Annotated in this window: 76 protein-coding genes and 2 pseudogenes (1 of these 78 cut by a window edge); 60 read left to right on the top strand and 18 right to left on the bottom strand. The window is 61.9% G+C overall.

Annotated features, from left to right (window positions below):
- On the bottom strand, positions 1-807 hold an 807-nt coding region (locus tag ACYPXD_RS29590; protein ID WP_459720922.1), incomplete at its 3' end, for a GspE/PulE family protein.
- Positions 808-872: 65 nt separating this feature from the next.
- Positions 873-3,329, bottom strand: a complete 2,457-nt coding sequence (gene gspD, locus ACYPXD_RS29585; protein WP_459720153.1) for a type II secretion system secretin GspD — start codon at positions 3,327-3,329, stop codon at positions 873-875.
- Between the two features lie 226 nt (positions 3,330-3,555).
- Here gspD and ACYPXD_RS29580 point away from each other — a divergent pair, with 226 nt between their 5' ends.
- The 3 genes from ACYPXD_RS29580 (at position 3,556) to ACYPXD_RS29570 (ending at position 6,000) form a co-directional block, all read left to right on the top strand.
- The gene (locus tag ACYPXD_RS29580; protein WP_459720150.1) at positions 3,556-3,972 is read left to right on the top strand and encodes a hypothetical protein; all 417 of its coding nucleotides are present in this window, start codon (positions 3,556-3,558) and stop codon (positions 3,970-3,972) included.
- Positions 3,969-4,415, top strand: coding sequence for a lytic transglycosylase domain-containing protein (locus ACYPXD_RS29575; RefSeq protein ID WP_459720147.1), 447 nt, complete (start codon positions 3,969-3,971; stop codon positions 4,413-4,415). Before ACYPXD_RS29580 ends, ACYPXD_RS29575 begins: the two co-directional genes overlap by 4 nt.
- 274 nt (positions 4,416-4,689) lie before the next feature.
- Positions 4,690-6,000, top strand: coding sequence for a GTP-binding protein (locus ACYPXD_RS29570; protein ID WP_459720144.1), 1,311 nt, complete (start codon positions 4,690-4,692; stop codon positions 5,998-6,000).
- A 98-nt stretch (positions 6,001-6,098) separates the two neighbouring features.
- On the opposite strand, the gene ACYPXD_RS29565 is transcribed toward ACYPXD_RS29570, so the two are convergent.
- Positions 6,099-6,377 (bottom strand): HU family DNA-binding protein, encoded by a 279-nt coding sequence (locus ACYPXD_RS29565; protein WP_018441348.1) that lies wholly within the window; start codon positions 6,375-6,377, stop codon positions 6,099-6,101.
- Between the two features lie 478 nt (positions 6,378-6,855).
- Here ACYPXD_RS29565 and mnmC point away from each other — a divergent pair, with 478 nt between their 5' ends.
- The 8 genes from mnmC (at position 6,856) to ACYPXD_RS29525 (ending at position 17,144) form a co-directional block, all read left to right on the top strand.
- A complete protein-coding gene (mnmC, locus tag ACYPXD_RS29560; protein WP_459720920.1) occupies positions 6,856-8,883 on the top strand; it encodes a bifunctional tRNA (5-methylaminomethyl-2-thiouridine)(34)-methyltransferase MnmD/FAD-dependent 5-carboxymethylaminomethyl-2-thiouridine(34) oxidoreductase MnmC in 2,028 nt (675 codons plus the stop codon).
- A 929-nt stretch (positions 8,884-9,812) separates the two neighbouring features.
- Positions 9,813-11,030: a cation:proton antiporter gene (locus ACYPXD_RS29555; RefSeq protein ID WP_459720140.1), complete on the top strand. Its 1,218-nt coding sequence runs from the start codon at positions 9,813-9,815 to the stop codon at positions 11,028-11,030.
- An 8-nt stretch (positions 11,031-11,038) separates the two neighbouring features.
- Positions 11,039-12,154 (top strand): YbdK family carboxylate-amine ligase, encoded by a 1,116-nt coding sequence (locus ACYPXD_RS29550; protein WP_459720137.1) that lies wholly within the window; start codon positions 11,039-11,041, stop codon positions 12,152-12,154.
- Between the two features lie 688 nt (positions 12,155-12,842).
- Positions 12,843-13,487, top strand: a complete 645-nt coding sequence (locus ACYPXD_RS29545; RefSeq protein ID WP_459720134.1) for a MarR family winged helix-turn-helix transcriptional regulator — start codon at positions 12,843-12,845, stop codon at positions 13,485-13,487.
- Positions 13,488-13,682: 195 nt separating this feature from the next.
- Complete coding sequence (locus tag ACYPXD_RS29540) at positions 13,683-14,399, top strand: glutamine amidotransferase (RefSeq protein WP_459720131.1); 717 nt, start codon at positions 13,683-13,685, stop codon at positions 14,397-14,399.
- A gap of 42 nt (positions 14,400-14,441) precedes the next feature.
- On the top strand, positions 14,442-15,185 hold the full coding sequence (locus tag ACYPXD_RS29535) for an MOSC domain-containing protein (RefSeq protein WP_459720129.1): 744 nt from the start codon (positions 14,442-14,444) through the stop codon (positions 15,183-15,185).
- 148 nt (positions 15,186-15,333) lie between these two features.
- The gene (locus tag ACYPXD_RS29530) at positions 15,334-16,446 is read left to right on the top strand and encodes an NADH:flavin oxidoreductase/NADH oxidase (protein WP_459720126.1); all 1,113 of its coding nucleotides are present in this window, start codon (positions 15,334-15,336) and stop codon (positions 16,444-16,446) included.
- A gap of 209 nt (positions 16,447-16,655) precedes the next feature.
- The gene (locus tag ACYPXD_RS29525; protein ID WP_459720123.1) at positions 16,656-17,144 is read left to right on the top strand and encodes an SET domain-containing protein; all 489 of its coding nucleotides are present in this window, start codon (positions 16,656-16,658) and stop codon (positions 17,142-17,144) included.
- A 57-nt stretch (positions 17,145-17,201) separates the two neighbouring features.
- Here the strand turns inward: ACYPXD_RS29525 and ACYPXD_RS29520 are convergent, their stop codons facing one another.
- Positions 17,202-18,788 (bottom strand): sensor histidine kinase N-terminal domain-containing protein, encoded by a 1,587-nt coding sequence (locus tag ACYPXD_RS29520; protein WP_459720120.1) that lies wholly within the window; start codon positions 18,786-18,788, stop codon positions 17,202-17,204.
- A 251-nt stretch (positions 18,789-19,039) separates the two neighbouring features.
- Complete coding sequence (locus ACYPXD_RS29515; protein WP_074262960.1) at positions 19,040-19,726, bottom strand: response regulator transcription factor; 687 nt, start codon at positions 19,724-19,726, stop codon at positions 19,040-19,042.
- 108 nt (positions 19,727-19,834) lie between these two features.
- Here ACYPXD_RS29515 and ACYPXD_RS29510 point away from each other — a divergent pair, with 108 nt between their 5' ends.
- Positions 19,835-20,059, top strand: a complete 225-nt coding sequence (locus ACYPXD_RS29510) for a DUF3717 domain-containing protein (protein ID WP_459720114.1) — start codon at positions 19,835-19,837, stop codon at positions 20,057-20,059.
- 91 nt (positions 20,060-20,150) lie between these two features.
- Here ACYPXD_RS29510 and ACYPXD_RS29505 read toward each other — a convergent pair whose 3' ends face one another.
- Positions 20,151-20,447 (bottom strand): 4a-hydroxytetrahydrobiopterin dehydratase, encoded by a 297-nt coding sequence (locus ACYPXD_RS29505; RefSeq protein ID WP_459720111.1) that lies wholly within the window; start codon positions 20,445-20,447, stop codon positions 20,151-20,153.
- 190 nt (positions 20,448-20,637) lie between these two features.
- Between ACYPXD_RS29505 and ACYPXD_RS29500 the strand changes: the two genes are divergently transcribed.
- On the top strand, positions 20,638-21,135 hold the full coding sequence (locus ACYPXD_RS29500) for an Lrp/AsnC family transcriptional regulator (RefSeq protein ID WP_459720104.1): 498 nt from the start codon (positions 20,638-20,640) through the stop codon (positions 21,133-21,135).
- Between the two features lie 33 nt (positions 21,136-21,168).
- Here the strand turns inward: ACYPXD_RS29500 and ACYPXD_RS29495 are convergent, their stop codons facing one another.
- Entirely contained in the window at positions 21,169-21,705 is a 537-nt protein-coding gene (locus ACYPXD_RS29495; RefSeq protein ID WP_459720101.1) for a class IV adenylate cyclase, read from the bottom strand.
- A 280-nt stretch (positions 21,706-21,985) separates the two neighbouring features.
- Complete coding sequence (locus tag ACYPXD_RS29490; RefSeq protein WP_459720098.1) at positions 21,986-22,885, bottom strand: LysR family transcriptional regulator; 900 nt, start codon at positions 22,883-22,885, stop codon at positions 21,986-21,988.
- A gap of 97 nt (positions 22,886-22,982) precedes the next feature.
- On the opposite strand from ACYPXD_RS29490, the gene ACYPXD_RS29485 reads away from it, so the two are divergent.
- The 27 genes from ACYPXD_RS29485 (at position 22,983) to ACYPXD_RS29355 (ending at position 54,395) form a co-directional block, all read left to right on the top strand.
- Positions 22,983-24,506: a CoA-acylating methylmalonate-semialdehyde dehydrogenase gene (locus ACYPXD_RS29485; RefSeq protein ID WP_459720094.1), complete on the top strand. Its 1,524-nt coding sequence runs from the start codon at positions 22,983-22,985 to the stop codon at positions 24,504-24,506.
- An 88-nt stretch (positions 24,507-24,594) separates the two neighbouring features.
- Positions 24,595-26,319 (top strand): GMC family oxidoreductase, encoded by a 1,725-nt coding sequence (locus ACYPXD_RS29480; RefSeq protein WP_459720916.1) that lies wholly within the window; start codon positions 24,595-24,597, stop codon positions 26,317-26,319.
- A 289-nt stretch (positions 26,320-26,608) separates the two neighbouring features.
- Entirely contained in the window at positions 26,609-27,388 is a 780-nt protein-coding gene (locus ACYPXD_RS29475; RefSeq protein WP_459720091.1) for an ABC transporter ATP-binding protein, read from the top strand.
- Positions 27,385-28,143 (top strand): ABC transporter ATP-binding protein, encoded by a 759-nt coding sequence (locus ACYPXD_RS29470; RefSeq protein WP_459720088.1) that lies wholly within the window; start codon positions 27,385-27,387, stop codon positions 28,141-28,143. The genes ACYPXD_RS29475 and ACYPXD_RS29470 overlap by 4 nt, the downstream gene beginning before the upstream one ends.
- Before the next feature lie 90 nt (positions 28,144-28,233).
- Entirely contained in the window at positions 28,234-29,448 is a 1,215-nt protein-coding gene (locus ACYPXD_RS29465) for an ABC transporter substrate-binding protein (RefSeq protein ID WP_459720084.1), read from the top strand.
- A gap of 140 nt (positions 29,449-29,588) precedes the next feature.
- Positions 29,589-30,473 carry a branched-chain amino acid ABC transporter permease gene (locus ACYPXD_RS29460; RefSeq protein WP_459720081.1) on the top strand — a complete coding sequence of 295 codons (885 nt, stop codon included), beginning with the start codon at positions 29,589-29,591 and terminating at the stop codon, positions 30,471-30,473.
- The gene (locus tag ACYPXD_RS29455; protein ID WP_459720078.1) at positions 30,473-31,444 is read left to right on the top strand and encodes a branched-chain amino acid ABC transporter permease; all 972 of its coding nucleotides are present in this window, start codon (positions 30,473-30,475) and stop codon (positions 31,442-31,444) included. Before ACYPXD_RS29460 ends, ACYPXD_RS29455 begins: the two co-directional genes overlap by 1 nt.
- A gap of 523 nt (positions 31,445-31,967) precedes the next feature.
- Positions 31,968-33,122 carry an ABC transporter substrate-binding protein gene (locus tag ACYPXD_RS29450; RefSeq protein WP_459720073.1) on the top strand — a complete coding sequence of 385 codons (1,155 nt, stop codon included), beginning with the start codon at positions 31,968-31,970 and terminating at the stop codon, positions 33,120-33,122.
- A gap of 129 nt (positions 33,123-33,251) precedes the next feature.
- Positions 33,252-34,424: an ABC transporter substrate-binding protein gene (locus ACYPXD_RS29445; protein WP_459720069.1), complete on the top strand. Its 1,173-nt coding sequence runs from the start codon at positions 33,252-33,254 to the stop codon at positions 34,422-34,424.
- A 330-nt stretch (positions 34,425-34,754) separates the two neighbouring features.
- Positions 34,755-35,810 carry a branched-chain amino acid ABC transporter permease gene (locus tag ACYPXD_RS29440; RefSeq protein ID WP_459720065.1) on the top strand — a complete coding sequence of 352 codons (1,056 nt, stop codon included), beginning with the start codon at positions 34,755-34,757 and terminating at the stop codon, positions 35,808-35,810.
- Positions 35,811-35,814: 4 nt separating this feature from the next.
- On the top strand, positions 35,815-37,599 hold the full coding sequence (locus ACYPXD_RS29435; RefSeq protein WP_459720062.1) for a branched-chain amino acid ABC transporter ATP-binding protein/permease: 1,785 nt from the start codon (positions 35,815-35,817) through the stop codon (positions 37,597-37,599).
- A gap of 5 nt (positions 37,600-37,604) precedes the next feature.
- Complete coding sequence (locus ACYPXD_RS29430; RefSeq protein ID WP_459720060.1) at positions 37,605-38,372, top strand: ABC transporter ATP-binding protein; 768 nt, start codon at positions 37,605-37,607, stop codon at positions 38,370-38,372.
- A gap of 236 nt (positions 38,373-38,608) precedes the next feature.
- Positions 38,609-40,591 (top strand): tRNA uridine-5-carboxymethylaminomethyl(34) synthesis enzyme MnmG, encoded by a 1,983-nt coding sequence (gene mnmG, locus ACYPXD_RS29425; protein WP_459720057.1) that lies wholly within the window; start codon positions 38,609-38,611, stop codon positions 40,589-40,591.
- Positions 40,588-41,304, top strand: coding sequence for a 16S rRNA (guanine(527)-N(7))-methyltransferase RsmG (rsmG, locus tag ACYPXD_RS29420; RefSeq protein ID WP_459720054.1), 717 nt, complete (start codon positions 40,588-40,590; stop codon positions 41,302-41,304). The genes mnmG and rsmG overlap by 4 nt, the downstream gene beginning before the upstream one ends.
- A 114-nt stretch (positions 41,305-41,418) precedes the next feature.
- Positions 41,419-42,189, top strand: a complete 771-nt coding sequence (locus ACYPXD_RS29415; protein WP_459720050.1) for a ParA family protein — start codon at positions 41,419-41,421, stop codon at positions 42,187-42,189.
- Between the two features lie 41 nt (positions 42,190-42,230).
- Positions 42,231-43,121: a ParB/RepB/Spo0J family partition protein gene (locus tag ACYPXD_RS29410; RefSeq protein ID WP_459720047.1), complete on the top strand. Its 891-nt coding sequence runs from the start codon at positions 42,231-42,233 to the stop codon at positions 43,119-43,121.
- Positions 43,122-43,173: 52 nt separating this feature from the next.
- On the top strand, positions 43,174-44,283 hold the full coding sequence (locus ACYPXD_RS29405) for an SLC13 family permease (protein WP_459720912.1): 1,110 nt from the start codon (positions 43,174-43,176) through the stop codon (positions 44,281-44,283).
- Positions 44,284-44,562: 279 nt separating this feature from the next.
- Positions 44,563-45,132, top strand: a complete 570-nt coding sequence (locus ACYPXD_RS29400; RefSeq protein WP_459720045.1) for an ATP synthase subunit I — start codon at positions 44,563-44,565, stop codon at positions 45,130-45,132.
- A 155-nt stretch (positions 45,133-45,287) separates the two neighbouring features.
- Positions 45,288-46,139, top strand: coding sequence for a F0F1 ATP synthase subunit A (gene atpB, locus ACYPXD_RS29395; protein WP_459720041.1), 852 nt, complete (start codon positions 45,288-45,290; stop codon positions 46,137-46,139).
- Between the two features lie 80 nt (positions 46,140-46,219).
- Positions 46,220-46,489: a F0F1 ATP synthase subunit C gene (gene atpE, locus ACYPXD_RS29390; protein ID WP_007180033.1), complete on the top strand. Its 270-nt coding sequence runs from the start codon at positions 46,220-46,222 to the stop codon at positions 46,487-46,489.
- A 143-nt stretch (positions 46,490-46,632) separates the two neighbouring features.
- A complete protein-coding gene (locus ACYPXD_RS29385) occupies positions 46,633-47,103 on the top strand; it encodes a F0F1 ATP synthase subunit B (RefSeq protein WP_459720036.1) in 471 nt (156 codons plus the stop codon).
- A 2-nt stretch (positions 47,104-47,105) separates the two neighbouring features.
- Complete coding sequence (locus tag ACYPXD_RS29380) at positions 47,106-47,645, top strand: F0F1 ATP synthase subunit delta (RefSeq protein WP_459720033.1); 540 nt, start codon at positions 47,106-47,108, stop codon at positions 47,643-47,645.
- A gap of 70 nt (positions 47,646-47,715) precedes the next feature.
- Positions 47,716-49,257: a F0F1 ATP synthase subunit alpha gene (gene atpA, locus ACYPXD_RS29375; RefSeq protein ID WP_459720030.1), complete on the top strand. Its 1,542-nt coding sequence runs from the start codon at positions 47,716-47,718 to the stop codon at positions 49,255-49,257.
- A 102-nt stretch (positions 49,258-49,359) separates the two neighbouring features.
- A complete protein-coding gene (gene atpG, locus ACYPXD_RS29370; protein WP_459720027.1) occupies positions 49,360-50,247 on the top strand; it encodes a F0F1 ATP synthase subunit gamma in 888 nt (295 codons plus the stop codon).
- A gap of 113 nt (positions 50,248-50,360) precedes the next feature.
- The gene (gene atpD, locus ACYPXD_RS29365; RefSeq protein WP_459720023.1) at positions 50,361-51,755 is read left to right on the top strand and encodes a F0F1 ATP synthase subunit beta; all 1,395 of its coding nucleotides are present in this window, start codon (positions 50,361-50,363) and stop codon (positions 51,753-51,755) included.
- Positions 51,756-51,978: 223 nt separating this feature from the next.
- The gene (locus tag ACYPXD_RS29360; RefSeq protein WP_075155344.1) at positions 51,979-52,404 is read left to right on the top strand and encodes a F0F1 ATP synthase subunit epsilon; all 426 of its coding nucleotides are present in this window, start codon (positions 51,979-51,981) and stop codon (positions 52,402-52,404) included.
- A gap of 266 nt (positions 52,405-52,670) precedes the next feature.
- A complete protein-coding gene (locus ACYPXD_RS29355) occupies positions 52,671-54,395 on the top strand; it encodes an AMP-binding protein (protein WP_459720018.1) in 1,725 nt (574 codons plus the stop codon).
- A gap of 848 nt (positions 54,396-55,243) precedes the next feature.
- Here ACYPXD_RS29355 and ACYPXD_RS29350 read toward each other — a convergent pair.
- Complete coding sequence (locus ACYPXD_RS29350) at positions 55,244-55,990, bottom strand: transporter substrate-binding domain-containing protein (RefSeq protein ID WP_459720910.1); 747 nt, start codon at positions 55,988-55,990, stop codon at positions 55,244-55,246.
- A gap of 344 nt (positions 55,991-56,334) precedes the next feature.
- On the opposite strand from ACYPXD_RS29350, the gene hemE reads away from it, so the two are divergent.
- The 13 genes from hemE to ACYPXD_RS29285 all read left to right on the top strand — a co-directional run bounded on the left by hemE (position 56,335) and on the right by ACYPXD_RS29285 (position 74,727).
- Entirely contained in the window at positions 56,335-57,429 is a 1,095-nt protein-coding gene (gene hemE, locus ACYPXD_RS29345; protein WP_459720015.1) for a uroporphyrinogen decarboxylase, read from the top strand.
- A 469-nt stretch (positions 57,430-57,898) separates the two neighbouring features.
- Positions 57,899-60,172: a primosomal protein N' gene (locus ACYPXD_RS29340; RefSeq protein ID WP_459720012.1), complete on the top strand. Its 2,274-nt coding sequence runs from the start codon at positions 57,899-57,901 to the stop codon at positions 60,170-60,172.
- A gap of 209 nt (positions 60,173-60,381) precedes the next feature.
- On the top strand, positions 60,382-61,857 hold the full coding sequence (locus ACYPXD_RS29335; RefSeq protein ID WP_459720009.1) for a YeiH family protein: 1,476 nt from the start codon (positions 60,382-60,384) through the stop codon (positions 61,855-61,857).
- Complete coding sequence (locus tag ACYPXD_RS29330) at positions 61,854-62,138, top strand: hypothetical protein (protein WP_459720006.1); 285 nt, start codon at positions 61,854-61,856, stop codon at positions 62,136-62,138. Before ACYPXD_RS29335 ends, ACYPXD_RS29330 begins: the two co-directional genes overlap by 4 nt.
- A 561-nt stretch (positions 62,139-62,699) precedes the next feature.
- A complete protein-coding gene (gene putA / locus ACYPXD_RS29325; protein WP_459720003.1) occupies positions 62,700-66,701 on the top strand; it encodes a trifunctional transcriptional regulator/proline dehydrogenase/L-glutamate gamma-semialdehyde dehydrogenase in 4,002 nt (1,333 codons plus the stop codon).
- An 89-nt stretch (positions 66,702-66,790) separates the two neighbouring features.
- Positions 66,791-67,939 (top strand): branched-chain amino acid ABC transporter substrate-binding protein, encoded by a 1,149-nt coding sequence (locus tag ACYPXD_RS29320; protein ID WP_459720000.1) that lies wholly within the window; start codon positions 66,791-66,793, stop codon positions 67,937-67,939.
- A gap of 183 nt (positions 67,940-68,122) precedes the next feature.
- On the top strand, positions 68,123-68,377 hold the full coding sequence (locus tag ACYPXD_RS29315) for a hypothetical protein (RefSeq protein ID WP_459719997.1): 255 nt from the start codon (positions 68,123-68,125) through the stop codon (positions 68,375-68,377).
- A gap of 61 nt (positions 68,378-68,438) precedes the next feature.
- Positions 68,439-69,038 carry an FUSC family protein gene (locus ACYPXD_RS29310; RefSeq protein ID WP_459719994.1) on the top strand — a complete coding sequence of 200 codons (600 nt, stop codon included), beginning with the start codon at positions 68,439-68,441 and terminating at the stop codon, positions 69,036-69,038.
- A gap of 257 nt (positions 69,039-69,295) precedes the next feature.
- Entirely contained in the window at positions 69,296-70,219 is a 924-nt protein-coding gene (locus tag ACYPXD_RS29305) for a hypothetical protein (RefSeq protein ID WP_459719991.1), read from the top strand.
- Positions 70,220-70,652: 433 nt separating this feature from the next.
- Positions 70,653-71,555 (top strand): LysR family transcriptional regulator, encoded by a 903-nt coding sequence (locus ACYPXD_RS29300; RefSeq protein WP_459719988.1) that lies wholly within the window; start codon positions 70,653-70,655, stop codon positions 71,553-71,555.
- Between the two features lie 145 nt (positions 71,556-71,700).
- Positions 71,701-72,486, top strand: a complete 786-nt coding sequence (locus ACYPXD_RS29295) for an SDR family oxidoreductase (RefSeq protein ID WP_459719985.1) — start codon at positions 71,701-71,703, stop codon at positions 72,484-72,486.
- A 33-nt stretch (positions 72,487-72,519) separates the two neighbouring features.
- The gene (locus tag ACYPXD_RS29290) at positions 72,520-73,254 is read left to right on the top strand and encodes a ribonuclease activity regulator RraA (RefSeq protein WP_459719982.1); all 735 of its coding nucleotides are present in this window, start codon (positions 72,520-72,522) and stop codon (positions 73,252-73,254) included.
- Between the two features lie 198 nt (positions 73,255-73,452).
- A complete protein-coding gene (locus ACYPXD_RS29285) occupies positions 73,453-74,727 on the top strand; it encodes an MFS transporter (RefSeq protein ID WP_459720907.1) in 1,275 nt (424 codons plus the stop codon).
- 52 nt (positions 74,728-74,779) lie between these two features.
- Here ACYPXD_RS29285 and ACYPXD_RS29280 read toward each other — a convergent pair whose 3' ends face one another.
- Positions 74,780-75,739, bottom strand: a complete 960-nt coding sequence (locus ACYPXD_RS29280) for a SphA family protein (protein ID WP_459719979.1) — start codon at positions 75,737-75,739, stop codon at positions 74,780-74,782.
- A 476-nt stretch (positions 75,740-76,215) separates the two neighbouring features.
- On the opposite strand from ACYPXD_RS29280, the gene ACYPXD_RS29275 reads away from it, so the two are divergent.
- The 3 genes from ACYPXD_RS29275 to ACYPXD_RS29265 all read left to right on the top strand — a co-directional run bounded on the left by ACYPXD_RS29275 (position 76,216) and on the right by ACYPXD_RS29265 (position 78,761).
- Positions 76,216-77,526: a DUF1254 domain-containing protein gene (locus ACYPXD_RS29275; RefSeq protein ID WP_459719976.1), complete on the top strand. Its 1,311-nt coding sequence runs from the start codon at positions 76,216-76,218 to the stop codon at positions 77,524-77,526.
- Positions 77,527-77,918: 392 nt separating this feature from the next.
- Positions 77,919-78,608 carry a hypothetical protein gene (locus tag ACYPXD_RS29270; RefSeq protein WP_459719973.1) on the top strand — a complete coding sequence of 230 codons (690 nt, stop codon included), beginning with the start codon at positions 77,919-77,921 and terminating at the stop codon, positions 78,606-78,608.
- A gap of 18 nt (positions 78,609-78,626) precedes the next feature.
- Positions 78,627-78,761 carry a hypothetical protein gene (locus tag ACYPXD_RS29265; RefSeq protein WP_459719970.1) on the top strand — a complete coding sequence of 45 codons (135 nt, stop codon included), beginning with the start codon at positions 78,627-78,629 and terminating at the stop codon, positions 78,759-78,761.
- Between the two features lie 72 nt (positions 78,762-78,833).
- Here the strand turns inward: ACYPXD_RS29265 and ACYPXD_RS29260 are convergent, their stop codons facing one another.
- Together ACYPXD_RS29260 and ACYPXD_RS29255 are read right to left on the bottom strand one after the other, a co-directional pair.
- On the bottom strand, positions 78,834-79,859 hold the full coding sequence (locus ACYPXD_RS29260) for an FkbM family methyltransferase (RefSeq protein WP_459719966.1): 1,026 nt from the start codon (positions 79,857-79,859) through the stop codon (positions 78,834-78,836).
- 26 nt (positions 79,860-79,885) lie between these two features.
- Positions 79,886-80,680: a phytanoyl-CoA dioxygenase family protein gene (locus ACYPXD_RS29255; protein WP_459719963.1), complete on the bottom strand. Its 795-nt coding sequence runs from the start codon at positions 80,678-80,680 to the stop codon at positions 79,886-79,888.
- 338 nt (positions 80,681-81,018) lie between these two features.
- On the opposite strand from ACYPXD_RS29255, the gene ACYPXD_RS29250 reads away from it, so the two are divergent.
- Positions 81,019-82,560, top strand: coding sequence for a GMC family oxidoreductase (locus tag ACYPXD_RS29250; RefSeq protein WP_459719960.1), 1,542 nt, complete (start codon positions 81,019-81,021; stop codon positions 82,558-82,560).
- Between the two features lie 141 nt (positions 82,561-82,701).
- On the opposite strand, the gene ACYPXD_RS29245 is transcribed toward ACYPXD_RS29250, so the two are convergent.
- Positions 82,702-83,085, bottom strand: coding sequence for a lysozyme inhibitor LprI family protein (locus ACYPXD_RS29245; RefSeq protein ID WP_459719957.1), 384 nt, complete (start codon positions 83,083-83,085; stop codon positions 82,702-82,704).
- Positions 83,086-83,768: 683 nt separating this feature from the next.
- Between ACYPXD_RS29245 and ACYPXD_RS29240 the strand changes: the two genes are divergently transcribed.
- From ACYPXD_RS29240 to ACYPXD_RS29230, 3 genes and pseudogenes are all read left to right on the top strand, one after another.
- Positions 83,769-84,011: a SymE family type I addiction module toxin gene (locus ACYPXD_RS29240; RefSeq protein WP_459719952.1), complete on the top strand. Its 243-nt coding sequence runs from the start codon at positions 83,769-83,771 to the stop codon at positions 84,009-84,011.
- A gap of 413 nt (positions 84,012-84,424) precedes the next feature.
- A complete protein-coding gene (locus tag ACYPXD_RS29235; RefSeq protein ID WP_459719949.1) occupies positions 84,425-85,564 on the top strand; it encodes a tyrosine-type recombinase/integrase in 1,140 nt (379 codons plus the stop codon).
- A 181-nt stretch (positions 85,565-85,745) separates the two neighbouring features.
- Positions 85,746-85,814, top strand: a pseudogene (locus tag ACYPXD_RS29230) (PAAR domain-containing protein); the annotation flags it as partial.
- A gap of 141 nt (positions 85,815-85,955) precedes the next feature.
- On the opposite strand, the gene ACYPXD_RS29225 reads toward ACYPXD_RS29230, so the two are convergent.
- The 5 genes and pseudogenes from ACYPXD_RS29225 to ACYPXD_RS29205 form a co-directional block, all read right to left on the bottom strand.
- Positions 85,956-88,532 (bottom strand): hypothetical protein, encoded by a 2,577-nt coding sequence (locus ACYPXD_RS29225; protein ID WP_459719946.1) that lies wholly within the window; start codon positions 88,530-88,532, stop codon positions 85,956-85,958.
- Positions 88,533-88,541: 9 nt separating this feature from the next.
- Positions 88,542-89,783 carry a hypothetical protein gene (locus tag ACYPXD_RS29220; RefSeq protein ID WP_459720970.1) on the bottom strand — a complete coding sequence of 414 codons (1,242 nt, stop codon included), beginning with the start codon at positions 89,781-89,783 and terminating at the stop codon, positions 88,542-88,544.
- 189 nt (positions 89,784-89,972) lie between these two features.
- Positions 89,973-90,080: pseudogene (locus ACYPXD_RS29215) on the bottom strand (competence protein CoiA family protein); the annotation flags it as partial.
- Positions 90,081-90,112: 32 nt separating this feature from the next.
- Positions 90,113-91,312, bottom strand: a complete 1,200-nt coding sequence (locus ACYPXD_RS29210; protein ID WP_459719943.1) for a Druantia anti-phage system protein DruA — start codon at positions 91,310-91,312, stop codon at positions 90,113-90,115.
- Positions 91,309-93,972, bottom strand: partial view of a DEAD/DEAH box helicase gene (locus ACYPXD_RS29205; RefSeq protein WP_459719939.1) — the 3' portion only. It continues 2,595 nt past the right edge of the window; 2,664 of the gene's 5,259 nt are visible here — the last part of the coding sequence; the start codon falls outside the window, past its right edge — the gene reads right to left on this strand; the stop codon is at positions 91,309-91,311. Before ACYPXD_RS29205 ends, ACYPXD_RS29210 begins: the two co-directional genes overlap by 4 nt.

The raw sequence follows: 93,972 nt of genomic DNA, 5'->3' as shown, positions 1-93,972 counted from the left end.
CGAGCCGGTCGGGCCCGTGACGAGCACGATGCCGTGCGGGCGCCCGATCAGCTTGTCGAACTGGCCGAGCGTGTCCTGCGCCATGCCGAGCGCTTCAAGATTCAGGCGCGCCGCGTCCTTTTCGAGCAGACGCAGCACCGCGCGCTCGCCGTGACCGGTCGGCAACGTCGATACGCGTACATCCACCGGGCGGCCGCCCACGCGCAACGTAATACGCCCGTCCTGCGGCAAGCGTTTCTCCGCGATATCGAGCTGCGCCATGATCTTGATCCGCGAGATCAGCGCGCCGTGCAGTGCCTTCTTCGGCCGCACGACATCGCGCAGCGTGCCGTCCACCCGAAAACGCACCACCGATGCATTCTCAAACGGCTCGATGTGAATATCGGACGCCTGCTCGCGCGCGGCCTGCGTAAGCAGCGCGTTGATCATGCGGATGATCGGCGCATCGTCTTCGGACTCGAGCAGATCCTCGACTTCCGGAATGTCCTGCATCAGGCGCGACAGATCGACTTCGCCTTCCACTTCGCCGACCACCTGCGCCGCGCTGCCGTCCTGGCGCGCATACGCGGTGCTGATCGCCTGCGCGAGCTCGTCGGCGGGTATCCGCACAACGGACAGTACGCCGAAGTTTCGTGCGACTTCAGCCAGCGCCGCGTCGCTCGTGCGGTCGCTGATCCACACTTCGAGCGAGTCCGGATGCTGATGCGCCACCAGAATCTGGCCGCTTCTCGCGAACCCATACGGCACAAGCCGCGCAGCGAGCGCCGACGGGCCCTCGCGGCTCGCGGCCGTCGCATCGGCCGGCAACTCCCGCGCATCGCGCGCGCCGTCCGCGCCGATCGGCGCGTGCGACGCGGCTATCGGATGCGTGCTCACGGCTGCGCTCCCGGAGGCTGGATGCTCTGTACCGTGCCGGTCGCGGGCGGCGGTGCCGCCGGAATCATCGCCGGAGCCGGGGCGGGCGTCGCGGTCGCAGGCGCGGGAACCCAGGCGGGAACCGGCGTCGGCACCGGCGCGGTGGTCGCCGGGGCAGGGGCTTGAGCAGGGGCCGGAATTTGTGCAGGCGCGGGGACCGCAGCCGGCGGTGTCGCCATCTGCTGACGCCGCATCTTGTCGAGATCGAACAGGTTCAGCGCCGAACCGCCCTGGCTCGGGCCGACCGGCATCGGCGGAACCACCGGGTCGTCCTTATCTCTCATGATGTTGTTGTCCGACTTGTACGCGCCCTGCAAGCCCTGAATGTAGCCGTAGCGATTCGCCGACACGGCCTGCGTCGTCGCGGCGTCGCTCAGGATCACAGGGCGCAGGAATACCATCAGGTTCGTCTTTTCGCGAGTCTTCTGTTCCGAGCGGAACAGCTGGCCGATCCACGGAATATCGCCGAGCAGCGGCACCTTGCTGTTGTTGACCTGGTAATTGTCCTGCATCAGGCCGCCCAGCACGATGATCTCGCCGTTATCGCAAAGCACGGTCGACTGCACCGAACGCTTGGTGAACTCCGGGCCCGCCGGGTTGGTCGCCGCGTTGTTCGTGCCGGTCACGATTGCCGAGTCTTCCGTGTAGAGCTGCAGCTTCAGAATGCCGCCGTCGGTAATCTGCGGCTTCACGTGCAACGTTAAACCGACGTCGACGCGGTCGAACGTATTGAACGCGTTGGCCGTGTTGCCGCTGGTCAGATTCGAGAACGAACCCGTCGTAATCGGCACGTTCGTGCCGACGACGATCTTCGCTTCCTCGTTGTCCAGTGTAATCAGGTTAGGTGTCGACAGCACGTTCGCGTCGGACGTCTGCGACAGCGCCTGCAGCAACGCGCCGAGCCCCTGCACGCCGAAAATATTGTGGATCCAGCCGACGTTCAGGCCCTGTTGAAGCTGCTGATTGGCCAGCGCCGCGGCGAGACCGCCAGTGCTCCCGGCGGCGGCGGCGGCGGCCGTCAGATTGATGATGCTGTTGCTGCTGCCGGTCTGCAGGTTCGTGCCGGCAAAAACCGAATTGTTCGCGACCTGCCACTGAATGCCGAGATTGCCGCTCGTGTTCGAGTTCAGCTCGACGATCAGCGCTTCAATATAGACCTGCGCACGGCGCGCATCGAGTTGCGAGATCACCGCGCGCAGATTGCGGTAGACAGGGTCCGACGCGGTGATGATCAGTGAATTCGTCGCGGAATCGGCCTGGATCATGCCGCCCGGCTGATTGTCGTCCTCATCCTTGTCGCTGCTGAGAAACGGCGAGCTGCTGCCGGCGCCGCTGCCATACGAACCGCCGCTGCCGCCGAACGAGCTGCCGCCGCCCATCGACGACGAACCGCCAAACGAACTCGACGAACCGCCGGGCAACGGCGGCGTGCCCGACGTGCCGGTCGAACTGCCGAGTCCGCCGCCGCCCTGGTTCTGGCTGAACGAGTTCGCGCCGCCGCCACCGCCGCCCGCACCACCGCCGGACGAGCTGTCGCCACCTTTGCCGAGCATGCCGCGCAAGGTCTTCGCGAGTTTCACCGCATCCGCATTGCGCAATTGCACGACGTGCATATTGCCGGGCTCGGCCGTCGGTGCGTCGAGTTCTTTCGCGAGTGTCTTCGCCGCGTTGAGCCGCGCGACATTCGAGGCGCGCAGCAAAATCGAATTGGTGCGGGGATCCGCGGACACCGACACTTTGAGCGTGGCGTCGGTGCTGCCGATCGAGCCCGGGTCCAGCGCCTTCGTGAGCTGCTGCGCGACGTCGAGCGCATTCGCGTTTTTCAGCGGCACGACGACCACTTGCTGACCGGCCGCCGTATCGACGCCCGCGATGATTTGCGCGAGGCGGCGCACGTTATCCGCGTAGTCGGTCACGACCAGCGTGTTATTGGCCGGATACGCGGCAATCGTATTGTTCGGCGAGATCAGCGGCCGCAGGATCGGCAGCAGATTATTGGCCGACTCGTTTCTCAACTGGAAAACCTGCGTGACGACCTGGTCGCCGCGCGCGGTCGGCGCGTTGCCGATGTAGGTCGGCACGCCTTGCAACTTCGCGTCGGCCTCCGGTACGACCTTCAGTACCCCATGATCCTGCACGAGCGAAAAGCCCTGCATCCGCAATGCGGCCTGCAACGTTTTGAGTGCCTGGTCTTCCGGAACCGGATTTTCCGATACCAGATTGAGCTGACCTTTGACACGCGGGTCAACGATGATGGTCTTGCCCGTCGCGGCGCCAATGGCCTTCGCCACCTGATCGATATCGGCATTAACGAAGTTGAGCGTGACCTGCGCATACGCGACTTGCGAGGCGAGCAGGCCAGCCAGTACCAGCGCCGTTGCCGAGCGACGCAATACAAAACGGTTTCTTCTCATGGATCTGAAATGGATGCCGGCGTTTTACGCCGACTGTTCGCAGCGAATACCGCGGTAAGACATTGCCCCCGTCATCGGCTGGCACACTCGATGGGTCTCGATCGCCACGCGGGCGCCAGCGGTCCGGTATTCGGAAAAGCAGCAACAGTAACAGCTTTTCGTGTCGGAAATGTCACAAAACCAAGTGACTGCGTAAGTTCTCACTGACGGTCTGAAGCTCCGTAAGGTGTTGAAAGCATTCGCTTCTGTTGCGTGCGCGATGACACACGAACGCCATGGTTCGCGCGGTATATGTCGGCCTGGCAACATTGACGCGCGTTCGTCTGCCGGTATGATACGGGCGGTTCGAGGCGACGAAGACGCCTGGCTAGAGCGGGTTTTCCCCGATGGCGTGCTCAATTGCACACGGTCGGTCCTGCGCCAGGCATTTTTTTGTGAGCGCGCGCACCGTCTTTATTTTTTATTTTTGATTTGCTTAGTCATCTTGATGGTCGCTGCCGGCCATCATGCGCATCGCCTGGTTTCGTTGCTGTTCCTGCTCGGTGCATTGCTCGCTGCATTGCTCGTTGTGCTGCTGTTCCGTTGCCGGTCCTTTTGTCCAATTGCACCTGATTTCCTGCCATTCACTGTTATAGCCCGATGAAGCTGACCTTTTTGACCGTTACCGCCGCACTTGCCGCGCTTCTCGCGGCCGGCACCGCACGGGCGGACTGCTTCGACGAGGCGGCACAGTACCAGAAAGTGAATCCGCTGATTCTGCGGGCAATCGCATGGCAGGAATCGCATAACCGGCCGGACGCGCTGCATAAAAACGCGAACGGCTCGACCGATTACGGCGTGATGCAGATCAATTCGGTGCATCTGCCCGCGCTCGCGCAATACGGCATTTCCAGCGGCACGCTGATGGAGCCGTGCAAGAACGTTTATATCGCCGCGTGGCACCTGCGCCAGAAAATGAACAAGTACGGCAATACGTGGCAAGCCGTCGGCGCCTACCATTCGGAAACGCCGGCGCTGCGCGACAAGTACGCGCAGCAGATCGTCGCGATCCTGCAGAAGTGGAAGCTGATGCCGGCGTCGAAGTGACCCGGGCGGGGCGGCTCGATCGACGTTTCGATGCGCCCCTCAGGTTCATTTCGCCCGTTCCGTCGCCCGTCCCGTTCCGACCGCGCGTCCGGCGGTTTCCCGCCATTTGATGCACAATGCGGCTTCACGCCGCGCGCCGGCCGCTCGCCTCTCGTGCCCACGCTATCTACGTTAGGGCCGCCGCCCGCGACGCTTCGCAAACACCGGTAAAACGCTTCGGCCCATCCCGGCCTGTCGCATACTGCGTTTTTCCGCTCACGTTTTCCGTACCGCAATGAACCAGCCGCCACTGCCCGTCACCGTGCTCTCCGGTTTTCTGGGTGCCGGCAAGACCACGCTCCTCAATCACATCCTCGCGAATCGCGCGGGGCTGCGTGTTGCCGTGATCGTCAACGACCTCGCCGCGGTCAATATCGACGCCGCGCTCGTGCGCGATGCCGCCGAACTCTCGCATGTCGAAGAGCAACTGGTCGAAATGTCGAACGGGTGCATCTGCTGCACGCTGCGCGACGATCTGCTCGCCGAGATCCGGCGCCTCGCCGCGGAAAAGCGATTCGACGCAATCCTGATCGAATCGACCGGCGTGGCCGAGCCGATGCCGATCGCCGAAACCTTCACCTTCGTCGACGACGACGGCGCGTCGCTTGCCGACGTCGCGCGGCTCGACACGATGGTTACCGTCGTCGACGCGTTCAATTTTCTGCGCGACTATGCGTGCGCCGACGGTCTTGCCGAGCGCGGCATCGCCGCCTCGGAAGACGACGATCGCACGCTCGTCGAACTGCTGATCGACCAGATCGAATTCTGCGACGTGCTCGTCGTGAACAAGGCCGATCTTGTCAGCGCCGACGAACTGGCGAAGCTGCAAAGCATCCTCACGCGGATCAACCCGCGCGCGGCGCAAATCGTGAGCCGCTTCGGCGACGTGCCGTTATCCGAAGTACTCGACACGAAGCGTTTCGATTTCGACAGCGCGTCGAATGCGCCGGGCTGGCTCGCGTCGCTGCATCACGACCACGATCACTCGCATACCGGCGAAGCCGACCAGTACGGCATCGGCCATTTCGTTTACCGCGCCCGGCGGCCGTTTCATCCCGAGCGGTTGTGGGCACTGATGCACGAAGAGTGGCAAGGAATCCTGCGTACCAAGGGTTTCTTCTGGCTCGCGACGCGCAACGACATGGGCGGCATGCTGTCGCAAGCGGGCGGCGCGTGCCGGCACGGACCGGCCGGCATCTGGTGGGCGGCCCAGGATCGCAGCGAATGGCCGGAGGGCGACGCCGAGCTGATGGCCGAAATCGCCGCCGACTGGCACGGCGACCCGGACGATACGACGATCGGCGACCGGCGCCAGGAACTCGTGATGATCGGCGTCGACATCGATCGGGCGCACTGGCAGGCGAAGTTCGACGCGTGCCTGCTCACCGATGACGAATATGCGCTCGGCCCCGACGGCTGGCTGCAGTTCGCCGATCCGTTTCCCTCGTGGGATGCGAATTTCGAAGACGACGAAGCGCACGACCATGATCACGACCACGACGGCGGCCACGATCATGGCGAAGGCCAGATCGTGCATCGTCATTGAGCGATGTAACAAAAACGCCTGCGATAAAAGCGCAGGCGAAAAAAAACCCGCCTGGTGGCGGGTGCCAACAAATGCAGCGAAACTAAAACGAGATTCGCTTAACGCTTGTTGACTGCGTCCTTGAATGCCTTACCGGCCGTGAACTTGACCGTCTTGGCGGCCGGAATCTTGATGGTTTCGCCGGTCTTCGGGTTACGGCCCGTACGTGCTGCCCGCTTGCCCGAACCGAAGCTGCCAAAGCCGATCAACTGAACTGAGTCACCCTTCGACACTGCCTTCTTGATTACTTCGAGAAGCGTGTCCAGCGTTTCGCCGGTTTGAGCCTTGCTGGCGCCCGTCTGCCCTGCGACGGCGTCGATCAGTTCCTGTTTGTTCATTAAGGTTCCTTTCTGGTTTAGGTTGACACGAACAGCGCGAACGCGCCGATTATACGTGCGCGCGCCGCGCCGTCGAGCAGCGACGGCTTGGGAATTCCCCGACCTAAGCAGCGCGCTGTCGCACTGCATCGAACGCCGTGCTGCCGCTTCCCTCGCGGCGCTTGCTATGATAGCTCAGCGCAAACCCAATCTGGACAAGGGTTTCGAAGATTTACATCGCGCTGCGCCTGATCCAGCATGGAAATCGGCAATTTGCGCTCCTTTGGCGTCGTATTCGCGTCCCGGACGGGGTTTCGAGGCGCTTTAGCGTTGGTTTTTGCCAACGTTTTACGCGAGCGTCGGAGCGGCTTTGCGCGTGCAACGGCGTTTTCGAGTGGTCGAAGCGATCTTCGAGCCCGCGCAAAACGCCTGTTACAGGCGGTTCCAGCCGGGTCGGCGCGGCATCGAATCCGAACTGCCGGACCGTTTTTCACTTCGCATGACCGCCACGCTCACACCCGCCACGCTCGTTTTTCGCGCGGACGGCACGCCGTACTCGCCGCGCCACGACGACATCTATCACAGCGCCGCTGGCGCCTTCGCCCAGGCTCGGCATGTGTTCCTGAAAGGCAACGCGCTGCCCGAGCGGTGGCGCGGCCGTCGGATATTCAGCATTCTTGAGATCGGATTCGGGCTCGGCGTCAATTTCCTGACGACGTGGGCGCAGTGGCGCGCCGACCCGGCGCGCTGCGAGCGACTTCACTTCGTATCGATCGAGAAGCACCCGTTTTCGCGAACCGATTTGCGCACTGCACACGAAGCGATCGTTGCGGATGCATCGATCGCGCCTTTGTGCGGTTTGCTTGCAAAGACGTGGCCGATGCTCGTGCCCGGCATGCACCGGCTCGAATTCGAAGAAGGGCGTGTGACGCTCACGCTCGTATTCGGCGATGCAATCGAAACGCTGCCGTCGTTATCGATGCGCGCCGACGCCATTTACCTCGACGGCTTCGCGCCATCGAAGAATCCCGAACTCTGGAGCCCGCAGGTTTTCAGATCCCTCACGCGCGTCGCGGCCGACGATGCCACCGTCGCCACCTATTCAAGCGCCGGCGACGTCAAACGCGGGCTCGCGCAAGCGGGCTTCGAATGCACGAAGGTCGACGGTTTCGCGAGCAAGCGCGCGATGCTGGTCGGCCGCTTCGCGCCACGCTGGCGCGTGCGGCGTTATGAACCACCGCAGCCGCTTGCGGTAAGCGAACGGCACGCGGTCGTCATCGGCGCCGGACTAGCCGGTTGCGCGATAACCGAACGGCTCGCCGCGCGCGGCTGGCGCATTACGTCACTCGAGCGGCATCGCGCGGCCGCACGCGAAGCATCGGGTAATCCGGCGGGCGTATTCCATCCGATGCTCGCGCGCGACGACAGCGTCGCGTCGCGCATCACGCGCGCGGGTTTTCTGTACGCATTGCGGCGCTGGTCGATGCTTGCCGATCTTGTTGCGCCATTTCCGCATGGCGCGGAAGGCTTGCTGCAGATCGCCGAATCCGAAGACGAAGCGCAGTCTTTCGCGCAGGTGCTGGCATCGCTTGCGTATCCGGCCGAATTCGTGACCGCTGTCTCGCGGGACGAAGCCGCGCGAATCGCGGGCATACCCGTTACACGAGGCGGCTGTTTTTTTCCGCACGGCGGGTGGATCGATCCCGCGCAACTCTGCGCGGCGCAATGTGCGAGCGCCGGTGATCTTCTCGAGCGGCGTTACGGTGTCGAAGCCGCTCGCATCGAACGCTCCGGCGACCAGTGGACCGTGGTCGACGCGGCCGGACAAACGCTTGTCCGTGCACCGGTCGTGATCGTCGCAAATGCACATGAAGCGGCGCGCGTCGCCGGCCTGAACCACGCGCCGACGCGCAGCGTGCGCGGGCAGTTGACCTTGTTGCCGGATAGCCCGATCGACGCAATCGGCTCGCTCGACGGCCTGCGGCTTCCGGTAATCGGGGAAGGCTACGCGGTGCCGCTCGCCGACGGCACGAAACTCGTCGGCGCCACCTACGACGTCGACGATACCGACACCGCACTGCGTACCGAAGCGCACATCGAAAACATCGAGCGCGTGGCGCGAATGCTGCCTTCGCTTGCCGGCCAATCTGAAAGCCCCGCCGATCCGGCCGGCGCATCGAATGAAACCGGCAGACACGATGCGTCGTCCGCACTGACCGGCCGCGTCGCGTTTCGCTGCGTCACGAGCGACCGGCTGCCGATGATCGGCACGCTCGCGAACGAAGCCGCAGCCATCGCCGATGCCGCGAAGCTGCGCGGCGCATGGCCGCGCGACCTGCCGCGCGCGAACGGACTCTACGGAGCGTTCGCCTATGGCTCGCGCGGGCTCGTCTGGGCCGCGCTCGGCGCGGAACTGATCGTCTCGCAACTCGAAGGCGAACCGTGGCCGATCGAGCGTGAGCTGGCCGAAGCAATCGATCCCGCGCGTTTCCTGTTGCGCGCATTGCGGCACGACGCGTTCGACTGAGGGCCACGCACCAGACCGCGAAGAACCGGTTATTCACGCGAGTCTGTGGATAACCGGTCGAATTCGACGCGAAACTCGTGTGGAATCGATGTGGACGTAAACGGGGTAACTCGAACGCCACTGTTTGACGCCCGAAAGTTACCAGCAGAAGCCACCTCTGCACGCACACGCTATGCGTCCGGTTATGCGCGCGTCAAAACCATGATTTCTTTCGGTAAACCGGCGTTGTCCACAAAAAGGACATGCCCTTGTTAACTGCTACTACGTATACATACAGGTAAACCTTTGAGTAGAAGACCCGTATCGGTGCCGTCCACTGCCCCCGGCGCATGTCACCCCAAACGTTGGGTCCAAAGGCAAGCCAAACGCGAAACCGCAATCCGCGCCCACTGGTTCCAGAGCACATGCCAGCGGTAAGCCCCAGGCAGGTTTCAAAGCGCTTGCAGACGCAACCTTTTGACGGAAGAACCGCCCCCGGTGCGCGCCGACCAAGGTCGCTTTTTCCTTTTGCCATCCAGATGGCGTACGTTTTACCTCTTTGACGGTAAGTTCGGCGCTTTTGCCAGCTGGTAGAAGAAACCTATGGCACAATCGCCGTTCTTCACGCGTCGAGTGCCGCCCAAGGTGGCACAGCGCACCTAAGGAACGGTTGTCGGTTCATCAGAATCTGATTCGAAAGTCGACGGCGTTCTATCACCCGTGACGATGCCGCTTGCAGCGACCGCGGCGTCGGCATGTTCGTCCTGTTTTTCACCCGATCGTTGACAAGCGCAACACAGGTCGGCGCAAGCGCTCGTTGCGACGAGCCGCTTCTCCGAGTCCGGGATTTGCTCAGGGGTTTGCTCGTCAGCCGCTCCTCTTCAGGCAGATTCCGGCCATTCCGGCTTTCCCGGCCTGTTGCGGTTGTCGCACAAGGAGAACCCACCACGATGAAGTCGGCGTTTTCATTTTTTCCCGCCTGGCCTCTGACGCCCGATGCCATTTTTTGGGCAGGTCTCGCGCTGCTGGCCGCGGGCCTGTGCGGCGAGTTGTGCTACCGCGCCTGGCATTTGCCGCGCATCTCCGGTTACGCGGTAATCGGATTGATCGCGGGCGCCGCGGGGTCGGGCGTGATCGATGCCGAATCGGCAAGCGCGGCACGGCCGTTGCTCGATGTGGCGCTCGGCCTCCTGCTGTTCGAGCTCGGCAGCCGGCTCGATTTGCGCTGGGTCCGCCGCAATCCCTGGCTGATCCTGTCGAGCATTGCCGAAGCGACGCTGACCTTCGTGCTCGTGCTGACCGTTCTGCTTTTCGTGCATGTGCCGGTGATGACCGCCATGGTGCTCGCATCGATTGCGATGGCGACCTCGCCCGCAATGGTGATCCAGCTCAAAACCGAGTTACGCGCCGAAGGCCAGGTCACGCAGCGTCTGATGACGCTGACCGCGTTGAATAGCATGTACGCGGTCGTGATCGAAAAGCTCGCATCCGGCTGGCTGCATCAGGAAATTTACGGCAACGTATTCGCGACGATTCTCCAGCCGCTTTATCTGCTGGTCGGCTCGCTGATCCTCGCTTATCTGCTCGCGCGCACGTGCATGTTCTTTTATCGCCGCGTCAACATGCAGGACGAGCATTCGTTCGTCGCGCTGTTCGGGCTCGTGCTGCTGGCGATCGCCATTGCGCATGTCTTCAAGCTGTCGACCATCCTGGCGCTGCTCGCGGCCGGCATCATCGTCAAGAATCTCGAAGTGCGGCCGCAACTGTGGCCGGAGCATTTCGGCACCGCCGGCTGGCTGCTCACCGTCATCATGTTCGTGCTGACGTTGACCACATTCGAATGGCGTGACATCGCGCTCGGCGGCGTCGCAGCGTGCGGGCTGATCGTCGCGCGCCTCGTCGCCAAGATGGTCGGCGTGCTCGTTTTCGCCAAGCCGAGCGGACTGAACTGGAAGCAGGGCGCGGCGCTCGGACTGTCGCTCTCGCCGATGTCGGCGCTTGCCTATCTGCTCGTCGACGACACCTACACGCTGTACCCGAATTTCGATCCGATGCTGCGCGCGGTCATCATGTGCTCGATCGTCGTGCTGCAGCTCGTGGGTCCGTGGTTCGTTTACCGCAGCCTTGCGCTGGTCGGCGAACGACGCGATAACGCTCGAACCTCGTAAAGGACGCCATGTCACTCGAACCCTTCGTCGATTCGAAACCGTTCACCTTCGGTATCGAACTCGAAATGCAGATTGTGAACACGCATGACTATGATCTGACCAAAGCCGCGTCCGATCTGCTACGCCTGATCAAGGACGAAAAGATTCCAGGCAATATCACGCCGGAAATCACCGAAAGCATGATCGAGCTGTCGACCGGTATCTGCACGTCTCACGAACAGGCGGTCGCGGATCTGCGCACGATCCGCGATACGCTCGTCGCCGCGGCGGACCGGCTCAACGTCGGGCTGTGCGGCGGCGGCACGCATGCGTTCCAGCAATGGAGCGAGCGGCAGATCGTCGATACCCCGCGCTTTCAGTATCTGTCGGAGCTCTACGGTTACCTTGCCAAACAGTTCACAGTGTTTGGCCAGCATGTCCACATCGGTTGTCCCGATTCGGACAGCGCGCTGTTTCTGCTTCATTCGATGTCCCGATTCATTCCGCATTTCATTGCGCTGTCGGCTTCGTCGCCGTTCGTGCAGGGCGTCGATACCGGTTTTCATTCGGCACGTCTGAATTCGGTCTTCGCGTTTCCGTTGTCGGGCCGCGCGCCGTTTGTGCTGACATGGGACAGCTTCGAAGAATACTTTTCGAAGATGGTCCATACCGGTGTCGTCAACAGCATGAAAGATTTCTATTGGGACATCCGACCCAAACCCGGTTTCGGCACGATCGAGGTTCGTGTGATGGACACGCCGCTATCGGTCGACCGCGCGGCCGCGATCGCCTGCTATATCCAGACGCTCGCGCGACATCTGCTTCTGGATAAACCTCTTACGCCAAAAGAGGACGACTACCTCGTTTATACGTTTAACCGTTTCGAAGCATGCCGTTTCGGGCTTGCCGGCACCTGCATCGATCCGCAGACCGGCGAACGCCGGACCATCTCCGAAGACATCATTCGAACGCTCGAGCGGATCGCGCCGCATGCCGAAGCATTGGGTTCGACGAAAGCGCTCGACGAAGTCGGTTCGATTGCGCGCGGCCAGATCAACGATGCGACGTGGCTACGCGCGGTCTATCGCGACGAAAAATCGCTGCATGAAGCAGTTCGTCAGCAATGCCTGCAATGGCGCGCATAGCCAGGCAGATAAAAACCCCGTCAAATTCTGTCATCTTGATGAACCCGCTTTTAGCGGGTTTTTTCGTTTAAAAAGCCCCAGCTTCGGGCTCCCAGCTTCTTTCCAATGTTTACATATACAAACGTAGTAGTAGTTAACAAGCATTGCACTTGTCTGTGGACAACAGAATAATCTCCTGAAAAGTCAAAGCACTGCGAAAACCATAACCATGCGGAACAGCGCTGGATCAACGCTTGCAACGGCTGATATCCTGGATCCGACTTTGACGGGGTCGCCCGTTATCAAGAATTCACGCACAGGCAGTCAACGGTCTTTTCCCGTGGTTATCCACAGATTGCGTTGGACAACTTAGCTGTACGATTTGCCGCTCTCGCATAGAATGACGACTTCGTCGCAGCGAATGGTCCCGCTGCTCCCGGTTGAGGTTGATTCGAAGCGACCCGGTTGGGTTTTTCGGCGGGTCTTCCGGCGGGTCTTTCGATCAAACGGGTGCAATGGTCGCTGCGGACAAAAAGAGAGTGTGCGACTCTCCCATTAACGCGCCGGGACAGGCGTGCAAAGCAGGAAATTTTTGAGATAGTAGGAATCGGCTCGCCGGCTTTTCTGGCGGGACAACCCCACACGGCTGCCGGCGGTTTGCATTGCTGCCAACACGCTGAGGCACGTCGTCAATAACCAACGAATGACTATGAGCGAAGGCGTTTACGGAGAGCAGGCTACCGGGCGGGTGACCCACAGCCTGTTACGACTCAGCACGGCAATGCGTAGCCAGGCATGGGAATGGGCGGAAGGCGCAGGCCTCACGCCTACCCAAGGCGAAATCCTGGTGCTGCTGATGCAGCGCAAGGGCCCGATGCGTCTCGGCGAGATCGCACGCGAAACGGCGTTGACCGCCGCGACGACGAGCGATGCGGTGAGCACGCTGGAAGGCAAAGGCCTCGTCGAAAAGCGACGGGCGCTCGATGACGGCCGCGCACTTGCGGTCCGCCTGACGGCGCGCGGGCGCACGGCGGCCAAGCGCGCGGCGCAATGGCCTGACTTCCTGTCGAAGGCGGTCGGCACGTTGCGCGACGATGAACAGGCCATGTTCTATCGCACGTTGCTGAAGACGGTCCGGCAACTCGAAGTGCAAGGCCAGATTCCCGTGCATCGGATGTGTGTAACCTGCACACATTTCGAACCGAGCAAGAATCCGAAGAAGTCGTTGCATCGCTGCGCGCTGCTCGACATCACGATGTCGGACACCGACTTGCGGCTCGACTGCTCGGTCCACGAAACCGCGGATATCGCGACGCAAAAGAAAACCTGGAAGATCTTCGCGCAGCAAGCCTGACTCCGCTAAACTGCGGAGCCGGCTCGCCAGCAGCGCTTGCGCTGCGTGAAGACGCCAGTGTCAGCAACGTAGCGGGGCGCGACGCTCCGCCCGTTTGCCATGCGGCTGCCATGCAAGATCGGGCCGTGGCTTGCAGCACGTTCTCCCGCGCCGGCGGGAAGGTGCTTCTTTTTCAACGTGATGTGAGATATGCCGATGAATCACGAAGTTCTGGCCATTCGCCATGTGCACTTCGAGGATCTGGGCAGTCTCGAACTCGTGCTCGGCGAGCGCGGCTGGCCCGTCCGTTATCTCGACGTCGGCTTTGCGCGCATCGAGGCGCCCAATCCGGTCGCGCCGTCGCTGATGGTCGTGCTCGGTGGCCCGATCGGCGCCTATGACGACGACCGCTACCCGACCCTCGGCCCGCTGCTTTCCATGATCGAAAAGCGCGTCGCGGCAGGCTTGCCGACGCTCGGCATTTGCCTCGGCGCGCAACTGATTGCGCGGGCGATGGGAGCACGCGTCTATCCGGCCGGGCACGCGGAAATCGGCTGGACACCGTTGACGTTGACCGAAGCCGGTCGTGCGTCATCAATTCGTCATCTTGACGGTCGATCGACGTCGATGCTGCATTGGCACGGCGATACGTTCGACTTGCCGACAGGCGCGACGCGGCTGGCGTCTACGCCTCTTTGCGAGAACCAGGCGTTTTCGTTCGGCAATCACGTACTCGGTTTGCAGTGCCATCCGGAGATTCGCACCGAACGCTTCGAACCGTGGCTGATCGGCCATGCAAGCGAGCTGGTGACGCATGGCGTCGACGTGCTGCAATTGCGCGAAGACACAGCGCGTTTCGGCCCGACGCTCGAAGCGGCCGCATCGCACATGTTCGGTGAGTGGCTCGATCAGCTCGACGGGCAGCCGTCGTAAGACCGGCCGCGGTTTGCGCCATATTGATATGCCATCCCTGCCATGAATGACTGTCTTTGCCGCGTCGACGCCTTACTGACGGGCATGGTCGCGCCGCTCGGCGATGCCGGAAAACGCAGTGCCATCGACAAACATCCGGTGACCGGACGCGTTCGCCTCGACGAAACCGGCCTCGACGGCGACGAACAGGCCGACCCCAAGCATCATGGCGGCGCCGAGAAAGCACTGCACCACTATCCGTTCGATCATTACGCGACGTGGCGCGATGAGTGGCTCGACAGCCGCAGCGCGAATCATTGCGACACGCAAAAGGCCGCAATGGGCCTTGTTCGCTTCGCCTCGCGCGGCGCGTTCGGCGAAAACGTCAGTACCGTCGGCATGACCGAAACGAACGTATGCGTCGGCGACGTGTACCGCATGGGCGATGCAATCGTGCAGGTTTCGCAGCCGCGCCAACCATGCTGGAAACTGAACCTGCGCTTCACACGCGACGATATGTCGCGGCGCGTGCAGGAGACGCTGCGCACCGGCTGGTACTACCGCGTGCTCGAACCCGGCGACATCGGCGCCGGCGATCGCATCGAGCGGCTCGCGCGCGTGCATCCGCAGTGGACGGTCGAGCGTCTGTTGCATGTGCTCTATGTCGATCGCCACAACCTCGCGGCACTCGAACAAATGGCGAATCTCGACACGCTGACGCCCTCATGGCGGGCGACGGCCGCGAAGCGACTTGCAAGCGGCGCGGTCGAGTCCTGGAGCAAACGACTCGATACGCCAGCGAAATAAATCGCGCACACATACAGCCTCGCACAGCCGCAGTCGGCAACCCGCACGCGAACACCCGCAAAAACATCGACTTCGCGAGCGTGTGCAGCGCTTCGGACCCGGTGTTATTCTCGAACGCTCCCCCTCACGTTCGACCGAGTCCCATCCCATGAGCGCCTTGTTTTCTCCGCTCACGCTGCGTAGCGTGACGCTGCCGAATCGCATCGCCGTCTCGCCGATGTGCCAGTACTCCGCCGAACGCGGTGAAGCGACCGCGTGGCACATGATCCATCTCGGGCATCTCGCGCTATCGGGCGCGGGCATCCTGTTTATCGAAGCGACCGCCGTCGAACCGGACGGCCGCATCACACCGGGCGATCTCGGCCTGTGGGACGACATGACCGAAGCCGCCTTCGTGCCGGTGCTCGCAGCCATTCGCAAGTATTCCGACATTCCCGTGGCGATGCAGCTCGCGCATGCGGGCCGCAAAGCGTCGAGCCATACGCCGTGGGACGGCGGGCAGCTGATTCCGGTAGCAGACGGCGGCTGGTTGCCGCACGCACCTTCGGCATTGCCGCACAAGGCCGGCGAAGAGCCGCCGCTGGCCCTCGACTATCCGGGCCTGAACCGCATTCGCGATGCATTCGGCGCGTCGGCGCGGCGCGCAGCACGGCTAGGCGTCGATGCGCTCGAGATTCACTGCGCGCACGGCTATCTGCTGCACGAGTTTCTTTCGCCGATTGCGAATCAGCGGGGCGACGAATATGGCGGGTCGCTCGAGAACCGCATGCGCTTTCCGCTCGAAATCTTCGATATTGTGCGGGCCGCGTTTCCGGCCGATAAGCCGGTCGGCGTGCGCGTCTCGGCCGTCGACTGGGTCGACGGCGGCCTGACCATCGACGATACGATCGCGTTCGCACAGGCGCTGAAAAAGCGCGGCTGCGACTGGATCGACGCATCGAGCGGCGGGGTGTCGCCGTTACAGAAAATTCCGGTCGAACCCGGCTATCAGGCGCCGTACGCGAAGGCGATCAGGCAAGCGACCGGCTTGCCGACCATCGCCGTCGGTTTGATCAGCGATCCCGAACACGCGAACCGGCTCGTCGAGGAAGGCGACGCCGATCTCGTCGCCATGGCGCGCGCCATGCTGTACGATCCGCGCTGGCCGTGGCACGCGGCCGCGCAACTGGGTGCCTCGGTGAAAGCGCCGCCGCAATACTGGCGCTCCCAGCCGCGCGATCAGAAGGCGCTGTTCGGCGATATTTCGTTCGGGCAGCGCTGAACTTTCGAGCCATGCACAAGAAGGTGCCTCGTGTGCATGCCGATGCTTGAACGAAGTCATATCGACCGTGTAGGATGCCGGTTGTGATGCGCATACGCATCAACTGTCGACGCGGCGCCAGCAGGGCGCCGCGTTTGCTATCCGGACCAAAAAAAACAGTCGGAAAGCGGACGGAAAGTCCACCTTAGTTTTTCACAAGGATTCATTCAATGAGTTCACGCAGGATCGCCGTGCGCCAATCGGGCGTCCATGGCAAAGGCGTGTTTGCGCTCGAACCGATCGCAGCGGGCGAACGCCTGATCGAGTACAAGGGAGAGCGGATCTCGTGGAAAGAGGCATTGCGGCGTCATCCGCATAATCCGGACGAACCGAATCACACGTTTTACTTCGCGCTCGACAACGGCGGCGTGATCGACGGCAAGGTGAGCGGCAACAGCGCGCGCTGGATCAATCACTCCTGCGCGCCGAATTGCGAAGCCGAAGAGATCGACGGACACGTGTATGTCGGCGCGCTGCGCGATATCGAGGCCGGCGAAGAGCTGTTCTACGACTACGGCCTCGTGATCGACGCACGTCAGACAAAGAAGCTCAAGCGCGAGTACGAATGCCGTTGCGGCGCGCGCAAGTGCCGTGGCACGATGCTCGCCGCGCCGGAAAAGGACGGCAAAGAAAAGAAGGGCAAAAAGAAAAAGAAATGAGCGGCGGCAGCCATGCAGGCTGCCACGCGAGTCAGCGCGTTAGCGCAAGTCAACCATTCACAGATCGATCGGCGCGTTATGCGCCGATTTTTTTGCGTCCTGAGGCGGTGTCGCTTCGCGCTCGCCACGCTCCGCGCGTTCGTCGTCTTTCGAGCCGTCTTTCTCGCTATGGCGCTCGTTGCCGCGGTCTTCGCCGTCTGAGCGCCGCGTCGCGCCGATCACGACCGGAATGCGCACGATAAATCGCGCGCCGCCTTCGGGCGCATCTTCGTAATGCACGCTGCCGTGATGCAGCACCATGATGTCGTGAACGATCGCGAGACCCAGCCCGGCGCCGCCGTCGACGCCGCTTAGCGCTTCGCGATGCCGGTCGCCGCGGAAGAAGCGCTTGAAGAGGTCGGGCTGCTGCGTCGCGGGCACACCGGGGCCATTGTCTTCGACGGTGAGCTCCGCCATGCCGACGCCGTCGATCACCGTTTCCTCAACCGTCATCGTGATGCGGCCGCCGTGCAGGCGTGCAAGCGGCACGTACTTGAGCGCATTGTCGAGCAGGTTTGCGATCACTTCGCGCAGCAGCACGGGGTTGCCGCGCGCAATCAATGGGCGGTCGTTCGACGGATCGTCGAGGCGCTGGAAGCCGAGGTCGACGTGCACCGCGAGCGCGCGCGGCACCCATTCGGCGCCGGTGTCGAACGCGAGCGCCGCGATGTCGATATTGACGAAGCGCGCGGCCTGTTCGCCCGGCTCCGCGCGCGCAAGCGAGAGCAACTGGTTCGACAGACGTACCGCGCGATCGGCGGCGGCGCGCAGTTCGCGAACCGCGGCGAGTGTTTGTTGCGGATCGCGCGCGACCGCGGCCTGTTCCGCATGCAGCTTTACCGCCGTCAGCGGCGTGCGCAACTGGTGCGCCGCATCGGCGATGAACTTGCGTTGCGAATCGAGCGCGGTTTTCAGGCGATCGAGCAGACCGTTCAACGCGCCGGTCAGCGGCCGGATCTCAACCGGCACATACGTTTCGTCGACCGGTTCGAGCGACGTGTGCGTCTGCCGGTTCAGCGAGTCGGCGAGATCGGTGAGCGGATTCAGCTGCTGGTTCACGACGCGCCAGACGATTACCCAGCCGGCCAGCAGCAGAAGCAGCAGCGGCATCATGATCGCGATCAGAAACTCGGCCGCGATCCGGAAACGATGACGCACGGGCTGGCCGACTTCGATGACGATCGGATTGCCGACCGGCTGGTCGACCCGCACCTGCGCGACGCGCACCGTCACGCCTTCGTGCTTCGTTTCGAATACGTATGCATAGTGCATCCGCCGCACGCTCGTGCCTTGCAGCGGCAGGTTCGGATCGCCGGCAATTTCCGTTTCGCCGGTGCTGATGCGGTAGACGAGGTGTTCGACGGGGTCCGAAAACATCGCTTGCGCAAGCGGCGGCACAGCGATGCGCGCGTTCGGCCCGGCGATCTGGATCTGCTTCGAGATCGCGGTCGCGAGATCGGCCAGCGACCGGTCGACGACGTGCTGCGTGTATTGCCACGCGAGCCAGTACGCGATCAGGCCGCTCATCAGCGCGAGCAGCGACAAGGGAGCGGCCAGGCGGCGCAGCAGCGAGCGGCGCAGACTGTTCGCGGCCGGATAGGACATGCTCGAACCCGCGAAAAGGGAAAACGGCGAAGAACCGCGACGCATGAGCCCGCGGACGTCGACCGCAGGCGAGGGAATGCCGGAACGCCGCGGCCGCTTTGCGTTGCCGATCGGGCCGATGCGGCCGATCCTGCGCAAAGCGGCGCGCGGCGCGTGGCGCCGGCATTCGAAGCGAGGGCGCGGGGACGGCGTTGCCGGTCGCTGCGCGCGATGCTTCGTCAAACCGTCATCCGACTGCGGTCATACGACCATTATGCAGCCTGACGGATCTCTTGCAGCAAATAACCGAAACCGCGCACTGTCACGATTTCGACACGGCAGTTTTCGAGCTTTTTGCGGACACGGTGCACATAGACTTCGATCGCGGTGTCGCCGAGATCGCCGCCGAAGTGCGTGAGGTGATCCTGCAGTTGCGCCTTGCTGACCACGCGGCCATGACGCAGCAGCAGCATTTCGAGCACCGCGAATTCGCGCGGCGACAGTTCGAGCGGCTTGTCGTCGTTGAAGATGCGGCGATCGACGCCCGACAGGCGCACGCCGCCGAGCGACACTTCCGGACGCGGCATATCGCCGTGCGGGCCGCTGCGGCGCATGACGGCGCGGATGCGCGCTTCGAGTTCAGCCGGTTCGAACGGCTTCAGCATGTAGTCGTCGGCGCCGGAATTGAGGCCTTGGACACGGTCGTTCAGCTCGTCGCGGGCGGTCAGCACGATAACCGGCGTATGCCGGTTGCTCTGACGAAAACGCGACAGCAACGTCATGCCGTCGATGCCGGGCAAGCCCAGATCGAGGATCACGAGTTCGTGGCGGTTTTGCGTGAGAGCCTGTTCGGCGAAGATGCCGTCGTGGACCATGTCGACCGTGAAGCCGGCTTGTTCGAGGCTGCTTTGGATGCCGCGTGCAATCGGACGGTCATCTTCGATCAGAAGGAGTCGCATGGGTTTCGCTCAAGTACAATGGGTTAGGCATGTCAGGCACGCGGTTCGCCGGTGCGCCTGCTACACAGGAGGCCGCCGCATGCCGCGGCGGGGATGATCACGAAAGTCATGTCCGAAATCACGATCAACGAACTCGAAACCGCGATCAACTTCTGGCGTGCCCGTTCGCCTTCAGCAGGCGACGAACTCGTTCTGTGCAAGGAGGCAAGCGCGCTCTCCAAGCCGTATGCGTTGATGATTGTACAGCGACAACACAGGGTGTCGCAGGAAGCGCTGGATGAGTCTGCACGTGATGCGTGGAATTCTTACGTTCGCCTTAAGGATGGCCTGTAGAAGTGAAGGTTTGGTGGCCTGAATACCTCCAAAAGCCTTTCATTTCATGGGCCCGCGAGTCATTTTGCCCGTTACGCTCAACCGGTTCGGCTCATGTGCGCTTCGCGATGCTATCGATGAATCGCGCGAGTTCGACATCGCGTTGCGTCACTCCGTTCGCATCATGCGACGACAGCGTGATTCTCACGACTTTATAGACGTTGGACCACTCGGGATGGTGATCCATTTCCTGAGCCTTGATCGCCACGCGCGTCATGAAGCCGAATGCTTCGTTGAAGTCGGCAAACTCGATGCTGCGCTCGATTGCGTCGCGCCCGGCGACGCTTTGCCAGCCATTCAACTCGCGCAATCGCGCTGCGCGTTCCTCGGCGCTCAGTTTGCCGCTCATCAGAAGATCTCCCGGGCGGTTAGCCCGTCATAGCCCGTCACAATCATCAGGCCGCGCCATTCTTCCACGGAAGAAAAGACGCTGCAGCGAGTTGGGCAGGACGCCCGTGCGGCGCGGGAGACGGCGTTTTCGGGGCTGCACCGCGTGCGATAATTGCGCGTCGGATTGGCGATATATGCGAGGACAAGTCATGTTGGAGCTCGATCATTTCGATCTCGCGCTTCTCGATGTGTTGCAGCGCTTTGGCCGCGCCACGCATCAGCAACTGGGCGAGCAGGTGCCGCTTTCGCCGTCGCAGATCGGCAGGCGCTTGCAGCGGCTCGAAGCGATCGGGGTGGTCGACGGCTATCGCGTCGTGCTAAGACCCGAAAAGCTCGGGCTCGGCGTGACGGCGTTCACGAGCCTGAAGCTCAAGCACCACGGCGATTCGATCATCGAGCAGTTCCAGCAGCAGATCGACACGCTGCCCGAAGTGCTCGAATGTCACGCGGTGGTCGGCGACGCCGACTATTTGCTGCGCATCGTCGCGCCGGATCTGACCGCGCTGTCGTCGTTCGTGATGAAGAAACTGATGCGCGTGCCCGGCGTCGATAGCGTGCGCTCGAACATCGTGCTCACCACGTTCAAGCGCAATGGGCCGTTGCCGCTCGGGCATCTGTCGCCGGGCAACGCGGCTGAGACGGAATAGCGCGGCCGGCGACGCGCGGCCGGCCTCAACGGCTCAAGCCACCTTCAACGGTTCCTGCGTTGCATCGAGCAGATCCGCATACGCCACTGCAACGAGATCCGACTCCGGCACGCCGAGCTTCCTGAACATGTCGTGAGCTTCGGTCTCGCCGCCTTCTTCGTCGTCATCCTGCGCGAGCACCACTTCGAGCTCGATGAAATCGCCGAGCCCGTCGACGCGATCGAGATGAATCCGCGTGCGCCCGACCAGATACACGTGGCGCTCTTTCGATACGACGCAACGCGTGGTCAGCGCGGTCGCGAGCAGCGAATGCATCGCCTCGGCATTCGTTACCGGGCTTCTCGTGTAATACGAAACCTTCGGGCCATCGCGATCGTCGCGTTGATAGAAGATCAACTCGGCCGGCGTGCCGTCGTCGAACTGGCGCAGCTTCAGGCGGCCGCGCGGCACGTCGTAGAAGCTGTCCAGCTGGCGGAAGATCAACGGAGCATCTGGCGAAAGGGCGGCGGCGCGCTCGCGAAGCAGATCGAACTGGTGGGCGCGGGCTTTGATTTCGATGTTGCGGGCCATGTAGAGCTCCTGTTGAGAAAGAGTCGGCGACAAACGCGCCAAAAGACAAACGCGCCAAAATGAACCAGCTCCCGGCGGCAATCGATGCAACGGCAAGGCGGCCGCAGGTGAAATGCGACATGCGCATCGGGAATCGATGCATGCCGCTTATCGTACTAAAGGACGAAAAACCGGACGGGAGAAAGCGGGAAAGCCGTGAGACAGGGGAACCGTCAATCTAGCAAAAAGCGCGTGACGGCGTGTTGACGCAGCGTACGCCCTGGTCTGACATGAGCGCCGCTCATATCGCCCACTGCATGTCGATCAGCTTCAGCGCGGCGGCGATCGCGGGCTCGTCCTTGTGCGCCGCGAGCGTGATGAAGCTGAGCTCGGTCGGCACGGTCACGTGTTCGACGATCGTCAATGCATGCGCATGCGCCTCGGCGATCGCCGTCGCATCGCGCGCAAGCGAAAGCCCCACGCCGGATTTGACGAGATCGAGCATCGACGGCTCCTGGTCCACTTCGGCGACTTTCACGGGCTTCACGCCGGCCTGCGCAAAGCGCCGCGACAGCAGCCGGTTGTGCGCGGACGCCGGCGGCGTCCAGATCCACGGCAGCGCGGCGAGCGCGCGCCAGTCGTGCGCGTTTTTGACGCGGTCTTTCCAGCCGGCCGGGGCGAGCACGCGGTACTGGAAGCGCGTCAGCGTGATCGTGTGGAAAAGCTCGGCATCGCGCGGATCGTCTTCGGCGGGCTGGCCGATGTAAAAGCCGACGTCGAGCTCGCCCGCGCGGATCTGTTCGAGCACCCAGCCCGACATACCGTGCCGCAGCGCGGTTTCGATATGCGGCCAGGTTTCCACCAACTGGCGCAAAAAGCCGCCGAGGCGTAGAAATTCAGGGTCGAGGATGGTGCCGATGCGCAGGCGCCCGCGTACTTCCTGGCGCAGCGTCGCGGCGGCGCGCTCGACGTCGCCGGCTGCCGCGAGCGCGCGTTCGGCATGCGGCAGCAGCGCCTGGCCGTCGCGCGTCAGCGTGAGTCCGTGCGACGAGCGCGTGAAGAGCATCACGCCGAGCGCTTCCTGCAGATGTTTGATCTGCAGGCTGACGGCCGGTTGAGTCAGATGCAATTGCGCGGCGGCGCGCGTCAGATTGCCCTCGCGCGCGACGGTCGCGAATGCCCGCAGCAGTGTCAGGTCCATCGGCTGATATTAGCGCGACTTATATCGCAGTTGAGCATAACTCATTGGATTTCGCGTGCCGAGCGCGATTAGGCTTCGATTCATCGAGGAGGAAAACATGAGCGAGACAGATCAGAACCCTTCACGCGTGCGAGCGCTGACGCATGCGATCAACGGACGTTTGGTCGAGGGCACGAGCGAGCGCTTCGGCGACGTGTTCAATCCGGCACTGGGCAGCGTCGCGGCGCGCGTGCCGCTCGCCAGCGTCGCGGAAGTCGATGCGGCCGTCGCGGCGGCGAAGGCTGCGTTTCCCGCATGGAGCGAGACCGCGCCGCTCAAGCGCGCACGCGTGATGTTCAAGTTCAAGGAATTGCTCGACAGGCATCACGATGAGCTCGCCGAACTGATCACGCGCGAACACGGCAAGGTGTTTTCCGATGCGAAAGGCGAAGTGACGCGCGGCATCGAAGTCGTCGAATTCGCGTGCGGCATTCCCAACCTGCTGAAGACCGATTTCACCGATCAGATCGGCGGCGGCATCGACAACTGGAACCTGCGGCAGCCGCTTGGCGTAGTCGCCGGCATTACGCCGTTCAATTTCCCGATGATGGTGCCGTGCTGGATGTTCCCGATGGCGATCGCTTGCGGCAATACGTTTGTGCTGAAGCCGTCGGAACGCGACCCGTCCGCGTCGATCCGGCTTGCCGAATTGCTGAAGGAAGCGGGTTTGCCCGATGGCGTGTTCAACGTCGTGCACGGCGACAAGGTTGCGGTCGATGCGCTGCTCGCGCATCCGGACATCAGCGCCGTGTCGTTTGTCGGCTCGACGCCGATCGCCGAATACATTCATACGGAGGGCACGAAACACGGCAAGCGCGTGCAGGCGCTTGGCGGCGCGAAGAATCACCTTGTCGTAATGCCCGATGCGGACCTCGATCAGGCCGTCGATGCCTTGATCGGCGCCGCATACGGTTCGGCCGGCGAGCGTTGCATGGCGATTTCCGTCGCGGTCGCGGTCGGGCATATTGCCGATGAGCTCGTCGAACGCCTGACGCCGCGTGTGAAGACGCTGAAGATTGCGAATGGCATGGACCCCGCGGCGGAAATGGGCCCGCTCGTCACGGCCGCGCATCGCACGAAGGTGTCGGGTTACGTCGATGCGGGCGTGAAGGAAGGCGCGACGCTCGTCGTCGATGGCCGCAATCACGAAGTAGCCGGACACGAGAAAGGTTTTTTCCTTGCCGGCACGCTGTTCGATAACGTGAAGACCGACATGTCGATCTATCGCGACGAAATCTTCGGTCCGGTGCTGTGCGTCGTACGTGTGCCCGACTTTGCATCGGCCGTCGAGCTGATCAACCGGAACGAGTATGCGAATGGCGTGTCGTGCTTCACGAGCGACGGCGGCATTGCGCGCGCATTCTCGCGTCAGATCCAGATCGGCATGGTCGGCATCAACGTGCCGATTCCGGTACCGATGGCATGGCACTCTTTCGGCGGCTGGAAGCGCTCGCTGTTTGGCGATCACCATGCCTATGGCGAAGAAGGCGTGCGCTTCTATACGCGCTACAAGAGCATCATGCAGCGCTGGCCGGACAGTATTGCAAAGGGCGCCGAATTCACGATGCCGGTGGCGAAGTAAACCAGAATAAGCGCCGGGGGATCGGCTTCAGAGTGACAGGCGAACGCGCTTGACCAAGCGGAATCGCGCAAGGAGACCAGCAGTGAGCATGACTAACGTACCGTCGCATACGACGGAAAAGACGGGTGAAAGAACGGTCGAAGGTGAGTTCGACTATATCGTGATCGGCGCGGGCACGGCGGGTTGCGTGCTCGCGAACCGTCTGAGCCAGGACCGCGACGTCTCGGTGCTGCTGCTCGAAGCGGGCGGCAAGGACGATTACCACTGGATCCACATACCCGTAGGCTATCTGCATTGCATCGGCAATCCGCGCACGGACTGGCTCTATAAAACGGCGGCGGAGCCCGGCCTGAACGGCCGCTCGCTGTCTTATCCGCGCGGCAGGGTGCTTGGCGGCAGCTCGTCGATCAACGGCATGATCTATATGCGCGGCCAGCGCGAAGACTACGACGAATGGGCGCGCGTGACGAACGATTCCTCATGGGCCTGGGACGCGGTGCTGCCGGTCTTCAAGCGCAGCGAAGATCATTACGGCGGGGGCAATGACTGGCACGGCGCGGGTGGCCAATGGCGCGTCGAAAAACAGCGCCTCAAATGGAAAATTCTCGAAACGTTCGCGCATGCGGCACACGAAACCGGCATTCCGTACACCGAAGATTTCAATCGGGGTGACAACGGCGGGGTCGGCTATTTCGAAGTGAACCAGAAGCACGGCATTCGCTGGAATGCATCGAAGGCGTTTTTGCGGCCCGCGCTCGGGCGGCCGAATCTGACCATCATCACGGGCGCGCATACGCAGCGACTCGTGTTCGAAGGCAAACGCTGCGTCGGCGTCGAATATCGCGGCAACGATGTCGACTACCTCGCGAAAGCGAAATGCGAGGTGATCCTGAGCGCCGGCGCAGTCAACTCGCCGCAACTGCTCGAGCTATCCGGTATCGGTAATGGTGCGCGTCTGCAGAATCTCGGCATCGATGTGGTGCAGGATTTGCGTGGCGTCGGCGAAAACCTTCAGGACCATTTGCAATTGAGGATGGCTTATAAAGTACGCGGCGTACGGACGTTGAATACGTCTTCCGCGCACTGGTGGGGCAAGCTGGTGATCGGGCTGCAATATCTGCTCATGCAAAGCGGGCCGATGTCGATGGCGCCCTCGCAACTCGGCGCATTCGCGAAGTCGGATGCTGGCGATGTGTCGATTACGCGCCCTGACCTCGAGTACCACGTGCAGCCGCTGTCGCTCGATCGTTTTGGCGAACCGCTGCATCGTTTCAATGCGTTCACGGCTTCCGTGTGCCATTTGCGGCCGACGTCGCGCGGCAGCATTCATATCGAGTCGTCCGATCCGCATGCGCCGCCGCTGATCGCACCGAACTATCTGTCGACCGAGTATGACCGGCACGTTGCGGCCAACGCTTTGCGTCTGACGCGCCGCATCGCGGCTGCACCGGCGCTCGCGCGCTATTCGCCCGAAGAGATTCTGCCCGGCTTGCAGTTCCAGACCGAAGCGGAATTGCAGCGCGCGGCGGGCGAGGTCGGCACCACGATCTTCCATCCGGTCGGCACATGCCGCATGGGGACGACCGACGATCCCGCTGCGGTTGTCGATACGCGGCTTCGTGTGATCGGTGTCGAAGGATTGCGCGTGGTCGACGCATCGGTCATGCCCACCATTACATCGGGCAATACGAACTCGCCGACGTTAATGATCGCCGAGCGCGCGAGCGAAATGATCCGCGCCGATCGACGTGCGCAACGCAGCACGATGCAAAACGAAACGGCGTCCGCTGCAGCGCCTGTATCGATCGCGTGACAGTGCCGGACAGTGCCGTATTGGCGGCGGATCCCCGTCGGCCGGGGTCCGCCGCCCGCCGCCGGGTACCCGCTCCCGGATACCCGCCGCATCAGTTAGTGCAAATCCCAATGAATGCGCTGCATCAATGGGGCGACAATGACAGCCATGCTGCGTAGCGCGGCATGGCTTGCCGTCTGTAGTGGTGCATCACGCCACGACTGGCAACGGGGGTTTCAACGCCATCCGACCTTGCGCAACTCTGCGCGGATTACCGTAGTGCTTCGCCTTACTTCGCATGGAAGGGAACATGATTCTCGGCGATACGATACTCGAAACGCGCGGGCTGACGAGGGAGTTCAAGGGATTCACGGCGGTCAACGGCGTCAACCTGCGGGTGCGGCGCGGCTCGATTCATGCGCTGATCGGCCCGAACGGCGCGGGCAAGACCACTTGCTTCAATCTGCTTACGAAGTTTCTCGAACCGACGGCCGGGCAAATCGTCTTTAACGGCGTCGACATCACGCGCGAGCGGCCCGCGCAGATCGCGCGGCGCGGCATCATCCGCTCGTTTCAGATTTCCGCGGTTTTTCCGCATTTGACCGCGTTGCAAAACGTACGCGTCGGTTTGCAGCGCCCGTTGGGCACCGCTTTTCATTTCTGGAAGAGCGAGCGCACGCTGCATCAACTCGACGACCACGCGCTCGATCTGCTGACCCAGGTCGGCCTTGCCGACTTTGCCGACGTGCCGACGGTCGAGCTGTCGTATGGCCGCAAGCGCGCGCTCGAAATCGCGACGACGCTCGCCATGGAGCCGGAACTGATGCTGCTCGACGAACCGACACAGGGCATGGGCCACGAAGATGTGGACCGCGTCACGGCCTTGATCAAGAAAGTATCGGCGGGCCGCACGATCCTGATGGTCGAGCACAACATGAATGTGATTGCCGGCATCTCGGACACCATTACGGTTCTGCAGCGCGGCGAAGTGCTCGCTGAAGGGACCTATGCGGACGTATCGAAGAATCCGCTCGTGACGCAGGCCTATATGGGCAGTGCCGATGCCGCGCTGGCCGGAGCTCATGCATGAGCACGGTGACCGAGAACGAGAACGTCGAAACCAACGGGGCGTTGAACGCGGAGCCCGCGCTCGAAATCGCCGGACTGCAGGCCTGGTACGGCGAGTCGCACATTCTGCACGGCGTCGATCTGACTGTGGCGCGCGGCGAAGTCGTCACGCTGCTTGGCCGCAACGGCGCCGGTCGCACGACCACCTTGCGCGCAATCATGGGACTCACAGGCCGCCGTACGGGCTCGATACGCGTGAGCGGCCGCGAAACCATCGATCTGGCCACGCATCGCATCGCGCATTGCGGCATCGGCTATTGCCCCGAGGAGCGCGGCATTTTCTCGAGCCTCTCGTGCGAGGAAAACCTGCTGTTGCCGCCGCCGGTCGGCGAGGCGGCGCACATGATGTCGCTCTCCGAAATTTACGAGATGTTCCCGAATCTGCAGGAACGCCGCATGAGCCAGGGCACGCGCCTATCGGGCGGCGAGCAGCAGATGCTCGCGGTTGCGCGCATTCTGCGCACCGGCGCGAACCTGCTGCTGCTCGACGAGATTTCCGAAGGGCTCGCGCCGGTGATCGTGCAAGCGCTCGCGCGCATGATCGTCACGCTGAAATCGCGCGGCTACACGATCGTGATGGTCGAGCAGAATTTCCGCTTCGCCGCGCCGCTGGCGGACCGCTTCTACGTGATGGAACACGGCCGCATCGTCGAGCATTTCGGTGCACAGGAGCTCGAAAGCAAAATGCCGGTCCTGCATGACCTGCTCGGGGTGTGAGCGGCGCGGGCGTTTTCAGGTTGTTCGCCGGCCGCTCTCGCAACGCAATTGCCTCTGATAAACACAACGCAGAACGAAGGAGACACACAGATGAAAAGGAACACTCTCGCGCGCCTGACCTCACTCTGTTTCGCGGCGGCAGCCGGTATCGCGCTGACCGCGGGCAGCGCGCGGGCAGCCGACGATGCAGTGAAGATCGGCTTTATCACTGACATGTCGGGGCTGTATGCGGACATCGACGGCCAGGGCGGTCTCGAAGCGATCCGTATGGCGGTGGCGGATTTCGGCGGCAAGGTGAACGGCAAGCCGATCCAGATTCTTTACGCGGACCACCAGAACAAGGCCGATATCGCCGCATCGCGCGCACGCGAATGGTTCGACCGCGAAGGCGTCGAGGCCGTGATCGGCGGCACGAACTCGGCGACCGCGCTGTCGACGAACCAGGTCGCAGGCGAGAAGCACAAGGTGTACATCAACATCGGCGCGGGCGCCGACACCCTGACCAACGAGCAGTGCACGCCGTACACGGTTCACTATGCGTACGACACGACCGCACAGGCAAAAGGCACGGGCTCGGCGATCACGAAGCAGGGCGGCAAGACGTGGTACTTCCTGACCGCCGACTACGCGTTCGGCAAGGCGCTCGAAAAGGCGACGGCGGATGTGGTGAAGGCGAACGGCGGTCAGGTGCTAGGGGAAGTGCGGCATCCGTTGTCCGCGTCGGACTTCTCGTCGTTCCTGCTGCAGGCGCAATCGTCGAAGGCGCAGATTCTCGGCCTCGCGAACGCGGGCGGCGACACGATCAATTCGATCAAGGCCGCGAAAGAGTTCGGCATTACGAAGAGCATGAAACTCGCCGCACTGCTGATCTTCATCGACGATATTCACAGTCTCGGACTCGAAACGACGCAAGGCCTGATCCTGACCGACAGCTGGTACTGGAACAAGGACGCGAACACACGCAAGTGGGCGCAGCGCTATTTCGACAAGATGAAGAAGATGCCGTCGAGCCTGCAGGCAGCCGACTACTCCGCCACGATGACGTACCTGAACGCGGTGAAGGCGGTCGGCTCGACCGACCCGGACAAGGTCATGGCGCAGCTCAAGAAGACGAAGATCGACGACTTCTACGGCAAGGGCTATATCCGTCAGGACGGCAGCTTTATCCACGACATGTATCTGATGCAGGTGAAGACGCCGGCCGAGTCGAAAGAACCGTGGGACTACTACAAGATCACGGCGACGATTCCGGGCGAACAGGCATTTACGACGAAGCAGGAAACGCGCTGCGCGTTGTGGAAATAAGCGCCGGCGGATAACCTGCCGCGCGCGTAAGCAGCGGCAGGCGCGCACGTTCCGCGTGCTGGGCGCATCGGGCGACGGTTGGTTTGCGGTTGGCCCGATGCGCCCAGTGCGCTTTCGCTTTCACTTTGACGACGCGTTCAATGGATATCTTTGGCATCCCGCTGCCGGCCATGTTGAGCCAGTTGCTGCTGGGTCTCGTGAACGGCTCGTTCTACGCGATTCTGAGCCTTGGGCTGGCGGTGATTTTCGGCTTGCTCAACGTGATCAACTTCGCGCACGGCGCATTATTCATGCTCGGCGCCATGCTCACCTGGATGGGCTTTGCGTATTTCGGCCTGCCGTACTGGGTGATGCTCGTGCTCGCGCCGGTCATCGTCGGATTATTCGGCATGCTGATCGAGCGGTCGATGCTGCGCTGGCTTTACAAGCTCGATCACCTGTACGGGCTGTTGCTGACGTTCGGGCTCACGCTCGTGGTGGAAGGCGTGTTCCGCTCGATCTACGGCGCGTCCGGCCAGCCGTACGATGTGCCCAATCTGCTCTCCGGCGCGACCAATCTGGGCTTCATGTTCTTGCCGAACTATCGCGCGTGGGTGGTCGTTGCGTCGCTGATCGTCTGCTTTGCGACGTGGTTCGTGATCGAGAAGACGCGTCTTGGCGCCTATCTTCGCGCGGGTACCGAGAATCCGAAGCTCGTCGAGGCATTCGGCGTCAATGTGCCGCTGATGGTCACGCTGACCTACGGTTTCGGCGTCGCGCTCGCGGCGTTCGCCGGCGTGCTGGCCGCACCTGTCATTCAGGTCTCGCCGCTGATGGGACAACCGCTGATCGTCACAGTGTTCGCGGTGGTCGTGATCGGCGGCATGGGATCGATCATGGGCTCGATTCTGACCGGCCTCGTGCTCGGTGTGATCGAAGGCTTTACGCGAGTGTTCTATCCGGAGGCGTCGGCCACCGTCGTATTCGTGATCATGGCGCTCGTGCTGCTCGTGCGGCCGACGGGTCTCTTCGGCAAGGAAAAATAATGCAGAGAAAAGCGCTTTACGTGCTGCTGCTGATCGGCCTCATCGTCGCGCCGTTTGCCGGCGCGTATCCGGTGTTCGTGATGAAGGTGCTGTGCTTTGCGCTGTTTGCGGCGGCGTTCAATCTTCTGATCGGCTATACGGGGCTGCTGTCGTTCGGGCACGCGATGTTTCTGTCCACGGCCGGCTACATCACCGGCTATGTGATCCAGTCGCTCGGCACGACGCCTGAAATCGGCGTGGTGGCCGGCACGGCGGCCGCCACGCTGCTTGGGCTGATCGTCGGGCTATTCGCGATCCGCCGGCAGGGCATCTACTTCGCGATGATCACGCTCGCGCTCGCGCAGATGATCTACTTCGTGTTTCTGCAGGCGCCGTTCACGCATGGCGAGGACGGGCTGCAAGGCGTACCGCGCGGCAAGCTGTTCGGCCTCGTCGATCTGTCGTCGGACCTCACGCTCTATTTCGTCGTGCTGCTCGTGATGGTGCTCGCCTTCATGCTGATCGTGCGCATCGTCCACTCGCCGTTCGGGCAGGTGCTCGTTGCGATCAAGGAAAACGAGCCGCGCGCCATTTCGCTCGGCTACGATACGAACCGCTTCAAGCTGCTCGCGTTCGTGCTGTCCGCGGGGCTCGCGGGCCTTGCCGGTTCGATGAAGGTGCTCGTGCTCGGCTTCGAGACCTTGAGCGATGCGTACTGGACCATGTCGGGTCTCGTCGTGCTGATGACGCTGGTCGGCGGGATGGGCACGCTGTTCGGCCCGCTGCTCGGCGCCGCGCTGATCGTGTCGCTCGAAGACCGGCTCGGCGATATCGGCAATGTGATCGCGTCGGCAACGGGTATCGACTGGTTCCGTTCGCTCGGCGAATCGGTGACGATCGTGACGGGCCTGATCTTTATCGCGTGCGTGCTGGCCTTCAGGCGCGGTATTGTGGGCGAGATTGTCGCGCGGGTAAAGCCGCTGCGTGCTTGAGCAGGGGGCAAGCGTGTGCCGAAGCGGGAGGTGGAAACGCTTCCGGTATGTGCGGTTGATTCGGTATCCGATTTAAAATCCGCGCGCTTGAATAGGCGCGAAGCGAGTTCGACAAGCGTGTCAAAGTGTCGACACTGCGCGCCCCGATACGGTGCGCAACTGCACCACTAGGGTAAATGCTAGTTGTTCGAGTAAGCCTGCTTGTTTAATCTTCACACAGTTCTGATGCACCCGAATTTTGCAGGTGGAGAACGAGGAGACAATGAGGCGCTAAGCGCCCATACGAAAGCGCTGTTGGACTGGGTCCAACAGCGCTTTTTACTTTCCATCTGCAGTTAGCCTCTATCGCATCCCTTCCTTCCCAAGCGGTTGATCCTGCGTTGATCGCACGGGCGCACGTCTTGCCGCGTTCGGCTACACTCGCCATTCCCCTGATTTGACGTCTTTGGCGTGACAGTAAAGTCACGCCACTTAATACCGGCCCTATATCGATGGTGTTTCGAATGCGGGCATAAGGAGCGGAATGAAGTCGGCATGGCGATGGATAAGCGCGGCGTGTTTGTGTGTGGCATATCACGGCGCAGTAGCGGCAGACGTAAAGATCGGCATCACGGTATCGGCGACGGGCCCGGCAGCGTCGCTCGGTATCCCCGAGAAGAACACCACGACGCTGCTGCCGAAAGCGATAGCGGGGCAGAAGGTCGACTACATCGTGCTCGACGATGCGACCGATTCGACGCAGGCCGTGAAGAACGCGCGCAAGCTGACGAGCGAAGACCATGTCGACGCGTTGATCGGTTCCACCGTCGTGCCGAATTCGCTCGCCATGATCGACGTTGCGAGCGAAGCTCATACGCCGATGATCTCGCTTGCCGCGGCCGCGACGATCGTCGAGCCGATGGATGCGAAGCGCGCGTGGATCTTCAAGACGCCGCAAAACGACATCCTGATGGCGACCGCCATTGCGCAGCATATGGCCAGCCACGGCGTGAAGACGGTGGCGTTTATCGGCTTCTCGGATGCGTATGGCGAGAGCTGGTTCAAGGCGTTCTCGAAGGCCGCGGAGCTCGCGAAGATCAAGGTCGTCGCCAGCGAGCGCTTCGCGCGCAATGATACGTCGGTGACAGGGCAGGTGCTGAAGATGATGGCGCAGCACCCGGACGCGGTGCTGATCGCCGGCGCCGGTACGCCGGCCGCGCTGCCGCAACGCACGCTCAAGGAGCGTGGCTACAACGGCAAGTACTACCAGACGCATGGCGTGGCGAACAACGACTTCCTGCGCGTCTGCGGCAAGGATTGCGACGGCACGTATCTGCCGGCGGGGCCGCTACTCGTCGCCGATCAGCTGCCGGCGTCGAATCCGGCGAAAGAGGCCGCACTCACGTATAAGCATGCGTACGAATCCGCGTACGGCGCCGGATCAGTGTCGACATTCGGCGGCCACATGTGGGATGCTGGACTGCTGCTGCAGCGTGCGATTCCTGTCGCGCTGAAGAAGGGCCAGCCGGGCACGCCCGCGTTCCGCGAGGCGCTGCGCGCGGCGCTCGAAAGCACGAATGATCTGCCGGCGTCGCAAGGCATCTTTAACATGAGCGCCAACGATCACGCAGGCCTCGATCAGCGGGCGCGCGTGATGGTGCAGATCGTCGACGGGAAGTGGAAGCTCGTGTCGGACTGATTGCATCGGGGGTCGATGCATCCCGAGGGGAAAAAGGCGCGTGCAGTCAGACGCGCCTTTTTTGCTGCCTGCTTGCAGGGAAAACAAGCCCGGAACAACCAGCCCGGAACAACCAGACCAGGTCGAACGATGAACAACACGAAACCATGGATGCGCGCCGCGGTCTGCGCCGCATTCGCCGCCGCATCCGTCTTCGGCGCTGGCACGGCCGCAGCGCAGGTGAAGATCGGCGTGACGCTGTCGACGACGGGGCCCGCCGCGTCGCTCGGGATTCCTGAGAAGAACACAATCGCGCTGCTGCCGAAAGAGATCGGCGGCAAGAGCGTGCAATACATCGTGCTCGACGATGCAACCGACAGCACACAGGCCGTGCAGAACGCGCACAAACTGATTGATGAAGATCATGTCGACGCGATTATCGGCTCGACCGTCACGCCCGGTTCGCTGGCCATGCTCGATCCCGTCTCCGAAAGCAGGACACCGATGATCTCGCTCGCCGCATCCGCTTCGATCGTCGAGCCGATGGATGCGAAGCGCACGTGGGCGTTCAAGACGCCGCAAAACGATGCGTTGATGGCCGATGCGATTGCCGCTTACATGGAGCAGCATGGCGTGAAGTCGGTTGCTTTTATCGGCTTTGCGGACGCGTATGGCGAGAGCTGGTACTCGGTCTTCAATGCGGCGGCGACCGCGCATCATCTCAAGCTTGTCGCGAACGAACGCTATAACCGCACCGATGCATCGGTGACCGGCCAGGTGCTGAAGATGATGTCGCAGAATCCGGACGCGGTGCTGATCGCCGGTTCCGGCACACCGGCGGCGTTGCCCGCGAAGACCCTGAAGGAGCGTGGCTACAAGGGCAAGGTGTATCAGACGCATGGCGTCGCGAACAATGACTTCCTGCGCGTGTGCGGCAAGGATTGCGATGGCGAGCTGCTGCCCGCCGGGCCGATTCTCGTCACCGATCAGCTGCCCGATTCCAACCCGGTCAAGCAGTCGTCGCAGGCATACAGGAACGCCTATGAAAAGGCCTATGGCGTGGGTTCGGTATCGACGTTCGGCGGACACGCATGGGATGCCGGCCAGTTGCTGCAGCGGGCGATTCCCGAAGCGCTGAAGAAGGGGCAGCCCGGCACGGTCGCATTTCGCACCGCGCTGCGCGATGCGCTCGAAAACGTGAAGGACATGCCCGCGTCGCACGGCATCTTCAATATGACGGCGACCGACCACAATGGCCTCGACACTCGCGCACGCGTGATCGTGCGGATCGTCGACGGCAAATGGCAACTGCAGAAAGACTAGAACAAGCCGTCCGTATGCTTGCGGCCGCGACGTCGGCGCGCAGGCTTCGTATCGAGCACAATGGCAGGCGCTGCTGCATCGATGAATCGTTGCGATTGACCGTCGCGGTGAGTCATTGGTGCGGCAGTGGCGGCGTATGGGTTTATGTGCGGCGCTTCGATCTCGAGCGCCGCGAACGCGCGACGGCAGGTCCGTCCCACAGGAACGCGTGAAGTTTCACGGCGTGGCTATCCGCTCGACACGCGCTCCGCGTTCCCGCTTTTCCATGTGCGCTTTTCTGTTTTTGTTTCCCCGTTCCAGTTTTCGACGTTCCAGGAAGGACGATTCTGTATGGATCTATCAATCGCGGCGATCCTCGCGCAGGACGGCATCACGACCGGCGCGATCTACGCATTGCTCGCACTCGCGCTCGTGCTGGTTTTTTCGGTGACGCGCGTGATCTTTATCCCGCAAGGGGAGTTCGTTTCATATGGCGCGCTGACGCTGGCCGGCCTGCAATCGCAGAAGTTTCCGGCCACGTGCACGATGCTCGTTGCGTTGGGCGCTGCGTGCTTCGTTGTCGAAGCAGCCGGACTCGTTCGGCATCCCGAACGACGCGTTAATGCAGTGCGCACGCTGCCAGTGCTCGCCGGCAAATATCTGCTGTTCCCGATCGCCGTGTACGCGGTCACGCGCGGCCTCTTCATGCACCCGTTGCCGATGCTCGCGCAGATTGTGCTCGCGCTGCTGATCGTGATCCCGATGGGTCCATTGGTCTACCGGTTGGCCTTTCAACCGATAGCCGAAGCGACGACGCTCGTGTTGCTGATCGCCGCGGTCGCGGTGCACTTTGCGATGGTCGGCTTGGGGCTCGTGATGTTCGGCGCCGAGGGCTCGCGCACGAATGCGTTCTCGGACGCGACCTTCAACGTCGGCACGTTGACGATCTCCGGGCAAAGCCTCTGGGTGATCGGCACGGCGATTGTATTGATCGTCGCGCTGTACCTGTACTTCGACCGCTCGATTTCCGGCAAGGCGCTACGCGCGACATCGGTGAACCGTATCGGCGCGCAACTGGTGGGCATCGGCACGACGCAGGCCGGGCGCCTCGCATTTACGCTTGCGGCGGGCCTGGGCGCGCTGTGCGGCATGCTCGTCGCGCCGCTGACGACGATCTACTACGACTCGGGTTTTCTGATCGGCCTGAAGGGCTTCGTCGGCGCGATTATCGGCGGGCTGGTCAGTTACCCGCTCGCGGCAGCGGGTTCATTGCTGGTCGGGTTGCTCGAGTCGTACTCGTCGTTCTGGGCGAGCGCGTACAAGGAAGTGATCGTGTTCACGCTGATCATCCCGGTGCTGCTATGGCGCAGTCTCGCGACGCCGCATGTCGAAGAGGCGGAGGAGTGACGCGATGAAACGCCTCGTTCGGAACGGACCGTTCTATCTATTTCTGATCGTGCTGTTCGCGCTGCCAGTGCTGCCGAGGCCGCTGCATGTGCCCGAGTACTGGATCACGCTGCTCAACTACATCGGCTTGTATTCGATCGTCGCGATCGGCCTCGTGCTGCTGACCGGCATCGGCGGCATGACGAGTTTCGGGCAGGCTGCGTTCGTTGGCATCGGCGCGTATTCGACCGCGTATCTGACGACGCAATTCGGCGTATCGCCGTGGCTCGCGCTGATCGCCGGCGTGTTGCTGACCGCCCTGATCGCGCTCGTGCTCGGGCTGGTGACGATGCGCCTGTCCGGCCATTTCCTGCCGCTCGGCACCATCGCGTGGGGGCTCGCACTGTTCTTTCTGTTCGGCAACCTCGAATGGCTCGGCAAATACGATGGCATCAACGGCATTCCGGTGCTGAATCTGCTCGGCATCGAGCTCGAGACGGGGCGGCATATCTATTACCTGATCTGGGTCGTCGTGCTCGGCGCCGTCGTCTCTGTTCAGAATCTGCTTAATAGTCGGCCTGGGCGGGCCATTCGCGCGTTGCGCGGCGGCGGAGCGATGGCGGAGGCGATGGGTGTCGATACCGCATGGATGCGCGTCGTGATTTTTATCTACGCGGCAGTGCTCGCGGCGATTTCCGGTTTTCTCTACGCACACCTGCAGCGTGCGGTGAATCCGACGCCATTCGGGCTCAATCACGGCATCGAGTATCTGTTTATGGCCGTGGTCGGCGGCGTATCGCATGTTTGGGGCGCCGTGCTCGGCGCCGCGATTCTGACGGTGTTGCAGGACTATCTTCAAACGTTGCTGCCGAAGCTGCTGGGCGAGAACGGCAACTTCGAAGAGATCGTTTTCGGCATGTTGATGGTTGTGCTGCTGCAACACGCACGCGGCGGCGTCTGGCCGCTCGTTGCCCGGCTCTTTCCGCGCGGGCCGCGCGCGCATGCGCCCGGCGACGTCGATCCGTTGCCGATGCGCGGCAAGCCGGCGCCTGGCGAGCGGTTGCTGAGCGTCAACAAGGTGCGCAAGGAGTTTGGCGGGCTGCTCGCCGTCAACGACGTGAGCTTCGACGTGAAGTCGGGCGAGATTATCGGACTCATCGGCCCGAACGGCGCCGGCAAGTCGACGACGTTCAATCTTGTCACGGGGGTGACGGAGCCGACGCGCGGTACGGTCACGTTCCGCGGCGAGCGGATCGATGCGCTGAGTTCGCGCGAAATCGCGAGGCGCGGAATTGGGCGGACGTTTCAGCACGTCAAGCTGTTGCCGGGCATGACGGTGCTCGAGAACGTTGCGATCGGCGCGCATTTGCGTGGCCATGCAGGTATCTGGCGCAGCATCGTTCGGCTTAACGGCGCGGAGGAAGCGCGGCTGATGGCGGAAGCCGCGCGACAGATCCGGCGCGTCGGACTGGAGCAGCATCGCGATGACGAAGCGGGAAGCCTCGCGCTCGGCCAGCAACGGATTCTCGAGATTGCGCGCGCGCTATGCAGCGACCCGATGCTGCTGCTGCTCGACGAGCCGGCCGCGGGCCTGCGCTACCAGGAGAAGCAACAACTCGCGGCGCTGCTGCGCCGGTTGCGCGAAGAAGGGATGAGCATTCTGCTCGTCGAACACGATATGGAATTCGTGATGAATCTGACGGATCGGCTTGTGGTGATGGAGTTCGGCACACGCATCGCCGAGGGCTTGCCGCAGGACGTGCAGAAGGATCCGGCTGTGCTCGAAGCGTATCTGGGCGGGGTGGAGTGAAGACAATGACTAACGTAACGATTGCTACCTCCGCGCCGATTCTGCGAGTCGACAGTCTGTCGGTTCGCTATGGAAAGGTCGAAGCGCTGCATAACGCGCAAATCGAAGTGCGGCCGGCGCAGATCGTCTCCGTGATCGGGCCGAATGGCGCAGGGAAGTCGACGCTGTTGAACGCGATCATGGGCGCGTTGCCGGTGGCCGGGGCCGCGGAGGGCGCGATTGTTTTTTGCGGACGCGACGTCAGCGCGCTGCCGGTCGAGCAGCGCGTCGCGGGTGGAATGTGCCTCGTCCCGGAAAAGCGCGAGCTGTTCGCGACGATGACGGTCGAAGACAACCTCGTGCTCGGCGCCTATCGACGGAAAAAGGCGGGCGAGCGGAATTATCTCGATCAGCTCGACCCGGTGTTCAGCTTGTTTCCGCGCCTGAAGGAACGCCGGAAGCAGGCGGCAGGGACTTTGTCCGGGGGCGAGCGTCAGATGCTCGCGGTCGGTCGAGCGTTGATGGGCAAGCCGGATCTGTTGATGCTCGATGAACCGAGCCTCGGGCTCGCGCCGCTGATCGTGAAGGAGATTTTTCATATCATCAGCGCGCTGCGGGAGACCGGCGTTGCGACGCTGCTGATCGAGCAGAATGCGCGGGCAGCGTTGCAGGTTTCCGATTATGGCTATGTGCTGGAGACGGGTGAGCTGGTGCTGGAAGGGGCGGCGGCTGAGTTGGCGCAGAATCCGCGGGTGATCGAAACGTACCTGGGATTGACGAAGAGGGTCGCTTAGGTCGCTTTTGCTCCACGTTGTTGCGCCCTCGTAGATCGGCGGCCGCCTCTCGACCCCTTCCTTCTGGAGCCATTCGGCCGAAGGCACAATCAATCATCGCGGCGTGTTTCACGTGAAACACGCCGTTTTTCTTCCCACGCTTAAACCAACGTAAATCGGGCCAAAAGCGAACCCGTTATAATTCGCCCATACATTTTTCTGAAAGGCTCACGCCAACGGTCTGCGTGAGATCTCCAATGCTTTATCCCACAGAGTTTGACGTTATCGTCGTCGGCGGCGGGCATGCCGGCACCGAAGCCGCGCTCGCTTCCGCGCGCATGGGCAATAAGACGCTGCTGCTCACGCACAACATCGAAACGCTCGGCCAGATGAGCTGCAACCCGTCGATTGGCGGCATCGGTAAGGGTCATCTGGTCAAGGAAGTCGACGCGCTCGGCGGGGCGATGGCGGCGGCTACCGATGAAGGTGGCATTCAGTTCCGCATCCTCAATTCGTCGAAAGGGCCGGCGGTCCGCGCGACGCGTGCGCAAGCGGACCGGCTGCTGTATAAGCAGGCGATCCGGCGCCGCCTCGAAAATCAGCCGAACCTGTGGTTGTTCCAGCAATCGGTTGACGATCTGATGGTGGAGGGCGACCGTGTGGTGGGTGCGGTCACGCAGGTTGGAATCCGCTTCCGCTCGCGCGCGGTCGTGCTGACGGCGGGTACGTTCCTCGATGGCAAGATTCACGTCGGGCTCAACAACTACACGGGCGGCCGCGCTGGCGATCCGGCTGCCGTGTCGCTGTCCGCGCGCCTCAAGGAATTGAAGCTGCCGCAAGGGCGCCTGAAGACCGGGACGCCGCCGCGCATCGACGGCCGGACGATCGATTTCTCGAAAACCGAAGAGCAACCGGGCGATCTCGACCCGGTGCCGGTGTTCTCGTTCCTTGGCCGCGCCGAGCAGCATCCGCGTCAGGTGCCGTGCTGGGTCACGCATACGAATGCGCAAACGCACGACATTATTCGCGGCGGGCTCGACCGGTCGCCGATGTACACGGGCGTGATCGAAGGCGTCGGCCCGCGCTACTGTCCGTCGATCGAGGACAAGATCCATCGGTTTGCGTCGAAGGAATCGCATCAGATCTTCCTCGAGCCCGAAGGGCTGACGACCAACGAGTTCTACCCGAACGGTATCTCGACCAGCCTGCCTTTCGACGTGCAGCTGGAGCTGGTTCGTTCGATGCGCGGCCTCGAGCACGCGCACATCCTGCGGCCCGGCTATGCGATCGAGTACGACTACTTCGATCCGCGCGCGCTCAAGGCGTCGTTGGAAACAAAGGCGATCAACGGCTTGTTCTTTGCGGGACAGATCAACGGCACCACCGGCTATGAAGAGGCTGCAGCTCAGGGTCTGCTCGCGGGGATTAACGCGGGGTTGCAGGTGCAGGGCAAGGAAGCGTGGTGCCCGCGCCGCGATCAGGCGTACCTCGGCGTGCTCGTCGACGATCTGGTCACGCGCGGCGTGTCGGAGCCGTATCGGATGTTCACGAGCCGGGCCGAATATCGACTTAGCCTGCGTGAAGACAATGCGGATATGCGTCTGACGGAGATCGGCCGCGAGCTAGGCGTCGTCGACGATGCGCGCTGGGACGCGTTCAGCCGCAAGCGCGACGCCGTTTCACGTGAAACAGAGCGTCTGCGTTCGACATGGGTCACACCGAAGACGCTTTCCTCTGACGAAGCAACCGCGCTGCTTGGCAAGCCGATCGATCACGAATATAGCCTCGCAGAATTGCTGCGCCGTCCGGGCGTTTCATATGACGGCGTCTGCGCGCTGCGAGACGGCGCATGCGCGCCGGCGGAAGCGCTGGCCGACGACGCGGTTCTGCTGGCGCAGATCACGGAACAGATCGAAATCGGCATCAAGTATCAGGGCTATATCGAGCGTCAGGCTGATGAGATCGAGCGTAACGAGGCGCATGAGAACACGCGTCTACCAGACGGGCTCGACTATGCGGAAGTGCGTGGCCTGTCGTTCGAAGCCCGCCAGAAGCTCACGCAACATCGCCCTGAAACGATCGGCCAGGCTTCGCGGATTTCCGGCATCACGCCTGCCGCGATCTCATTGCTGATGGTGCATTTGAAGCGCGGCCTGGGCCGCCGTCCGACGGCCGCCGCTAGCTCGGCCAGTCCAGCCAACACCGACGCCGGCACGGACAGCACGCCGGTGGCTCAATGACGGCGCGCCACGGCAGTCCCGCCGCCAGTCGCGAGACGCTGGCGGCGTTGCTGGCCGACGGCGCCCGCGCACTGGGCATCGACCTCACCGATACGCAACAAGCGAGGCTGCTCGACTACGTCGCGCTGCTCGGGAAATGGAACGCCGTCTACAACCTGACGGCGATTCGCGACCCGCGGCAGATGTTGATCCAGCACATCCTCGATTCGCTGTCGATCGTGCCGCACCTCAACGCGGGGCGAGGACGATCGTCGGTACTCGATGTCGGGTCCGGCGGCGGCTTGCCCGGCATCGTGCTCGCGATCGTGCTGCCGGAGTGGCGTGTCACGCTCAACGACATCGTTCACAAGAAGACCGCGTTCCAGTCTCAGGCGAAGGCGGAACTCGGGCTCGCAAACCTGTCGGTGGTGACGGGCAGGGTGGAGTCGTTGCGTCCCGGTATCGAAGTGCCGGAAAAATTCGATGTGATCGTGTCGCGCGCATTCGCAGAGCTCGCGGATTTCGTTACACTGGCCCGGCATCTGGTGGCGGAAAGCGGCGCGATCTGGGCGATGAAGGGTGTGCGTCCCGATGCCGAGATCGCGCGCCTGCCGGCCGGCGCGGAAGTGAAGCAGGTGATCCGGCTCGATGTGCCGTCGCTCGACGCCGAACGGCATCTGCTGGAAATTCTTGTCGAAGAACCTGGTGCTGCGTCGGCGCCTGCGTCAAACTAAGTGCGCGCCGCGCCGATAGGGCAACGCGGCGGACGCGACGAACGCAGGTAGCAGAGCACGGCGCACAAGCGAACCCATACCAAACACTCAAGGCTGCAAAGGGACACATCCAAGATGGCAAAAATCTTCTGCGTTGCGAACCAGAAGGGTGGAGTCGGCAAAACGACGACAGCTGTCAATCTCGCCGCGAGCCTCGCATCGCAGGGACAACGGGTTCTGCTTATCGATCTCGATCCGCAGGGCAACGCGACGATGGGCAGCGGCATCGACAAGGCTGCGTGCGAGAACACCGTCTATGAAGTGCTGTGCGACGGTGTGGCGGTGGCCGACGCACGGGTCAAGTCCGAAGCGGTTTCCTACGACGTGCTGCCGGCAAATCGCGAACTCGCGGGCGCCGAGATCGAGCTGGTCGGCGTGGAAAACCGCGAGCGTCAGCTGAAGGAAGCGCTGCTGCACGTCGTCGGCGACTACGACTTCGTGCTGATCGATTGCCCGCCGGCGCTGTCTTTGTTGACGCTGAACGGCCTGTGCGCGGCGCACGGCGTCGTGATCCCGATGCAGTGCGAGTACTTCGCACTCGAGGGCCTGTCGGACCTCGTCAATACGATCAAGCAGGTGCACGCGAACATGAATCGCGACCTGAAGGTGATCGGCCTCCTGCGCGTGATGTTCGATCCGCGCATCACCCTGCAGCAACAGGTCTCCGACCAGCTGAAAGAGCACTTCGGCGACAAGGTGTTCGACGTCGTGATCCCGCGCAACGTGCGCCTCGCCGAGGCGCCGAGTTACGGCTTGCCGGGCGTGGTGTTCGACCGCGCGTCGCGCGGCGCGCAGGCCTACGTGCAGTTCGGCGCGGAAATGATCGAACGGGTGCGCGCGCTATGAGCACTCAACGCCAATCGTCGAAATTGGATCGAGGGAATACGATGAACGCAGTAGCAAGAAAGAAGGGGCTGGGCAGGGGGCTCGAGGCGCTGCTTGGCGGAAGCGCCGACATCACGGAGGCGGTCAAGATCGATAGCGCGCCGCATACGCTGCCGTTGGCGCGCATGCAGGCAGGCAAGTACCAGCCGCGTACGCGAATGGACGAGGGCGCGCTGCAGGAGCTCGCGGCCAGCATCCGCGCGCAGGGTCTGATGCAACCGATTCTCGTGCGGCCGATCGGCGGCGACAAATTCGAAATCATCGCGGGCGAGCGCCGTTATCGCGCGGCGCATATCGCGGGTCTCGAAGAGGTGCCGGTGCTCGTGCGCGACGTGCCGGACCAGGCCGCCGCGGCGATGGCGCTGATCGAGAACATCCAGCGCGAAGACCTGAATCCGCTGGAAGAGGCGCAGGGCATCCAGCGCCTGCTCGACGAATTCAAGTTCACGCACGAACAGGCGGCCGAATCGGTCGGCCGCTCGCGCAGCGCGGTATCGAACCTGCTGCGTCTGTTGAATCTCGCGGCGCCCGTCCAGACGATGCTGCTCGCCGGCGACCTCGACATGGGCCACGCACGGGCGCTGCTGGCCGTCGATTCGGCGACGCAAATCACGCTCGCAAACCAGGTGGTCAACAAGGGCATGTCGGTGCGCGAGACCGAAAAGCTCGTGACCGCGACCAACAAGGCGACGCCCGCACCGAAAGTGCGCGTCAATCACGATGGCGGCCGCGATACGCGCCGCCTCGAAGAGGAACTGTCGGATCTGCTCGCCGCGACGGTGAAGATCAAGCTCGGCCGCCGCGGACGCGGCCAGGTGACCGTCGAATTCGGTGATCTCGACGCACTCGAGGGCATTCTCGCGCGTCTGCGCGGCACCAACGCCACCGCTTAAGCGCGTTTTGACCGTGCCATCAGTCGAACGCGCGCCGACGCCCGCGCACCACGTGCTGCGGGCCGTCTGGCTATTCATCGCCAAGGAACCGGTGCTCGCGATTCTCGCGCTCGCGCTGATCGTGCTGCAGATTTTTCACCCGCGCGCATGGACCTCGCTGCCGTCGCTCGTCGACTGGCAGACCGTTTTGACGCTCACGGGTCTGCTTATTCTGACGAAGGCGGTGGAACGTTCAGGATTCCTGATGTGGTCCGCGCATCGTGTCGTTCACCATATTCATACGGAGCGCGCGCTTGCCTGCCTGCTGATCGGCCTCGCGGCCGCATTATCAACAGTGCTGACAAACGACGTCGCCCTTTTCGTCGTCGTGCCGCTTGCGTTGTCGCTGCACAAGCTCACGCCGTTACCGTTAAGACGCCTTGTCATCTTCATCGCGCTCGCGGTGAACGCGGGTTCGATTCTGACGCCGCTCGGCAATCCTCAGAATCTGTTTCTCTGGCAAACGAGCGGGGTGTCGTTCGGCGGCTTCGTCTGGGCACTCGCGCCATTGTGCGTTGTGCTGATGGTGTTGCTGTATCTGCTGACGGCTGTGTCTTTTCGCGCCGCGCCGCTCGATCTGTCGAAGGACGTCGAGCCGCATTCGGTCGACCGGCCGCTCGTCAGCGTCGCGGCTCTGCTATTCGTCGCATTCGTCGTGCTCGCGGATGCGCATCGGCCCGGTATCGGCCTTGCGGGCGTCGCGCTCGGCTTTCTGATCTGGCGCCCGTCGATCGTGCTGAAGATCGACTGGCTGCTGCTGCTGATCTTCGTGCTGATGTTTATTGTTCTGCGCAGCGTCGCCGCATTGCCGTTCGTCCATCAATCGGTGAGCGCGTGGCATCTCGCGACGCCATTAAGAACCTACGTAGCGGGTGCGTTGTTGTCGCAAGGTATCAGCAACGTCCCCGCTGCGATCATGCTCGCTGAATTTTCAAAAGACTGGCGTGCGCTCGCGTTTGGTGTCAGCGTCGGCGGCTTTGGTTTTGCGATTGGCTCGCTGGCCAATCTGATCGCGATGCGGCTCTCGAACGAGCGCGGCATGTGGACGCAGTTCCATCTTTTTTCGGTGCCGTTCTGGATTGTCGGCGGCGCGCTCGGCGGATGGGTTCTGCTGCATGTCTGACATCGACTCACGCTGCATAAAGCGTGGGCGAAGCAGTGAAGAAACTTCGAAAAGCGCGCGAGTCTGGGGCCTGCGCAGGTCGCTTACAATCGCCAGCCGATTCATTCAAAACGGGCATATTTCCGTATCGCGGGAGGCGCTCCCACGGTATTTATTGAGTACCCTAAAGTCTTGAATTGGTTGCAACTATCGCTTACAATCGCCCGGATTTATTTGCTAGGCACCCCCGTAAGCGGTGAGTAAGCTCGCGGGCTGAACAGAACTTGGCGGGACACTGCAATGGCGGTACAAAAGTCGGGCACGGCGTTGCATCAGGCGCCGAAGCAAAGCGACGACGAACACCGTCCCGAGCATGGCGTCCGTGAGACAACGTCAGATTCATCTAAAGTTCAGCGCACTGAGCATCACGATGCGTGGGATGTCGAGCCGCAAGATAACAATATCGTTCCGCTCACTCGGGCAGAGGCACAGAAGCTATTCGGCCCGAACGTGAGTCGTCCATCGCGCGTTACGCCTTACAAGGTCGTGGCGGCGCAAATGGTTTTGTCCCTGGGTGCGACACTGCTGTGGTGGCTGTTCTACAAGCCGCCGGGCGATGCTGCGCTGTCCGCATTTCTCGGGGGAGCGATTTGCTGGGTGCCGAGCGCGTTGTTCGCGGCACGTCTGAAGAAGCTGAGCGGCGCTGAGACGGTGATGAGCTGGATGATCGGCGAAGCGCTCAAGATGGGGGCGACGATCGCCATGTTCGTTGCCATCGCGTTCGGGTATCACGGCGTGCAGTGGGTTCCGCTGCTCGTGACTTACCTGGTCGCGCTCAAGACGTACTGGATAGCACTAGCCTGGCGGTAACGAAGGTCAAGCGAAGGTAAAGAACACTGGCTGACGCGGCAACGCGTCGCCGAATGGCGTGCGGGCTCGAGACGGCCCGCACCGGGTTGGCCTGCGACGCGAACGGCGGCAGGCGGCCTGGAACGATTTTCGACAATTTGGGTGGCAATAACGATATGGCAGCTAGCGAAGGAACGCGCGCTCTGGATCCGTCCGAGTACATTGCGCATCACTTGCAGAATTTCTCCACCGAGCATCAGACGTCGATTTTCGACATTCATGTCTGGAATCTGGACACGCTCTTCTGGTCCATCGTCTGCGGCCTCGTCACCATCCTCATCTTGCGCCTTGCTGCGCGCAAAGCCACGCCGGGCGTTCCAGGCCGCTTTCAGTGCGCGGTCGAAATGCTCGTCGAAATGGTCGAAGACCAGTCGAAGTCGATGATCCACGGCAACCGCCGCTTCATCGCGCCGCTCGCACTCACGGTGTTCGTGTGGGTCGCACTGATGAATGCGCTCGACTTCATCCCCGTCGACCTCCCCGGCCGCGTGATCGGCTGGCTGGGCCTGTCGGAAATCATTCCCCATCATCGCATCGTGCCGACGGCTGATCTGAACGGCACGCTCGGCATCGCGCTCGGCGTGTTCGTGCTGATGATTTACTACAACTTCAAGATCAAGGGCGCAGGCGGTTTCGTGCACGAACTGCTGTCGGCCCCGTTCGGCGCGCATCCGCTGCTGTGGATCCCGAACCTTGCACTGAACATCATCGAGTTCGTCGCCAAGACGGTTTCGCTCGGCATGCGGCTGTTCGGCAACATGTACGCGGGTGAGCTGCTGTTCCTGCTGATTGCCCTCCTGGGCAGCATCTGGAACTTCGGCGCGGACACGACGGTGCTTGGCTTCATCGGCCATGTGATCGCGGGCAGCGTGTGGGCGATCTTCCACATCCTGATCGTTCTGTTGCAGGCGTTCATTTTCATGATGCTGACGCTGGTGTATATCGGCCAGGCACACGACAGCCACTAACCCCGGTCCTGTCGGCTAAAAGAATCGCTTTTATTTTTCTAAATCCCAGTTCCAAAAAGACTTTTCACAAAGGAGTGATCATGCAAGCTTTCATCGCCAACATCCAGGGTCTGACCGCCATCGGTATCGGCATCATCATCGGCCTGGGTGCAATCGGCGCCTGTATCGGTATCGGCCTGATGGGCGGCAAGTACATTGAGGCGTGCGCCCGCCAGCCGGAACTGATGAACCCGCTGCAAACGAAGATGTTCCTGCTCGCAGGTCTGATCGATGCGGCGTTCCTGATCGGCGTTGGTGTGGCCATGCTGTTTGCGTTCGCGAACCCGCTGCTGTCGAAGCTGGCAGGCTGAGGTTCCTCGGAACTGCGCGCCTGACCTATAACAGGAATGGCGCTAAGCGGAACGGGTATTGGGCGCTGATCGAGCACTGATTCGATGAGCGCCTTGCCATTTCCCGTCTCCCCGTCCGAACTAGCAACATTTAAGGAAACACCGTGAATCTCAACGCAACTCTGTTTGCGCAAATGGTCGTGTTCCTGATCCTCGCGTGGTTCACGATGAAGTTCGTGTGGCCGCCGTTGGTCAACGCCCTCGACGAGCGCGCGAAGAAAATCGCCGATGGCCTGTCGGCCGCCGAAAAGGGCAAGGCGGAACTCGAAGCCGCGCACAAGCGCGTCGGTGAGGAGCTTGCGCAGGCTCGCAACGACGGCCAGCAGCGTATCGCCGAAGCTGAAAAGCGTGCCGTATCGGTCGCCGACGAAATCAAGGCGCAGGCGCACGCCGAAGCCGCCCGGATCATCGCTCAGGCGAAGGCCGATGCCGACCAGCAAATCGTGAAGGCGCGCGAAGCGCTGCGTGCTGAAGTGGCAGCGCTTGCGGTGAAGGGTGCCGAACAGATCCTGAAGCGTGAAGTGAACCAGTCGGTTCACGCCGATCTGCTGAATCAACTCAAAACCGAGCTCTGATCATGGCCGAACTTGCCACCATCGCCCGTCCGTACGCTGAAGCGCTGTTTGCCGTGGCTCAAGCGGGCGACGTCAACGCCTGGTCCACACTCGTGCAGGAACTGGCTCAGGTTGCGAGCTTGCCCGAAGTCGAATCGATCGCGACGAGCCCGAAAGTGGCCCGCGCGCAAGTCGTCGACCTCGTGCTCGCCGCGGTGAAGTCGCCGCTCAAAGACGACGCGCAGGCAAAGAACTTCGTGCAGATGCTGGTCGACAATCACCGGCTGCCGTTGCTGCCGGAAATCGCCACGCAGTTCGACGCGCTGAAGAACGCCCACGAAGGCGCGGCCGATGCGCAGATCGTCAGCGCATTTCCGCTCGAAGGCCAGGCACTGGACGAACTCGTCGCGGCGCTCGAGCGCAAGTTCAAATGCAAGCTGAAGCCGACTGTCGCGGTGGATTCGTCGCTGATCGGCGGCGTACGCGTGACGGTGGGCGACGAAGTGCTCGATACCTCGGTCCGCGCGCGGCTCGCCAGAATGCAGACGGCGCTGGCCGCGTGATTTTGCAGACGTCGGCGCGTGAATCGCGCAGCCGCTGGCACGCAACAGAATTGACTATCAGGAGCGAATAATGCAACTCAATCCCTCTGAGATCAGCGAGCTGATCAAGAGCCGGATCCAGGGCCTTGAAGCGAGCGCAGACGTTCGCAACCAGGGCACCGTGATCTCCGTGACCGACGGCATCGTGCGCGTTCACGGTCTGTCGGAAGTGATGCAGGGCGAAATGCTCGAATTCCCGGGCAACGTGTACGGCCTCGCGCTGAACCTCGAGCGCGATTCGGTCGGCGCCGTGATTCTGGGCGAATACGAAAGCATTTCGGAAGGCGACATCGTCAAGACGACGGGCCGCATTCTCGAGGTGCCGGTCGGCCCGGAACTGGTCGGCCGCGTGGTCGACGCGCTCGGCAACCCGATCGACGGCAAGGGCCCGGTCAACGCGAAGCTGACCGACGCGATCGAAAAGATCGCCCCGGGCGTGATCTGGCGCAAGTCGGTGTCGCAGCCGGTGCAAACGGGTCTGAAGTCGATCGACTCGATGGTGCCGATCGGCCGCGGCCAGCGCGAACTGATCATCGGCGACCGTCAATGCGGCAAGACCGCGGTGGCTGTCGATACGATCATCAACCAGAAGGGCAAGGATCTGATCTGTATCTACGTCGCGATCGGCCAGAAGGCTTCGTCGATCATGAACGTGGTGCGCAAGCTCGAAGAAACGGGCGCGCTCGAATACACGATCGTCGTCGCCGCTTCGGCGTCGGAATCGGCTGCGATGCAATACCTCGCGCCGTACGCCGGCTGCACGATGGGCGAATACTTCCGCGACCGCGGGCAAGATGCGCTGATCATTTACGACGACTTGACCAAGCAAGCCTGGGCATACCGTCAGATCTCGCTGCTGCTGCGCCGTCCGCCGGGCCGCGAAGCGTATCCGGGCGACGTGTTCTATCTGCACTCGCGTCTGCTCGAGCGCGCGGCGCGCGTCTCGGAAGAGTATGTCGAGAAGTTCACGAAGGGCGAAGTGAAGGGCAAGAGCGGCTCGCTGACGGCACTGCCCGTGATCGAAACGCAAGCTGGCGACGTGACCGCGTTCGTTCCGACGAACGTGATCTCGATTACCGACGGCCAGATCTTCCTCGAAACCGACCTCTTCAACGCGGGTATCCGCCCGGCCATTAACGCCGGCGTGTCGGTGTCGCGGGTGGGCGGTGCGGCGCAGACGAAGGTCGTGAAGAAGCTGTCGGGCGGTATCCGTACCGATCTCGCGCAGTACCGCGAACTCGCGGCGTTCGCGCAGTTCGCATCGGATCTCGACGAAGCGACCCGCAAGCAGCTCGAGCGCGGCCGCCGCGTGACCGAACTGCTGAAGCAGCCGCAGTACCAGCCGCTGCAGGTGTGGGAACTGTCGGTCGCGCTGTTCGCCGCGAACAACGGTTACCTCGACGATCTGGAAGTGAAGGACGTGCTCGCATTCGAGCGCGGCCTGCGCGAATACCTGAAGACGAGCCACGCCGATCTGATCAAGCGCATCGAAGACACCAAGGACCTGTCGAAGGACGACGAAGCCGCGCTGCACGCGGCTTTGAAGGACTTCAAGAAGTCCGGCGCTTATTGATCGCGTACTGATCGGATCCGCGACGTATAACCGGACCTCGAAGCAGCGCGGGCAACTGAAGCAATGAAGTAGGCCCGCGCGGTTTCGATCAAGGAGCAAGCAATGGCTGGAATGAAGGAAATTCGCGGCAAGATCAAGAGCGTGCAAAACACGCGCAAGATCACGAAAGCGATGGAAATGGTCGCCGCATCGAAGATGCGCCGCGCCCAGGAGCGCATGCGCGCTGCCCGTCCGTACGCCGACAAGGTCCGTGACATCGCCGCGCACATGAGCCGTGCGAACCCCGAGTATCGCCATCCGTTCATGGTGGCGAACGAGGGCGCGAAGACGGCCGGCTTCATCCTCGTCACAACTGACAAAGGTCTGTGCGGCGGGATGAACACGAACGTGCTGCGTGCGTCGCTGCAGAAGTTCAAGGAGCTCGAAGCCGAAGGCAAGACGATCGACGCAACGGCGATCGGCAGCAAGGGCCTCGGCTTTCTGAACCGTCTGCGCGCGAAGGTCGCATCGAATGTCGTGCAGCTCGGCGACACGCCGCACCTCGAGAAGCTGATCGGCGCGGTGAAGGTGCAGCTCGACCTGTATTCGGAAGGCAAGGTCTCGGCGGTGTACCTCGCGTACACGCGCTTCATCAACACGATGAAGCAGGAGCCGGTGATCGAGCAGTTGCTGCCGCTGTCGGCCGAGAAGTTCGAGGCGACGGAAGCAGGCGACAAGTCGACGCCGAATACGTCGTGGGACTACATCTACGAGCCGGACGCGCAGACGGTGGTCGACGAACTGCTCGTGCGTTATGTCGAAGCGCTGGTCTATCAGGCCGTCGCGGAAAACATGGCGTCGGAACAGTCGGCACGCATGGTCGCGATGAAGGCCGCTTCGGATAACGCGAAGACGGTCATCAACGAGTTGCAGCTGTCGTACAACAAGAGCCGCCAGGCCGCGATCACGAAGGAACTGTCGGAGATCGTCGGCGGCGCCGCGGCAGTCTGAGCGTAGCGACGACCCGCGCAAAGCAATCGAAAGCGACCGCGCAAGGAAACAGGCTGCGGGCAACCAACCGCGCCGTGGCGCGAGTGAAGAATTGAGTATCTAAAGGAAAAGCGATGAGTACAACTGCTTTGGTAGAAGGCAAGATCGTACAGTGCATCGGCGCGGTGATCGACGTGGAATTCCCGCGTACACACATGCCGAAGGTGTACGACGCGCTCATTCTCGAAGGTTCGGAGCTGACGCTCGAAGTCCAGCAGCAGCTGGGCGACGGCGTGGTCCGCACCATCTGTCTGGGTTCGTCGGATGGTCTGCGCCGCGGCGTCGTGGTGAAGAACACCGCGAAGCCGATCAGCGTGCCGGTCGGCAAGCCGACGCTAGGCCGCATCATGGACGTGCTGGGCCGCCCGATCGACGAAGCGGGCCCGATCGCGAGCGACACGATGCGCTCGATCCACCAGAAGGCGCCGGCGTTCGACGAACTGTCGCCGTCTACTGAACTGCTCGAAACGGGTATCAAGGTGATCGACCTGATCTGCCCGTTCGCGAAGGGCGGCAAGGTGGGTCTGTTCGGCGGTGCAGGCGTGGGCAAGACCGTCAACATGATGGAGCTCATCAACAACATCGCGAAGGAGCACGGCGGTTACTCCGTGTTCGCGGGCGTGGGCGAGCGTACCCGTGAAGGGAACGACTTCTACCACGAAATGAAAGACTCGAACGTTCTCGATAAAGTGGCGCTCGTGTACGGCCAGATGAACGAGCCGCCGGGCAACCGTCTGCGGGTCGCGCTGACGGGCCTGACGATGGCTGAGCACTTCCGTGACGAAGGCCTCGACGTGCTGTTCTTCGTCGACAACATCTACCGTTTCACGCTGGCCGGTACCGAAGTGTCGGCACTGCTCGGCCGTATGCCGTCGGCCGTGGGCTATCAGCCGACGCTGGCTGAAGAAATGGGCAAGCTGCAGGAGCGCATCACGTCGACGAAGACCGGCTCGATCACGTCGGTGCAGGCCGTGTACGTGCCTGCCGATGACTTGACCGACCCGTCGCCGGCGACGACCTTCGGCCACCTGGACGCAACGGTCGTGTTGTCGCGTGACATCGCCTCGCTCGGTATCTATCCGGCAGTGGACCCGCTCGATTCGACGTCGCGCCAGATCGATCCGCACGTGATCGGCGAAGAGCACTACACCATCACGCGTTCGGTTCAGCAGACGCTGCAGCGCTACAAGGAACTGCGCGACATTATCGCGATTCTGGGCATGGACGAACTGTCGCCGGAAGACAAGCTGTCGGTCGCGCGCGCTCGCAAGATCCAGCGTTTCCTGTCGCAGCCGTTCCACGTCGCGGAAGTCTTCACGGGCTCGCCGGGCAAGTACGTGCCGCTGAAGGAAACGATCCGCGGCTTCAAGATGATCGTCGACGGCGAATGCGATCACCTGCCGGAGCAGGCGTTCTACATGGTCGGCACGATCGACGAAGCCTTCGAGAAGGCCAAGAAGATCCAGTAAGGCTTGGGGGTAACGAAGCGGGCGCCGGCATCGCCGACGCCTCGTTCTATACTCAACCGACAGCTTTGCATGGGGCGCGAGTAAGCGCTGAAGCGCTAATTCTCACCGACAGCTTTGCATGGGGTGCGAGTAAGCGCTGAAGCGCTAACTCTCACCGACAGCTTTGCATGGGGTGCGAGTAAGCGCTGAAGCGCTAACTCTCACCGACAGGAGTCGAGACTTTATGGCAACTATCAAGGTAGACGTCGTCAGCGCGGAAGAGGAAATCTTCTCGGGCCAGGCGAAGTTCGTTGCGCTGCCCGGCGAGGCGGGCGAACTCGGCATTTTGCCGGGCCACACGCCGCTCATCACGCGGATTCGTCCGGGTGCGGTGCGCATCGAGGCTGAGAATGGCGAAGAGGAATTCGTATTCGTCGCCGGCGGCATTCTCGAGGTGCAACCGGGCGCGGTGACGGTTCTGGCCGACACCGCGATTCGCGGCAAGGATCTCGACGAAGCGAAGGCCGAGCAGGCCCGCAAGCGCGCGGAAGAGGCGCTGCAGAACACCGGCTCGAACCTTGAGTACGCAACCGCGCAGGCGGAACTTGCGTATGCGACGGCTCAGCTCGCGGCGATTCAGCGTCTGCGGAAACTGCGCGGTCAGCATTAAAGAAGCGCGTCGTCGAGTCGTGCGACGAAGATAAGAAAGCAGCCCCTGTGGCTGCTTTTTTATTTGCGCGGTGTGTCGATGCCGGCCCGTCAGCGTGAGGGAAAGGTGAGGGAAAGCCTCGATGCCGCGCACGATCCGGCCAGCGCACAATCTCTTCGACACCTATTTCCATACCCATACGCGGGCATCCTTCCAGCAATCACGTTGTACGAGACGGACTGGACGAGGCGCCAGAGCGCGAATCCCGGTCGATTCAGGAGGCAAGCATGCTAGCGGCAGGCACCCCCGCGCAGATCGCGCCCCAGGACGGCCTTTCCTACGTTCGCGGGTCCACCGACGCCCCGCTTAGCACCGCGACAGTCGGCCAGTTTCTGCTCGACACCGCGCGACGCTTCCCCGACCGGCCCGCCGTCGTCTTTCGCGAGCAACGCATCCGGTGGAGCTGGCAGGAGTTCGCCGAAGAAGTCGACATTCTGGCGTCGGGCTTGATGGCGCTCGGCATCGGCCGAGGGGACCGCGTCGGCATCTGGTCGCCGAATCGCGTCGAATGGCTTCTCACGCAGTTTGCGACCGCGCGGATCGGCGCCATTCTCGTCAATATCAATCCCGCGTACCGGCTCGCGGAACTCGAATACGCGCTGAACAAGGTCGGCTGCAAGGCGATCGTCGCCGCCGAGCGCTTCAAGTCGTCGATGTATCTCGACATGCTCGCCCAGCTCGCGCCGGAGCTCGCGACGCAAACGCCCGGCGACTTGCGAATCGCGCGCTTGCCCGACCTGCGTATCGTCATCCGCGTCTGCGACACCGAGACGCCGGGCATGCTGTGCCTTGCGGAAGTCATCGAGCTGGGCCGGCAGACGCTCGAACCCGCCAAGCTCGACGCAATCACCGCCAGCCTGTCGCCGCACGATCCGATCAATATCCAGTTCACGAGCGGCACAACGGGCAGTCCGAAGGGCGCGACGCTGACGCACAGCAACGTCGTGAACAACGCGCGCTATATCGCGATGGCGATGCGGCTCACCGAACACGACTCGCTGTGCATCCCCGTGCCGCTTTACCACTGCTTCGGCATGGTGCTGGCGGTGCTCGCGTGCGTGTCGGTCGGTGCGAACATGGTGTTTCCGGGCGAAGCGTTTGATCCGGCGGCGACACTGGCGGCGGTCTCCGAAGAAAAATGCACCGCGCTGCATGGCGTGCCGACGATGTTTATCGCCGAGCTCGATCACCCCGAGTTCGACACCTTCGACCTCACACATTTGCGCACCGGCATCATGGCTGGCTCGCCGTGCCCGATCGAGACGATGAAGCGCGTCGTCTCGAAGATGCACCTGTCGGAGATCACGATCGCGTACGGAATGACCGAGACGAGCCCGGTGTCGTTCCAGAGCTCGACCACGGATCCGCTCGACCGCCGCACGACGACGGTCGGCCGCGTGCAGCCGCACCTCGAGGTGAAGATCGTCGATGCGGCGGGCAACACGGTCCCGGTCGGCGAAACGGGCGAACTGTGCACGAAGGGCTATTCGGTGATGCGCGGCTACTGGAACGACGACGCGAAAACGCGGGAGAGCATCGTCGACGGCTGGATGCATACGGGCGATCTCGCGGTGATCGATGCCGATGGATACTGCAATATCGTCGGGCGTCTGAAGGACATGCTGATTCGCGGCGGCGAAAACATCTACCCGCGCGAGATCGAGGAATTCCTGTTCCGCCATCCAAAGATCCAGAGCGTCCAGGTGTTCGGCGTACCGGATCCGCAATACGGCGAGGCCGTGTGCGCGTGGATCGTATTGCGCGCCGGCGAGCAGCTGAGCGCGGACGATGTCCATGCGTTTTGCCGCGGGCAGATCGCGCACTACAAGGTGCCGAAGTACATCCGTTTCGTCGACGAGTTGCCGATGACGGTGACGGGCAAGGTCCAGAAGTTCGTGATGCGCGAGCGGATGATCGAAGAGTTGAAGCTGACGGTCGGCAGGACCGCCTGAGCGCGGCGGCGAGCAACGAGAAGAGCGCGCATCAGGCGACCACCGGAGGAGGACGACCGGAGCCGCGGATGCAAACAAGCAAAGGCAAGCAAAAAGCGCGACAAGCAAAAAGCGCGTCGAGGAACGACGCGCTTGAGGGGAACGCCAACCGCTGCAGTGCGCAAACGTTTAGCGAGGCAAAAAAAAAGCGGGCCTGGAGCCCGCTAAAAACCACACGCTACGGGGTTAGCGCGAGGAGACCAAAGGAGGAATCGACTGGACGACGCAATCGCCGTCGACACGACTCCAACAGGGATGCCCCTTCTCAGGGACCCGGCAATCTGCCGACCGGCTTGATGAAAGATGTCCGCTCACACCACACACCAAACCACATCCGTGTTGAACCCGTGAGAGGCATTGTGGGCGAATTAAACCGGGAACGCGGTAACAAAGTGTTTCAGGTTGTAACGCCCGCCAGATAAGGCTCTCCGGGATTTTTTGCCGTTATTTGCCGATAAAAAGATCATTTTTACCGAACCGTCGAAAGCGCTTGAATGGCGATTGGCTATTTTGAGCAGCGGCGCATATTGCACTGCTTCGCGACGCATGCGCGGCAGGCATTTTTGCCGCGAATAAGCAGGTCTGCTTGGGGAGTTGCTTGAAGCGTAGTCGCTTCAAAACGTATTGCAAGGGCCGAAACGGCCGTTCGTGAAAAATGATGCAACGCAACCGCGGCGCAAGCCGCCGTCGCGGCGACAGAATGGGCGTCGACTCAAAGCAATGAAGCGCTCAGTGACGAGCGCTGCATGGTTACAGGTCCGCGGCGTCGAACCCCGCCTGCGATTGCGAGCCGCCGCGACGCGCCAGCGCTACTTGAGCCACTTATCCGAAATGGCCTGATACTCGCCGCTTTCTCGTGCAAGATGCAGCCATTGGTCGACATATTGCTGGAACACCACATCGCCGCGCGGCACCATCCACGCCTTCTCGCCGTACTGGAACGGCTGGTCCGGATGAACGGAACAGAGGCCGGGATTAAGTTTTTGCTGCAGCAGCGTCTCGGAGGCGTCCGTGACCATCACGTCCGCGCGGCCCGCCAGGATCTGCTTGAACACGGTCACGTTATCCGGATAGACGGTCAGCTTCGCGTGTGGGAAGTGCTGCTTGGCAAACCGCTCGTTGGTGCCGCCCGGATTCACGATGACGCGCGTCGACGGCTGGTCGATCTGCTCAACCGTCTGGTACTTCTTCACGTCGTCGCAACGGACGATCGGCGTCTTGCCGTCGACCTGATACGGCTGCGTAAAGAACGCGCGCTTCTGCCGATCGAGCGTCGTCGATACGCCGCCTACCGCGATATCGCATTTCGCGATGAAGTCGTTCGTCAGGTTCGGCCACGTCGTTCTGATGAACTCCGCCTTCACGCCGAGCGACTTCGCGAGCGATTCGACCATATCGATATCGATGCCTTCGAACTGCCCGTCCTGCCTGTAATACGAGTAGGGTTTGTAATCGCCGGTGGTGCACGCGCGAAGCGTACCGCGCGCGATGATTTCATCCAGCCGCGACTGCGGCGAACCGGCAACCGCGACCGTCGATGGCGACGGCACTTGCATCGGTGACGACGCCGGCGCTTGTGCGAAAGCGGGACTCGCACCCAACCACGCACCCGACAACACACAGGAAAGCGCGCCGACGAATGTGCGTGACAGCACGCGCCGCGAAACGGATAACGTCTTGCTCATGGGATCTCCTTTTAGGGGCCGCTCATTCTACGTAGCGGGCGCTGAAAACCGTCGCGAGCGAGGCAATCTCCCCTTGTCGGTCAAGCGATGCACCGTTCAGACAACTGACGGGCACCTTGCGCCTTGCCATGCGTCAAGGCGGCACAGCCGACGCCAGCGCAACACCCGCGTCCGGTAGAATGCCCCTTTGCTTTAAGGCTTAAGGCGCACGCGACGTGGCTCAACAACTGATCAACGACACCTTTCTGCGCGCGCTGCTGCGCGAGCCGACCGACTACACGCCGATCTGGCTCATGCGACAGGCGGGCCGCTATCTGCCCGAATACAACGCGACGCGCAGCCGTGCCGGCAGCTTTCTCGGCCTCGCGAAGAATCCCGATTACGCCACCGAAGTGACGCTGCAGCCGCTCGAGCGTTATCCGCTCGACGCCGCGATCCTGTTCTCCGACATCCTGACAATTCCCGACGCAATGGGCTTGGGCCTTGAATTCGCCACCGGCGAAGGCCCGAAATTCGCGCGCCCGGTGCGCACGGAAGACGACGTCGCGCGCCTCGCGGTGCCCGACATCGACGCGACGCTGCGCTATGTGACCGACGCGGTGAGCCAGATCCGCCGCGCGCTAACCGATGCGCAAGGGCGTCAGCGCGTGCCGCTGATCGGCTTTTCGGGCAGCCCGTGGACGCTCGCGTGCTATATGGTCGAAGGCGGCGGCTCGGACGACTTCCGCACGGTGAAGTCGATGCTGTACGCGCGGCCGGACCTTATGCATCGAATTCTCGATGTCAACGCGCACGCGGTTACGGCGTATCTGAATGCTCAAATCGAAGCGGGCGCGCAGGCCGTGATGATCTTCGATACGTGGGGCGGCGCGCTCGCCGACGGAATCTATCAACGCTTTTCGCTGCACTACATCGAACAGATCGTGAGCGCGCTCAAGCGCGAGCACGACGGCCGGCGCGTGCCGGTCATCGCCTTCACGAAGGGCGGCGGCCTGTGGCTCGAAGAAATCGCTGCGTCGGGCGTCGATGCGGTCGGGCTCGACTGGACGGTGAACCTCGCACGCGCACGTGAGCGCGTCGCGGGCAAGGTTGCGCTCCAGGGCAATATCGACCCGTCGGTGCTGTTCGCACCGCCAGCCGCGATCCGCGTCGAAGCGCGCGCCGTGCTCGACAGCTACGGCAATCACCCGGGCCACGTGTTCAACCTCGGGCATGGTATTTCGCAGTACACGCCGCCCGAACACGTCGCGGAACTCGTCGACGAGGTGCATCGGCATAGCCGGGCACTGCGCACCGCGGGCCTGGCATAAGCGATGAGGACTGCGTCAAAGTGATGACAGTTTTGTTGCGTTGCAATGACGTGGGCTCTCGTCCTAAGGGGAAAATTGCATTCCACAGGCCGTCGAATGGCGTTCTGCTGGTTGTCAAGGCTTGACTTATACACATTAATCACGCTGCGGCGCGGTAGAAGCGGACGACGCCATATTGTGCTTGCCAAGCGGCGGAACTTCGTGTGAGCGCCTTAGCCAGTAAGGGTTTGACCGGGGCCGGAACAAGTGTGCGGGAAACCACACAAAGCGCTTGCGGACGCCGTTTGCGGGCATGCAAGGCGAAGTTCTCAACAAAGTTATCCACAGACCCCGGAAGCAGCCAATTGTTCTGCCGAATCCAACGCTTAGCGCCAAATGTGATGTTTCACTTTAAGTTCGGTAAGCCGGGCCGTGCGTGTCCAATGTCTGTGCTGATTCGCGCATCGGTGCCGTCGCGTTACATCGGCGGATGAGCCAGATATTCGTCCGGGTCGCGCTCGACCATCCGCTGCCGACACTTTTCGACTACCGATGCGAAATCGAAGCCGTCGGGACAATGCCGCAAGCCGGCATGCTCGTCAGCGTGCCGTTCGGCAAGCGCACGGTGGTCGGTCTCGTTTGCGAAGTGGCCGCTCACAGCGAGGTGCCGGAAGACCGTCTGCGCTCGGTGGATAACTTATGCGCCGCCTGTCCGCCGCTGTCCGCGCAATGGCTCGAACTGGCTGCGTTTGCGGCCGACTACTATCAGCGCGGTCTCGGCGAAGTGGCGCTGCCGGCGCTGCCGCAGGCCCTGCGCGATGCATCGCGATGGACGCGGTTGCTGGCGCCCGCGGAGCGTTATCGGCTATTGCCCGCGGGGCGAGACGCGCTGCCCGATGCGTTGCCGGCGCGCGCGAATGCGCTGCGGCGGCTGGCCGATGAGCTTGTCCGCGCGGGGAGTGTGTCGGCGGCCGATGCGCGGGCGTTGCATCCGAAGGCGGTGGCGACGCTCGACGCGTGGCGCGAGAAAGGCTGGGTCGAGCTCGAGGTGATCGAGGCGGCTGCGGCACCGCCCGTCACCCAGTCACCCGACGCATCAATCGGCGCGCTGCAGTCCCCGGCCGCACTTCCCGTCCTCACCGACGAACAATCCATCGCCGTCTCGGCGATCCACGACGCGCACGGCTTCGCCGCGTTCCTGCTGCATGGCGTGACCGGCAGCGGCAAAACCGAGGTCTACCTGCGCGCGCTAGCCGCCTTGCTCGCAACGGACCCGAGCGCGCAAGCCCTGGTGCTCGTCCCCGAAATCAACCTGACGCCGCAATTCGAAGCAGCCTTCCGCGCCCGCTTTGCCGCGCTCGACGAAACCGCCATCGTCACACTGCACAGCGGCCTCGCCGAAGGCGAACGCGCGCGCAACTGGTTCGCCGCGCACACCGGCCGCGCGCGCATCGTGCTCGGCACGCGGCTCGCGGTGCTCGCGTCGCTGCCGCGCCTTGCCATCATCTGCGTCGACGAGGAACACGACCCCGCGTACAAGCAGCAGGAAGGCCTGCGCTATTCGGCACGCGACCTCGCAATCTGGCGCGCGAAGCAACTGGGCATTCCGGTCGTGCTCGGCTCCGCGACGCCGTCGCTCGAAAGCTGGTGGCAAGCGGACCAGGGCCGCTACCAGCGACTCACGCTCGCGCGCCGCGCGGTCGCCGACGCCGCCTTGCCGGCCGTCAAACTGATCGATCTCGAAGACGAACGGCGCCGCGGCCGTGCCTCCGTAGAAGGCCTGTCGGGTCCGCTGGTCGCCGCGCTGAAAGCGCGTCTCGAGCGCGGCGAGCAGAGCCTCGTGTTTCTGAACCGCCGCGGCTACGCCCCGCAGCTTGCCTGCGACGCATGCGGCTGGGTCGCCGGCTGTCCACGTTGCAGCGCGTACGTGGTGCTGCACAAGCCCGAGCGCGCGCTGCGCTGCCATCACTGCGGCTGGGAGACGCGCATTCCGCGCGCGTGTCCCGAGTGCGGCAACGTCGATATCGCGCCGCTCGGACGCGGCACGCAGCGCGTCGAAGAAACGCTCGCGACGGTCGTGCCCGGCGCGCGCGTGCTGCGCATCGACGCCGACAGCACGCGCCGCAAAGGCAGCGCGCAGGCGCTGTTTTCGGATGTGCACGCGGGCGAAGTCGACATCCTCGTCGGCACGCAGATGGTGGCGAAGGGCCACGATTTCCGGCGCGTGTCGCTGGTCGGCGTGCTGAACGCGGATATGGCGCTGTTCTCACATGACTTTCGGGCCGGCGAGCGGCTCTTCGCGCAACTGATGCAGGTCAGCGGCCGCGCGGGCCGCGCCGGCCTGCCCGGCGAAGTGCTCGTGCAGACGCGTTATCCGCGGCACGCGCTGTATCACGCGCTTGCGCGTCACGACTACATCGGCTTTGCGAACGCAACGCTGGCCGAACGACGCGATGCGCATCTGCCACCGTTCGTCTACCAGGCGATGCTGCGTGCCGAAGGCCGCACGCTCGAAGCCGCGCTCGCCTTCCTGCAGCAGGCCGCGCGGGCGCTGCATGAGATTCCAGCCGCCGAATGGGTGACGGTGTATGACGCCGTGCCGCTAACCATCGTCAAGGTGATGCATGTGCATCGCGCCCAGCTGCTGATCGAAAGCGCGTCGCGAGGCGCGCTGCAAGCGACGTTGCGCGCATGGCAGCCGATGCTGCGCAATCTCAAAGGCGTGCAGCGCTGGAGCATCGAGGTCGATCCGCTCGATATCTGAACAGGCTTCAAGCATCGCAAACGCACGCCAAACACGCTCATCGGCAACGCCACAACAGCGCCCACAAATCCCTTCCAGTTATATCGATAGAGCGAAAGATCGTTTCATTCCCCCATCGCGCTCGACTATTCTTCGCCGAATCGACGCATGTTTTAACAACAATCGAAGCGACATGCGGCCTGTCATCTTTCGACTGCGGGGAATGAATGATGAGTGATACGAAACATACGCTGCCGGCGGGCGCGCATCCATCGAAGGGCAACAAAAGCGAAAAGACCGAAGCGGCACGCAGCACGCCGGGAGGACGCGGACTTTTCTCAACCGAAGACTGGTGGGCCGTCTGGATCGGCCTGCTCGTGGTCGTCGTTGCGTTGGCGCTGTTTGCGTCGGGCAGCAGCATCAAGTGGCTCGCGGTCGCGCCAGCCAAATGGACCAGCGTGTCGCAGGCCGTACACGACGTCGGCGTGCATCTGCCGAACTACCTCGCGCTCTTCGTGGTGTTCGCGGCGCTGTTCGGCATCGGCCTTTCCGCATTGAAGCAACGTGTCGCACATTTCATCGCTTCGTTCGCCATCCTCTTTATCGCATCGGTGCTGATTTTCGTGCTCGGCGCGTGGGTCGATGCGGCGAAATACAACCTCGAGCCGCCGCTTGTCGCGCTGGCGCTCGGGCTCGTGATCTCGAACCTGTTCACGCTGCCGTCGTGGTTCTCGGCGGGATTGCGCGTCGAGTTCTATATCAAGGTGGGCATTGTGCTGCTCGGCGCGACGCTGCCATTCACCTTGCTCGTGTGGGCCGGTCCGGTCGCGGTCGGGCAGGCGACGATCGTGTCGCTCGTCACGTTCTTCGTGATCTTCTTCGCCGGTAAGGCACTCGGTCTCGACAAGCGTTTTGCCGCGGTGCTCGGCGTGGGCGGCGCGGTGTGCGGCGTGTCCGCTGCCATCGCCATTGCAGGCGCGGTGCGAGCGAAGCGCGAGCACGCATCGGTCGCGATCACACTCGTCATTCTGTGGGCGATCGTGATGATCTTCGTCCTGCCGTTCGTGTCTCGCTCGCTTGGTTTATCGACAGCGGTGGCGGGCGCCTGGATCGGCACCTCGGAATTCGCGGACGCAGCCGGCATCGCCGCGGCGCAAGCCTACGGCGACTTTGCGAAGCACGCGGGCAGCGCGATTGCAGGCGCGCCCGAAGCATCGCTGCAGGCGTTCACGCTGATGAAAGTGGTGGGCCGCGACATCTGGATCGGCATCTGGGCGTTCCTGCTTGCGATCGCCGCGACCACGCGCTGGGAGACCGAAGACCAAAGCGCCGACGGCGCGACGGGCGGCACAGTCAAAGCAAAAGCGGACGCCGGCGAAATCTGGGCGCGCTTCCCCAAATTCGTCATTGGTTTTGTGATCGCGTCGGCGCTCGTCACATGGATCGCGAGCCACTACTCGCTCGCCGATTACCGGAAAGTGGTCACGCCCGAACTCGTCGCGCCGATCACCGCGTTGCGCACGTGGGCGTTTATCTTCTGCTTCTTCAGCATCGGACTGACCACGCGCCTGCGCTCGCTGACGACGACCGGCGTCAAACCGTTCGTCGCTTTTACGGCCGGTGTCGCGGTCAATATCGTGATCGGTTACGTGCTGTCCGCGCACGTGTTCGCGCCGTACTGGAACAGCCTGGGGCAGGGCTCGTGAGCGCCGCCGCGCCGGATCGATCCGAGCCGCGCGCGCCGCCGCTCGCAGAGACGGCAAGGGCGGCTGCGGACCTGGCCACGCGCCGGCCGCGATGCGCCGGTTGCCGATACCGCGCCGACGATCGGCATTCCATCGAACAAAGCATTCCCGGCCTCGCTGTCTTCAGTTCAGGCTTCGGCGCGAGCGTCGCCACGACGCGGCTGTGCATGCTGCACGACCGCTTCGTATCGCCCGACGATGCCTGCAATCAGTTCGCGCATCGGCACACGCCTTCGCGTTGATGCCCGGGCCGGCCGCCTGCGTACGCGCGCACGGCGACCGGTCCCGGCATTACAGACCCGCGCTACCCCCTTCAACTGCATCGAACCTGACGCGTCGTTAGCTGCGAACCCGCACCTCGCCGGAACGTGCGTTCCGGCTCGGCTTACGCTCGCCACGCGACGCGCCGCTTGCGGCGCCGCGGATAAACAGCGCCGCGCACATCGCACACACGGTCCAGATTGCTGCGACTACCCACCACTTTTCCATTTCCTTCTTCCCTGATTACCGGTCGTTTTTACTTGTCTGACGCAACAGCGTGTATTGCTTTCCTGTATAACGGCGCGCCGGGGAAATCACTTAGGGTGCTGCGCAAACTTTCTTTCCAGGGAAAATACCGAGCGTCGCCGTGGCGCGACCGAGCGCGTGCGATTCGCGCAAACCCTTGCCCGGCAAAGGTTTCGAGTGGGTGCAACCAAGCTTGCAAACTGGTTGCACCTTTTTATTGAGAGAGGTACGATGCGCCAACTTTTCAGTCTCTGGCCGGCGCCCGCGCGCTGGCGCTTCAGCATCAAGAAGGAAACATGGCGAGCACTACCCTCGGCGTCAAAGTCGACGACCTCCTGCGTTCCCGGCTCAAAGATGCCGCCGCACGCCTCGAACGCACTCCGCACTGGCTGATCAAGCAGGCGATCTTCGCGTACCTCGAAAAGATCGAGCACGGCCAGCTTCCGGCCGAACTGTCGGGCAGCCACGGCGCCGTCGACCTCGACAGCGTCAACGGCGCGGGCGACGATGACAGCGCCTCGCATCCGTTCCTCGAATTCGCGCAAAGCGTGCAGCCGCAGTCGGTGCTGCGCGCGGCGATCACGGCCGCGTATCGCCGGCCCGAGCCCGAGTGCGTGCCTTTCCTGCTCGGCCAGGCGCGCTTGCCGGCGAACCTTGCCGCCGAGGTCCAGAAGATGGCCGCGAAGCTCGTCGAAACGCTGCGCGGCAAACGGTCGGGCGGCGGCGTCGAAGGGCTGATCCACGAGTTTTCGCTGTCGAGCCAGGAAGGCGTCGCGCTGATGTGCCTCGCCGAAGCGCTGCTGCGCATTCCCGACCGCGCGACGCGCGATGCCTTGATTCGCGACAAGATCAGCAAGGGCGACTGGCGCTCGCACGTCGGCCACGCGCCGTCGCTGTTCGTGAATGCGGCGACCTGGGGCCTGATGATCACGGGCAAGCTCGTCACGACCAATAGTGAAACGGGGCTTTCGTCGGCGCTCACGCGCATGATCGGCAAGGGCGGCGAGCCGCTGATCCGCAAGGGCGTCGATATGGCGATGCGCCTGATGGGCGAGCAGTTCGTCACCGGCGAGAACATTTCGGAAGCGCTGGCGAACAGCCGCAAGTACGAAGCGCGCGGCTTCCGCTATTCGTACGACATGCTCGGCGAAGCGGCGACCACCGAAGCGGACGCGCAGCGCTACTACGCGTCGTACGAGCAGGCGATCCACGCGATCGGCAAGGCCGCGGGCGGCCGCGGCATCTACGAAGGCCCGGGCATCTCGATCAAGCTTTCCGCGCTGCATCCGCGCTATGCGCGCTCGCAGCAGGAACGCACGATGAGCGAACTGCTGCCGCGCGTGCGCGCGCTCGCGATCCTCGCGCGCCGCTACGACATCGGCCTCAATATCGACGCGGAAGAAGCGGACCGCCTCGAAATCTCGCTCGATCTGCTCGAAGCGCTGTGCTTCGATCCGGAGCTCGCGGGCTGGAACGGCATCGGTTTCGTCGTGCAGGCGTACCAGAAGCGCTGCCCGTTCGTGATCGATTACATCGTCGACCTTGCGCGCCGCAGCCGTCATCGCATCATGGTGCGGCTCGTGAAGGGCGCGTATTGGGACAGCGAAATCAAGCGCGCGCAGGTGGACGGGCTCGAGGGCTATCCGGTGTACACGCGCAAGATCTACACCGACGTCTCGTATCTTGCGTGCGCGAAGAAGCTGCTCGGCGCGCCCGATGCGGTGTATCCGCAATTCGCGACGCACAACGCGCACACGCTGTCGGCCATCTATCACCTCGCGGGCCAGAATTACTACCCCGGCCAATACGAGTTCCAGTGCCTGCACGGCATGGGCGAGCCGCTGTACGAAGAAGTGACGGGCCGCGACAAGCTGAACCGTCCGTGCCGCGTCTACGCGCCGGTCGGCACGCATGAAACGCTGCTCGCGTATCTCGTGCGCCGTCTGCTCGAAAACGGCGCGAATACGTCGTTCGTCAACCGCATCGCCGATGAAACCGTGCCGGTCAAGGAACTCGTCGCCGATCCGGTGGAAGAGGCAGCGAAGCTCGTGCCGCTCGGCGCGCCGCACGCGAAGATTCCGCTGCCGCGCCAGCTGTACGGCGCCGAGCGCGTCAATTCGATGGGCCTCGATCTGTCGAATGAACATCGGTTGGCGTCGCTGTCGTCGGCGCTGCTGGCGAGCGCGCATCATCCGTGGCGCGCCGTGCCGATGCTCGCCGACGACGCAATCAACGGCGGCGCCGCGCGCGATGTGCGCAACCCGGCCGATCATCGCGATCTGGTCGGCACGGTCGTCGATGCGACGCCCGAGCATGTGAGCGCGGCACTCGCGCATGCGCTCGCCGCCGCGCCGATCTGGCAGGCGACGCCCGTCGACGCGCGCGCCGACTGCCTCGCGCGTGCGGCCGATCTGCTCGAAGCGCAAATGCACACGCTGATGGGTCTCGTGGTGCGCGAGGCGGGCAAGTCGCTGCCGAACGCGGTATCGGAGATCCGCGAAGCAATCGACTTCCTGCGCTACTACTCGATGCAGATCCGCAACGAGTTCTCGAACGATACACACCGGCCGCTCGGTCCGGTCGTCTGTATCAGTCCGTGGAACTTCCCGCTCGCGATCTTTATGGGCCAGGTGGCCGCGGCGCTCGCGGCCGGCAATACGGTGCTCGCGAAACCGGCCGAGCAGACCTCGCTGATCGCCGCGCAAGGCGTGCGCATTCTGCGCGAAGCGGGCGTGCCCGCGGGCGCGGTGCAACTGCTGCCGGGCGACGGCGAAACGGTTGGTGCGGCGCTCGTCGCCGATGCGCGCACGCGCGCCGTGATGTTCACGGGCTCGACCGAAGTCGCGCGGCACATCAACAAGACGCTATCGGAGCGCCTCGATGCGGACGGCAAGCCGATTCCGCTGATTGCCGAAACGGGCGGCCAGAACGCGATGATCGTCGATTCGTCGGCGCTCGCGGAGCAGGTCGTCGCGGACGTGCTGCAGTCGGCCTTCGACTCGGCCGGTCAACGATGTTCGGCGCTGCGCGTTCTTTGTCTGCAGGACGATATTGCGGACCGTACGCTCGAGATGCTGACCGGCGCGATGAAAGAACTGGCGGTGGCCAACCCGGACCGTCTGTCGACCGACGTCGGCCCGGTGATCGACGCCGAAGCGAAGCGCGGTATCGACGCGCATATCGCGGCGATGCGCGAGAAGGGCCGCAACGTCGTGCAGCTGCCGATGCCCGAAGGCTGCGCGGCCGGCACGTTCGTGCCGCCGACGCTGATCGAGCTCGACAGCATCGACGAATTGAAGCGCGAGGTGTTTGGGCCCGTGCTGCACGTGGTGCGATATCGCCGCAGCGCGCTCGACAAGCTGCTCGAGCAGATTCGCGCGACCGGTTACGGGCTCACGCTCGGCATCCACACGCGCATCGACGAGACGATCGCGCATGTGATCAGCCGCGCGCATGTGGGGAACATCTACGTGAACCGCAACGTGATCGGCGCGGTGGTCGGCGTGCAGCCGTTCGGCGGCGAGGGCTTGTCGGGCACGGGGCCGAAGGCGGGTGGCGCGCTGTATCTGCAGCGTCTGCTGGCGAAGCGGCCGGCGGGCTTGCCGAAGTCGCTCGCGCAGACGCTGATTGCGGACACGCCGGTTCAGCAACCTGCATCGGCAAGCGCGTCGGCATCCGCGCAGAACGGCGCAACGGCTAACGGCGCGGCAGCGGGCGACGGCGCCGCGGCCAACGGCAAACCATCCGCCGCGCTCGCCGCGCTGCGCGACTGGCTGATCGCGGAGCGCGAGCCGGCGCTCGCGGCACGCTGCGACGGCTACATGGCGAACGTGCCGGCCGGCGCGACCGCGGTGCTGCCGGGCCCGACCGGCGAGCGCAACACGTATTCGCTCGGCGCGCGCGGCACGGTGTTGTGCATCGCGTCGACGGCAAGCGGTGCGCGCGTGCAGCTGGCCGCCGTTCTGGCGACCGATAATCACGCGCTGTTCGAAGGCGCGGCAGGCGAAGCACTCGTGGCATCGTTGCCCGCCTCGCTGAAACGCTATGCGAGCGCGAAGAAGAGCGCCGACGCCTCGTTCGACGCCGTGCTGTTCGAAGGGGACAGCGACGAACTGCTGGCCCTGACGAAGGAAATCGCGAAGCGCGCGGGTCCGATCGTCTCGGTGCAGGGCGTCGCGGCAAGAGCGCTGGAAAACGGCGATGAAGATTACGCGCTCGAGCGTCTGCTGACGGAACGTTCGGTCAGCGTGAACACGGCAGCGGCAGGCGGCAATGCAAATTTGATGACGATCGGCTGAGCGAACCTTCGCCAATCGATTCAAAAGAACGGAAGCGGCACGGCGACCCCGACATCCGCTCCATCCACACCTGGTACCAAGGAGATGATATGCAACACACGATGAAAAAGCTGGCAGGCGCAACGCTGGTTGCCGCTATGTCGCTTGCGGGGGCAGCGCACGCTCAGCAGGCCGAAGAGGTGAAGATCGGTTTCGCGGGCCCGATGACCGGTGCGCAGGCGCACTACGGCAAAGATTTCCAGAATGGCATCACGCTCGCGGTCGAAGACATGAACGCAACGAAGCCGACCATCGGCGGCAAGCCGGTTCGCTTCGTGCTCGACGTCGCTGACGATCAGGCCGACCCGCGCACGGGCACGACGGTCGCGCAGAAACTCGTCGACGACGGCATCAAGGGCATGCTCGGCCACTTCAACTCGGGCACGACGATTCCGGCTTCGCGCATCTATGCGAACGCGGGCATTCCGCAGATCGCGATGGCGACCGCCCCTGAGTACACGCAGCAAGGCTTCAAGACCACGTTCCGGATGATGACGTCGGATACGCAGCAAGGTTCGGTGGCCGGCACGTTCGCGGTGAAGAAGCTCGGCATGAAGAAGATCGCGATTGTCGACGACCGCACGGCATACGGCCAGGGTCTCGCCGACCAGTTCGAGAAGGCCGCGAAGGCGTCGGGCGCCACGATCGTCGACCGTGAATACACGAACGACAAGGCGGTCGACTTCAAGTCGATCCTGACCAAGCTGAAGTCGATGAACCCGGATCTCATCTACTACGGCGGCGCCGATTCGCAGGCCGCGCCGATGGTCAAGCAGATGAAGACGCTCGGCATCAAGGCGCCGCTGATGGGCGGCGAAATGGTGCACACGCCGACGTTCCTGAGCGTGGCCGGCGATGCGGCGAACGGCACGGTGGCGTCGCTCGCGGGCCTGCCGCTCGAAGAAATGCCCGGCGGCAAGGACTACGTCGAGAAGTACAAGAAGCGCTTCAACGAAGACGTGCAGACGTACTCGCCGTATGCGTATGACGGCGCGATGGCGATGTTCGACGCCATGAAGAAGGCGAACTCGACCGACCCGGCGAAGTACCTGCCGGTGCTCGCGAAGACCAACATGCCGGCTGTGACGACCAAGGATCTGGCGTACGACAGCAAGGGCGACCTGAAGAACGGCGGCATCACGCTGTACAAGGTGGTCGACGGCAAGTGGACGACGCTGGAGAGCGTGGGCGGCAAGTAAGCCGTTCTGGCGCAGCGCTGCAAGGCGGTAAATGCAGACGAAGGCCCCGCGAGCGAAAACGCGCTCGCGGGGTTTTTTTATAAATTTTTCTTCATGCTTTCGCGGGCGTAAAAGGAAACCTCGGGAAGCCTCCCGTCACTATGCTTGGGTTCGCCGTGTGACGAAACGAAGGAGGCACCTCAAGTGAACAAACCGATCATCCATTACATCGCATTGCGAACCAGCGTGTGCGTGGCGATCGCGCTCGCCGCATCGACGTTGGCGGGCTGCGCGAATTTCCATGGACAGCCGAACGGCCCGGGCGATTGCGTCGGTCCGCCGGGCTTTTGCGTGCCGTATTTCGGCGCGAACGCAATCGTTCCCGGCGCGCAGCCGGCGCGCGCATACGCGGCTTTTCACCGGTTACCGCAGGCGGCCCGTCAGCCCGTTGACGCATAATGACGCGCAGACGCTAGCGTGCGCGGCATGACAGATGCTGCGCGCATCGGGGAACCCGCCTATGACCGACGACCGCACCAACACGATGAACGACACGAGACAAACACGGCACGACGCGCGCACGCGCGCCGCCGATCTGTTAGTCGGCCTCGTGAAGAGCTTGCCGCTTCGCGAACGCATCGTCGAAGGGTGTCTCGTTGCATTGCAGGCGGTCTGCGGCGCGTGTCTTGCCTACGGTCTTTCGATTGCGCTGCATACGCAGCAACCGTTCTGGGCCGCGATTACCGCGATCGCGGTCACGCAGCATACCTATGCGGACACGCGCAACCTGTCCCGCGACCAGTTTATCGGCGCGATGGCGGGCGGCCTGTTCGGTTTCGTCGGCGCGTTGCTCGGGGCCGGCGCGCACGAACTGCTCGGCTACGCGACGACGGTCGCCGCCGTCATCGTCGCGTGCTGGTGCGTGAATGTGGGCAGCGCCGCGCGTCTTGGCGCGATTACCGCGACGATCGTGCTGCTCGTGCCGATGCAAGGGCCATTGTGGGATGTGCCGCTGTTCAGGCTGATCCAGGTGGTGATCGGCACGTTGTCGACGCTCGTCGTCAGCTGGCTGTTCGGTTGGGGGCAGCGCAGGCTTGCGCAGATGCGCGGCTCGCGCTGAGCACGCCGTCGATCGCGTGGCCGAGTGCTCATGCGACGACAACGGCGGAAGCCAAAAGTAAGGCTGCCACGCCAAAACGATCGCGCGCCGCCCGCGCGTAACGCGCGTAACGCACGTCACGCGCGTCACCACGCTTTGACCCACGACGAGTAGCCCTTTCATCAAGCTTGATTGGCAATTCTGAACTTTTGTGAATTGTCGCCAAAGCCGAATCCCGAGGCTCTACGATCAGATGCGTTTATCGTACGGGGATTGGCATGAGCAAACTAAATATGGCCGAGATTGGTCGGCGAACGGCTGTGGAGCGGCCGTATTTCGCATTCGACGAATTGTCTCTAAGCGCCGATGGCGCGGTAGTCGGCGATGTTCGACGCGAACATGCGTTGGGCTACGAATGCGGTCCTTTAGGCGCGGCGGAAATCGGCCGGCATCTTGCGATTCTCGGCTCATGCGCTGCGGCGGCGCATTCGGCCAGCGATGAACGCTTGTACTACCTCGTCACGCATGCGGAGTTGCGACGACATGGCGTGGTGCGCGCAGGCCTTCCCTTGGCGCGCGACGCGTGCCGTGGCACCGCGACCATCGTCGAGCGCACGGCCCGCACGCTTTCCGCACAAACCACGATGCAGATCGGCGACGACGCGCCGTTCGTTTCGCTCTTCGTGCGATACCGCGTGTTGAGCGAACTGCTGTTTGCGCGGTTGTTTGCGCATCTCGCGGTGGGCCGGGATCACACCGGCATTGCGTCGCCGTACGTCGAACCGATTCCGCTCGTCTGGTCCGAGCCGCGCGGCGATTCGATCGTCGCGCGAAATCATGGGCTGTCCGCGCGCGATTGCGCGGGGCACTTTAGAGGCTACCCAGCGTGGCCGGTCGCGATCATCGCTTCGTGCATGCTGCGAACCGTCGAGCGCTTGCTGCATCATGCGCTGCGGTTTCCGGTTCAGTGGGTGATGGATAGCTGCGAGCTCGATGCGCTCGAGCTGATTCCGGCTGCGGCGTCGGTTGTGTTCTCAACGACGTATCGCGGTGCGGCAGCGGGCGAAACGCGGCATGCGTTCGTCTGCGAAGCGCATGTGGACGACAAACTTTGCGCGCGGATGTCGACGGTGGTGAGCACGCAGGAAGCAATTCACAGTATCGATGTGATCGAAACCGCCGGCGGCCTGACCGTATTGTGAAGTGAGAGGACCGGGGGCTCGCCCCGGTCCGCATCGGGTACTACGCAGTCGCGACCCGGCCGGGATCGCGCGACCGGTCTCGCACGCAACTTACAGCGCGTGCTTGACGGCATTAGCGGAGTCCGTCAGATCTTTCCCCGCCCCCGCGACCGTATTGCAACCTACCAAGGCCAGCAGGCCGCCCATCAACAACGAAATAGCGATTAAGCGCTTAAACATACTCACCGACCTCCGACTTGTTCATTAACCACGAATGTGAATCTACCGCTTTTCCTTACAATCAGGAACGGATCGATGCGCGGCGAGTATAAACGATGCCGCCGGCGACAGCGGGCGTCCCGATTCGAGTCCTGACGACGCGGTTTGCCGAGCGGCTATAACATCGTCGGGCTGACCATTTCAACCACGGCAAGACGGGACAGAAAACCGCATCATGATCCGCTATCTTCGCACCTTCGTCGTCGCGGCCGAGGCCGAGTCGTTTTCGGCCGCCGGCAACCGGCTCGGGCTGACTCAGTCGGCCGTTAGCACCCAGATACGACGGCTCGAGGACGAGCTCGGCTTCCCGCTGTTCGACCGCAAGGCCAAGTCGGTCACGCTGTGCAGCGAAGGCCGGCATGCGCTCGAACAGGCGACGCAGATTCTCGATCTGTTCGACGGCATGAAGCAGCAGCGCGGTTTTCCCGACCCGCGCGGATTGAACATCGGCGCGATTTCGACGGTCCAGGCGAGCCTTTTGCCAAAGGCGCTGCAGCATTTCAGACGGGCGCAGCCGGCGGCGTCCATCCATATCGCGCCTGGCGTATCGACCGATCTACTCGCGAAAGTCGACTCGCACGAACTCGATCTCGCGGTGATGATCAAGCCGCGGCTCGGCTTGCCGCCGGACCTCAAATGGATTCCGCTGATTAGCGAGCGCTATGTCGGCATCGCGCCGCAGGGCACGCCCGGCGATCTCGCCGAAGTGTTGCGCACGCAACCATTTATTCGCTACGACCGGCGCTCGCCCGGCGGCCAGTTAGTCGACCGCTATCTGAAGCAACATGGCCTGGCGACGATGGATACGATGGAGCTCGACGAACCCTCCGTCATCCTGAACATGGTCAGCGAAGGACTTGGCTGTTCGATCATTCCCGGCGACCTCGTCCCGGTCGGCAAAGCGCGTGGCATCAAGACGCTGCGTTTGCCCGGCAGCCCGCTGATTCGCGAGATCGGAATCCTCGCGCGGCTCGACGTGATCGACCGGCCATCGACGCAAACTTTCGTCGACAGCCTGAGCGTGCAGGCATCGAAAATCGGCAAGCGTTCAAGCCGGTCCACCGGACGAGCTATCTAATTTTCTTAGGCTCAGCCCCGTAAATTTCCGTTTTACAGGCAAATTCCACCGTTCCTATACTGGCTTTCAACTTCGATCGCGACGCGGACCTCAAGGAGACGAGGTCTGTGCAGTCGTCCGGTCGACTGCCTATGTGAGGAACCCAGTGGATTTACAACTGACTGGCAAGGTGGCGCTCGTACTCGGCGCCGGCGGTGGCCTGGGCGGCGCGATTGCGCGTGCGCTGGCCGCTGAGGGAGTGCGCGTTGCGGTGGCCGATGTCGATCTGGCCGCGGCCGACAAGACCGCGCACGCGATCAACGATGCAGGCGGCCGCGCGCTGTCCGTGCAATGGGACCTCGCCGATCTCGCGAGCATCGACGGCCATGTGAGCACGATCGAAGGCGAACTCGGCCCCGTCGATATCCTTGTGAACAACACGGGCGGACCGCCGCCCACGCCGGCGAGCGGACAGGATCCGGCGCTCTGGCGCAAGCATTTCGACAGCATGGTGCTGTCCGTGGTCGCGATTACGGACCGCGTGCTGCCGGGCATGAAGAGCCGCAAATTCGGCCGGATTATCACGAGCACCTCATCGGGCGTGGTCGCGCCGATTCCGAATCTCGGTCTTTCGAATGCGTTGCGTCTGTCGCTGGTCGGCTGGTCGAAGACGCTCGCGAAAGAGGTCGGCCGCGATGGCGTGACCTGCAACATCGTCTTGCCGGGCCGTATTGCGACCGATCGCATCCGCTTTCTCGACGAGACGAAAGCGAAGCGCGAAGGCCGTCCGGTTGAAGACGTGGCGGCCGAAAGCACCGCATCGATTCCGGTGGGCCGCTATGGCGAGCCGCGCGAATACGGCGACATGGTGACGTTTCTTGCGAGCCCGCGCGCGTCGTACATCACGGGCTCGACGATCCGCATCGACGGCGGATTGATCGCGAGCGTCTGACCTTCTTTTCGACTCCTTCCCGAACCTCAACCTATGACTACCGAATTCAAGCCTCTCGATGCGAGCGTGGTGTCCGCGCTCGCGGGCGTGTCGACCGCCACGCTCACGACGGTGCTGCTCAAGCACGGACTGCGCAATGTGTGGCTGCGCGGCACGCGGCCGATCGCGCCGGGCCAGCCGCGACTCGTCGGACGCGCCTTCACGTTGCGTTTCGTGCCGGCCCGCGAAGATCTCGCGACGCCGGCCTCATGGGGCTCGCCGATTTCGACGCGGGCCGCGATCGAAGCGATGCCCGAGGGCTGCATCGCCGTGGTCGACGCGATGGGCGTGACCGACGCCGGCATCTTCGGCGACATCCTTTGCTCGCGGATGCACAAGCGCGGCGTGGCGGGGCTCGTGACGGACGGCGTGGTGCGCGACGTCGAAGGCGTGTTGCAGAGCAAGTTGCCGGTGTGGTGCCAGGGCACGGCGGCGCCGCCTTCGGTCGCGGGGCTGACGTTCGTCGGCTGGCAGGAGCCGATCGCGTGCGGCGGCGTAGCGGTGTTCCCGAACGACCTGATTGTGATCGATCAGGACGGCGCGGTGGTCGTTCCGGCCGCGATGGTGGACGAGGTGGTGGCCGCGTCGGTCGAACAGGAACAGCTCGAGGGCTGGATCATGAACGAAGTGAATAACGGCGCGTCGCTGCCGGGCCTGTATCCGCCGAACGAAGCGAACAAGGCGCGCTACGCCGAGTGGGCGAAGAAGAAGGGCGGCTCGCCGGGCTAGTCGCGCGTTGCGGGTTGCAGCGCCAGGCGTGACGCTAGCCGTCACGCCGGCGGTATCGGAACACATCTGAGCGCATGGCAAAAACCAAATACCAAGCCATGCGCGGAGGGGACACACATGACACAGGAAGTACGCGAAAGCGCGGACGACTTTGCGCGTCTGCGCGCGGAAGACCGTCGCTATGCGGCCGCCGCCGATATGAAAATGACCTCACGGCTGTGGGGCATTTTCAGCGGGTCGATTGGGAATCTGATCGAGTATTACGACTGGTTCGTTTATGTCGGGCTCGAGATTTATTTTTCTAAGGCGTTCTTTCCGTCCGGAGATGCGACGGTATCGCTTTTAAGGACCGCTGCGGTCTTCGCGATCGGCTTTCTGGTTCGGCCGATCGGCGGCTGGGTGCTCGGTATCTATGCCGACCGACACGGCCGGCGGGCCGCGTTGCTGCTATCGGTTTCGATGATGTGCTTCGGATCGCTGATGATCGCGCTCACGCCCGGCTATCAGACGATCGGGATTGCAGCGCCGGTTATCCTGCTGGTCGCGCGGATTTTGCAAGGCTTAAGCATTGGCGGCGAGGGCGGCAGCGCGGCCGCGTATCTGAGTGAGACTGCGCCGAAAGGCAACCGCGGCTTCTATTCGAGTTTTCTCTACACGACCATCTCGCTCGGGCAACTGCTCGCGATGGGCACGCTCGTGCTGATGCAGCAGCTGTTTTTGACGGCCGAGCAGTTGCAGAGTTGGGGCTGGCGGATTCCGTTCCTGATTGGCGCGTTGATCTCCGTGGTCGGCATTCTGCTGCGGCGGAATATGCAGGAGACGGAGTCGTTCCGGAAGCACGCGAAGCAGGCGAAAAAGGTTAGCGCAATTCGCGAAGCGCTGCGGCATAAGAAGGCGTGCTGGATGGTGTTTGGGCTGACGCTCGGCGGGTCGGTCGGGAACTATGCGTATGCGGCTTATATGCAGAAGTTTCTGGTGAATAGCGCCGGCATGGCGAGGAGCACGGCGAGTCTGATTTCGGTGTTGTCGCTTATCGGCTTTACTTTGCTGCAGCCGGTTTATGGCGCGTTGTCGGATCGGATCGGACGCAAGCCGTTGCTGCTGACGTTCGGCATCCTCGGGACGTTTGGGACCGTGCCGCTGTTCACGTTCCTCAAGGGTACGCAAAGTCCCTATGTGGCGTTTGTAGTGGTGATGGCGGCGCTGGCTACTGTCGCGATGTATTCGTCGGTGAGCACCATTACCAAGGCCGAGCTGTTTCCGGTTGAGGTGCGCACGTTCGGGCTCGCGGTGCCGTATGCGATCAGCGTCTCGGTGTTCAGCGGCACGGTTGAATACATCGCGCTATGGACGCGCAAGGAAGGGCACGAGAACTGGTTCTTCTGGTATGTGTCGGCATGTATCTGCGCTTCGTTGATCACCTATCTGTTGATGCCAGAGACGAAGAAAACGTCGTTGATCGATCGGGACTGACGGAAACGTGGCGACACGGCGCACCCCGGCGAAGATCGGGGCGCCTATGAAATCAGAAAATCAGCGTCGCGGTGGCCATAAATGTCTTCGTGCTCTTGAGGCGGTTGGTGCTGGTAATGGACGGTATCCATCTCAAGCTCGCCGAAAAGGGTGCCTTTCCGGCAATCTTTGTTTCATAGGTGACGACCGGACCTAACGAGAAGTCGTGCCCGACAAATCCGTCGAGTCGATCCGCGGTCGGCCCGGAGTCGTTGCCGAGTTGCTGCACGGTTCCCATCACCAGACCCAACCCCAGACCGTTCGAAAACTTTTTGAGCCCCATCACATCGAGTGTGAACAACGGTGCGTTCTGATAGTCGGTCGCACTATTGCGCGTGTAGAACTGGAAGCCCATGACGGCGTCGAACTCGAGGCCGTATTTCGGAACCAGCTTCGTGTAGGCCACTTGCGGTATGAAGGTCCAGTTGTTCAGGCTCGTATTGGCCAGGTTATTCGCGTTGTAACTGCCCGTTGGCGCCCAAAAATTAAAACTTAGCGCGACGTGATCTGTTTCCGAAAAGTGATAGCCGGCTTCGATGGGGGTGAAATACATGTCGAACAGGTTCGACGCCCTGTCGCTCACCGATGAATTGGCACGCCCTAGCGAAAAATTCCCGTTCACTTCCGTCCACATGTACGGAAGCGTGATGCCCGACGCGAAATCCCAGCCGCCGACGCCGCCCCAAACGTGGAGCAGCGATGCGAGTGTGAGTGAAAGCTGGGCATCGACGCCCAGCGACGCTTTGCCTGCGATCGGCACGGAGCGCGATCCGCCAACCGATCCATCCAGATAGATCTCCTGCAGGTTCACAATCGTAACGGGCTCCGAAGGAACGATTCCGACGCCCGAAAGCACGCTTGTGCCCGCGATCGGACGGCCCAATGCGCCCTCGGTGGCACGAGCGGGAGTGGCGCAGCACGCGACCGCGGCAACAAGAACTGCAATATTCTGAAAAACTTTCGGCCATTCCATGTGTCTCAAAATTCGCTGTCCGAAATTTATAGAATAGGCAATCCCTACCAGAGAGGCTTTCATTTTGGATTTGGAGATATGTTAGGAATCGAAAATATTATCTTGACCGGAATATAGGTCGAAGACATGAGTTGGCGCGGAGAGTACCAAACGATTTTGTCGGGTGCAAGTCGCGCTGTCTTTGTCCGTTCCGCTTGACTGCGCAGAGTGTCTTCTGATATCTGTCCGGTGCGAAAATTTGGCTTGGAAAATATAAAGTTATCCTGATAAATGTCAAAATTCGCAATATGTTCAATCAGAAATGCTTCGAGGTAAAAATGAGTTGTCAGGTAGTGGAAATACGAGATCGTGACGAGCGTGCCATACGGCCTCACCGATCTACACGGGTAGTCTTGCAGCGTTTCTTTTCGTGTTGCATCACACTCTTCATGATTTCAATACACGCACCGCTTGCTTGGGCGATATCGCCGGGAGAAGTGCGTGCTATCGCAAAAGAAGCGACGATCTACGGCTTCCCGCTCGTCGATAGCTATCGAATCCAGTACACGTACTTCGTCGATGCGAAGAACCCGGAGTACAAGTCGACCTGGAATTCGATTTCCAGCTCGGCGCGTGTCTTCACACCCGACGACAAGGCCGTTCAGACGCCGAATTCAGATACGCTGTACTCGTCGTTAGGGGCGGATTTGCGGCGCGAGCCGCTGGTTCTGACGGTGCCCGAAATCGAAAAGGGGCGGTACTACTCGCTCCAGTTCATCGATATGCACACCTTCGATTTCGCCTATGTCGGCAGCCGGACCACCGGCAACGCTGCGGGCCGGTATCTGCTGGCCGGTCCGAACTGGAAGGGAAAGACGCCACCCGGAATCCGCTCGGTGATCCGCTCGGAAACCGATTTCACACTGGTGCTTTATCGCACCCAGCTGTTCAATCCGGGCGACATCGGCAACGTCAAACACATCCAGGCGCAATACAAGGTTGAACCGCTTTCTGCCTATCTCGGTGCAGCCGCGCCGGCCGCCGTGCCGGCCGTGGAGTTCATCAAGCCGCTCGATGTTCAGGACGAGCGCACGTCGCTGCGTTTCTTTAGCGAGCTGAATTTCCTGTTGCAGTTCGCGCCGACGCATGCGTCGGAGCGGGCGTTGATGGCTCGATTCGCGAAGGCCGGCATTGGCGCGGGCAAGCCGTTTGATCCCGCCACGCTTTCGCCGGAAATGCGGACAGCCTTCGAGGCGGGTATGGCGGATGCGTGGGCCGCCTTCAACGAATACAAGACGACGTGGATCGACACGGGAAAGCTGTCAAGTGCTGACTGCTTCGGGACTCGGGATCATCTGAAAAACAACTATATGGCGCGTATGGCGGGCGCCGTGTCCGGCATCTACGGAAACGCCAAAGAGGAGGCGCTTTACCCGACTTACTTTGTAGACTCCGCCGGCCAGAAGCTCGATGGCGCCAATCGCTACACATTGCATTTCGCGCCTGGGCAATTGCCGCCGGTCAATGCGTTCTGGTCGCTCACGCTGTATGACTCGCGCGATAGCCTGCTCTACGCGAACCCGTTGAATCGCTACCTGATCAACTCGCCGATGTTGCCGAAGCTCAAGCGCGATCCGGATGGCGGGCTGACGCTGTATGTCCAGCACGAGACGCCCGGCAAGGAGCGCGAATCGAACTGGCTGCCTGCTCCGCAAGGGCCATTCTTCGTCGTGACGCGTCTTTACTGGCCGAAGCCGGCGGCATTGAGTGGGAAGTGGAAAGCGCCGCCGATGCAACGTATCAAATAGACGCAGCGCGTCGCGTTGTCTTCGTGAAATACCTCGATGCGCGTCGCGACACGGTGTTTGAGAACGATCTGTGTCACGCGTGCATCGGTCATCACGTGTGTGGAGTCGGTCGATGCATTGCGGGATGCGGATACGCAGTCGCCGTGCTGCACCGACCGGCCGTCGCGTCGTGCCTTGTTACCTTTCACCACGAAAAGCAGGCAAATCCGGCGCTTACTCGTCGAATCGGTTGCGCCCGGACTCGATAGACTGCATCCCCATGTCAGCACGACCGCAGCGCATCTGCGAAATGACGCGCGCGTGCCCGCTGTTGCCACAACGGCCCGATCTGCGACTGGTTTGCAGCTAGCGCTTCGCAGGAACGCCCGACCCCGTCGTCCATTCTTTGTCCTATGAAGCCGATCCGATTAGTGTGTGGAACGCGGCGCACCCGGCAGCAGTTCTCGACCGAGACCGCGCTGGGCCGCTCGCTGAAGCTTTACAACCATGACGCGCAGCACGCGCAGTTGCATCTGTTCGACAGCAACAGTCGCGGGCTCTCCACGATCTACAACGAAGCGATCCGTTACGCCGAGCAGCAGCCGGCCATTCTGGCCTTTATCCACGACGACATCTGGCTGCACGACTTCTTCTGGCTCGAGCGGATCCACGAAGCGCTTGGGCGCTTCGACGTGGTCGGGCTGGCCGGCAATACGCGCCGCGTGCCGCGCCAGCCGGCGTGGGCCTTTGTATCGGACGACTTCAAATGGGACGAGCGCCGGTTCCTGAGCGGCACGGTCGGACACGGCAAGGGGTTTCCTTGCGAGAACGTCTCTTCGTTCGGGCCGGCGGGCCAGGAGTGCAAGCTGCTCGATGGGCTCCTGCTGATTGCCGATAGCGAGAAGCTGGTCAAAACGGGGCTGCGCTTTGACGATCAATTCAAGTTCCACTTCTATGACATGGATTTTTGCCGTCAGGCGGAATTGAAGGGGCTGCGCATGGGGACCTGGCCGCTTTCGGTGGTGCATGAGAGTGGCGGCGCGTTTGGCACGCCGAGCTGGCGTGAAGGGTATGAGCGGTATTTGCGGAAGTACGGGGAGTAGTGACAGGGAACGAAGCCAATGAAATGGGAAAAGCTCGGGCTGGTTTTGCCGACCGAAGCAATCGGCACCGAGACACCGATTTGCGTCACGGTGCCCACGCCCATTCTGCTCGATGAGAACACGATCAGGGGTGTTCGTGGCCGTCTGCGATGAAGGCTAAGTCGGCAGGCGTTATTACGTGGGCCTCGACTTCGGGAAGGACGGCTTCTCGGTGGCAACGCTCGTTTAATTCGGAATCGCGTAAAGCATCAGGTCTTCTCCTGCTGGTCCGTGACATCGCACGTAAAACGAGTAGCCCTCGATGTCCTCCAGAAGTTTCATGGCGTCCAGAAGGTCGTCCGACCGGTGGTAGACACTGATGGCGAGTATGGGACGCCGGGAAGCAATGAAATCGATTGATGCGCTAATCGCGGGAATTTCGGCGCCTTCGATATCGAGCTTGATGTAAAGCTGGCCCTCGCTGTCGAAATCGGAAAGCAACGACGTTTTTACCTTGTCGTCAGCGCCTGAGTCGAGGGACGATCCGACTGAGCCCAAGGCATTGAAGCCCAACAGGCCGCGCACGTCGGAAATGGCCTCTTGCCGGAAGGTGACGCGACCGGATCGGGAAAGATCAGCGAGTCGTTTCTCCGCTCGAGAGATATTGTTCGCATCCGGTTCGACGAGACATAGATGGCCGAATCGGCCGTTTGTCATGGCGACAAAATCCTCGGCCGTATCGCCATCGAATGCACCCGCGTCGACGTAGGTGACAGTGGGCGAAAGAACCTCGTTAAGGAACGGAACGTCGCGACGTGACGTCGAGACGATCTTCTCGAACTGTCCCGTTAGCCGGAATGCAAGATGTCCGGATAGCGTGCTCCTCGATAGATCGTCGTTCAAGAGCCGGCCGATTTCCTCATACCGGCCCAGTTTTTCAGCCAGCTCGGTGGGCGATTCGAAGAAAAGAAAGGGCAGGGCGCGGGAAGCCGACGAATTGAGTAGCTCAGTAAACGGGCGAACATCCAGTTCGGGGTACATCGCGTGAATCTGATCGCGCTTCTTCAAATACGAGAAGCCCGGCTGATAGATGCACACATACAACACGTGGGAAGTCGCGCGCCGGGAGAACAGCTCAAGGTTTGTTACGTCGTGTCCGTCTACGATGGTTCCGAGTTTTGAAGGCGTGTCGTCGACAAACACGAACGGCGTGTCGATTGCCCGCCCGATTCTGCGCCCAAGAAATCCTGCTCCGTATAGCCCAGTCAGCATTGCCGCACTCCGGAAAATTTAGCGTTCTAACGAACAATCCGCCGCTGGCGCCACTCAATCGCGTCTGCCGCGGGAGCCCAGCGAAAGTTGAGGTACTTCCGGATTGCCGGATCGTCGGGAATTGCCGCGCCGGTGCGAGACATTGCGCTTGGAATATCGATCTGCTGGGCCATGAACGGTAGTCCGATGACATGATTCACGGCCCGGCGAACGTGGGATGACTGGTTGATACCCGCGCGATGAAAGAGCATTGCGTCCAGGACCAGAAACGAACCAGCGGGCACGGCTAGCTGCTTTTCGAATTTCCGCGCGAAGGCATCGGTCGGAAAAGGCGCGACATGATGCGTCCCAGGAAGAACGAAGGTTGCACCGTTCTCGCAGGTAAATTCGTCAATGCACAGCAGCGCGTTCATCGCCATCGGCCTTGAACTTGTCCAATGCTGATAGTTGAGATCACGATGCCATTTCGCCTGATAGTTCTCCCGATCCGGCCGGTTAATGATGCCGTTCTGCATCATGAGCACGAATTCGGGCCCGAGGAAACGCCTGGCGAGTTCCATCAATGGGGCAGCGGTTGCTACCTTGAGGTAGTCCGCTTCGTACGACAACATGCAGCGAGCGATGTCTGCATCGTTGATGCTTAACAGGTCGGATTCTGTGCCAATTTCGGAGACCTGCTTCGCGTAAGTCCGGTCGAGACCGGCTTTGAGTGAATCGATGAATTCCGTGCTGAAGCCGCTGGCAAGCGTCGTATAGCCGTTGATCCGCAATTCGGCCATTGCTTCGTCGATCAGATCTGTTTGCTGAAGTCGCTCCGACACCCCGTAAGCGCCGAAAGAATGCTCGTTGGTTACGCTACCGTCCCGACATGAGAAAGAAACGTCTTGAAGACGCAGCGGCGACGCTCGAGGAGCACCGGCATGCGTACGAAGCCCAGTGTGTGTTGATCGTGATGGAGTCTAAGCGGCGGCGGGGGCGTTCAATTGTTGAATAAGACTGGGGTTTTGCTGTCAATTCCTGCAACGGGCGGGAGCGGGCGAATCGGCGACAGCGGCGGCAGCGGCGGTTCGCCGCGCGTCGCTTCAGTTCGGATCGGTCGACGCAAGCCTCGGCCGTTGCGCGAGGATCGACTTGTTTGGGCGAACAAGGAGAGACGTTGATGCGAACAGCCTATGACTACGTGATTGTTGGGGCGGGCTCCGCCGGTTGTGTGCTTGCGGCGCGCCTCACGGAAGACCCGAGTGTGCGCGTGGCGTTGATCGAGGCGGGCGGCACGGATGCAGTGGCAAACGTTCCGGTGCCGATCGCGTTTCCCAAGTTGTTCGGGACGGCTGCGGATTGGGGTTATATGTCGGAGGCGGAGCCGGGTCTTAACGGGCGGCGCGTGTATCTGCCGGCTGGCCGGATGCTGGGCGGTACGTCGTCGATCAATGGGATGACGTATATCCGCGGGAACAAGGCCGATTTCGATGCTTGGGACGGGGTGGCGGGCTGGTCGTATGCCGATTTGTTGCCCTATTTCATCAAATCGGAGAGCAACGAAATCGACATGCCGCTACACGGTACGCGTGGCCCGCTGTCGGTGAGTAACGGTCGCTCCAGGCATCCGCTGGTCCAGAAATTTATCGACGCTGCGGTTCAGGCGGGTTATTCGGCTAATGCCGATTTTAATGGCGCGGTGCAAGACGGTATCGGCTGGTATCAACTGACCCAACGCGACGGCCGGCGATGCAGCGCGGCGACCGCGTATTTGCATCCCGCGATGCACCGGCCGAATTTGCACGTGATGACCGATGCGCGGGTGACACGGATTATTTTTAAACAACGTGTCGCGATCGGCATCGAGATGGTTCACGAAGGTGAAGCGACTACGTTGCAGGCCGACCGGGAAGTTGTTCTTTCGGCGGGCGCGTATAAGTCGCCTCAGCTTTTGATGCTGTCCGGCATTGGGAGCGATCTGGCTTCGTTGGGTATTCCGCCTGTTCATGAACTGCCGGTGGGTGAGAATCTGCAGGATCATTGCCGGCTGCGCCTTTCTTTTCTCACCGATGAGCGCTCGCTTCTGGACGCCGGTTCGGAGGCAGACCTCGCGTTGTTTCGCGACGAAGGGCAAGGTCCATTGACCTCCAATCTGGGGGAGGGCGGTGGATTTATCCGGACTCGCCCTGGACTGAGCGCGCCGGACATTCAGTTCACCATGATTCCGATTCTGGTCAAAGGCGGGTCTTCGCTTGGCTCGGCGCACGGGTACTCGTTTGGGCCTTGTTTAGCGAAGCCGACGAGTCGCGGCCGGGTGAGCTTGCGTGATAGCAGTCCCGATTCGGCGCCGAGCATTGTCCATCATTTTCTGACGACAGACGAAGACTGCGAATGCATGATTGCCGGTGTCAGGGCTGCGCTTGATATTGCCAGACAGCCTGCACTTCGCGACATTAGCTCGGCGCCGCAGAGCGTTCCGGCATCGGACAGCGATGAGGACATTCTGAGCTATGCGCGGCAGTTAGCTGAGCCGTCATATCACGCGGTGGGGACATGTGCGATGGGTCGGGTGGTCGATTCTCAGTTGAGCGTGCTGGGGATTTCCAGATTGCGCGTGGTCGATGCTTCTGTGATGCCCGATATCGTTCGCGGCAATACGAATGCGGCGGTTATTGCGATTGCGGAGAAGGCGGCGGATTTGATGCGGGGAGAGGGCGTTTAGTAGCGAGGTGGGCGCGCGGATGGCATCACCGCGCGTTCTTTAATTCTTCAAAAGTTCTTGTACTTCCTTCACGCGTTTTTGCGTGATGTTGGCCATGCATTTCCAAAAGAAGATGTAGCGCTCAGCAGCTTCGCGCATCATTTAACTTTCGGTGTAGCACGCATTGTCGCGATACTGGACCCAAGCGCTTTGTGATTTAACAAAGTACGGCGACGCTAAGGGCTCGCCCTCCGCCTTCAATGACTTGTCGCTGTGTTCGAATGCCGCTCTCGCCAACTGCAATTTTCGGTCGAGTTCGTGGTTTACACGCTCGAATTTCAGATGCGAGCATTGCGCCAGATCATCGTTGCTTGCGTGGTCGCCTGCATCACACATACGCGTAATTTCAGATGCGCTTCGGCTGGAAAAATACTTTTTTGCCGACTCGAATGAATGGTAATCGAATTCGCCGGAGTAGACGGTTTTCGTGGACACCAGGATTGGCGTAAAGGCGAGTGCGACTAAAAGGCTAGTGCCACGAATCATAGATCCCTTCGCCACTGGTTAGTGGGTCGTCTTCGACGGCCGCATAGTAGACGGGCATGTCGTTCCGCGGTTTGCCGCGCGCACGCCTCGTGGTGGATGAAGCAGCTAACAGAATCCAGATTGCGTGATAGCGACGCTTTGCGCGCTGTCTGCAGGGCTTCTGCGAACAGGGAAGTTCGTCGGTCGCGGCGCAGTTTGGCACAGGACACCATAGGACCGCGCCGAATTGACAGCATTTGACAGTGCGTGCCGCGGCTCAATTGCTAAAGCAACCGAGTGAAGGTCTTAGGCGCATACCGAAGGTTGAATTTAAGGCGTCGGCACTTGCGAGCAATTGTGGTCCTGAGCATGCGGGAATCTATGCGCATCGGGCGTTATTCTCGCAATTTAGCTATGACGCTCGCTGGAGTCGCACTGCAAACACCGACAGTCACTGATAGAAGTTGTCTTAGTCACTCACACGTCTTGAGCAAGACATTGGGAGCCTTCTTATCTCCGGTAGCCGGTTTGCATTACCCAAAACTATCGGGGAAAATTGATTGGATCGCTAAGTAACTAGAAGGTGTGTCCTGCAACGGACGACTTCGCAATAAGGAAGGGCAGGAAGGAGAAGAAGCGCGGGCCGCATGGGCGGCAACCCACACGACCCGCTAACCACAACCAACTCACACAAGGAGTTGATCATGGCTAAACGCAATCATAAAACAGCGGACGGAACTTCAGTTCGTTACTTGACTATATCGAGACTACGCCAACCGTTTTATCGGCCTAAGGAGTGGCCGGTTTGGAAGCGCGGTTACGACGATTATCCGCCTGCGCCCTGGATTCGTCTGTCGGGGCGCTGGTTGCAGGAGGCGGGGTTTGAGATTTCCGGCAAGGTTCGCGTGGAAGTGCAGAAGGGGAAGTTGGTGATTACGCCGGCTTGATGTGAGGTGCGAGGGCCGGAGAGGGAGGGTCTCCGGTCCGTGATGAGAGCAATGTTGGTTGTTGCGTTTGGCAAGATTGGGGATGGTACAGCGCGACGCGTATCCACCGGTAGACCAACTGGCGCAAGTGGCTATAGCCGATGACAGGGCGCTGGCGAAGTCACAACTGGCAGAATCCAAACGTCGCAAACGCGATCAAGCGGATGCGGCGGAAAAGGAGAAATCGCGTGGGCCCGTGTCAGGCTTTTTGGGGCGAACCGGCGGCCCCTGCCTTCGGAAGGCGGGAATATAGATCCAAGGCCATCCATTAACGTCACAACACCATCTTAATCCATTGATTTAATTAGAAATAAGAACATTGCCGTCCGGTGAGATCCAGCCTAAAATTTCCGTACCATTTCCGTACGAAAATCATGGCTATCTCTATCGTCAGCAAGACCGCACGCGACAAGCTTCCCCCGCGCCGGGAACCGTATTTTGCTCGGGTTCAATCCGGTCTCTACGTCGGGTTTCGTAAACTCTCCGAGGGAGATGGGACCTGGATTGCTCGCAGACGCAACGAGGCGGGCAAGCAAGAATACAAGGCGCTAGGTACCCTCCCGAGCTTCGATGACGCAGTGAAGGCTACCCTCGAATGGTCGACGGCGGCAGACGCTGGCGTGTCGACCAAGAGCACGACCGTCAAGGATGCATGCGAGCACTACGTGAAGCATCTCGGACTGCACAAAGGAGCCTCCAGCAAATCGGACGCCGAAGGTCGTTTCAAACGGCTCGTCTACGACAACAAGATCGGTCGCATCGATCTGTCAAAGCTGCGGACGTCACACATGAAAGACTGGCTGGCCGAGCAAATTAGTGAGATCGAGGAATCCGCCGAAGACGAAGACGACCTCCGGCGGGCGAAGGATTCGGCGAACCGCAACCTTGCGTCGTTGAAAGCAGCCCTCAACCTAGCGCTACATGATCGGCTCGTCGCGACCGACGCTGGATGGAAAACGGTCACAAAGTTTAAGGATGTCGGGCGTCGCAGGCAGTCGTTCCTTCCGGCAGAGCAGCGAAGCGCACTGATTGAGGCATGTCCCGAGGACATTCGGCAACTGGTCAAGGCGATGCTATTCACCGCAGCTCGCCCCGGAGAACTCGCGCGCGCCTGCGTTAAACATTTTGATGCTGAGCAGGGCACGCTTGTCCTCGACGGAAAGACTGGTCATCGCATCGTCTCACTTTCGTCTGCAGCGATCCGCTTCTTGGTGGAGCGAACCAAAGGCAAGATAGCCAATGCTCCAATTTTCGCTACGGAATACGGCCAGTCTTGGAACAAGGACTCGTGGAAGAAGCCCTTCAAGGATGCAGTCAAAGCAGCCAAGCTTCCGACCACTGTGGTGATGTATTCGCTTCGCCATACGGCTATCAGCGAAATGATCGCAAGCGGCATCGACAGCTTCGAGGTAGCAAGGATGGCCGGAACGTCGACCGAGATGATCGACAAACATTACGGACATTTGCAGCACGACCGGATGAGAGCGAAGCTCGACGCCATTGCAATCGTTTAGCGATACAACGACAGGCCACTCCGTCACGCTCACACGACAGGCCGGCTTCCCTTGTTTAGCAATCACCGCTTCGCTCGCTGAGCATTGCTAATGTATAGCGCAAAACTGTCGGTATTGACAGGGTGGCCCCGTAATAGCCCGCTGCGCAATATTCAACAGACAAAAAGAGAGGGCGTGCATTATGGGTTTTGCATTCATTCGCGAGGGCGAGACGACTTCCCACGGCGGTCGCGAGCTGGCCTGTCCACCTCCGTGGTGGACACCTGCCGGCCTCTCAGAGCCTCACTGGGTAGACGTCGTTAGTCGATCGCACACCGTTGACCGATCAAACTCCACTCCACCCCGAGCAAATCGCAACCTTGCTGTCCTCCAGACACATGGGTCGACCCCATTAGGCTATCCCCTTGATCTCTGCGGCTTCGAGCGCCGCGAAAATGAACGCCACATCCTCGATTGGTACCGAGCGCAGATGACTTAGCACTCGCGGCCGCGCAGGCTTCCAAATCCGGGCAAACCACACAGCAGGCGTATCGGTCGAATCAATCTCTTCCAGTTGCCTCGCAACCTCGTTGTCGTGAGCGAACACGGGAATACGGTCCAACGACACACGCAACGAAAGAGACTCTACCGTCGCCGGCACAGGAAGCGCTGCCGTATCGTCGGACACCGACATCAGAATCCTCGTAGCAAATGCTCCACCGTCTATCCCCGCCAATCGCCGTTGCACCGCGTCGATCAACGGTCTCGCATACAGATCCAATGGAGAAAGATTCGCGTCCAAAATTGCCAAAGTATCCGGAGCATCAGCAAGGATGCTGCGAATTTCGTGATCCTCAACCTCTCCAAAGCCGCACTCGAAGACCTTGCCAGACATCTCGTTCCCACCAAGGCATACCTCCGCAGCAAGCCGCCCAGCGAGACCATCGATGATGAGTACCAGCCCACATTGATGCGCCATCTGACCGACCAGTTCAATCGCGCGTGCGAACTTTGGAGTCACGCCAAGTGCTCGCAATGTTTCGATGACCGGCAAAGGCCCACCAAGAGGTGAACGAACTACAGATACTGCGGGACGGAAACCCGCATAGACCGGAGCCGGATGAGCCCGCCCAGCGCCTCCCCCGGGTGCTGCTGGCCTCTCGATCAGTTCGTCGATCAGCGCCTTGAACACTGCAACCTGCCCGAGTGTCCCTAGGGCGTCACCACGCGCCTTGTCGAAGGCTCCGCGAACCGCCTTCGAGACCGCAGGCACAATAGCCTTTTGATCCATCTCAGCTTTACGCTGCTGCTCCTGCAAATCGCGCTGCTTCTGCTCCAGTTGCTGGACGCTATTTTTGAGCTTCTCCTTCTGCGCGACGAGGGCTTCTACCCGGGCATTCACCTGCTCATCGACTCGCGCGCTGATTGAAGGATCATGCATGATCTCTTCAAGCAAAGCGTCCATGGCACCTTCATGCTGATCAATAAAGGACAGCTCTGTGCGCAGCCGAGCGGCACGCGCAGAGTTGAGTCCCGGCTCGCCGGATGCGATCAGTTCTTGCAGCTTCCTTGCTAGGGCCTTCGTCGGCTTGTCTGTACCCCAGTCTCCCTTCGCGAAGAGCTTCCTCAGACTACTTCCGAGCGCTTCGCATTCGTACGTCCCCGGAGATGGCAAGGGGCCAGGAACAAGCACGCGGCCCTCAAATCGACAGGCAGATAGCGTTTGCCAACATGGAAGACCCGATTCGAAACCTTCGTCTCTCGATAAGTCCTTGCCCGCAGGACAACCGACCACCAATTGGTCGCTCAGGACAAATAGCAGTTTCGTCGCGCGGAACGCCACGCCCTGCTCGAACTGATGCTTGATGTACTCCCGAACGGAGTCGTAGTCCGTTGACGGGAATGGCACATCGCGCACTTCGTAGACCGGAGTCATCTCCGATGCGATGTGAAAGTTTGTGCGGTGACCCGTGTTCGCCCCTTTGTTCTCGGCCACTCGCCACATGCCGATCTCCCCGCGCTTCGGTTGCCGCGGGGTATCTCGCCCGCCCGGGAAGGCGATGAGATCACCGGAAGAGTAGAAGAGCTTCTGGCAGTCGGCGTCGTTGGACAGGTCAATCCATGATCCGTCCGCAGCACGAATGGCGAACGGATGTAAGAAGACCGTTGTCTCTGGATAGTCTCGCGTACAAATCGCGAGGACTTCATCGCGGTCGAAATCGAAGCTGAAGGCCTCGTCGGGACTCGCGAAGCGCAGCATCTGCAGCCCACGCGCTGCGTTACCTGTAGGCGCGGACGCACTCCTGGCGGCGTACTCGAGCAGCAAAGTACGCACTTCCGGTTCATGCTCCAGCGCCTCCAGCGCGATCGATGCCTCGTCATCGTGTCCACTACGCACGGCCTGCAATCCCGCCAGAAACGAGGCAGTTGTAGACGATAGCGACGACAGGTACTCATCTGGATCGCGTCCTTCAACCAACGCCACGAGTGCCCGGCCGAGGGCCATCGGAAATGCATCGGAACTCGGCCCGTTCACGGCTGCAGCCTGCGCGTCATTCGCGTCGGAAGGTTCGGCGGCATTTCCTGCTTGCGCAGGGCGGAGAAACGAAATTAAATCAGCGGGTGGGTCGCTGGAAAACAGATGTACAAGGCAAGACCGGGCCAGTCGCTTTGCCTCGTCCTCCGGTGGGCTCTCACCCATCTCTTCGTACAGTCGCAGTTCCGCCACTAGATCGCTAGCAGGCTTCGGATCGAGCATCGTCAGGTGCTCATTAAACCACTTTTTGACTAGTCGATCGGTCGCCGGAGGCAGCCCCTGCGCCACCATGCGGACACGAGTTGACTTACCGCGAGGAGGATTCTGTACCCTGGCGCCCTTCTGAATCAGTTGAACACGGCAGTCGGCGAAGAACCGGCGCAGTTCGTCGTCGGCAACACCCCATTCGAGCAATTGGATGAACCGCCTCCTATCGATTCCCTCATACGTCATAAGTAGGCCTCAATTTCCCTCAGTCCGTTCCTGGTGTTGATGCTGTGCTGCCCGGATGTATGGCATCAGACGGCTCGTCATGATGGGGCCGAGCCGGTACAAGTTTGCAGGGGTGGGGTCCGCTAGGTAGCTTCTTACACGGCGTGTTCCGTCAGCGCCGAAACTACGGGCCACCAGGTGCTCCAGCCAGTTCCGCGCAGCGCCTAGCTGCTGGATTGCAGCATTCTCGTCAACCCGCTCCTTTGGCTTTTGCAGCGAAGGCTGGACAATCCCCCGAAGTTCGCCGAAACCGCCTGCATAAAAGATTTTCGGCGAGCCAGCCGGCGATGACAGTCGTGTCTTCTCAAGGGCCCAGCCGTCGTTGAGGCGGGCGAGGTGCTTGGCAAGCCGATCGTTTTCACAGTCGGTAGTGACCTCGTGCCGCAAGAGCTCTGATCCAGCTAGCGGCGGATCAGTGCACAAGTCCCATGTCGCCTCGTCAGTGCTAATAGTGATGCCGCCGGGCCGAAACAGCGCGCAGTCCTCGGTACGAATGATCATCTGCTCGACGCCGTCTACCGCTACGGTGAACTCCTGCTCGCCCGGGCTGAAGTCTTCGAGTCGCACCCATTCATCGCCTTCTTCGATGACGCGAGGTACCGGCGTGCCGCCCGACGCTGTTACGTCCACAGCGCAAACACCCGTTCTACGCAGCAGAAGTGACTCCGGAAACTGCGGATAGACGCACGTTCCGTCGACTTCGACGTGATGCGGCAAGGGATTAACGACATAAAGTCGCGGATGCCTGCTGCGAATGCCGTGGCCGAGAAATTCGGCAACTTCCCGCAGCAAATTCCGCTGTGCACCGACGAAGAAGGACGAAGGCAGTGCCATTACGTAGCTGTTCCAGCCTCCTAACTTGCCCTCCGGCCTCCAGTTCAGCGCAGCACCAAGATCCAGCGGTGGCACCACTTCGTCTATCGAGAGGAGCCGATACTGGCACCCCAATTCCAACGGTTCATCGCTAAAGACGAACCTGCCTCCCTTCTCTTCGGCGTAGAAAAAGTTGCGATCTGCGACAAATGCACTGATCTGCCTCGTGATATGAGCGGCAAGCGGCAGCATGCTACCGACCCCGGCAACCACTGCCAATGGGACTTGCAGCGCCATAGGAACGAGACGAGCAACGGAAAGGTCGGCAAGATGGTAAGTACGGTGTCCTAGTCCCGATTGAAGCTCGAGGCGCCCCGCAGAGGTCGTCTCAGGATCCATGGGCGGGATTCGCAGCCACAGCCTCGGCGAAGTTTGCCCCGGTTCGGCGGTCAGAAAGAGCCCGCACCCCAACGACTCCCTCTTCCATCGGCTTGGAGGTAGCCTGACGCCAGCCCCCGACTCTATCGCCACGAGACTGCCCAGCGACGGAAAATATTTGTCGCACTCGGGCTTGGCGCGATGGCTGTAATGCGCGAAATGCGCCCGACGTTCTGCACCCGCCCGTCGGCGCACGGGTTCACCGCAGGATGGACACGTTAAACCGAACCCCGATATGCCGCCCAGCCAAGCCGGCACATCGTTGCCTAGGTGATCACGAGCCCAGTCCACTATCCGACCTGTTCAAGCCGTGTGCGCCGAACGCGCGCACCTGTGCTATCAAGCTCTCGGAGAAACTGTTCGCTGCGCCAGGTGCGAAACTCGGGCATTCGCTCCGCCCGAGGAATAATCCACCGCAGCTTGGCGGCCTCCCCCATCTGCGCGACCGTCGGCAGACGGTCGTATCTTGCCCGCTTGTGCTCACCTCGGAGAAACTGGAGCGCGTTGCTCGCGAGTGAACAGAAGAACACTTCTCGCGTAAGGCCGTGCCTCGCCATGTCTGGATCAAGGCCCAACAATCCGAGCGCCTTGCGTATCAGCCGAAGTCGATAATTAGGGCCGTGTCCGTAGCCGTGCGAATCGGCATCGCGATGACCCAACGACCGAAGATAGTCCCGCAAGTCGCTGAACAGTTCGTCGGAAATGTGGAAATGTCCCCAACCCGAAGTCGAGCCGATAGGCTCGAAAATCGACTGTCCGCTGACCTTTAGGCGGTTGTACAAAGACGAGCGCCCAAGCGCCGATGTCGTTGTGACCGCGACAAGTTTGGCGTGCTTGCTTTGCCCTGAGATCACCCCGACGGAGTCGTGATACTTCGCCTGAAAAGTATCCACAACATCCTGACTGCGAATGAGTGACGCAACCAGCTTTCCTCCAAGCAACATGTTGTACGGCGGCACAGCCCCTAGCGCGTAGGCATCCATGAGGTTCACCATCGCATCCGCTCGCCGATGGTGGTCCCAGCCGATGAATTCGTCTCGGGCACGCAGGTTGAATACCGCGTCCCCCAACGCGAACAGTCCCATCACCTTCTCGTGATGGTCATCCCATACCAAGAAGCGCATGCGGCGGCCGTAGCCTTCCGAGATCGGTATTCTCCAATAGTAGGTCGCGAATCGAAATAGATCGCCCTGCCAAGTGCCGGAGCGAACGACCTCGATGCGGGGACGGATGCGCTCCACGTCAAGCTCCGCTCCGGACGCGAAGTGCTGGATCAGGCGCGCAGACCGGTTAGCGATCCATGCACGGTTATCGTTAAGCCGAGAGTCACGCTGATGCGCATGCATGTCGCGATAGCTCTGCTTGTCGAGGTTGGGAGGCATCAGCGTGCCGTCGGGAGCCTTCAAAAAGCCGAGACGTTTGAAATGGGCTCGTACCTTCCGCTTGAGCCGCGCTTCGTTCCCCGGCAACGATATGACCAATCCCTTCATGCGACCTCTCCATAAGCGCCGGGCAGATCGCGCGCAATTTCAAACGCCGAGAACGCAAAGCGGTTGGCTGTTGGTTGAAAGCCGTAGTGCACTGGATCAACCAACGAAGGAAACGAGAAAAGCTGCACCCTCCGCCCCTGATGCTCGACGGCATAGGGAGCTGCAACTGACGGATCTTCAGACCAGCCGGCGAGCAGCATCATGTCCTTCAGGGGCTGCAGTGCGGCCCGCTGTTCATCATGGGATGGCGTCACCGGTACGTAGCCGTCGCGCGCATAGCGCAGCAGGTCAAGCGCCAAGTGTCGATCCAGTATCGCGTGATGGAAGCGGTTTCCATAGTGACGCAAGCATTTGTCGCATGAGGCCGAGCACGTGCACCGGCTCAGCAGGGCCTCGGCGTTTGTCATGACTGCTTCAAAGAGTTCCGCTGCCTGCGTCGCATAGCCGGCACCGCCAGAAAGCGTGTCGTACACGAAGATATCGGCGAAGTGTTTTTCGCCAACGCGGACAAATCGGAAGCCTGCGTTGATTTCGCGGATATCGATGTCCAGTTCCTGGCTTATGCCCAGTACGAACGCCTCGGCAAGCGATTGCAGCGCATTTGAGATGGGCTCACGCTCGGTCGTTTGCACCGGGTCGAAACGGAGCGGTGCCGACATCGGAAGCCGCACGATCAGGACGTCGGATGCGAAGCCGTAACCGAGATATACCTGCTCGAACTGGCCCGTGCAACGCCCAGGCGCGCGGGTAGAAAGGTAGTAGTCTCGCTCATGCGGTCCGACGCGCTGCGGATCGGACGCCGCCTTTCCGCACCGATTGCAGATCAAGAAACCGACATACCGACCGGCATCCTCTTCCCCCTTGTTAACCATCACGAGCTGTTGAGTGCGCGCGAATCCTAGCTCGCAGTGAACGCCCAGTTTCCGCAAGTCAAACGCAGGGCTTTCCGCCGGCACAGATAACTGTGCGCTAGTCGCGTTCGTGAAGGTCTGCTCATCGTCGAACTCATCGACCTCGCCTCGGCCCTCGGGGAAGACGACCTGCGGTTCGATGACCGACGCCGCCCGCAGCACGGCTGTACGGCAAAGTGGACACTGCTCGCCCACCGGCGCGGCAATCCTGAACCCGGAGGTGTATTCGCACTCCGGGCAGTGAACATAGTAGCGGCGCTCATCGAACAGCCGCTCGGCTCGATCGACGACGGCCGTCGAACCATTGGCAGCGACAGTTCCTACGCGGTAGGTCTTCTTATCTACGACGACGAGACGGCCCGGCGCGTACTCAGACAGCGCAACATTTAGCCCTTGCTGAGGACGCTGAATAATCTTTGGCTGCGTGAAATTGTCGCGTCTCTCCAACCCTTCGATTTGCAGCGCACACAGATCGCGCGGGAAGGCGTATGAAGGCAGGAAGCCCCTGTCAAACAGGAACTCAATCAGCCTCTCGTCTGCCGGGTCTAGTTCGTGCGCGGCCCTCGGCCGCACCTGCTCCAGCCGCGCGACGAATTCGGTCGCCACGTCTGAGGGCGACTTCCTGAACGACGCCGGCAACCACTGCCTCATCGCCGTGTAGCACGCTTGTACCGCTTGCGAACCTGAAAGCCAATCGTTGAACGCAGACAGGCTGAACGGGCCCGTCCCGTTGTAGAAATCGATCGTCTCTCCCAGCACCGAAAACACGTCCCCGCTCGCCGAGTTCAACGGTTGCGAATGGAAGTACGCCTGGATAAGTTGCGCGCGGATGTGCCGTTCGACAATCTTGGAATTTGCGGTATCGACACCTGGCAGGGTGGGCTCGCCAGAGATGATCGGCTCGGGATTGCAAAAGTAGTGGTTGTCGTGAGGACTGTTCTGCGCGTAGGTGATGACAGTTGAAACGGCCGAACCTCTTCGTCCAGCACGTCCGGCGCGCTGCTGGTAGTTCTGTCGCAGCGGCGGCACATTTCGCAGCCCCACCGCGATCAGGGAACCGATGTCGATGCCGACCTCCATCGTCGTCGTGCTGCTGAGAACGTCAATCGACGTGTCGTTGCGTTGGACCAGGATGTCCCGGAAGCGGCGCTCGAATTCTTCGATCGTCGTCGTAGAATCGTCCACGTCCCGATAGGAGAGCTGGGCCGTGTGCTCCTCCACTGACAAGTTGAATGGGCTCGCCTTGCCCTCCAAAATCTCATTAACCGGATCTCGGAAGAACGCCTTGCGCGCGCGCAAGTATTGGGTAGCCCCGGGGCGAACGGCGGTCACCTCTCCCGCCAGACAGTTGGGACAGTGGCCCCACCACTCCACGGGCGACACGGTGGCGCACTGCCCGCATTGATACCAGTCGTGCTGGTCCGATGCCAGTTCCAAGGCGAGAAACCGAGGGACGATGAAGAATCCCGGACTTCCCGGCCGTGCCTGACAAAGCAACGCGGTCAACGTATCGAGAATCCGGTCCAGTTCCGGCACGCGAGCGCGCAAAAAAGCCTGCTGCCTCGCCGAAAAACCGCCGTTCCGATCCAGGCCTCCGCCGATGGGATAGCCCGCTGCCTGAGATCTGACGCCCTGCGGCAGATCCGCATCCACGGCAAAGTCACTTGCAAAGCTTTGAATCCATGCCGTCCACACGGCACGTAGACGCGCTTCGTCCATTCCAGGAAGGTCGGCAACGATCTGCCGACG

It is taken from the genome of Paraburkholderia sp. 2C (assembly GCF_054589215.1).
Note: the sequence above shows the minus strand (reverse complement) of the source record. Positions and strands in the feature narration are given on the sequence as shown.

What these genes read in the sequence shown, in the direction of transcription:
- ACYPXD_RS29335 (WP_459720009.1), top strand. Translation starts at nt 60,382, where the DNA reads ATGAGTGATACGAAACATACGCTGCCGGCGGGCGCGCATCCATCGAAG.
- atpE (WP_007180033.1), top strand. Translation starts at nt 46,220, where the DNA reads ATGCAAGCTTTCATCGCCAACATCCAGGGTCTGACCGCCATCGGTATC.
- ACYPXD_RS29535 (WP_459720129.1), top strand. Translation starts at nt 14,442, where the DNA reads ATGAATGACTGTCTTTGCCGCGTCGACGCCTTACTGACGGGCATGGTC.
- ACYPXD_RS29400 (WP_459720045.1), top strand. Translation starts at nt 44,563, where the DNA reads ATGGCGGTACAAAAGTCGGGCACGGCGTTGCATCAGGCGCCGAAGCAA.
- ACYPXD_RS29410 (WP_459720047.1), top strand. Translation starts at nt 42,231, where the DNA reads ATGAACGCAGTAGCAAGAAAGAAGGGGCTGGGCAGGGGGCTCGAGGCG.
- ACYPXD_RS29460 (WP_459720081.1), top strand. Translation starts at nt 29,589, where the DNA reads ATGGATATCTTTGGCATCCCGCTGCCGGCCATGTTGAGCCAGTTGCTG.
- ACYPXD_RS29285 (WP_459720907.1), top strand. Translation starts at nt 73,453, where the DNA reads ATGAAAATGACCTCACGGCTGTGGGGCATTTTCAGCGGGTCGATTGGG.
- atpB (WP_459720041.1), top strand. Translation starts at nt 45,288, where the DNA reads ATGGCAGCTAGCGAAGGAACGCGCGCTCTGGATCCGTCCGAGTACATT.
- ACYPXD_RS29515 (WP_074262960.1), bottom strand. Translation starts at nt 19,726, where the DNA reads ATGCGACTCCTTCTGATCGAAGATGACCGTCCGATTGCACGCGGCATC.
- ACYPXD_RS29350 (WP_459720910.1), bottom strand. Translation starts at nt 55,990, where the DNA reads ATGCAAGTGCCGTCGCCATCGACGGTCGCGGTTGCCGGTTCGCCGCAG.
- ACYPXD_RS29430 (WP_459720060.1), top strand. Translation starts at nt 37,605, where the DNA reads ATGACTAACGTAACGATTGCTACCTCCGCGCCGATTCTGCGAGTCGAC.
- ACYPXD_RS29475 (WP_459720091.1), top strand. Translation starts at nt 26,609, where the DNA reads ATGATTCTCGGCGATACGATACTCGAAACGCGCGGGCTGACGAGGGAG.
- ACYPXD_RS29545 (WP_459720134.1), top strand. Translation starts at nt 12,843, where the DNA reads ATGAGCGAAGGCGTTTACGGAGAGCAGGCTACCGGGCGGGTGACCCAC.
- ACYPXD_RS29490 (WP_459720098.1), bottom strand. Translation starts at nt 22,885, where the DNA reads ATGGACCTGACACTGCTGCGGGCATTCGCGACCGTCGCGCGCGAGGGC.
- ACYPXD_RS29260 (WP_459719966.1), bottom strand. Translation starts at nt 79,859, where the DNA reads ATGCTGACTGGGCTATACGGAGCAGGATTTCTTGGGCGCAGAATCGGG.
- ACYPXD_RS29340 (WP_459720012.1), top strand. Translation starts at nt 57,899, where the DNA reads ATGAGCCAGATATTCGTCCGGGTCGCGCTCGACCATCCGCTGCCGACA.
- ACYPXD_RS29210 (WP_459719943.1), bottom strand. Translation starts at nt 91,312, where the DNA reads ATGAAGGGATTGGTCATATCGTTGCCGGGGAACGAAGCGCGGCTCAAG.
- ACYPXD_RS29455 (WP_459720078.1), top strand. Translation starts at nt 30,473, where the DNA reads ATGCAGAGAAAAGCGCTTTACGTGCTGCTGCTGATCGGCCTCATCGTC.
- ACYPXD_RS29300 (WP_459719988.1), top strand. Translation starts at nt 70,653, where the DNA reads ATGATCCGCTATCTTCGCACCTTCGTCGTCGCGGCCGAGGCCGAGTCG.
- ACYPXD_RS29530 (WP_459720126.1), top strand. Translation starts at nt 15,334, where the DNA reads ATGAGCGCCTTGTTTTCTCCGCTCACGCTGCGTAGCGTGACGCTGCCG.
- ACYPXD_RS29520 (WP_459720120.1), bottom strand. Translation starts at nt 18,788, where the DNA reads ATGTCCTATCCGGCCGCGAACAGTCTGCGCCGCTCGCTGCTGCGCCGC.
- ACYPXD_RS29225 (WP_459719946.1), bottom strand. Translation starts at nt 88,532, where the DNA reads ATGACGTATGAGGGAATCGATAGGAGGCGGTTCATCCAATTGCTCGAA.
- atpG (WP_459720027.1), top strand. Translation starts at nt 49,360, where the DNA reads ATGGCTGGAATGAAGGAAATTCGCGGCAAGATCAAGAGCGTGCAAAAC.
- ACYPXD_RS29415 (WP_459720050.1), top strand. Translation starts at nt 41,419, where the DNA reads ATGGCAAAAATCTTCTGCGTTGCGAACCAGAAGGGTGGAGTCGGCAAA.
- ACYPXD_RS29470 (WP_459720088.1), top strand. Translation starts at nt 27,385, where the DNA reads ATGAGCACGGTGACCGAGAACGAGAACGTCGAAACCAACGGGGCGTTG.
- ACYPXD_RS29465 (WP_459720084.1), top strand. Translation starts at nt 28,234, where the DNA reads ATGAAAAGGAACACTCTCGCGCGCCTGACCTCACTCTGTTTCGCGGCG.
- ACYPXD_RS29310 (WP_459719994.1), top strand. Translation starts at nt 68,439, where the DNA reads ATGACCGACGACCGCACCAACACGATGAACGACACGAGACAAACACGG.
- ACYPXD_RS29290 (WP_459719982.1), top strand. Translation starts at nt 72,520, where the DNA reads ATGACTACCGAATTCAAGCCTCTCGATGCGAGCGTGGTGTCCGCGCTC.
- putA (WP_459720003.1), top strand. Translation starts at nt 62,700, where the DNA reads ATGGCGAGCACTACCCTCGGCGTCAAAGTCGACGACCTCCTGCGTTCC.
- ACYPXD_RS29440 (WP_459720065.1), top strand. Translation starts at nt 34,755, where the DNA reads ATGGATCTATCAATCGCGGCGATCCTCGCGCAGGACGGCATCACGACC.
- ACYPXD_RS29500 (WP_459720104.1), top strand. Translation starts at nt 20,638, where the DNA reads ATGTTGGAGCTCGATCATTTCGATCTCGCGCTTCTCGATGTGTTGCAG.
- ACYPXD_RS29505 (WP_459720111.1), bottom strand. Translation starts at nt 20,447, where the DNA reads ATGAGCGGCAAACTGAGCGCCGAGGAACGCGCAGCGCGATTGCGCGAG.
- ACYPXD_RS29435 (WP_459720062.1), top strand. Translation starts at nt 35,815, where the DNA reads ATGAAACGCCTCGTTCGGAACGGACCGTTCTATCTATTTCTGATCGTG.
- mnmC (WP_459720920.1), top strand. Translation starts at nt 6,856, where the DNA reads ATGACCGCCACGCTCACACCCGCCACGCTCGTTTTTCGCGCGGACGGC.
- ACYPXD_RS29510 (WP_459720114.1), top strand. Translation starts at nt 19,835, where the DNA reads ATGTCCGAAATCACGATCAACGAACTCGAAACCGCGATCAACTTCTGG.
- ACYPXD_RS29235 (WP_459719949.1), top strand. Translation starts at nt 84,425, where the DNA reads ATGGCTATCTCTATCGTCAGCAAGACCGCACGCGACAAGCTTCCCCCG.
- atpD (WP_459720023.1), top strand. Translation starts at nt 50,361, where the DNA reads ATGAGTACAACTGCTTTGGTAGAAGGCAAGATCGTACAGTGCATCGGC.
- ACYPXD_RS29305 (WP_459719991.1), top strand. Translation starts at nt 69,296, where the DNA reads ATGAGCAAACTAAATATGGCCGAGATTGGTCGGCGAACGGCTGTGGAG.
- gspD (WP_459720153.1), bottom strand. Translation starts at nt 3,329, where the DNA reads ATGAGAAGAAACCGTTTTGTATTGCGTCGCTCGGCAACGGCGCTGGTA.
- ACYPXD_RS29480 (WP_459720916.1), top strand. Translation starts at nt 24,595, where the DNA reads ATGACTAACGTACCGTCGCATACGACGGAAAAGACGGGTGAAAGAACG.
- ACYPXD_RS29320 (WP_459720000.1), top strand. Translation starts at nt 66,791, where the DNA reads ATGCAACACACGATGAAAAAGCTGGCAGGCGCAACGCTGGTTGCCGCT.
- mnmG (WP_459720057.1), top strand. Translation starts at nt 38,609, where the DNA reads ATGCTTTATCCCACAGAGTTTGACGTTATCGTCGTCGGCGGCGGGCAT.
- ACYPXD_RS29270 (WP_459719973.1), top strand. Translation starts at nt 77,919, where the DNA reads ATGAAGCCGATCCGATTAGTGTGTGGAACGCGGCGCACCCGGCAGCAG.
- ACYPXD_RS29380 (WP_459720033.1), top strand. Translation starts at nt 47,106, where the DNA reads ATGGCCGAACTTGCCACCATCGCCCGTCCGTACGCTGAAGCGCTGTTT.
- ACYPXD_RS29245 (WP_459719957.1), bottom strand. Translation starts at nt 83,085, where the DNA reads ATGATTCGTGGCACTAGCCTTTTAGTCGCACTCGCCTTTACGCCAATC.
- ACYPXD_RS29540 (WP_459720131.1), top strand. Translation starts at nt 13,683, where the DNA reads ATGAATCACGAAGTTCTGGCCATTCGCCATGTGCACTTCGAGGATCTG.
- ACYPXD_RS29570 (WP_459720144.1), top strand. Translation starts at nt 4,690, where the DNA reads ATGAACCAGCCGCCACTGCCCGTCACCGTGCTCTCCGGTTTTCTGGGT.
- ACYPXD_RS29550 (WP_459720137.1), top strand. Translation starts at nt 11,039, where the DNA reads ATGTCACTCGAACCCTTCGTCGATTCGAAACCGTTCACCTTCGGTATC.
- ACYPXD_RS29360 (WP_075155344.1), top strand. Translation starts at nt 51,979, where the DNA reads ATGGCAACTATCAAGGTAGACGTCGTCAGCGCGGAAGAGGAAATCTTC.
- ACYPXD_RS29250 (WP_459719960.1), top strand. Translation starts at nt 81,019, where the DNA reads ATGCGAACAGCCTATGACTACGTGATTGTTGGGGCGGGCTCCGCCGGT.
- ACYPXD_RS29525 (WP_459720123.1), top strand. Translation starts at nt 16,656, where the DNA reads ATGAGTTCACGCAGGATCGCCGTGCGCCAATCGGGCGTCCATGGCAAA.
- ACYPXD_RS29280 (WP_459719979.1), bottom strand. Translation starts at nt 75,739, where the DNA reads ATGGAATGGCCGAAAGTTTTTCAGAATATTGCAGTTCTTGTTGCCGCG.
- ACYPXD_RS29355 (WP_459720018.1), top strand. Translation starts at nt 52,671, where the DNA reads ATGCTAGCGGCAGGCACCCCCGCGCAGATCGCGCCCCAGGACGGCCTT.
- ACYPXD_RS29555 (WP_459720140.1), top strand. Translation starts at nt 9,813, where the DNA reads ATGAAGTCGGCGTTTTCATTTTTTCCCGCCTGGCCTCTGACGCCCGAT.
- ACYPXD_RS29565 (WP_018441348.1), bottom strand. Translation starts at nt 6,377, where the DNA reads ATGAACAAACAGGAACTGATCGACGCCGTCGCAGGGCAGACGGGCGCC.
- ACYPXD_RS29240 (WP_459719952.1), top strand. Translation starts at nt 83,769, where the DNA reads ATGGCTAAACGCAATCATAAAACAGCGGACGGAACTTCAGTTCGTTAC.
- ACYPXD_RS29495 (WP_459720101.1), bottom strand. Translation starts at nt 21,705, where the DNA reads ATGGCCCGCAACATCGAAATCAAAGCCCGCGCCCACCAGTTCGATCTG.
- ACYPXD_RS29265 (WP_459719970.1), top strand. Translation starts at nt 78,627, where the DNA reads ATGAAATGGGAAAAGCTCGGGCTGGTTTTGCCGACCGAAGCAATCGGC.
- ACYPXD_RS29220 (WP_459720970.1), bottom strand. Translation starts at nt 89,783, where the DNA reads ATGGATCCTGAGACGACCTCTGCGGGGCGCCTCGAGCTTCAATCGGGA.
- rsmG (WP_459720054.1), top strand. Translation starts at nt 40,588, where the DNA reads ATGACGGCGCGCCACGGCAGTCCCGCCGCCAGTCGCGAGACGCTGGCG.
- ACYPXD_RS29450 (WP_459720073.1), top strand. Translation starts at nt 31,968, where the DNA reads ATGAAGTCGGCATGGCGATGGATAAGCGCGGCGTGTTTGTGTGTGGCA.
- ACYPXD_RS29445 (WP_459720069.1), top strand. Translation starts at nt 33,252, where the DNA reads ATGAACAACACGAAACCATGGATGCGCGCCGCGGTCTGCGCCGCATTC.
- ACYPXD_RS29575 (WP_459720147.1), top strand. Translation starts at nt 3,969, where the DNA reads ATGAAGCTGACCTTTTTGACCGTTACCGCCGCACTTGCCGCGCTTCTC.
- ACYPXD_RS29485 (WP_459720094.1), top strand. Translation starts at nt 22,983, where the DNA reads ATGAGCGAGACAGATCAGAACCCTTCACGCGTGCGAGCGCTGACGCAT.
- atpA (WP_459720030.1), top strand. Translation starts at nt 47,716, where the DNA reads ATGCAACTCAATCCCTCTGAGATCAGCGAGCTGATCAAGAGCCGGATC.